This is a genomic window from Moraxella oculi (genome assembly GCF_023336735.1).
Taxonomy (GTDB): Bacteria; Pseudomonadota; Gammaproteobacteria; order Pseudomonadales; family Moraxellaceae; genus Moraxella; species Moraxella oculi.
On sequence record NZ_JAMBAQ010000001.1, the window covers coordinates 1 to 115,343 of the forward strand.

Below are 115,343 nucleotides of genomic sequence, written 5' to 3' on the forward strand. Positions count from 1 at the left end.
CCGGTATTCTGACCAACTGAACTACCGCTGCGAACATGGTGGGCGGTAACGGATTCGAACCGCTGACCCTCTGCTTGTAAGGCAGACGCTCTACCAACTGAGCTAACCGCCCATGTTCTTTTAACTTTCAAACCAGCTAAATTAAATTCTAATTTAGTTGCTGTGTTCGTTCGTTGTGGTGCGTATTATATAGAGTTTTTATCTCATGTCAAACATTTTTTTTAAAAAAATATGAAATATTTTATAACTCATTGATTTTCATAATTATTTCATGATCATTTTTTAATGATGTTTTTAAGCTGTGTGTATGATTTTATCACACTCACTTTGTTAAGATGGTGAAGTGTGTGTTCTTTGGTGTGGCCATGTGAGTGTCCTCAATTCATCGTGCTTGAAAATCAAGGGCGATTGAATTGATGCAGTATCTAAGACCTGTGTCCGTGATGTGATTGTCATCAAATACATGACCTAAATGCCCGCCGCAATTACTACAAGTTACCTCAATGCGTCGCATGCCATGTGATAAATCCAGCGACCTGCTTAGGGCGGTGGGAGTCTTGGCACGATCAAAGCTTGGCCAACCACAACCTGAGTGAAATTTGTGCATGCTATCAAACAATACGGCATGACAGCCTTGACAACGGTAGATGCCATCGGCATCGCTGTCGGTGTGAATCCCAGTGAAAGGGGGTTCGGTACCCTTTTGACGCAGCACATGGTACACCTCTGGGCTTAATCGAGCCTGCCAGTCCGCCTCGCTCATTTGGCAGATGGCTTCTTTGCTTAGTGTTGGTTTTGGTGTTGGCATGATGATCCTTGATGGATTTGATGAATAAGAGGAGTAAATAACTAAATGGTCATGATGAATGCTAAATACAAGGGGTTTTGAAAAATGGCGGTTTTTTTATGATGTCAATGCATATCTTTTGACTGTTGCCATGCTTTTGTGTTTTGATTTGATTGGAAATGGCTTGCAAATTTTATGTGATTTGCCTAAAATTTGCCCATTTTTTTAATGACTGCTGGCTGTTGTTATGCGGTGCTTTACCATTGTGGTTGATACATCGGTAGTTGCATCAGTGATTAAGCTTTTGTTCATCAACTCACTAAAAATCTTAACAGAGGGTTTGTGTGAACAAGTCGTAAAATACCAACTGTTAAGAATGCGACTGGGCAATGCTTGAATAAATTAAGTGCCAAAAGCCAGTAAATCAATTAAAATCAACAAAAAATTGATGCGTGATAGACCTATGGGTAAAGCAAATGAATCATTTAGACAAACAAACTGCTAAAATTTTAAAAAAATCTACCAAGCTTGATAAAGTGTGCTACGACATCCGTGGCAGTCTGCTGCAGACCGCCAATCGCATGGAGGCAGAAGGGCAACGCATCATCAAGCTGAATATCGGCAATCCTGAACCATTTGGCCTGCTGCCGCCTGATGAAATTGTTAAAGATGTGGCGATGAATCTGTGCAATGCTTCTGGCTATTCTGACTCTCGGGGTATTTTTGCCGCTCGTAAGTCAATTTTACAATACTATCAGTCTAAGGGCTTGTTATCAGCTACTGATGTGAGCGATGTGTTCATTGGCAATGGTGTCAGTGAGCTTATTGTCATGGTCATGCAAGCACTGCTGGATGAAGGAGATGAAGTGCTGATTCCCATGCCTGATTATCCACTTTGGACAGCTGCGGCGAATTTGGCAGGTGGCAGAGCTGTACATTATCGCTGTGTGGAAGAAATGGACTGGCAGCCTGATTTGGCAGACATTGAAAGTAAAATCACTGCACGAACCAAAGGTATTGTTGTCATCAATCCAAATAATCCAACAGGAGCATTGTATTCGGATGCTGTCTTAAAACGCATTGCTGATTTGGCGGATGCTTATGGGCTTGTCATCATGGCTGATGAGATTTATGATCGCATCTTGTATGATGGGGCAAGCCACACGCCAATGTGCACCATCACTGACAGATCGCTGATTTTGACTTTTAGTGGTCTTTCCAAATCGCATCGTATTACAGGCTATCGTTCTGGTTGGCTGATGATTTCTGGCAAAAAAGACCATGCCAGTGATTTTATAGAAGGATTAGGCATGTTGGCAAGCATGCGTCTTTGTGCGAATGTGCCAGCTCAATACGCCATTCAAACTGCAATGGGCGGCTATCAATCCATGCAAGCACTGACCGCACCGCAAGGCAGATTGTGTAAACAACGAGATTTGGCAGTGTCTCGCTTAAATGCCATCAAGGGCATTAGTTGTACTGTGCCACAAGGGGCGTTTTATTGCTTTGCTAAGATTGATCGTGATATTTACCCAATCGATGATGACATGCAGTTCATGATGGACCTGCTCATTCAAGAAAAAGTGCTGATGGTTCAAGGCACAGGCTTTAACTGGGATAAACCTGACCATTTTCGCCTTGTGTTTTTGCCAAACCTTGTTGATTTGGAAGATGCGATGGATCGGCTGGACAGATTTTTTGCCAATCAGCGTAAAAAATTTGGTACTGTATGATTGGGGCTTTTGGGCATTCGTGCTTACCAATCAGCATTGATCCTATGATGATTGTTTTGGGCGTTGTACACCACCGTAATTTTTCATGCTTTTTATGTGAGTGATGCGATCGAATGGTCATTCCGTCAGCATTTGCGTGCTTCATGATGCGATAAGATGAATTTTTAATGAAAATAAGATACAATGGCAATTTTCGTTGATGAGTGTGAGTATGGTAGATAGAGTGTTGCAGTCAGTGGGCGGTGAAATGGTGGTGAATACTGCCCAAGAGTTAAAGCAAGTTGCCCAATCAGGCAAGGAAGTTGCCAAAGATATAGCAAATGCTACTGTTGACGGATTGGAAGATGGTACCAATCAAGCTTTGCAGTTTTTGGGCGTGCCGATTGACATTACTGATTTGCTCCATAACAGTGTGGCAATTACCATTAACTTGATTTTGGCATTACTCATCTTTTTTGTGGGAAAGTGGGTTGGCAAGCGTATTTTGGAGCTGGTGAATCATGCGTTACAAAAAACACATCTTGACCAAACGGTACTTAATTTCCTAAACAATCTGCTGTATGGGTTAATGCTTGTAACAGTAACCTTAGCAGCACTCAATAAGCTGGGTGTGAATACGAACTCATTCGTAGCGGTGCTTGGTGCGGTGGCAGTTGCCATTGGTATGGCATTAAAAGACCAATTATCCAATTTGGCTGCTGGCGTGATGATTGTGATTTTCCGTCCTTTTGGACGAGGTGATTATGTTGAGGTGGGTGGGCATGTAGGTACGGTGCTTGACATCACATTGGTCAATACGCGCATTAAAACGCCAGCCAATCATGAAGTCATCATTCCTAATGGCGACATCATGACCAGTTCTAGTACGAACTTTTCATCTCTGCCTACTCGTCGTGTTGATGTCGTGGTGGGTATTGGTTACCATAGTGATATCAAAAAAGCACGCGAAGTGATGCTGATGATTGCTGATGCACATGATCTTATTTTAAAAGAACCCAAGCCTTTGGTGCGTGTGACAGCTTTGTCCGACAGCTCGGTGGACATGACTTTGTATGTCTGGGCGCAGAATGAGGATTGGTTTGGCGTGCAGTGCGATTTGTTGGAACGCATCAAATATGCGTTTGATGATCATGGGGTAGACATTCCTTTCCCCAATCGCACGCTGCATCTAGAGGGTCTTGATGAATTGAGTGAATTACTAAAAGAGCGCAGAAATATTGTTAAATAATTAAAAAGCCTCAATCATTGAGGCTTTTTTGTCATCTAAAAGATGCGGTTTAGACCGTTTAATGCCGCCACACGATACGCTTCTGCCATCGTAGGGTAATTGAAAGTGGTGGCGATGAAATACTCTAATGTATGACCACATTTCATCACTGCCTGACCAATATGAATGATTTCAGAGGAGTGATTGCCATAGCAGTGGATGCCAAGAATTTCCAAAGTCTCTCGGTGGAAAAGAATTTTAAGAAATCCAGAACGCTCACCGATGATTTGTGCACGCGCCAAGTGTTTGAAAAATGCTTGACCAACTTCATAAGGGATTTGCTCTCGTGTCAAATCCTCCTCAGTTGCACCAATGCTAGAAATTTCTGGGATGGTATAAATGCCTGTCGGTACGCTGTCGATGAATTCAGCCTGTTCATCACCAACCATAAAGCCAGCGGCATTACGACCCTGATCGTAAGCGGCGGAAGCCAAAGATGGCCAGCCGATCACATCACCAGCAGCATAGATGTTCGGCAGGCTGGTTCGATAGGTCTTGTCTACTTCAAGCTGACCACGGCTGTTGGCTTTTAAACCAATGGCTTCCAGGTTAAGGCTGTCGGTGTTTCCTGAACGACCATTACACCAAAGTATGGCATCTGATCTGATTTTTTTGCCACTTTTTAAATGCAATACCACGCAGTCATCATGTGTTTCTAGGCGATCAATTTCTTCATTGTTACGAATGCGTACGCCAAATTGACGAAAATCGTGTGACAGTGCATCGGAGATTTCATCATCCAAATAGCTTAGCAGCTGATCTTTATTATTAATCAAATCAACAACATAACCAAGGCCTGTAAAAATTGAGGCATATTCACAACCAATCACACCTGCACCATAGATGATGATTTTACGAGCAACATAATCCATCTGTAAGATTTTATCTGAATCAAATACTCTAGGATGGTCAAAATCCAACAGATCGGGACGATAGGGGCGAGAGCCGACAGCGATGACTGCTTGATTAAAAGTTAAAGTTTTTTTGGTGCCATCTTCTGACGATTCTACTTGAAGAGTATGTGCATCTAAAAAACTGCCCCAGCCTTGAATGATTTCAATGCGATTGCGTTCATAAAATAAGCGATGGGTATTGACTTGGTTTAAAATGACATTACGAGCTTTACTGAGTACTTTATTGAGTGGTACTTGTAGGTTGTCAGTAAAAGAGCTAAATAGCGGATCTCGACGCATGCCAATGATATTAAATACGGATTGGCGTAATGCCTTACTTGGGATGGTGCCAACATGAGCACAGTTACCACCGACTTGATCTCTAGGATCGATGACGGCGACTTTTTGACCTGATTTGGCAAGCTTCATCGCCGCCGCTTCGCCTGCTGGACCAGCACCTAATACAATGGCATCATATTCATAACTGTGCTTTTTTGTCGGTTGATTGTGTGCTTCTGTGTGTAGAGCGATGCGTTGCCCATCTAATGGGCTGATTAATGCTTGATGGATGAGATCGGTATCAGCTTGCTCATAAAGCTGTGTGGGAATTTCTGTTGATGGCGTGTTTGGCTGCCCATCTGAATTGATGGCATCTGCTGTATTCGTCGTGATTTTTTTGGTCATGGATTGGCCTTATTTCTTAATTATGAATAGATTGGCATGAAAAGAAGTGATGTGCCTTAATCATCAAGTAGTTAAGATGTCTAAGCTTGGTCAAATGATGCGTCTGGTCATGCCTGTCATCTGCAAAATACGAGTAGCAATCTCCTCAACACTCATCTCTGACACATTTAAATTGGGGATTTTTTGAGTGGTGTAAATCGCTTGAATGGCGCGTTGTTCTTCTTGACATTGAGCAAGTGAGGCGTAGCGACTGCCAGCTTTACGCTCCTGGCGAATGCGTACCAAACGCTCGGTGTCAATCGTCAGACCGAATAATTTGTGATGATAGGGCTGCAACACCTTGGGAAGGTTGCTGGTATTAAGGTCATCTTCGGTTAAGGGGTAGTTTGCAGCACGAATACCAAATTGCAGTGCCAGATATAGTGAGGTTGGTGTCTTTCCTGAGCGAGACAGTCCAACCAAGATGATGTCTGCACCGTCATAATGATTGGTGCGTGCTCCATCATCATTATCCAAGGCGTAATGCACCGCATCAATGCGTGCCTTGTAATCTTCTGAGTCCACATCACCATGTGCCATGCCTGTGTGCGGGTTGGGGATTTCATTGATTTCTGTGGCAATGCGGTTGATAAGACCTTCATAGATATCTAGGTTGGTTGCTGTTGCCGCATTGATGATGGTGCGAATCTCATCGCTGACGATGGTGTCAAAAACCAGTGGTTTTAATCCTGATAAGCGGTGTGCGTCATTGATACGCATGACTGCTTGGTGTGCAAGCTCAATGGTATCTACATAAGGAATGACCTTGATGTCAAATTTGACATTGCCAAATTGACTAAGTAATGAACGCCCTAGGGTTTCGGCGGTAATCGCTGTGCCATCAGAGATAAAAAACGCACTACGCAATGGTGCTGTGAGCGAATCTGATTTGTCTGATATTTTTTGGCTCGGTGTCGGAGTATGGACATACATGAGCTTTCTCCTTGTCCTTGCTGATGCATTAACGAAACGATGAGCATGCATCAGTATAGCATAAAAATGCCCATTTTTAAGCGATATTTGCAAATTAGCCATCTTGACACATCATTGGCAGTCGTTTGTGTCAGCAGTTCATTTAAAAATAACAGCATTTACTAGGCTTTGGTTGATGGTCGTCGCATTTAAATTCATTCATCAATAAAATATTAAGTATTTTTATAAAAAATAACATTGAGTATAAGTTCATTTATCGCTATAATTTGTCAATAATTTCATCAAATTGTAAGGGGTGGACCTATGTCCCAAGTCATTGCATTTAGTCAACTTGGTAAAAACGATGTGGAAATCGTCGGTGGTAAAAACTCATCACTGGGCGAGATGATCAGTAACTTAGCTGGTGTGGGCGTGTCTGTGCCAAATGGCTTTGCCACCACTGCTGACGCTTTTAATCGTTTTTTGAGCGAAACTGGCTTGCTTGAGCAAATTAATGCCGAACTTAAAGATTTGGATGTGAACGATGTTGAAAAACTTGCCGAAGTCGGTGCTAAGGTGCGTGGTTGGGTCATCGCTCAACAGTTGCCACAAGACTTAGAAGCAGAAATTCGCAATGCCTATCACGAGCTAACAGATGGACAGGATGTTGCGGTGGCGGTGCGTTCAAGTGCGACGGCAGAGGACTTGCCTGATGCTTCTTTTGCAGGGCAACAAGAAACTTTTTTGAACATTCGTGGTATTGATAATGTGCTGATTGCCATCAAGGAGGTTTTTGCCAGTCTTTATAATGATCGTGCGATTGCTTATCGTGTCCATAAAGGCTTTGAGCATGCTGGCGTGGCATTGTCTGCTGGTGTGCAACGCATGGTGCGTTCAGAGACTGGCACAAGTGGCGTGATGTTCACCTTAGATACCGAAAGCGGCTTTGATGAGGTGGTGTTCATCACGGCAAGCTATGGCTTAGGTGAGATGGTGGTGCAAGGAGCGGTGAATCCTGATGAGTTTTATTTATCAAAAAAACTCCTGGCAGCAGATCGCCCTGCGGTGATTCGTCGCAATCTTGGTGCTAAGCAGATTAAAATGATCTATGGTGATGAAGGTACAACCAAGCGTTCTACTAAGATTGTGGATGTGGACAAGGCTGACCGCCAACAATTTGCACTTACTACAGATGAGCTTACTCGCTTAGCTAAGCAAGCCGTCATCATTGAAAAGCACTATGGATGCCCAATGGATATTGAATGGGCGAAAGATGGCGATACAGGAGAGCTGTTCATCGTGCAAGCTCGTCCAGAGACTGTCAAATCTCGTCAGGATAAGACCAGTGTTGAGCGTTATGTCATTCCTTCAAAAGGCGAAAAAGTACTCTGCGAAGGTCGATCGATTGGTCGTCGTATCGGTACAGGCAAGGTGCGGATTGTCAACAGTCTCAATGAAATGAGTAAGGTGCAAGATGGCGATGTGCTTGTCTCTGACATGACAGATCCTGACTGGGAACCTGTGATGAAGCGTGCTTCTGCCATCATTACCAATCGTGGCGGTCGTACTTGCCATGCAGCAATCATCGCACGAGAGCTTGGTGTGCCAGCCATTGTCGGTTGTGGTAATGCCACAGAAGTGCTGACAGATGGTCAAGCGGTAACGGTGTCATGTGCTGAGGGTGATACGGGCTTTATTTATGAAGGCTTACTAAACTTTGAAGTACAAAAAAATTCAATCGCCAGCATGCCAGAGCTTGCCTTTAAAGTGATGATGAATGTTGGCAATCCTGATCGTGCTTTTGACTTTGCACAAATCCCAAATGAAGGAGTGGGTCTGGCTCGACTGGAGTTCATCATCAATCGCATGATTGGTGTGCACCCTAAGGCGTTGCTAAATATCGACAGTCTGCCACAAGAGACTCGCCTACAAATATTTGAGCGTATGGCAGGTTATAATTCTCCTGTGGAATTTTATGTCAATAAACTCATTGAAGGCATTTCAACCCTTGCTGTGGCATTTGACGATAAGCCTGTCATTGTGCGTATGAGTGATTTTAAATCTAATGAATACGCCAATCTCATCGGTGGTAAGCTTTATGAACCACATGAGGAAAACCCAATGCTTGGTTTCCGTGGAGCCAGCCGCTATATTTCAGAAAATTTCCGTGATTGCTTTGAGCTTGAATGCTGTGCATTGAAATATGTGCGTGAAGAGATGGGCTTGACAAATGTCAAAATCATGATTCCATTCGTACGCACCACCACAGAAGCTGCACAAGTCATTGAACTTCTTGAAAAAAATGGCTTGAAGCGTGGTCAAAATGGTCTTGAAATCATCATGATGTGTGAGTTGCCAACCAATGCCTTGCTTGCTGATGACTTTTTAGCCTATTTTGATGGTTTTTCCATTGGTTCAAATGATTTGACGCAGCTGACCTTGGGGCTTGATCGTGATAGTGGCATCATCTCACACTTGTTTGATGAGCGAGATGCGGCGGTCAAAAAATTGCTTAGCATGGCGATTGATGCTTGTCGTAAGCAGGGTAAGTATGTGGGCATCTGTGGTCAAGGGCCTTCAGATCACCCAGATCTTGCTCGCTGGTTGATGGAGCAGGGCATCAGCTCAGTATCACTAAATCCAGATACAGTGCTGGATACTTGGTTGTTTTTAGGGCAGAATAAATAGTTCAGGCTTTACTAACTTCCTGCAAATCCTATTTTCTACTAACTCAATAGGATTTGCAGGATTTTTTTATGCAATAACTAATCAATTTGACGATAAAAATTAAAAAACTGGAATTTGTCATTAATCATGATGTCAAAATTCTTATTGCTTTTTTATTTTATCAGGGACTTTGTTAAAAATTGGGCTTGGGTAAGCATAATTTTAATTTGATCTCATCTGATGAATGATGATCTCTCATTAGTATTGGTTGAACTTTCTAGTAACAGCATCTCATTTGTTTTAAACAAGAGTTTTTTATGATTAAAGAAATTTTTTTTGCTAACCCAAATGTAAAGCGGTATGCTTTTTTTATGCTCTTTTTTCAGATGGGTATGGCAATATCACTGGCTTCTATGCCAATTTATTTTAAAAATGAAAACGCCATCTCCGCCTACGGAATGGCATATTCGGTTATGGCGGTAACAGGGGTGTTTTCTTTTGTTTATGGAATGTTTGTAGATAAAATTGGTTTTGCCAAAGCCTTGTTATTTGCTTTATTATTATACGCCCTTGCTTTATCTATGCGGGTATTTACGCACCCAGTCATTGCGGTTATGACGGCAATAATCGCAGGTGTTGGTGCATCTACTGCCATTCTCGCCAATCGCTCTTGGGTTCTACAAATTTCTGAAGACAGTACCCAGAATACCACCAAATTAACCGCAATGCGTTCTATGATTGTCAATATTGCTATGTTGGTTGGGACGGGTCTTGTATCGTTGGCGGTGTATGTATTTGGTTCTATTTATTTTTGGTTATTGTTAATGGCAGGCGGTTTTGTTTTTATGTCAAGTGTGTTTGCCTATCAGAATATTAAGTTCGATAAATTGAAAAAGGTAGCAATTAAGCCCAAAGAAAAAATATCCATAAAAAATATTTTAACCTTATCTACTATTTTGTTTATTTTATCTAATTTTGTTGTTGGTTTTTATGTTGGTTTATTTAAGCCTTACTTGATTTTGATGTTTGTGGAGTATGGTGTTTCCGAATCTAAGTCGGTATTTATTTATCTGATGACGACCGTTATGTCTATTTTGGTAAATATGCTATTATTGAAATATAATAACAAATTTAAAAATATGCCTTTTATTGGATTTTTTGTTGCAATGATAGGCTATATTTTGTCTTTTTTGCTAATGTCTTTTGGCTTGTATTATGGTTTGGCTCTTTGGGTGCTGGTGTTAGCAACTTTGGCGAGAAGTGCATTTACTGGATTATCTTCATCTTTTGAAGAAGTATTAGAATATGAATTTCTTGATAAAGCAACTTTGGCGATGGCTTTGGGTTTTACCCAAACTGCTTTTTTGGCAGGAGATGCTGTTGGTTCATTGGTTACAAGTTTATGGATTGTACCAAAAAATATAGCAGATTATGCCCAGATTTGTTTATATTGTGCAGTATTGGCAGCTGTTCATATGGCGATTATTTTTTTGTTAAAGTTATTGATAAAAAGATAGTATTGGTGTAAGGTGTGATGCACCGTCATGACGGAAGGTCATTTCAACTGTTTTTTTTGGATTGTCATCACCAAATCAATGTTGTTTAAATATGTCATGATGGGTAGGGGTGCAATACATCATTCAAGTCATATCAGCAATCAATTTAACTTGTTATGTTTCATCAATCCTGCACTCATGGCATTAAATGAAAAACTAAGAAAACAAATCAGCATCAGACGAAATTTGTTCATTGAGAAAATTCACATTCAATGATTGTAACTTGCCACATTTTCGTTTAAAATAAAAAAATTTCATCATGACGACAGTAAAATGAAAATTTTTTTAGCTAGAAATAAAGTTCAAGCAGGTCCATACACACTCGAAGAGGTCAATATCATGCTTTCATCAGGAGCGGTGGTTCTTGATGATTTGATGTGGCATTCGGGAATGAATGGTTGGCAAAAAATTGGCGATGTTACTGGTGGTCAACTAAGTTACCAGCCAAACACCACCAATTTGCAGTCAGCCAATCAGTCAGCCCAGCCATCAATTCAGCGTGGTTTTGGCGATAATGTTGAGTTCAAAACACACGCAGATAAGCGTGTGAGTGTTGATGAGTTGTATGGTCGTCAGCCAATCAACCCAGCCAAACCAAACCCATCAAATTCATTGAATGGTAAGGTTCATCATCCCTCTGAAACTGTGTACGCATCTATCGGCAGTCGTTTTTTGGCATTGGCAATTAACATGACTTTATTTCTTGTTGCATTCATGCCGTTTATTTCAGGATTGATGAAGTTGAATCCTGATCGTCAGCTGATGACCACGGGAAGCTTTGAAGCTCGCATGGCTTATGCTAAAAAGTTGGCTGAGCAGCTTCCAAGCCAGGTAACGACGATGACGCTGTTACTGTTGGGTGGGTTTTTTATTGTGCAGTTGATGTTAATCGTCATGCGTGGGCAGTCATTTGGCAAGCTGGTTACTGGCATTCGTGTGCTTGATGCAAAAACTGGTCAGTTACCTTCTTTGGGTTCTTTACTGGGCATGCGTACGATGTTGCTGGTGGTGATTTATTGGCTGGCGTCTGTTTTGCCGTTTAATATTGCTTTTTTATTGCTGGGTGTTCATTATTTCATGGCAGCATCTGATCATAAAAAGCAAGGGTGGCACGATAGAATCGCTAAGACGGTGGTTGTCAAAGCATCTCCAGATCAACTTAATAAAAAACAGTGAAAGTGGGAATGATACAGATGGATTTGATGGCAGCATTCACGCCGCAGCAGCTTGCCGTATTGGATAAAGTGCAGTTGCCTGATGACTGGAAAATGGCACTATCTGATGTTCTGCTGTCCCCCATAATGGATAATTTGCGTGCGTTTTTGCGGAATGAATATGCACAGGGTAAGACCATTTATCCACCCAAGTCATTGATTTTTAATGCTTTGAACACCACCCCATTATCATCGGTAAAAGTCGTCATACTTGGGCAAGACCCTTATCATGGAGCAGGGCAGGCAATGGGTTTGTCGTTTAGTGTGCCAAGAATCATTCCCAAACCGCCAAGTCTTCAAAATATCTTAAAAGAACTGGCGAATGATTTAAACATTCCCATATCGCCACATGGTGATTTGACACACTGGGCAAATCAAGGCGTTTTGTTGCTCAATGCAACTTTGACGGTGGAAAATGGGCGTGCAGGCAGCCATCAAAATTGTGGCTGGGAAGAGTTTACAGATGCGGTGATTGATGTCATCAATAAAAAAACCGAACGGACGGTTTTTATCCTATGGGGCAGTTATGCTAAGAAAAAAGGGCGATTCATTGATGCTTCTCGCCATTTGATTTTAAATGCCAATCACCCATCTCCACTCTCGGCAAATCGTGGTGGTTTTTTTGGCAGTCGACCATTTTCTCAGACTAATGAATACTTGATAAAATTTGGTAAATCGCCGATTGATTGGGCATTGCCAAAATGATGTTGATTTAAGATGTTAATTTAATCATGTGTGAGTATTATGATCATTTCGACCAGCAAAAGATTCAGACCGATGAAGATTTCTTAAAACACCCATCGAACGATTTGTTTTGTGCTAAAAATAATTTTTTAAAACGCGTAAACCAAGTATTCATCAAGTCTGATGAAGAGTTCGATGAGCGTGATGGTCATTTTATGAGCATTGCTCTAGATATGGCAAGGCAAGGTGCCAAACTTGGTGAAGTTCCTGTTGGGGCGGTGATTGTACAAAATGACCAACTCATCTCACAGGCCTTTAACCGCCCCATTAGTACAAAAAATCCGATCGCTCATGCTGAGATGAATGCCATACAGCAAGCGTGTGTCTATTTTGATAACTATCGCTTACCAAAAGACTGTACGCTATATGTTAGCCTGGAGCCCTGCACCATGTGCTTAGGGGCAATCGTACACAGTCGTCTTGATAGGGTGGTGTTTGCTGCTATGGAACCAAAATCAGGTTCGGTGATTAGTCAGGAAAATTTTGCAAATAAAGCTTATTTTAATCATTATCTGACGATAGAAGGCGGGTTGATGGCGAAGCAGTCTGGGCAATTATTGCAGGATTTTTTTAAACAAAGACGCCGTGCTAAACAATCAAAAAATACTCATTAAATAATAGCGATTAAAAGAGATGGTGTATGACAGCTTTTATTATTACGATTGATGGTCCATCTGGTGCAGGCAAGGGGACGGTGGCATATCGATTGGCTGAGCATTTTGGTTTTGAGCTATTAGACAGTGGTGCGTTGTATCGCATCGTTGGGTTGGTTGCTTACCAAAATGGTTTATTGGATCATGAAAAAATTGATGAGAACGCAGTGGCGGAGTTGATCGACTCTTTGAGCTTGTCTTTTTGTCTAAATCATGACACAAAAACGGTGGAAATTCTCATCAATGATCGGTATTTGATTGATGACATTCGTAATGAAACTGTGGGTGGATATGCCTCTAAAGTGGCGGTCTTGCCAAAAGTGCGTACAGCCTTATTATCTTTACAAAAAGATATGGCAAAGGGCAAAACGGGACTTGTTGCAGATGGTCGAGACATGGGAACAGTGATTTTTCCTAAGGCAAATGCCAAAGTGTTTTTGACGGCAAGTGCTAAAGCTCGGGCCGATAGAAGGGTATTGCAACTGCACAATGCTGGCAAGCATGCTGATTACGATGTCATTTTGGCAGAGATTATCGCTCGTGATGAAAGAGATGAAAATCGCTTGGCTGCTCCAAGTCGTCCTGCTGATGATGCCTTAGTGATTGACAGTTCGGACAAATCGGCAGATGAAGTGTTTGCCACGGTGTTGGATTTTGTTAACTCTCAGCGATGATTGGGTGGTTAATCTTGGCATGCTGTATGTGTGGCAACACTCACCTCAGTCCCATTTAAAGGGGTGGTATAAAACACTATCCATCTTATCAATAGTGTGATATAATTGGTAAAATTTTATCTACTGTGTTGTTATTAAGCTTAAAAACCAGCATTTCTTAATGATGCACATCACTTGAACCGTACTGAGCTGGCAGACTACGGCTAATTTTAAGGTATTACTAATGAATTTATCATTTGCTGAACTGTTTGAACAAAGCAACGCCAATGAAATTAAGGTTGAGATTGGTGCTGTCATTTCTGGCACTGTTGTTGCCATCGACAATGAGCGCATCACTGTTGATACTGGCCTTAAATCAGAAGGTTTTATCGCTCGTTCTGAATTCTTGAACGAAGCTGGTGAGCTGGAAGTTGCTATTGGCGATACAGTTGATGTTGTTGTTGAGAAAGTTGACAACGGCATGGGCGAAACCGTTCTTTCTCGTGAAAAAGCGAAGCGTGAAGAAAGCTGGCGTGCGCTTGAACAGCTTCATGAAAATGACGAAATCGTTACTGGTCTTATCTCTTCTAAAGTTAAAGGTGGCTTTACTGTTGAGATTGGTTCTGTGCGTGCATTCCTACCAGGTTCATTAGTAGATGTGCGTCCAGTACGCGAGACGACTCACCTAGAAGGTAAAGAGCTTGAGTTTAAAGTCATTAAGATTGATAAACAACGCAATAACATCGTTGTGTCTCGTCGTGCTGTGATGGAAGCTGAAAACTCAGCTGAGCGTGATGAGTTGCTTGCTAAGCTAGAAGAAGGCATGGAAGTTAATGGTATCGTTAAGAACCTAACTGACTATGGTGCATTCGTTGATTTGGGCGGTATTGACGGCCTATTACATATCACTGACATGGCATGGAAGCGTATCAAGCATCCGTCAGAAGCGGTGGAAGTTGGTCAAGATCTGAAAGTTAAAGTATTGAAGTTTGACCGTGAACGCAACCGTGTTTCTCTGGGTTTAAAACAGCTTGGTTCTGACCCATGGGGCGAGGTTGAGAAGACTTATCCAGTGGGTACAATCACCAAAGCTCGTGTGACCAACCTAACAGATTATGGCTGCTTTGCTGAAATCGCAGAAGGTATCGAAGGTTTGGTGCATGTGTCTGAGATGGATCACACCAATAAGAACATTCACCCATCGAAAGTTGTTCAGGTAGGCGATGAAGTAGATGTGATGGTTCTTGAGATTGACTGTGAGCGTCGTCGCATCAGCTTGGGTATTAAGCAAACCATGCCAAACCCATGGGAAGAGTTTGATAAAAACCATGCCAAAGGTGATAAAATCTCTGGTACCATTAAGTCAATCACTGACTTTGGTCTATTCATCGGTTTAGAAGGTGGCATTGATGGCTTGGTACATCTTTCTGACATCTCTTGGACAGAGTCTGGGGAAGAGGCCATCCGTAACTACACCAAAGGCGATACTGTAGAAGCTGTGGTATTGCAAGTAGATGCAGAAGCCAATCGCATCAGCTTAGGTATCAAGCAGTTGAATTCTGATCCATTTAACGAATATTTATTGGCAAACGACCGTGGTGCCATCGTTAAAGGCACAGTAAAAGAAGTGGACGCTAAAGGTGCTGTCATTACTTTGGCTGATAAAGTAGAAGGTTATTTGGCTGCTGCTGACATTGCTCGTGAGCGTACTGAAGATGCTTCTAAAGTACTGAACATTGGCGATGAAGTGGAAGCTAAAATTGTTCGTGTTGACCGTAAATCTCGTAGCATCACTTTGTCAGTGAAGGCAAAAGATGAAGCTGATGAGCGTCAAGCAATCAAAGAACTGTCAAACGCTGCGGCTGAAAATCAACCTAAGACTTTAGGTGATATCTTTGCAGATCAGCTAAAAGGCTAATCTTTCATTGAGACATGAAAAAAGGGCGGTATATTTCCGCTCTTTTTCATGTTTATACAGAATGCTGTATCGCTACTGTATAAGTTTTTCACATCTGTTATAAAAAATTTTATAAACTATGGTAAAATATGCGATGAATTGATGAAAGTTGGTAAAAGCTCATTTATTCATACCGAATTTTTTTACCATCATCATTATTAATACAAAGCGAAAAATACATTGTATGCTTTTTATGAAAGATATGGTATCTTTATCAGCTTAAGGTGAGACATATGCATCAAGCGATTAATAAATCCGATTTGATTTCAAACTTGGCGTCAGCATGTGATGGCATTGAAGAGACTGTTGTCGATCGGGCGGTGCGTGAAATTATTGGGCTGATGGTCGATTGCTTGACATATGATGGGCGTGTGGAGGTGCGTGGATTTGGTAGTTTTTGCCTACATCATCGTAATGCCAGAAGTGCTCGCAATCCGCGTACGGGAGAGTCTGTTGTTGTCAAGGCGAAGGCGGTGCCACACTTTAAGCCAGGCAAAGCTTTAAGAGAGGCTGTCAATGCCATCAATGATTGAGCATTCATTCGCATAGAGTATTATTGTAAATTTAAGTCAATTAGAGAAAGTCATGCACATTGTTTTAATTGTTTTACTGGCCGCTGTCTGTGCCTATGCCATTGGCTTGGTGTTGATTAACAACCGAGAAGTGGCGGTGAATCTGATATTTTCTGATGTACCAGCAATGAACTTGGGTTTGTTGCTTATCATTACCATTGCTTTAGGATTGGTATTGGGTATGTTGCTGGCACTTTTGGTATTCAGAGTTTTTCAAAATAAATGGGAAATCAGTCGTTTGAGTAAAGAGTTGAAGCTGACTCAATCCCAATTGACGGAAGCTAATATTAAACTTGCTCAGCAAGCAGAATCCCTTGCAGCACAAACTGTGGTGGTAGAGACTGTTACTCCAAATCATCTACAAAACACATTAAGAGATTGATGATGAATTCTCCAATCATTGTTGCGGTAGACAGGCATGATTTATCATCAGCATTGGCATTGGCGGATTTGTTAGATCCTAGCTTATGCCGTTTGAAGGTTGGTAAAGAGTTATTTACTGCCTGTGGAAATCAGGTCATTAAAGCATTTCATGACCGTGGATTTGAGGTGTTTTTGGATTTAAAATTCCATGACATACCTAATACCACTGCCCAAGCGGTGTTATCGGCTGCTGATATGGGTGTGTGGATGACAAACATACATGCCAGCGTTGGCTCTGATACAATGCGTTTGTGTAAGCAAAGACTCTTGGACGCAGGGTATGACACGCTATTGATTGCTGTTACGGTACTGACCTCAATGAAAGATGCTAATTTGCGTGAGCTTGGTATCATGCGTACAGCAAAAGAGCAAGTCTTGCACTTGGCAAATTTGACCAAGCAGGCAGGACTTGATGGCGTGGTGTGTTCCGCTCAAGAAGCCAAAGAGCTAAAAGTAGCACTGGGTGCGGATTTTAAATTAATTACTCCAGGTATTCGCTTAGTGGACGATGGTGCGGATGATCAACAGAGGGTTTGCACACCAAAAGAAGCACTGTCGAATGGTTCAGATTATTTGGTGATTGGTCGCCCCATCACGACCGCTACTGATCCGAAAGAAAAGTTGCAGCTGATTTTGGCACAGAGATAGGCTTGTTTGATGATTTTAAGAAACCTTGCAAGATGACTTGCGGGGTTTTATTCATATAAGTTAAAAATAGTTTCTATTGCTTGATTGTTATGAGATGGTTGGGTTGGTGCCATTTTTAGATATGATGGATTGTGCGTTGTACAATATAAAAGAGCCAATATATGAGTCATAAATTATTTTATTAAAGATGAATTATTAGGGTAAAAATATGCAAACTTTAGCGTGGAAATTAGAAGATGATGTCAATGACTATGTCAAAAGCCAATTAGAAAAATTAGGACTAAAAAAACTCACCGATTATAATGTTGAAAGCAGTATGTCGGACTGTCTAAAAGAAGCCCTAAAAGGCTCAGCCAAAACTGCCAATAAAACCAATTTTGGCAAGCCTGATTTTCATCTTGAAAAATACAAACCAAAAGATAAAATTATCCCTGTTATTATTGAAAATAAATTATCCATAAAAGCTCGTTAGCGAAAACAAAGACGGCGTAAAATTTGATGACAAATCCATTGCCAATTTTGCGGTCAATGGGGCGTTGTATTATGCTCGTAACATCATTGCCAGCCATAAATACGATGAAGTGATTCCCATTGGTTGTGCTGGCGATAATTATAATAATGTCAAAATACAAGTGTATTATGTCTTTGGTAGTGGCGAAAATGCGTTTAAGTTAATAGAAACTTGCACTGCATTTGACTTTTTGGAAAATCAAAAAGCCTTTGGTGAGTTTTATAAAAATGCGGTTTTGACAGAAGATGACAAGCACCGCATTTTAATCAATAGCCAAGTGGTATTAAAATCTTATGCCAAAGCTTTAAATAAACTCATGCACAATCACAATATTACCGCCCCACAGCGTGTGCTGTATGTTTCTGGAATGCTCCTTGCCATGCAGGACACCAAAGACAGCAATCGCAATATCATTGACGGATTAACGCCTAATGATTTAAAAGGATTTCAAACCGCCAATAAAAGAGATGGCATATTGATTTTTAATCAAATCAATGAATTTTTGACTTATAAACAAATCAATGAAAACAAAAAATCATTGATGTTAGCAAGTTTTAATGAAATTGCCAAAGACAGTCAAAGGGACGAACCTATCAAAAACGACAAGGCAGTTAGCAATCTTTTGCAAGAAGAAGCAAGCCCCACCAAACAAATATTTAGCTTTATTTATGAATATATCTATAAATCCATTGACGGACTTGCAGGGCATATTGATATTATGGGCGAGATGTATTCAGAATTTTTAAAATATGCCTTGGGAGACGGTAAAGAAATTGGCATTGTGCTAACACCGCCTTATGTTACCAAAATGATGGCACAAATACTAAATATCGGTATTGATAATAAAGTAATGGATTTAGCCACAGGTTCGGCAGGATTTTTAATCTCGGCAATGGAGCTTATGATAGAACAAGCCGAAACCAAATACGGCAAAAATACCACCAACGCCAATGAACTGATTGCAAAAATCAAGACAGAGCAATTATTGGGCATAGAGTTAAACGCTGAGATGTACACGCTTGCTACCACCAATATGATATTGCGTGGCGACGGTTCTAGCAAGATAGAAAAAGGCAGTGCATTTAATCGTCCACCAGAGCTGTTTAGTGCGTTTAATGCCGACCGTGTTTTATTAAATCCGCCATTTAGTTATGATGAAAACGGTATGCCCTTTATCGCTTATGGGCTTGATAAAATGCAAAAAGGCGGACTGGGGGCGATTATTATTCAAGACAGTGCAGGTAGTGGTAAGGCGATTAAATCCAATACCGATATTTTATCCAAACACACCTTAATTGCCAGTATCAAAATGCCTACTGATTTATTTCAACCAATGGCAGGCGTGCAAACTTCTATTTATATCTTTAAAGCCCATACACCGCACGATAGTGATGTGCCTGTTAAGTTTATTGATTTTAGAAATGACGGCTACAAACGCACCGAAAGAAGCTTGCAAGAAATTGACAATCCGACACAGCGTTATCAAGATATTATTAAAATCTATAAAGCAGGCAAAAACGCCAAGGTTGATGATAAACTTTGGGATTTGGACGATATTTATATAGAAAGCTGTATTACTTGAAATGGCAATGACTGGAATTTTGACCAACACAAAAAGATAGACACCAAACCCACGCTTGCCGATTTTAAAAAGACGGTGGCAGATTATTTGAGTTGGGAAGTGTCGCAAATATTGCAAAATCAAAAAGACGATGATTTGGGAAAGGTCTAACCCCTGCTTTACAAAAATTGGAAAATGAATTTTTGAAAAGTGGGGGAGAGTGGAAAGAGTTCTTGATTGGAGATATTTTTAACATTAATACGCCAAAAAAGAAATTTGATGCCAACAAAATTACTTTTGGTGGCGATTATCCTTATGTTGCTCGTGGCGATAAAAATAACGGCATTCGTGGTTATACAAACGAAGATACTAAATATTTAAACAATGGCAGTACGATTAGTTTTGGTCAAGATACCGCAACAATGTTTTATCAAGAAAATGCGTATTTTACAGGCGATAAAATAAAAGTGTTTTCACTTAAAAACGGCAAATTGAATAAACTAAATAGCCAATTTTTAATATCCGCAATGAAAAAATCTTTTGGTTTATTTAGTTGGGGAAGTAGTAGTTTTAGTGAAGGGAGTTTAAAACAATCAAAAATTCAATTACCAATAATAAATAGTGAACTGGCTTTTGACTATATGGAAAACTATATGCGGGAGCTACAAAAAGAAAGGCTGCGGGAGCTACAAAAAGAAAGGCTGCGGGAGCTACAAAAAGAAAGGCTGCGGGAGCTACAAAAAGAAAGGCTGCGGGAGCTACAAAAAGAAAGGCTGCGGGAGCTACAAAAAGAAAGGCTGCGGGAGCTACAAAAAGAAAGGCTGCGGGAGCTACAATTGTACCTTGATATTACAGGTTTTTCAAGCTATGAATTGACAGATGACGAATTAAAAGCTCTGGGGGGGTGATATTGTTTGGGGCAGTTATCGGATTGGGGATTTGTTTAATGTTTCTCCGACAAAATGGTATAAATTAAGAAATGACGAGATTTTATCTCGTAATGGTAGCGTGCCTGTTGTTTCCAATTCGTCTATTGATAATGGTGTTATGGGTTGTTCTAATCTTTTGGCAAATAATCATGGCAACTCAATAACTTGTTCTGATACAACAATTGGAGCAGATACCATGTTTTACCAAGAAAAGAATTTTATCGGTTACTCACATATTCAACATTTAGTGCCAAAATTTAATAACTTTAATAGGTTTATTGCTCACTTTATTATTTCATCAGTAAGAGTTGTAACTGATAAAAAATATAGTTATGGTGCTAAGTTTAATAGAAACGAAATGAATAATACTTCTATTCAATTGCCAACCAAACACAACCAAATAGATTTTGATTATATGACGACCTTTATCAAAGCCATTCAAAAGTTGGTGATCAAAGATTTGGTGCTTTATACCAAGCGAGAGCTGCAAGCGTATGAAAAAGCAATTGGCGGGTTATGATTGCAAATATTGATGGTTTTGAATTGGGCTAAGGTGATTTAAGCCAATTGTTGTTTGGATGTGCTGATGGTTGATTCATGTTTGATAAGGATTGTTAATGCCTAATTTTGCCAAAATCTCAATTTCAAAACCTTCCATCTCGTCAGCATCAGTATCGCTAATTTCGTGGTCAAATCCAAGCAAGTGCAAAATGCCATGTATGATTAGATGCATCAGATGATGCTCAAACGATTTTCCTTGCTCGGCAGCTTCTTTTGCAACCACAGCATCGCACAAAATCAGCTCACCCAAGCTGATTTTTGGTAAAAAATCTAACATTTCGCCTGGCAGATCGGTGGGATATGACAGCACATTGGTGGCATAATCCTTGCCTCGTGCATCAAAATTTAACTCTCTAGCTTCGGCAGTGTCTGTGATGTAGATGTCTAGTGATTTTGGCTTATGCCAATGTTTGTCTGCATCATTAAAATAAGCAAACACCAAGCCTTGTGAATGTTTTTGGCTCATAAAATCCAGTGTCTGAGTAAAGACATGGTGTATCATTTGCTCATTGTATTCACTTTGTCTGTTGGCTGGCAGTGCATCAGAAAATGACAAACACAACTCATCAGCCATCACATCATGTTTAAGATCAGTCATCATTGGCTCTCACATTCGTTTTTGGGCTGTTGATGGGTTGATCAGCTTGTTGTTCGACATCTTGTTTTAGTTTTTCAGCTAGGCGGGCGGCTTTGCGTTCGTTGGTCAGCTTTTCTTGTTCATCATCAAAAGCATCGTAAGCTTGGACGATTTTTTGTACCAAATGATGCCTAACCACATCACGACTGTCAAATCGAGTGATGTGGATTTCTTCAATCTTGGAGAGGATTTGCAAAGCTTGCGATAATCCTGATTTATGACCACGAGGCAAGTCCACCTGTGTCATATCGCCAGTAATGACAGCACGAGAGCCAAAGCCTAAGCGAGTTAAGAACATCTTCATTTGTTCTGGCGTGGTGTTTTGGGCTTCATCTAAAATCACAAAGCTGTTATTTAAAGTACGCCCACGCATGTAAGCAAGTGGAGCAACTTCAATGATTTGTCTTTCAAGCAGCTTTCCTACTTTTTCAAAGCCAAGCATTTCATAAAGTGCATCGTATAATGGGCGTAGGTAAGGATCAATCTTTTGGGTAAGGTCACCTGGCAAAAAGCCTAATTTTTCACCAGCTTCTACAGCAGGACGCACGAGTAAAATCCGCTCTATTTCACCGCGTTCTAACATGTCTACCGCACACGCCACCGCCAAATAAGTCTTACCTGTGCCGGCAGGACCCACGCCAAATGACACATCGCTGATGAGTATTTTTTTGACATATTCCTGTTGATTACGCCCCCTTGGGGTAATCTTACCTTTTCGGGTGCGTAAGCTGATGTCGGCATAAAGAGAGTTTGTTTTCTGTGTTGATGTGTTTCCATGCTGATGAACATCAACCATATCATGATGGCGAGTAAGGCTTGATTGGACGATTAGGTGTAATTCTTGAGCATCAATATCCTTGTCAGCAATGTCAGCAAGTTTGGATAAAATGAGTTCGGTGCTTTCTATGGCATTCAGTTCGCCTGTGAGAATGAAAGCGTTTTGGCGTTGGATGATTTGAACACCAAGGCGTTCTTGAAGGTATTTTAGGTGTTTGTTATATTCGCCTGCCAAATTTCTTAGATTGGTGGCATGAATGTCCAAAGTAAGCGTGCGAGTGATGGTCAAGAAATTTTCCTTTTATGATGAAAAAAATAATTTAATGAGTGTTGGTCAAATGAATGAAGAAAAATGAGAATGAGATGATAATGGGGATTTGAGGGGCTTTTTTCAAGTAAGTTTGATGAATAAAAAAACAATAAGCATAAAAAAAGACCTTTTCAATAAAGGTCTTTTTTTATGCTTATAAAGCGAATTTGGCTCCCCAACCTGGGCTCGAACCAGGGACACACGGATTAACAGTCCGATGCTCTACCGACTGAGCTATTGGGGAATATATTAAGTAGCTCGCTTAATATGGGGCATATTATATCAAATATTTTTTATTTGTCAAACATTTTTTTAAAAAAAATGAAAAAATATTTGTATGAATAAAAAAACCAAAGTGCCGCTACAAAGGGGTAACCATGAACCGTCGGGTTCAAGGCGGAGTTGCACCACCATTTATTACGGCTTCCTGATACATCTAAAGATGCAGGCATGCACAACAAAATGATAGAAATGCACCCCTAGGATAAAATTATCGGCTCAGGCATACGCTTTGCTGGCGGACACTTCAGTGGCGGTTATTATAGCATTTTTGGGACAGGTTGCAAGGGTTGATGTGTGGTTTTGGTAATGAATGTTTAACTCAATCAAGCTGCGTTGCTTGTCATCCACACATCATATGTTTGTTAGAATTTGATGGAATTAAAATTAACCAAACGCAGGCGATCGTGTTGGAATGGCACCCAGGAACTCATTTCTGGCTTGAATGTCTGTGGTAAAGTCGCCAAGCATGCTCATCGTACGCGTGGTGGACTGCTGCTTACTCACGCCACGCATCATCATGCACATGTGACTGGCATCCATGACTACAGCCACACCACGACAACCTGTCAATCTTTCGATGGCATTTGCAACCTGCTTCGTGAGGTTTTCTTGGATTTGCAGACGGCGGGCGTACATATCAACGATGCGTGCAACCTTAGACAGTCCCAAAACCTTGCCATTAGGTAAGTAGCCGACATGTGCCACGCCATAAAAGGGCAGTAAATGATGCTCACACAGAGAGTAAAATTCAATGTTTTGCACTAGGACCAATTCAGGATTGTCAGATGGAAAGATGGCATCGTTTGCCACCACATCAAGAGATTGATGGTAGCCACGAGTCAGATATCCAAAAGCTTTGGCGGCACGCATTGGTGTGTCTAGCAACCCTTCACGATTCAAATCCTCGCCACTACTTTCAATGACACTGGCATAATGATTGGCAAGATTTTCATAATCTGGGGTAAAATTGATGTGATCTGAATTTGACATGATGAATGCTAACATAAAAGAAAATATAAACAATATAGCTTAACTTAATTTTAGATTTTATCAAGTCAAAAATATCAAAAATCCGCAAAATTTTTACAAGTTGCCGTGAAATTTGTTGAAGTTAATTAATGAACATAAAATCAGATGATGAAATGTTAAGTTTTTTTTGTCAAGTTGCTGGTCGGTTATTAGCTTGACCTTGTATTAATCATTTGGGTATTTTTGTAAATGGGCTTGTGATTGGTTTTGGGCTGTGCTAAATTAACCCATGTCAAGCACCTAGGTAATGTGCCTTTTTTAACAAAATGGTAATGATAGGAGAGAATCATGAGTATTGAAACTTTGACCCTCAAGGTCTATGGCATGACTTGCCAAGGCTGTGAATCTAGCGTACATAACGCATTAAAAGAGTTGAGCGGCGTACAGGATGTGGAAGTAAACCGTCTACTTGAACAGGCAGTAGTCACTTATGATGATGAGTTGCTGGATAAGGTGCAAATCATCAATGCTGTTGAAGATGCTGGATTTAGCACAACTTAAACGAGTTGGAATGCTTGTTTTGCTAAGCTTTATGAGACAAAAAGCCGATTGCTTTGGCTTTTTGTCTTTTTTATTGAATTGATGGTGCTTATGCCATATTTATATAACAAATAATCATCAATGAAAAGTGATGTTGCTATGAAAACGACTCAATCGAACACACAGCAGTTTGTCATCACAGACATGAACTGCCAAGCATGTGCCAATCGTTTGGAAAAAGTACTGAATAAAAATCCTGCGGTTGATTCTGCACAAGTTAATTTTGCTACTGAGACGCTCAGCATTTCCTATCATGATGCTGATACACAAGATGTTGTTTCATGGATTAAAAAAGCAGGTTTTACAGGAAAGCCCTTAGAGGAGATGAAAGATGTGTCTCAAAAGCCTGATTTTCCTTATGAGCTGCTATTATTATGGTTGCTAAGTGCACCCTTTTGGTTCGGCATGGTAGGCATGATGGTAGGGAGCCATGCACTCATGCCACCTGTGTGGCTGCAATTTGTATTGGCAAGCGTGGTACAGTTTGCTTTTGGCTGGCGATTTTATCGAGGAGCTTGGGCATCTTTGCGTGGCGGTCTGGCCAATATGGATGTTTTGGTGGCACTTGGTACGACAGCGATATGGGCGTATTCGACTTACATATGGGCGACTTATGGGGAGCGTGGCAGTCATGGGGTGGTGTACTTTGAAGCATCAGTCATGATCATTGCATTCGTCAGTTTGGGTAAATACTTAGAAATGCGTACGAAAAAAGACAGTTTAAATAGCTTGTCTTCGCTGATGAATTTGGTGCCAAAAACCGCAATGCGTCGATATGGCGACGATTGGCAGATCGTTGATGTGGATAAAATCAAGCATGATGATGTGCTGTTGGCAAGGGTGGGTGATCGTATCGCGGTAGATGGCATCATGACTGTGGGTACGGGTGTGTTAGATGAAGCGCATTTGACAGGTGAAAGCGAAAGTCCGCCAAAAAGTGTGGGTGATTCAGTCATGGCAGGCAGTATCGTTACTCATGGCAGCTTTGAGTATCGAGCGGTGGCAATGGGCGATCAGACAGCATTGGCAGACATGATTACTGCCCTTCATGAAGCACAGGGATCTAAGGCAAATATCGCACGCTTAGCAGACCGCATTACGGGCGTGTTCGTACCCGTGGTTGTGTCGATTGCTTTTGGGGTTCTTGCGATTAACTGGTTTTTGTTAGGTTCGTTTGAGGTGGCACTCATGCGTGCCGTAGCGGTTTTGGTGATCGCCTGTCCATGTGCACTTGGTTTGGCTACGCCAGCCGCCATCACAGCAGGCATGGGAGTGGCTGCCAGACATGGCGTGCGGTTTAAAGATGCACCTAGCCTTGAAATGGCAGGACATATTGATACCATGATTTTTGATAAGACTGGTACTTTGACGATGGGAAGACCTGAGATTCGTGTGGCGTTAGTGACAAATAAGCTGACCTATGATGAAGCACTTGCCATCACAGCAAGTATAGAGCAGTATGCCATGCATCCATTGGCTAACAGCATTGTAAAAAGTGCTCTGGATAAGGGGCTTGCTTTAAGTTCTTTAAAAGAGCCGCAGACTTTCGTCGGTCGAGGAATTTCGGGGGATATTGATGGTATTGGGCTCGTCAAGGTCGGCACACCTGACTTTATTGGCATGAGTGATTTTAATCAATTCATCAAGAACACTCCCTCTGAATTTACCAGCTTTTATACCGATGATGTCGATCAGAGTCTTGGGTGGAATCTGTGGCAGATATGTAGCGTTGTCGCTGTGTCAGTTAATGATCAATTGATCGCTGTATATGCACTTGCTGATGTTCCAAAACCAGATGCTAAAGCATTACTTGATCGGCTAAGATTGCAACATGTTGATGTGATGATTCTTAGTGGGGATCGCCAAAGTGTGACCGATTCTGTGGCGAAGGCATTGGATGTGTCGCTTGCTTATGGTGAAATGTCCCCAAAAGATAAGGCGACAAAAATTAACGAGTTGAAAGATAAGGGCAGAACGGTTGCTATGATTGGTGATGGGGTAAATGATGCCCCTGCAATGGCAGCGGCACAGGCGAGTTTTTCAGTGCATGATGCGTCAAGTGTCGCTAAGTATGCTGCCTCTGCTGAGCTGATGGGGGACTCTTTGATAGGTGCTTATCATGCTCAAAAAATCGCCAAAGCGACCTTGAGAACCATCAAGCAAAACTTATTCTTTGCGTTCATTTATAACATTTTTGGTATCGGTTTGGCGGCATTTGGATTGTTAAATCCAATCATTGCGGCAGCGGCCATGGCACTTAGCTCCATTTGCGTGTTGAGCAATGCTTTACGATTAAAGCGACTGGATCTAAAAGATGTGCATCAAGCATAAAGATTGAGAGTGGGTGGGCTTCAACGATGAGATGATGGTGGTAAAATAAAGCATTTATTTGATGATTTTTTTATAAAAACGGCATAAATATTGAGTTGATATTTGATATAATACACAAATTTCGTTAACTTTGTTTTTAAGTTTATGTCAAAAATCATCACACAATTTCACTCATCAAGCCCATCGTCACTCAATCGTCAAAAAGGCACGACAGCACAGATTTTAGTATTGTTCTTGGTGGCACTCATTTTTACGGCACTCGTGGCGGTATTTATTGGCTACCAATTCGGTCATCGCCAAGGCATGAATTCTGCTCAAAAATTAATGACAGATCACAATGTCAGTGCTGATTCAAGCATGCTTGTTGAGCAAAATACCCAACTGCAATCACAAATGGATGCCATTACCAAAGAGCGAGATATTACCTTGGGTAATTTGGAGCGTCTGAACGCTGAACAGCAATTGCTTAAAACTAAAAATTTACAGCTACAACAAGTCAATGACTTATTAAAATCATCGGTAGCAGAACAAGGAGGGGTGGCACTCAAAATCATCGGTGCTGAGATTGCTTCTTTGCCTGAGAATACTTTTGAATACCGCTTTGATGTGGCGATGATTGATGTCTCTGGTGTGGCGGTGCGTATGGTACCACGCTTGACACTGCTTAACGCCACCAGCATGGTTTCCATACCTCTTGAGCCTTCCAGTTATGAGATTGATGGCGTCGCCAACATCCGTGGGCGTTTTGTCATGCCAGAAGGATTTGTGCCAAAGCAAATGAAAGTTGAGTTAAGCGCTGGCGGTCAAAAAATTCAGCAGCTTTATAATTGGCAGGTCGGTAGAGTCATCACGGACGCACCCACATCACTTTTGGATGCTGGCAGTACCGATGACAGACCCATTGTCAATCGATGACTTAAGATGAAGTCGAGCGAATGCTCGACTTTTAGTAGGTGTGATGCTTGGTATGAGGTGGTCGTTGGTTGTGATGATGTCGCAGTTCCATTCATGCTTTTAAACCCTAATTCTTAGCCCATAATTTTTGGGTGTTTTGGCAAATACGCCCAATGACTTTAATGAGGTGTGCTTGATTAAGACTTGGTCATGATGATGAATTGAACAATATGAGAGTTGGTATGAATAAACAAGTAGTGATGCTTGATGGCTTTTCTTTGGCTTGTCAGCACGGTGAAAGTGATCAAAATGCAGATGAAGCTGCTGATTTGGCAGTGCTTGAGCAGGCAGAGCAAGCGTACGCACCCATGTATGCCGTGGTCATGCATAATGATGACTATACCACGATGGATTTTGTGGTTGCTGTATTGATGGAGGTTTTTGGACATGCATTGGAGCAGGCGGTTGAGCTGATGTATGCCATTCATGAATTTGGGCGTGCAGTCGTCGCAGTCATGCCTTATGATATTGGTGAAATGAAAGTAATTCAAGTGACGGATCTTGCCGAGAAGATGGAATACCCACTTCTGACCACGCTGGAAAAACAGTGAAGACAAATGCCTTGAATGATTTATAATTCAGAATTTTGATGGGAAGAGATATGTTTGGTGCAGACTTTGAAGCCGTACGCCTAAAAATTGAAGAGTATGCCAAAAGACATCATCACGAATACCTTACGGTAGAGCATTTGTTGCTTGGGCTTGTTGATGATGAGATGGTGAGGTTGATGTTGAATGAGTTTGAGGTGAATGTTGGTAATTTGAGTGATGAGCTTAAAATCTATTTGAGTGATTATGTGCCAAAAACTTCTAATAGTCAAATAAAAGTCAAACCCACAAAATCCTGCGAGCGAGTGCTACAACGAGCCATATGGCATCGACAATCTGCGGAAGTGGAGCGTCCGATTGACTGCATGGACATTTTTGTGGCCATTTTTGATGAAAAAGATGCCCAATCTTTAAACTTACTAAAAAAACACGATGTGGGAAAATTGCGTGTATTGCGTTATTTATCGCACCATAGAAAAGATGAGAAAAGTACCAAGGGTAATGAGTCGGATAAGGAGTCTGACAGCGTTAGTGACCCTTTGGCGGAGTTTGTCATCAATCTGAATGAACAAGCCAGGCAATCACGCATTGATCCACTGATTGGTAGGGAAAATGAGGTTGAGCGTACCGCCCAAATACTGTGCCGCCGCCGTAAAAATAATCCGTTATTGGTGGGTGAGGCAGGCGTGGGAAAAACTGCCATCGCTGAAGGTTTGGCTTGGCTTATTGTCAATGATAAGGCTCCTAGACCGCTAAAAGAGACGGTGATTTATGGTCTTGATATGGCTGCTTTGGTGGCTGGTACGAAATTTCGTGGTGATTTTGAAAATCGCATGAAAGAGCTGTTGACTGCCTTAAAAAATCAACCGAATGCGGTTTTGTTCATTGATGAGATTCATACGGTGATTGGTGCAGGTTCCACCATGAATAGCACGATGGATATGTCAAATTTATTAAAGCCAGCCTTATCTGGCGGAGAGATTCGTTGCATTGGCTCAACCACTTTTACTGAATATCGACAGATATTTGAAAAGGATCACGCACTTTCTCGTCGTTTTCAAAAAATCGATGTTCATGAGCCATCAGTGGCAGATACGGTGAGTATTTTACAGGGCTTAAAGAAACAGTACGAATCACATCATTGTGTCCGCTATACAGATGAGGCCTTGCAAGCGGCGGCAACGCTGTCTGCACGGTACATTCAAGACAGATTTTTACCAGATAAGGCCATTGATGTGGTTGATGAAGCTGGGGCGAGAGTGCGTCTGAGTGCTGACGATAAGGGCGACCATCATGACGGTCATTGTGATGAATTTCCAGTGATTGATGTGGCAATGATTGAGGAGGTGGTGGCAAAAATTGCTCGCATACCACCAAAATCAGTCTCTCAAAATGACAAAGATGCACTCAGGACTCTGGAGCATGACCTAAAACGCACCATCTTTGGGCAAGACGAGGCAATTGAGGCAGTGTCATCTGCCATCAAGTTGGCAAGAGCTGGTTTGAAACCTGCTGATAAACCAATCGGTGTGTTCATGTTTGCAGGGCCAACGGGTGTGGGGAAGACCGAACTGTGTAAACAGCTGGCTTTAACACTTGGATTGCAGTTTGTGCGTTTTGACATGAGTGAATACATGGAAGCTCATACCGCATCACGCTTGATTGGTTCGCCGCCAGGCTATGTGGGTTTTGACCAGGGTGGTCTTCTGACTGAAAAAATTCATCAACACCCTCATTGCGTACTGTTGCTTGATGAGATTGAAAAAGCCCATTTTGATGTATTTAATTTGCTGTTACAGGTGATGGACCATGGGACATTGACTGATAATAATGGGCGGTGCGTGTCATTTAAGCAGGCAATCATCATCATGACGACGAATGTGGGTGCTCAAAGCATCAGTCGTGCCTCAATGGGCTTTACACATCAAGACCATTCAGATGATAACACAGAAGCACTAAAACAAACCTTTACACCAGAGTTTCGTAATCGCTTGGATGCTGTCATTAATTTTGCGCCGCTAGAGCAGCAGGTCATGATTTTGGTGGTGGAAAAATTCATCGCAGAACTACAAACCCAGCTTGCGGACAAAAATGTCATGTTAACTGTTGATGATGACGCCAAAGCTCATCTTGCTAGGTTGGGCCATGACCGATTAATGGGTGCAAGACCAATGTCACGACTGATTCAAAGCGAGCTTAAAAAACCACTGGCTGAGATGATTTTGTTTGGAGAGCTGATGGATGGCGGTGAGGTGCAAATATCTTTGAATCAATGCGATAAAAATGCACAATGTGATGGGCAAAAGATGACAAAACTGTGCTTTAATGTGTTAAAATCCATCAAAGAAAAATCTGACGGTCTGGCTGGGCATTAATGCAAGCTGACTTGGTTTTATGTTAAGGAATGGTTATGGTACAAATTTTAGATGGTAAAGCACTAGCAGGCTCGGTTGAAGGTGAGTTGTCAGCAAGAGTGTCAGCAATCAAACAAAAAACAGAGCGTACGCCCATTTTGGCGACCATTTTGGTCGGTGATGATCCAGCATCAGCGACTTATGTGCGTATGAAAGCCAATGCATGTAAGCGCATTGGCATGGATAGTATTCGTGTGGAAATGCCGCAACAGACCACGACCGATGAGCTGATGGCTAAGATTGATGAATTGAATGCCAATCCTGATGTGCATGGCATTTTGTTGCAACATCCAGTACCAGCTCAGATTGATGAGCGTGCCTGCTTTGACCGCATCAGTTTGACTAAAGATGTTGATGGTGTGACTTGTTTGGGCTATGGGCGTATGGCAATGGGCGAGGCCGCTTATGGTTCATGCACGCCACAGGGCATCATGCACTTATTGAACCATTATGGCGTTGAGCTGTCTGGTAAGCATGCGGTTGTGGTGGGTCGCAGTGCCATCTTGGGTAAGCCGATGGCAGCCATGTTGCTCAATGCCAACTGCACTGTTACCGTCTGCCATTCTCGCACAAAAAACTTGGCTGAATACATTCGTCAAGCAGACATTGTAGTTGGTGCTGTGGGTGTGCCAGAACTGATTAAAAAAGACTGGATTAAACAAGGTGCGATTGTGGTGGACGCAGGTTTTCACCCAACGCCAGAAGGTGGTTGTGGCGACATTGAATTAAAAGGCATTGATCAAGTTGCATCAGCTTATACGCCAGTTCCTGGTGGCGTAGGTCCGATGACCATCAACACACTGATTCGTCAAACGGTAGAAGCGGCGGAACTGGACGCAAAAATTCGCTGATTTGTCATTCATCAAAAAAACACTCCAAGATTTGTGTCTTGTGGGTGTTTTTTGATGTCATCAGACATGTTTATGCCCAGAGTTTGGCGATGGTTAGAAGCACTTGATGGGTGAGTATGGCGGTCTGATTGAACGCTGGGTTGTTAATGTTGCCAGTCCATGTCATGACAGCAAAAAAACTAAACCAACAAATCAAGCACCGTTTTTGATCCGATAAAACCAATGGCAAGTAGGATAAAACCATAAATGGCAAAATTGGCCGCACGCTTCCCACGCCAACCAAATCGATAATGCCCTGTGATGAGCAAGCCAAATATCGTCCATGATAATGCACTAAAAACAAGCTTGTGAGCAATGTGCTGTGCCATGATGTCGTAAGTTGCGACAAAACCTAAGCCAAGAGCAATGCTTAAAATCACAAATCCCATTAAGATCATGTCAAATAGCAAGCTCTCCATGCTTTGTAGGCTGGGCAGTTTACTCACCCAAAACCTATGAATCGTCTGGTGCTTTAACTCTCTGATTTGCAGTCTTAATATGACTGCCTGCACCGCTGCCATCAATAACACGCAATAAGCGGCAAAAGACAATAAAATATGTGTCTGTAATAATGGACCTAAATCATTTAATGGCTCATAAGTCGCTCGCCCAAAGTAACCAATGCTAAGGCCAAGCAATACAACAGGTGTTGCCAAAAGACCTAAGCTTAGAATGGGTCGATACAAACCAAATAACACAAAAAAAACCAAAAAGAATAAGCTGATGAGACTTAAAGTGTTAAAAATATTAAGATTGAGACCATTAGATGTTACGATATTTGGGTACAGTAAGATGGTGTGTGATATGGCACCGATGGTCAAAGCACCGATGAACATGGCTTTGCTGGCAGGCTGCTCTGTGATGAGTTTTTGGTATAAATACAAGCCTGCCATGCCATAAACCAATGCAGTCATAAGATAGATCATCAGCACACGAACCCCTAAGGTAAGAAAAGCGGTATTTGCGTCAAAAAAAGATCATGAATGTCATATCATGATGTTGGCTTGGCAAGTTGTATTGTTTGCTTGATTGACTGCTTAAAAAGCATGTCTTTTGGTTAAAAAAGTATAGCAAAATTCACCAATGCTGTAAAGCATTCGTGGACATTGGGCTGGTTTGATGTACATATCAAGCGACAACAAAACAACACCCAAAACACATTTTTGGCATAAAGTTGAATTTGCATTGGCATAATTGGCGATTTTGGCTTACAATATGAGGCATTCATCTGTGGTAAATTCATCTTAGGAAAATTATGTTTGACACTCTTACTGAACGACTCTCTGGTAGCTTGCGTAATATCACTGGCACTTCACAGCTTACCGAAGACAACATCAAAGATACGCTAAGAGAAGTGCGCATGGCTTTGCTTGAGGCAGATGTTGCGTTGCCTGTGGCAAGAGAATTTGTTGCCAAGGTCAAAGAACAGGCCTTGGGTCAAGAGGTATTAAAAGAATTGCAACCTGGTCAGGCCTTTGTCAAGATTGTCTATGACGAGCTGACAGAGATGATGGGTGCTGCCAATCAGGCACTTGAAATGACAGGAAAGCCACCTGTGGTGTATTTGCTGGCAGGATTGCAAGGTGCTGGTAAGACGACTACGGCTGGCAAGTTGGCAAAGTTTTTACAAGAAAAACAAAAAAAGAAAGTCATGCTGGTGTCGGCAGATGTGTATCGACCAGCAGCGATCAATCAATTGGAGTTTGTGGCAAATCAAGTGGGTGCAATGTTTGTACCATCTAGCACCACCCAAAGACCGATTGATATTGCACATCAAGCGATTGAGCAAGCCAAACGACATTATGCCGACATTTTAATCATTGATACCGCAGGTCGTCTTGCGATTGATGATGAGATGATGAATGAAATCAAAGAGTTGACGGCAGCAGTCAATCCAACCGAGACTTTGTTCGTTGTGGATTCGATGACAGGTCAAGATGCTGCAAATACCGCCAAAGCATTTAATGATGCCTTGCCGTTAACTGGGGTGATTTTGACAAAAACCGATGGTGATGCTCGTGGTGGTGCGGCGTTATCTGTGCGTGCCATCACAGGCAAACCAATCAAATTTTTGGGTCGTGGCGAAAAGCTGGAAGCTTTAGAGCTGTTCCATCCAGAGCGTATTGCCCAGCGTATCTTAGGCATGGGTGATGTGCTAAGTTTGGTTGAGGAAGTGGAGAGTAAAATTGACCGTGAGCAAGCCGAACGCATGGCTAAAAAGCTACAAAAGGGTGGTGAGTTTGATTTGGAGGATTTGCTCAATCAATTTCAACAGATGAAAAACCTTGGGGGTATGGCAGGATTTTTAGATAAAATGCCAGGCATGGGTGGGGCTGATTTGCAAAAAGCGATGGAAGAGGCAAAACCTGAGGAGAAAGTCAAAGAGATGGAAGCACTCATTCACTCAATGACCCCTTTTGAGCGCCAAAATCCTGATAAAATCACACCAAGTCGCAAGCGTCGCATTGCCGCAGGCTCGGGCAAGCAAATCCAAGATGTGAACCGTCTGTTAAAACAGCATAAGCAGATGGCGAAAATGATGAAAATGATCAGTCGTCCAGATGGTATCGGCAAGATGATGAAGGCGGTACAAGGTTTGGCTAAAGGCATGTCTGGCGGCGGCCCATTATTTGGTGGTGCTAACAATGCTGGACAGTCAGGCATGAACGAAGCACAGATGCGACAGTCAATGGCGGATTTGGGGCTTAATCCGAATAGTATGCCAAGCATGGAAGAAATGCAAAAACAAATAAAAGCGATGGAAGGGCAACTCCCTAACTTTAAGAAGCGTTTTTAACCTTGCTTAATAAAGCCTAAACAACCCCCAATAAGCAACTCCCAGTTTGGGCGTTCTTATGCTTTGATGGAAAAATGTACGATGAAGATACTTGCCCTAGACACGGTTTTTGAGCAATGTTCGGTGGCGATTTTGCAAGATGATCAGCTGATTGCTGAGCAAACGACTGGTGGTAATCGAGGGCAGACGGAAGTCATCTTGCCAATGATTGATGCGTTGTTGAAAGATAATGCCCTTCATCTTGATGACATGGACTGCCTTGCTTTCAACCGTGGGCCAGGTGCTTTTAGTGGCATTCGCATCAATACGGCTGTGGTACAAGCATTGTCATTTGCTTGTGGATTACCTTGCGTGGGTGTATCTGGATTAAGAGCTTTGGCACAAAAAGCATTCGTTGATGAGGGGTTGAATCGAGTGTATTCGGTACTAGATGCACGAATGAATGAGCTGTACTTTGGTGAATTCATGTTGGGTGATGATGGCATCATGAATGTCGTGGGTGATGAGGGGCTATTGCCTTATCATTCAGTCATGGAAGATGGCTTGCCAATCATTGGAAAAGACGAACACATCGCATTGATACAAGCACAAGACAATGTCATTTGCCCAGTTAATTATCCAACGGCTTTTGATATTGGTAGAATTGCCCATGCTGATTTTTTAAAACAAGGTGGTGTGGCAGCTCAGCAGGCACTGCCTGTCTATCTAAGACATAATGCTTGGAAAACATTGGTTGAGCAAGGCAAAGCTTAGTTTGGTCAAATCTATAACATCATCAATCACATAAATAACCTATGAATCTTCTATTGATTAAAGCTGCCATCATGGGCATTGTTGAGGGCGTGACAGAATTTCTGCCGATTTCAAGCACAGGCTATCTGATTTTGTCTGGCGATTTGATGGATTTTTGGAGTAAAGATAAGCGAGATTTATTCATCGTATTCATTCAACTTGGGGCGATTTTGGCCGTCATTTATGACTATTGGGGCAGATTGTGGAAGGCATTTTTAGGGCTATTAACAGGTCAAGCTGATGGCATGACAAATCCACGAGGATTAGGACTGGCACTCATCATTGCGACTTTACCTGTGATGGTGATGGGATTTTTGTTTAAAGATTTCATCACGCAGAGGCTTTTTCACCCATTGGTGGTGGCAACCATGCTGATTCTTGGTGCGTTAATCATTATTTTTGTCGAAAAATATCCACGGCGAATTAAGGCGGTTGAAGCTGAACACATTGATTTGACTATGGCAATCAAGATTGGTTTGGCACAATGTTTGGCCCTCATTCCTGGCACTTCTCGTTCTGGTTCTACCATCATTGGGGGATTATGGTTCGGGGCATCTCGTAAGGCGGCGACAGAATTTTCGTTCTTTTTGGGCATTCCAGTCATCATTGGTGCTGCCTTGCTTGATTTGCTTGACAAAAAAGATGTTTTGCAATCTAACGATTGGAAGGTGCTTGGTGTTGGCACGCTGGTGTCTTTTGTGGTAGCACTGCTGTGCATCAGATTCATGGTGGCGTGGGTATCAAAAAAAGATTTTATGATATTTGCTTGGTTGCGTATCATCACAGGACTTGTGGTGCTTGTGGCTTATTTTATGTTTGGTTACCAAATCCAAGGTTGATGGCATGCAGATATGGGTCTTTGGGCGGGAGAGTGATGAGGCGATTTTTGATGAATTGATGTTCATCAATGAGCAAAAGCATTTGGGCTTGAGCCTGTCCTTTTTACCTCTACCAAAGTTAAGCGATAAAGTTATCTTGGCAGGCATGAAAGAGCGTGCCAATCACAACGCCATCGCCATTGTTAAAAATATGCCAACTTTACTAAAAGCAGATGGTAGTGGCATCGTAAAATCCCATTTAAACTGGTCTTCATTGACACGGCGCATCGTCAGTGCTGGCCGCAAATCTGAATTGATCTTGCAGGCGTGTAAACCGAATGCTGGCATGGCAGTGCTAGATGGCACGGCAGGTTTTGGGCATGATGCACTGATTTTGGCAAGTAGCGGGGCGACGGTAACTCTGATTGAAAAAAATCCCATCATGGCATTATTGCTATTTTACGAGCATGGTATGATGAGTAAGAACGCCAACTGGCAGAAATTACTCGCCAGAACCAGCATTCGTCATGGAGATTTTTTAAATCCTTCATTTTTAGCACTGTTGCCATCGGTGGATTTGATATATCTTGATCCGATGTTCCCATCTGAAAGCTACTCGTCCAAAGTCAATAAAAACATGCAGCTGCTCCATGAATTGGCACAAAAGCCAAGCCTGGATGATGAAAGAAATTTTTTGACGATGGCAAAAAATAAGCTAAATCAAGGTGCTAAATTGGTGGTAAAACGACCAAGCATGGCACCTTATTTGGCCAATCATTCACCCAATCAGAGTGTGTCTAATGATGCCATTCGCTTTGACAAATATGAGTTGAATGATTGGCTTGACTAGGTGCTTTTAAAAAGTGATTCAAGGAAAATCTTATGCGATATGAATATCTGGTATTGTTCGTGGTCGTCATCATGGCATGGCAGAATTTTTCACTCAGACGCAAAATTAAACAATTATGGCAAGCCATGGATAAGCGTGAGTATGTTTCTTGTTATCAAGCGCTACTACATCAAAGTAAGGACCAGGCAAAAGCAATCAAGGCGTTACGCCAAAAATTTCCTGAGCTTGATCTGCTCCAAGCGGTAGAGGTTAGTAATATTGCCCATCGTGAAATGGCAGTGAAAATCAACCATCAAACGGACAAGTAACGCATTAACTTTAAATGAAATACTCTCATGTTTTCAAATAAACTCATTGCATGGTTGCAATTAACTCGTTTTGACAAACCCATCGGTACGGAGCTGTTATTGTATCCGACTTTATGGGCGTTATTTTTAGCGTCGGCAGCCCATGGTCGATTGCCTAGTGCGAAACTGATGGTGATATTTACGCTTGGGGCAATATTCATGCGTGCGGCAGGCTGTGCAATCAATGATTTTGCTGATCGTAAGGTAGATGGACTGGTCAAACGCACCAAAAATCGACCTTTGGCAAATGGACGGCTGCACGCATCCACGGCAGTTTGGACTTTTTTGGGGCTATCGTTGCTATCAGCCTGTCTGCTGTTTTTTTTACCGATTGCGGTGTTTTACTGGTCGTTGGGTGCGGTTTGTTTGGCGTTTATCTATCCTTTTATGAAACGCCATACACATTTGCCACAGGTGGTGTTGGCAGCAGCTTTTGGTTTTAGTGTTCCTATGGCGTTTGTTGCGGTTAATAGCAGTTTTGGCGATGTTTCGGCTGTTGGTCTGACAGGTTGGCTTGTCTTTATTGCTTATATGTGTTGGACGGTGGCATATGACACGCAATATGCGATGTGTGATAAAGATGATGATGTGAATGTTGGTGTGAAATCTACAGCAATTTTATTTGCTCAACTCTTTGGTCGGCGTGATGTCTTGGTTGCACCATTATTGCAGTTTATATTTGTTGGCATCATGGCGTATTTATTGTATGAATTGATTGGGGTGTATTTCTTACCATTATTTCTTGTGCCATTGATATGGATGATTTGCCATCAATATCGACTGTGCGCCACTCATGAGCGTTTAAATTGTTTTAAAGCGTTTCGGCATAATGCTTGGGTGGGGCGTTTTGTTCTTGGTGTGGTGATGTTGGCAAGTCTGCTGCGATATGATGGCTTGAATTCATCACTCTTTATGTGATGGCATGTTCAAACATCACAAAACCGCCACAAAAATTTCGCCAAATCATGCGATCAAGTGTGCTATGATGGCATGCTTATCATCATGAAAAACCAAACCCAAAATGATCTAACACCATCAAATCCCATACGGATACTTATGAATACCAGCTTAAATCTACAAACTGACTTTATTAAAGAAGGCATAAAAGCCATACGCACCGAACGACAGGCACTTGACTTACTCATCGAGCAGCTGGATGAGAGGTTTAGTGAAGCGTGTCGTATCATTTTGGCGTGTCATCGTCGTGTGGTTGTAACTGGCATGGGCAAATCTGGGCATGTGGGTCGCAAAATTGCAGCGACCTTAGCATCAACAGGAACGCCTGCGTTTTTTGTGCATCCAGGTGAAGCGGGCCATGGAGATTTGGGCATGTTGGTAAAAGGTGATGTGTTGATTGCCATTTCCAACTCTGGTGAATCTGATGAGATTCGTATGCTCATGCCTGTGGTTAAGCAGTTGGAGATTCCACTCATTAGCATCAGTCGTGATAAGCGTGGTTTTTTGCCAAAGTCTGCAGATGTGGCACTCACCCTAGGTCATTTTGATGAGGCTTGTCCGCTTGGGTTGGCGCCAACTTCCAGCACAACAGCAACGCTGGCTTTGGGAGATGCATTGGCAGTGGCATTGTTACACGCTCGTGGGTTTACCAGTGATGATTTTGCCCTATCTCACCCAGCAGGAGCCTTAGGCAAAAAGCTGCTGACTCGTGTGCAGGACTTGATGCACTCAAATAATCTGCCAACGATCAATCATTCGGCAAGTTTGCATGATGCCTTACTGGTGATGACTGGTGGTCGCTTGGGGCTTGCGGTGATTGTTGATGATGATGACACGGTTGTGGGGGTTTTTACAGATGGCGATTTGCGTCGCAAGCTGACGGCTAATGCTGATTTGTCTGTAAGAATTGGTGATTTCATGACACGAATGCCAAAGCATACCACAGCAGATGTGCGTGCTTCCGATGCTTTGACCATGATGAACGAGCATGGTATTGGTCAACTTTTGGTGCTTGATGAAGGTAAATTACAAGGTGTGCTAAGCATTCATGATGTGTTGCAAGCAGGTGTGAGCTAGGGAGGAAATTCATGTTGACTGTCATTGAAAAAGCAAAGAAAATCAAACTGCTGGCAATGGATGTTGATGGCGTATTGTCTGATGGCCAGATCATTTATGATGCTCAAGGGGTGGAAGCCAAAGCATTTCATGTGCAAGATGGTGTGGGCCTGGTGGCACTGGAACAGGTTGGCATCATTCTTGCCATCATCACAGGGCGTAACTCACCGATGGTCGCTCGTCGTGCCCAAGAACTGGGCATTCATCATGTTGTACAAGGCAGAGATGATAAGTTCACTGCTTTAATGACTTTGGCGGATGAGTTGGGATTGTCTTTAACAGAATGTGCCTACATGGGCGATGACTTGCCAGACCTTAGAGCAATCCGTGAGGCTGGCTTGGGCATCAGTGTGCCAAATGGTGTGGATATTGTCAAGCAAGCTGCCGATTTCATCACGACCAAAGCTGGCGGTGAGGGGGCGGTCAGAGAGGTGTGCGAACTGATTTTGAAATCGCAGAATAAATACAATGACTTTATCCAAAAATACCTATAACCCTCATGAGTCATAACGATGATTAAGTAACTGACTGATGGCGATAAAGCATGAACATAAGAATTTTAAGCATTCTTGGTGTGATGGCAATGATGGTGTTGGCTTGGTTTTTTTATCAAGAAGACACCAAGATTGAGCCTACCATTCCTACAAATACCGATGTGGCTTATGAAGTAACACAAATTAAAGCGGTGCAGACCAATGAGACAACTGGCGAGGTGGAATACACCTTGACCGCTGATTCATTGACGCAAAACTCTGCTGGCGAAGATGAGATGGAAAAAGCCGTGCTGAATTGGCAACCACCAATGGGTGAAACTTATGTCATCACTGCCAATCGTGCCAAGCTGAATCAAGAGACTGGCGATTTGGAGGTGTTTGATGGCTTTGTCCTGACGAGAGAGGCGACCGCTGATAAACCTAAGATGGTATTTGAAGGCAGTAGGCTTTTTGGTAACACTAAGACAAGGCAGCTATCAAGCGATGAGCCTTTGTCGGTAAAAAGTGGTCAAGATGACTTTCAGGCCAAGGCAATGCGTGCCAATCTTAATACTGGCGAGTATGAATTTGATCAAATACAGATGCTGTACCATGCAGCTTGGCGTCAGGATCAGCCATTGTTTTAGGAGTCATGCCATTTTGATGAGTATTGAAATTTGTTGTAATCATTGTAATGTTAAGAGATTGAGAAAGTTATGTCAGTTTTTACACCCATAAAATCTACGATAATCATGGTCATGGCGTTGACGGTTGTCAAAAATGCCAATGCGTTACCATCAGATGCCAACCAACCAATTCGCCTGCTTGCTGATCGTGCTACTTATGTTGAGCGTACAGGCGTAACGACTTATTCAGGCAATGTTACCATTGAGCAAGGCACATTAAAAATCGCCTCTGATAACATCACGCTCAATCTTAGTAACGATCGTAAAATTAAAAATGCGGTTGCTACGGGTCGTCCTGCCACTTTCCAGCAAGTCATTAGTCAGGAAAAAGGCTTGGCTAAGGGTCAGGCGAATCGCATTGATTATAATGCCATAACAGGGATTGTTACTTTGACAGGCAATGCCAAATTGACTCAATCAGGTTCAAAATTTTCTGGCAACACCATTCGTTATAGTTTAAAAGCTGGTGATGTGGAGGCGAATGCAGGTGGTGGTCAGCGTGTGGAGTTGGTTTTTCCACCGAATGGCGGCAGTTCACAAAAAAGCGTGCGTTGATTGACTAAGCGTGATGAGTATGAGAATTGATATGAAAGGAAAGCTATGTCAGAAGTGACCTTGAAAATGCGCCACTTGGGCAAGCGATATGGCGAGCGCTGGGTGGTTAAAGATGTGTCATTTGAGGTGTTGCAGGGTCAAGTGGTGGGCATCTTAGGTCCTAATGGTGCAGGCAAAACCACAAGTTTTTATATGGTGATTGGGCTTGTTCCGATGGATCGTGGTCAGGTGATGCTTGGCGATGTTGATGTGTCTAAAAAATCAATGCATGAAAGAGCAAGGCAGGGCATTGGCTATCTCCCTCAAGAAGCATCTATTTTTAGAAAGCTGACTGTTGAACAAAATATTTTATCCGTCTTACAAATGCGTCAGGATTTGAGTCGTTTGGCACAGCATCAAGAGCTTGAAAAACTCATGGCGGAATTTCACTTAGAGCATGTGCGTCATTCGTTAGGCATGAGTGTTTCTGGAGGTGAGCGTCGTCGTTGTGAGATTGCCCGTGCTTTGGCAAGCAATCCGAAATTCATCTTGCTTGATGAGCCTTTTGCTGGTGTTGATCCGATTTCAGTGGGAGACATTAAAGATGTCATCAGTGCCTTAAGGCAGCGTGGCATCGGCGTGTTAATTACAGATCATCATGTGCGTGAGACTTTATCCATTTGTCAAAAAGCCTACATCGTCTCTGAGGGTGCCATCATCGCAGAGGGATCACCAAATGACATTTTGGCTAATGAGTTGGTGCAAAAAGTATATCTGGGCAAGGACTTTTCTGTATGACCATGGTGTGTTAGCGATTATTTTGAGTGAAAAATGGCAAAAAAATCATCATCTTATGTTTGTCAGTCGTGCGGTGCTAATTTTGGCAAATGGTCTGGGCAATGTGCTGATTGTGGTGAGTGGAATTCCTTGGTGGAAGCTCCTAGTGTTGCCATGCCACACCATAAGACAACCAAAAAAACTACCATAGCAAAGACCGCCAACTATGCAGGTGCCATCTCAGGAGTGATGAATCTTGATGAGGTGGGAGTAACGGTCGAGACTCGCATGCCGACTGGCATTGGTGAGTTTGATCGTGTGCTAGGCGGCGGACTTGTTGCAGGCTCTGTGGTGTTGATTGGTGGTGATCCAGGCATTGGTAAATCCACCATCTTATTGCAGACTGCCACCAACATGGCAAGTGGCGACTCATTGGCAGGCTCGGCACTTTATATTACGGGCGAAGAAAGCTTGTCTCAGGTTGCCATGCGAGCCAAAAGACTGGGGCTAAGAACGGACCGCTTAAGAGTATTGGCTGAGACAAATGTTGATGCAATTTGTTTGGCGTTATCCACTGAACAGCCAGCAGTCGCCATCATTGATTCGATTCAAACGCTGTTTACAGATGCGATACAGTCAGCACCTGGAGGTGTGGCTCAGATTCGTGAGTCAGCAGCCATCTTGACAAGATATGCCAAGCAGACAGGTACGGCATTGTTTTTGGTTGGTCATGTTACCAAAGAAGGTGCTTTGGCAGGTCCTAGAGTGCTTGAGCACATGGTGGATACGGTGCTGTATTTTGAAGGAGAGTCTGACAGTCGTTTTCGCATGATTCGTGCGGTAAAAAATCGTTTTGGTGCGGTGAATGAATTGGGTATTTTTGGCATGACGGATGCGGGTCTTAAAGAGGTTGCTAATCCATCAGCGATATTTTTAAGTCGTTATGAAAAGCCAATCGCTGGCTCTGTGGTCATGGTCAGTCGTGAAGGTACTCGCCCATTGCTTGTGGAGGTACAGGCGTTGGTTGATGATGCACATGCCCAGCCAAGACGCATGGCGTTGGGATTGGATTATCAGCGGCTGTCTATGTTGTTGGCCGTCATGCACCGTCATGGTGGCATTCATACCAGCGGTCAAGATGTCTATGTGAATGTGGTGGGTGGTGTTAAAGTCGTAGAGACTGGCTCGGATCTGGCCGTATTGCTTGCTTGTGCTTCCAGTTTGCGACAAAAGGCATTACCGCCAAGACTTGCGGTATTTGGTGAGGTGGGGTTATCAGGTGAGATACGCCCTGTGCCAAACGGTCAGGAGCGTTTGCGTGAGGCAATGAAACATGGCTTTACACATGCCATTATTCCTAGAGCGAATGCACCTAAGGCAGACGGAGATCAATTTAATGCCATTCAGATCATCGCAGTAGATAGATTGGATGATGCTCTAAATCACGCTTTTGAGCTGATGTGCTTTTGAGCCGATAGATTTGATTTGTATTAAGTAAGGAGCTTGCTGGTTACTTTGATGAGAGTCATGGTGTATCGATGCGTTCAATCATGACATTGCCAGTACTATGCTGATCAAGACCAATCACTTTGGCAGCAGCGTAGGATAGATCAAGCACACGATCATTATCAAATGGACCACGATCATTGACACGCACAACGACAGATTTGCCATTGTCTTTATTAGTAACTCGGATATAGCAGTTCATTGGCAAGGAACGGTGTGCGGCAGTCAAGGCGTTCATGTCAAATGTTTCGCCACTGGCTGTTTTTTTGCCATGAAATTGGCGACCATACCAAGATGCCAAACCAGTTTGTTTAAATTTATTGACTGTGTTAGAGGCGAGTGCTGCAAGCCTTTGCAAGACAGGATCGTCTTTTTTGATGGTGGTGTCAGAAGACCCTAGGAGCGGGCTGTTTAGCGTTAATGATGTTGGCTGGCGTGTCGATTTGATCAGGCTTGATGCACCATTGTGCTGGCGTGCCAGTTCATTCAAGACCTTGTCGATATTGGGCGTGTTGTTCACTGCCACAGCAGGTGTGAACTGTGCAGTAGCAATGCTAATACTGGCACCTAATAAGCACCTTGCAATGTATTTCATAACAACCTCTTGTGAGTGTTTGGCATATAACCCAATATTTTTTGGTAACGAGTGGATACTGATGAGCCAAACTCCAAATCATGGTATCAATTGGTCTAACAATACTCTTCATGAATGATGCGTGAAGCAGAATCATTGATCAAAAACGGCACGCACCAAATATTCATATAATAACATGATTAAATAAAATTACAAGTAAATTCAATGATGGCAAATCATGGGTTTGGATTAGTGACCATTTTGCGTATGTGTGTGAACACAAGTTAATAGACCAAAGCCTGCCATCAGTGTGATGATTGCAGTACCACCATAACTGATGAAAGGTAGGGGGACTCCAACCACAGGTAAAATGCCCCCAACCATGCCAACATTGACAAATATGTACACAAAAAAAGACATGGAAAGTGAGCCAGCCAGTAAGCGACAATAGGCATCTGGATTGATGAGAGCAATGTACAATGACCGAGCCAGTAAACAAAGATAAAACAACATGAGTAAACCAACCCCGGCCAGGCCAAATTCTTCACTAAATGCGGCGATGATGAAATCGGTATGACCTTCTGGTAAGAAATGTAAGTGAGATTGCGTGCCCTCAAGATAGCCCTTGCCTGTCATGCCACCTGAACCGATGGCAATCTTAGATTGGGTGATGTTCCAGCCAGAACCTAGCATGTCTGCTTCGGGGTTGAGTAATGTCATCACACGAGTTTTTTGGTAGTCGTGCATGACAAACTGCCACATAAATCCAACCAAAGGCATGCTTAATAACATTGCCGAACCAATCATCCACCACGGTAGACCTGCCAAAAACAGCACAAAAATTCCACTGGATGCCACAAGTAAAGAAGTGCCAAGGTCGGGCTCCTTGGCGATGAGTCCCACGGGTAAAAGAATGATGGCAAGTGTCATGGCAACCGTTTTCATATTCGGTGGTAATTCTTTGTTGGACAGATACCACGCGCACATCATTGGCATGCCAAGTTTCATAAATTCAGAAGGCTGTACACTACCAAAACCAGGAATTCGAATCCATCGTTGTGCTCCCATGCGAACCTCACCGATCAGTTCTACCAAAATTAAAAGGAACACTCCGATTGCATAAAAAACGGGCGTCAAGGTGCGATAAAAGTTCGGTGGAATCTGTGCCATGGCAATCATGACGGCAAAACCAATGCTAAAACTCACCATCTGACGAATCACCATGCTCATGTCTTGAGTTGAGGCACTATATAGAACAGTCAGCCCAATAAAACAAATCGCCATCAACAGCATCGTAAGCCAAGGGTCAATGTGTAAACGCTCCCAAATCGTTGGTTCAAGTTCGCGTCTTAGGTGATGGCTTTGGCGTGAAAATCGATATTGTTGCTTGGTCATGGTGTTGTTTGACTGATCAAGTGGGGGTGTTTATCATCATGTAATGAACTTAATAGTTTAACTGATATTGATGAAATTTGATAGTGTTTTGAGAATGGCGATTGCAAAATATGCTGGCTGTGTTGATGAGTGGAGGTGTGATGACCACCGCTGTGTTTGGTAGGGGTGCTGAGTTGATTGATGGAGATGTTTTATTCATCTGCCAATCAAATTGCCAAAATCATAAAAATGACCTACAATAATCATCGTCAAAATCCTTTAAATTCGGTAGAATTGCCATGAATCATCAACAAGCCAGAGGTAAGAGTCATAGGAATAATATGAATGGCATGCCCACACGCTCATCAAATCAAGGCTTTTCAACCACCTTTGGTGCGATGATTGCCTTATCATTGGTTGCCATGATGTCTGCATGTACAGCCACTCAGAATATGCAACAGGCACATGTCGTTGAGACTGCCGATACCAGCCAGCACCAACAAAACTCAATAATTCAACAAATTCAACCAATGCCTGATTTTCATGATCATCATGATGGTCATAGTCATGTTATCCCAAAAGAAGTAGGGACAAAGGCGGATTTTGAAGCATGGTTGAGTGTTCGTCCATACTATATGCCACAAATTGCAAGTTATGAGCGATATTTGATAAGTCAAATCGGTGAGGGTAAGGTGCCTCCAATGCACGAGCTTTTGACAACCGCAAGATCATGGCAAGAATGTGGCCATGAACCCTATGAAGTACCACCCCCAATGCTTTGGTCGGCAATGATTCCCACCATTTTACTGTTTAATGATTTGCAAGAAAAAGGCGTGTTGCCTGCTGACACGAAAATTCGTTCGGTATATCGCAATCCTAAGCTTAATCGTTGTGCAGGCGGTGCGGTCAGTAGCAAGCACATGACAAACGGTGCGATGGATATTTGGGTGCCAAGCATTGACATGGGTAGTCACGAGATGTCTGAATTGCAAAATCGGCTGTGTGAATACTGGCTGCATGATGGTAAAGCATGGAATTTTGGTCTTGGTCTTTATGCCACAGGAGCGATTCATCTAGATACGCAAGGTCATCGAAAATGGGGTGCACAGTTTTCTCAAAAAGACTCCATTTGTCGCATCACACCGCCAAAGACTAATGGGTGATGTGCGATGATTCAAGAAAGAGTTTTTATCCAAAAAGCCAATATATTACAACAACTTGGCATAAGTCTTTGGGTAGAAAAAGACACCCCTAGCATTTTGACATCTTGGCATCACACAGACCGCTATCATCGCACACTGATGGTCATGCCTGCATGCCAAGATGATGATGTGGCCGTCATACATAGCCATCATGAAGCGTTAAAAGATGAAACGCAGGCATCATCACCAATGACCATCAGTCTGGACAAGGCCAGACCTGTGAACGATGACATCAATTCTTGCGTCATTGACAAAGCCCTACCAAACCCTCAACAGCATGTTCATCATGCCACCGTTCATGACGAAGCTGATGACGGTCTGATATCTGATGATATTAAGTATGAGCTTGAAGGCGTTCGTGTGAGTAACTGGATTCTGATGGCTGATGTTACACAGATGAGTCAAGAGGAGCGTTCAATTTGGACATCTTTAAAGTCAGCCCTATCGGAATGGGCAAATAAAAATCGACAGCTTTTTGCAGCACATCGCATCAATTATCCAATGAACGAGGAGTTGCAAAATCTGCCCATACTGGCACAAAAATGCCTAGATGGCTTCATCATGCGTTTACAAATGCTTGGAGAGTTTACTCATCAAGTGGCATTTTTGAATGATTTGCCTGATGGTGTTGATTATTTTGGTGAAATGCAAATCTTACCAACATTGATGCAGATGAATCATGATGTCATGCTAAAAAAGTCGCTATGGCAAAAAGTGGTCGCTTATTGACAGTGGTTGTGCGTCATTTCGAACTCACTCCCATGCCAGACAGTCTGCTGGTGCCTTGAGTGGCTTTGTGGACAATGATTTGTGTGCCAATGCGTTCTTTTAAACTGGCAACATGAGAAATGATGCCAATCATCTTACCTTCTTCTTGTAAGGCGGCGAGTGTGGCAAGAGCAATATCTAATACTTCCTCATCTAAAGTGCCAAAACCTTCATCTAAAAACAACGAATCGATGCGGATATTTTCACTGCTCATCATGGACAAGCCCAGTGCCAATGCCAAGCTGATGATGAAACTTTCTCCACCAGATAAATTTTTCGTACTGCGTTCTTCATTGCCCTGCTGTGTATCTATGATATTGATTTCTAAGGCTTTATTACTGTCATCACCTCGACATAGAACATATCTTTGGCTCATGCGTGCCAAGACTTGATTGGCGTAAAATAACATTGCATCTAGTGTCAAACCTTGTGCAAAATTACGATATTTTTTACCATCTTTTGAACCGATCAGTTCATTTAATTTTGCCCAAATTTCAATGTCCTTTTTCTTTTGATTGATGGATTGGTGTAATTGAGCTTGCTTGCTGCGTTGTTGGGTGGCGTGGTCAAAAATTTGTTGATTTTTACCAAGATTTTGTAAAATCTCTCGCTCTTCTTGTTGTAGGGCATTTTTTTTGGTGATTAGCTCATCAATGGGGGGTAGATTGGCAACTGACCGCATCAATGCTGATGATGCTTCATTTTCTTGATTGAGATTCTCGGTGGTGCTTTTGATGGCGTATTGTAGCGTGTCTGATTGCTGTTGTAATGATAGCCTTTCATCATCATTGAGTCGTGCTGATAAAAAATGCTGCTCATCTGTGAAATTTTTTGCTAATAAGGCTTGGTCAAATTCCATTTTGGCGTCATCTAGGGTTTTTTGGGATTTTATCAACTGTTTGTCTGTGCTTGACAACCTGTCTTGTAGTGAATTAAGCATGTTTTGCTGTTCATTGTGAGATTGTGTATGTTGGCTAAGTGCATCAATGGTATCTTTGATGCGTTGTTGCAGAACAGTCTCTTCCTTGTCAACAATCTTTTGACCAAATAACGCTTGCCTTTTCTTATGTAACTCATTGATTTTGTGTGATGTTTCGGTAATTTGCTGGGCGGTGAGATTCTTGTGATTGGACAGGGTTTGTTGCTGTACTTGCTGAGCATTTAAAGTAATGATGAGCTGGTCTAGCTGGCGATTAAGTGATTGTTTGGTGGTGTTTGCATGCTGAAAGTTTTGATAAAAACTGGCGATTTTATCAATTTTCTCTAAAAATTCTTGCTGAATGTGTTCATGTGATTTTGTTGGATTGTTGGCATGCTGTGATGATGGATGGTTGCTTTGTTGATAATGAGTTGTGATGGCAAGCATGTTTGTTGCGATGGTCGCTAAGTTTTGGTTAAGCTGTTGTGATTCTGCTTGCATTTTTTCTAAGTTTTGTTCTGCAAGGGTGATCTGCTCATTTAAGGCATTACCTTCACGCTCAATATTTAAGCAAAGCTCTTCATGTTGCTTTATTGTATTTAAGAAATCTTGAATTTTTGGGTCAAGCATTCGATGGTTTTCAAATGCTTGATTGAGCTGTGTTAATCTGCTCTGGCAGTGCTGCTTGAGTTGTTTGAGCTGTTCATGAGTGAGTGCATCATTCAAACAAAAATTTTTGGTTAAAGTGGGGCGCTGCTTGATCAACTCAAAGAGTTTTTGGTTGAGAGTGGTTTGTTGAGTTTGTAAATATTCCAGCTGACCCTTTGTATTTTCTAAATTATTTTTTGTGATGATTTGGTGTTGATTGGCATCGCTTAGTGCTTGATTTAGTGTGATGATTGCTTGGTTTGTGTCATCAATGGCACGGTCGATGCTGTCATCATGATGAGTTGGCACCAGTTTATTAGGGTGGTCGCATGAGCCGCACAATGGGCAGGGCCTGCCATCTTGAAGGTGGCTGAGTTGTTTTTGCAAAAGTTGCAATTCTAGTTGGAGTGCTTTGTTGTTTTGTAAATTGGTGAGTATGTTTGTTTTTTCATTCAGCTCTTGGGTGGTGTGAGTGATGTCTTGATTGAGTGTGGTCAGTTGACAAGTGAGGGTGGTGAGTTTGTTTTGAGTGTTGCTTAGTTCTTGATGGGTGTTTTGTAAGTCATGAAGAATGCTGCTTAGTAGGTCGTGGGCATGAATGTCTTGTGTGAGGGCGATGCCATGATGTGAAAAATCATGACTTTTAAGCGTGCTTGGCGGTTGTACTGCCATGAGGTATTGTTGTTCAAGGGCTAGGCATTGTGCTTGTTGATGCTTGAGTTTGGTCTTTTCGTCTCTGTAATTTTGACGCTTTTGTTTTAGCTGGTTTTGAAGATCGGTTTGGCTGCGTTTGGCATCATGAATAAAAACATCTAGGCGGTTTTTTTGTTCAAGCTGTCGTGAATATTCAGCGTGATGGGCTTTTAATAAGCCCAAATCTCGACCGATATCCTCGCTTTGATATTGTGTCAGATGCTGTATTTCTACTATTTTCTGCTCAACTTGATCTTTTTGTGCCAGATTAACCTTAATCTCCGATGCGATCTCTTGTAATGCTTTGTCCTGCTGGTGTTGCGTGTCTGTCAGTTGATTGTGATGACTGTGGAGTGAGGTCAGTTGCTCATCAAGTTTTCGCACTTGTCGAAAGAGTTGTGTGTATTTTAATTCATCTTGCTGGGCAAATGTGAGTGCATTGGCGGCTTGATTTTTTTGGGTAAGGGTTTGCTGGACTTCAAATTGCCTGTGATGTACGCTGTCATTCAGATGCTTTTTTTCGCAAGTCAGTTGTTCTTGATGTTCTTTTAGATGTTGCAAACGGGTGTGCAGACTTTCTAAGTCATGTGCGTTATTTGCTTGTTCAAGTAGGGCGATTTTTGGGTGAAACGCATCAAAATCATCTTGATGACGACTTAATAACATGGTCAGGTTTTTGATTTTTTGTTGGTGCTGGGCGTATCTTTCAAGCTTTTTAATGTCTGTTTCTAAACAAGACAGGGCGGACTGACGGTGTTTTAATGCGTTCTTGTTGTTGTCGATGGTGGCTGATAGTGTGGCAAATTCGTCATCACTCATGACGACATGGTCGTTGAGTTTGTCTTGTAGTGCGGTGAGTTCTAGTCGTTTGGTTTTCTCGGTTTCAAAAGCTTGTGTGCTAATTTTGGCATAAATCTCCGTGCCTGTGATTTGTTCTAAAATCTCACCTTTTTCACCAGCATCTGCTTTTAAGAATGCTGCAAAATTACCCTGTGCAAGCATCACGGAGCGTGTGAACTGCTCAAAGTTCATGCACATGATCTCAATGGCTTTTTTGTCACATATGCTGGGCTTGGTCTCTATGATTTGACCATGTTCGTCGCTTGCATGTTCAATCAGACTGATTTCTCGACGAATGGCTTGCAATTTGCCACTTGCCTTGCCACCTGCCCGTCTTTGTTGCCAAACAAATCGATAGCACTGCTCGCCCATCTTAATTTCTACTTGAGCCATACATTCACTTGTACCTAGACTCATCAGTTCATTTTGTGTTGTGCTGATTTGTTTGATGCGTGGGGTTTGACCATAAATGGCAAGGCAAATGGCATCTAAAATTGTCGTTTTTCCTGCGCCTGTTTGCCCAATGATGGCAAAGATGCCATCACGAACATAGGCGTCGTCGGTAAAATCAATGTGCCAGCTTCCTTTAAGAGAATTGAGATTGGTGAGTGTGAGGTTGAGTAGTTTCATGGGTGTGCATTTGAGAGTGAGGGGGTGGTTATTTTTCAAGATGGTCGTGGGTGTGAATGTTGGCAAGGAGTGTCTGATAGGCATTCTTTAGTAGGGGTCGTTCCTGCTCGCTGATGCTTTTTTGGTTCAGCAGTTGTTCAAACACATCGGTCTCACTAAGTTGTTTGAGGTTGAGCAACTTGGGTTGTGAATCCATCGATTTTTGGTAGAGTGTGCGATTTTGGATGTTAAGTGCCAATACACAAGAGCCCGCCAACTGCTGGCGAATATCATCGGTGAGATGTGGGCGTAATTCTTGTCCTGTATAGATGATTTCCACCCAGGCGTTTGCGTTGTTTTTAAGGAGTTCGTTAAGTGCGTCATTGATGTGCTGCCAATCGCCGCTGATTTGGATCAGTTGCTGAAAGACTGGCACGCACAATGACTGCACCGCAGGGCTTGTGTCTTCAAAATCAATGATGAGAACTTGCTTATCCTTACCCACCTCCCCAAAGCCCATTGCCATTGGTGAACCACAATAGCGAATGTGTTCGCACTTGGCAACTTTTTGTGAAGCATGAATATGCCCAAGAGCGACATAGTCAATCGCTGGGTCAAAAATGCCAGAAGGAATCTGACCGAGTGTGCCAACATACAAGTCACGCATGCCATCATCTTTGGAGGAGATTTGTGATCCTGCGACAAAAAGATGCCCTGTGGCGATGATGGGGATTTTCTTGTGAAATTTTTCAAAAATATCTTGTTGTAACTTCTTGGCGTGTTCACTTAGTGTGTCATAATGTTTGGCAATGCCCATGAATGTGTCATGCTCTTTACTTTTAAGGTCATCAAAATTGGAGCTTTCTCTGATGTCTTTATCACGCAAATAAGGTACAGCAATGACGATGGCTTCAGGTTTGTTTTGGTGATGTAGTAATAACAATTCATCATCAATATCATGGCTGACCATGCCAATGACTTTAATGTTTAAAGCGTTTAAAATGGATTTTGGGGCATCGAGAAAGGTGGGGCTGTCATGATTGCCTGCGGTGATGATGACATGACGACAACAACTTTTGGCAACTTGTCCCAAAAAGCGGTAATACAACTCCTGTGCTCGATTGCTGGGAGTCATGGTGTCAAAGACATCTCCTGCCACGATCAACACATCAACATCATTGTGATTGATGGCATCAACCAGCCAGTCTAAAAACTCAGAAAATTCATCATATCGCTGCTGACCATACAGTCGCTTGCCAAGATGCCAGTCGGAAGTGTGTAACACTCTTAGGGCGTGAGTGGGTTTTTTTAGGGTGGCTGTCATTATTACTGAAAAATTGTATCAAGCGGATTTGACTGGGGTTGATTTGGGTGATGGTTTTGCTCGAAAGTCATACCACGGTTTTGACGGTTTTGGCTTGATCAAGTGCTGTGTATAGGCGGTTGACTTCATCGGCGGAAGTTAGGTATAAGCGTGTGCGTAAGGCGTGAAATTTGCCTGTTTTTGAGGACTTGACTTGAATGGTGGCGGCATCAAACTGCGGAAAAATTTCTGCCAAAATCAGCGTAACCTCATGAAGCAGGCTGTCATGCTCACCTTCATTACCAATGATGCTGATGGGGTAATCCATGGGAAAATTCCACAAGTGTGGATTTTGAATTTCGGTGCGTTTTGCACTCTGTGCGATGGGCGGGTTTAGATCGGTGATTTTCATCATGATTTCCTTGGTGAATGTTTATTAAGTGGTGAATGAAATAAGGTAAAAAATCAAAACCTCAAGAGTGTGATTCATGTGGGTGGTTAAAGTCTGACAATCTTAAAAACCTAGTTTTTGGTATGCCATTGCTTTTTTATTCAAATGGTTGATGCGATGAAAGTTTGGATTGTCATTTGATGATAAAAGGGCTTACCATCAGTAAGCCCACTGGCAATCAATCATTTTCGAGGAATGAACGCAGATGCTCTGAACGAGAAGGGTGGCGGAGCTTGCGTAGGGCTTTGGCTTCAATCTGACGAATGCGTTCACGAGTCACATCGAATTGTTTACCAACTTCTTCTAAAGTGTGATCAGACGCCATGTCAATGCCGAATCGCATTTTTAATACCTTTGCCTCTCGTTCGGTTAGATTGTCCAGTACTTCACGAGTTGCTTCACGCAATCCTTCAGCAGTGGCACTTTCCACAGGACTGGATATGGTGTTGTCTTCAATAAAATCACCCAAATGGCTGTCTTCATCATCGCCGATGGGAGTTTCCATGGAGATGGGTTCTTTGGCGATTTTTAGGACCTTACGCACTTTGGCTTCATCCATATCCAGGCGTTCGCCCAATTCTTCTGGAGTTGGCTCTCTACCCATTTCTTGGAGTAATTGGCGACTGACTCGGTTGATTTTGTTGATGGTCTCAATCATGTGTACAGGAATTCGAATCGTGCGTGCCTGATCGGCGATTGAGCGTGTGATTGCCTGACGAATCCACCATGTTGCATAAGTTGAAAATTTGTAACCACGGCGATATTCAAATTTATCCACGGCTTTCATCAAGCCAATGTTTCCTTCCTGAATCAAATCAAGGAATTGTAAGCCACGATTGGTGTATTTTTTGGCAATGGAAATGACCAAACGCAAATTGGCTTCTACCATGTCTTTTTTGGCACGCCGTGCTTTGGCTTCGCCGATGGCCATTTGGCGAGCCACTGCTTTCATGTTTTTGACATCCATTTGTAGCTCGTCTTCATGAGCTAGAATTTTTTGTTGCAATGCAACGACTTCTGGCAAGACTTTTTCTAGTGTTTCAGCAAAATCAGGTTTGCCATCAATGCGCAAGCGTAACCATTCTAGATTGGTTTCATTGCTTGGAAAGGTTTTTTTAAATTCATCAACGGGCATTTTACCGCGACGCACAACAATCTTCATGATTTTGCGTTCGTTGTTTCGCACATCTTGATACACTTCACGCATCAATGCCATCACCTGATCGGACAGGCGGTTATTGAATTTGATGAGCATGAATCGTGATGCCAGTTCATCATAGGCGTCTTTGACTTCATCGCTACCACGGCCGTGTTTTTCTAGGGCTTTTTGAGCATTGGCAAATAATGTTTGAATTTCCTCAAAACGAGTACGAACCTCTTCTGGGTCAAGATGATTATCATCATCACCACTTGTTTCATCCATCTCTTGACTGTCATCATCAGGATCTTCGATGTTCTCCATGTCTTTGAGGCTTTCTAATTCAATCTCTGCGTCTTCTTTGAGTTCAAACTCTTCATCATCAAGATTTAAAAAGCCAGAAACAATGTCGGATATTTTTTTCTCACCTGCTTTGACTTGAGCATATTCATCAAGTACGAATTTTACCGTACCTGGCCAATACGCCATGATGTACTGCACTTCACGAGTGCCTTCCTCAATGCGTTTGGCAATTGCAATTTCGCCATCATGGGACAATAAGTCTACCGTACCCATCTCACGCATATACATACGCACAGGGTCGGTGGTGCGACCTGGTTCGGTTTCAACACTTGCTAAAACGGCTGCTGCTTCATCTGCTGCCATGTCATCATCGCCACCAGAATTGCCCAAAATGATGTCATCCTCATCAGGAGCGGCCTCATAAATAGGAATGCCGACATCAGTTAGCATCTGAACAATGTCTTCAATCTGATCGCTTTCGGTAACAGAGTCTGGCAACTGGTCATTCACCTCGGCATAGGTTAAATAACCTTGCTCTTTGCCCAGTTGAATGAGTGCTGCTAACTGAGAATTGGAATGTTGTTCGCTCATGAATTCTTGCCTATGATCAATTCTGGGGTAAAAATGGTGCTTATTATATCACATGCGTTGGATATATGGGAATGATTGTGATGTTTTTCAAGGATTTGAGTGTGTTTGATGCGGTGATGAAGCGTGCTGTTGGCATTTTTGGACGCTGTTAGCCACTAGCAAAATGAACAAAATGTTTGTAAAATGCTCACATCTTTAATCATTTTTAAACAGTATTTAATCATTTGATGAGTGGTTTTGGCGTTCATATGTTTATTTTTTTACCATCTTGGTGCAAACTCTTAATCAAGCATCAAGCCAAAAAACAAGCCTTTTGGTTGCGTGTGATGAATGACTTGGCTTTTGCCATGAAAATGGTTGCGTTGTGTGCTTTTTTGATGGCATGTCAAGATGATGCTGGAAAAGTTGAAAGTAAAAATCTTGATGCAACTGTTGGTGATTTGGCAGGTTGCTATGGGATCATTCAAGGTGAGCCTGCACAGATTAAGATTAATCAGACTGCCAATGGTTTTAGCATGCAAATGAGAGAGCCGAAGGGTAGTCAAAGCTTATGGGATCATGCCGAGCCTTTAACGCTTTTGGACATTAATCAAGGGTGGGGGTATTTTAAAGTCAATACGCTGGATTTGGGTAAAAGCGACGCACAGCACATCATCGCTCGCCCAGATGGTATGATGGCACTCATGCAAGTTAAGGTCTCTACCCAAAACACCAACCCTCGCTTAGACAGTGCGTATGTGATGCATATCGTACAAGGTTCAAATACGGTCTATCAAATGCCTTGCGATGATTGAGAGTTTGGCTAAGACGACCTTGCCATGATTCAGCTGACTTGCAGTGATTGATGATCAACAATGATGATGAGGATTCATGGGTTTATTTGGTTATTTGATTTTAGGTGCTTTCATGTATTTGGCTGGATTTTTGACACATCAAAAGATGCTAAATTCATGCCGAGTTAACGGTGAGCAATTGCCAATATCGCATGCTGTACTGCGTCGATGTTTGTTAAGTTGTTTTGTTGTGATGCTGGTGGTGAGTGTGTTGATTGGGCGTATCATATTACATCATGAGACTGTAGATTGGTTGTTTGTTTTGGTTAACAGTGCGGTGGCGACAACTGTGTATTATTTTGGGGCGAATCCTGATACAGCCAAAATGAATTTGCCTGATTGATTTTGGTCAAGTTTTATGCCAATGCTTTGGTTTGGGTTTTTTGAGGTCTTAATAAAAAATGGAGAGTGGCATGTCTAATAAATTGTTTGACTTGATGGCGTCATCGAATGCCAAATGGGTGGATTTTCGTTTTACTGACACGCATGGTAAGGAATTGCATTTGACTTTCCCAGCATCGTCAATTGATGAAGAGACGCTAGAAGATGGCAAGATGTTTGATGGGTCGTCGGTGGCTGGCTGGAAAGGTGTTGAGTCGTCTGACATGATTTTGTTGCCAGATGTGCAGACTGCATATCTTGATCCATTTTGTGAATCGCCAACAGTGGCGGTAACTTGTGATGTGATTGAGCCTGATACTCTGCAAGGCTATGATAAAGACCCTCGCTCCATCGCTCGCCGTGCTGAGATGTATCTTAAATCAACAGGCATTGGTGATACGGCACTGGTTGGACCTGAGCCAGAGTTTTTTGTGTTTGATGAGGTCAAATGGGACATTGACATGTCTGGTGCAAGAAATACCGTGATTGCTGAAGCGGCAGCATGGAGTACCGATAAAGACTATGCTTGGGGCAATCTGGGTCAACGCCCTGCGGTCAAAGGTAACTATGCTGCGATTACCCCTGTGGATCATCACCAAAGTATGCGTTCGGTGATGTGTGATCGCATTGAGGAGGTGATGGGTGCAGGTCGCATTGAAGTGCATCATAATGAAGTGGCGAGTTGTCAGCTTGAGATAGGCATTTCTTTTAATACTTTGGTCAAAAAAGCCGATGAGGTGCAACAGTTTAAATACATTGTGCAAAATGTCGCTCATCAATTTGGTAAAACCGCCACTTTCATGCCAAAGCCTTTGGTTGGCGACAACGGTTCTGGCATGCATGTGAACATGTCCATCTCAAAAAATGGTGTCAATGTTTTTTCTGGCGATGAATATGCAGGCTTATCTAAGCTGGCCTTATATTTTGTTGGTGGCATCATCAAGCATGCACGCGCACTAAATGCCATCACCAACCCAAGCACCAATAGTTATAAACGCTTGGTGCCACACTTTGAAGCACCAATCAAGCTGGCGTATTCAGCCTCCAATCGCTCGGCATCCATTCGCATTCCACATGTGAACAGTCCTAAGGCCGTACGCATTGAAGCTCGCTTTCCTGACCCAAGTGCCAATCCTTATTTGTGTTTTTCGGCGATTTTGATGGCTGGTATTGACGGCATTGAAAATAAAATCGATCCTGGTGAAGCGGCGGATAAAAACTTGTATGATTTGCCCCCAGAAGAAGAGGCGATGATTCCGACGGTTGCTGAGAATCTGGAAGTGGCATTAAACGCACTGCGTGATGACCATGAATTTTTATTAAAGGGTGGGGTATTTAGTGAAGCGATGATTGATGATTACATTGCCCTAAAAATGCAAGAAGTAAGACGCATTAATGAGGCGGTGCACCCGATTGAATTTGACATGTATTATCGAGTATAGGGCAATGGCATGAAAAAAAGCGTGGGCTTTTAGTATGTTTTTTTCATAAAGGTTGGTAGAATGCGGTGGGGTAAAATGCCCCAACATGACAAGAGCGACGAGATTTTCCATGAAATTTGATGAGATGATGCACCTACAAACAGAGGTGTTGATTGTTGGTGGTGGCGTGGTGGGTAAGGTACTTGCGATTGGGCTAGCTGGTCTAAAAAAATCCGTAACGCTCATTGATATGAAGCCTAAATTGACATCATTGGCAAGAAAACAAAGGCTGAGCAAGCGTGATGCTCGAGTTTATGCTCTGAATTTGGCAAGTCTGAATTTATTAACTCATGTGGGCGTGCATCAGTTCATACGCCATGCCGACTATGTGGACATGCAAGTTTGGCAAGGTGATGGTCGTGGTGAGTTGAGATTTAAAAAGTCGCATGATGCAAAAATTTTGGGGAGCATGGTTGAGCCTAGTGTGATTGATGAAGCACTTGATGAGCGTGCTGGGTCAGCGGACATCATGCCATTTTTGACAATACTCAACGACACAATGCTTGATGAAAGTTTTGATATTGATGTGCGTACGACCAATAATGACGGTCTGGTCACTGTGATTGTCAGGCAACAAGATAAAAAAATACTGATTGAGACCAAATTGTTGGTGGGGGCGGACGGTCGAGAGTCAGCGGTGCGTAGAATGTCCGGCATTCAAACAGACAGGCTGGACTATCATCAAACCGCCATTTGTTGTGCCATTCATACCACAAAACCGCACGGCAACACCGCACGGCAAGCCATGCTAAATACAGGAACGCTGGCATTGTTGCCTTTGGCGGACATGTCGGCAGATGATGCTGGTTGTTGGCAATCGGTGGTCTGGACGCTGCCAACCAAGCTTGCTAAAACCTATTTGTCTTTATCGACAGATGAGCTGGCTCAAAAGTTGGCACTGGCGAGCAGCTTTGAACTTGGGGAGATTGTTGCTGTTGAGTCTGTCGCCAGTTTTGCCTTATCTGCACAAGTTGCAAAAAGCCATACCGCACCACGCACCTTACTCATGGGTGATGCGGCACATGGGGTGCATCCGCTGGCAGGGCAGGGGTTGAATTTGGGGCTGGCTGATGTGCAAGCCTTGCTTGATTTGATGGAGTGTTGCGATTTGTCAGACAATCATCAAAATGCTCGGTTATTACGCCGCTATGAACGAGCAAGGCGTGCGAAAAACGCCCTAATGATGCACAGTTTTTCATTGATTAATCATGTGTTTGTGGGCGATGTTTTTCAAAGAGAACCGATGAGATTCATTCGGTCGGAAATGGTGAGTATGACGGGGAAAATTCGCCCTTTGATGGAGTTTTTTAATAAAAAAGCAAGTGGGTTTTAGTGTGATGAATGCCTTAAAAATGATGGTTGTAATTTAGATTTAAATATTTTTGTATAAATTCTACAAATGTATAACAAAAAATAACTCGATTCGTATGTGATTGTCAGCAGGGTCTGTTATCATCTTTATCAAGAATTGATTTTGCTATAAAGTAATTCATTAAAGTAATTCATTCGATTTTTTGAATGTTAAGAAAATAAGCGGGGTTTTTATGATTAAAAGAAAATATACAAAGCTTGCTTTGGCGACAGGGTGTTTATTGCTGTTGTCAGCATGTGCGGCCAGCAATGCAAGCACCAAGCAGGGCGGTCAGCAGTCAAGCTCTCCTAAGTCCATGCTTAATGAGGTGGATTCCGAACCGATGCCAGATGGGGTGCAATCAGAGCCTGTTGGACTTGGCATCATGCAAGGCTTTCCGCCACCTATGGATAAGACTGTCAATATACTCAACGCCAGAGACTTTCCTCAGCTTCGTTGGACTTTTAGCAATATTCCAAATCTTGCACCAACGAAAGTCGTTGCATCCGCTCGAGAAAATCTTTATAAATTTCCTGTTGAATTGGATCGCAACATTGGCAAGATCAAGTTCATGCCTCAATTTCTACCAGCTGATCAGACTCAGCCAATCACAGTAGAAGATGCTTTTGTGCGTAAAGTTTATGGCGACTCAATGATCGTGCTACACGATGGAAAGATTGTTTATGAAATCACGCCAAACAAAGCTTATGACCCAATTGACGGTACGCATATTTTGATGTCGGTAACCAAAAGCTTTACAGGTACGCTGGCAGCCCAACTTGTTCATGAGGGTGTGATTGATGCTTCAAAGCCTGTTACCTACTATGTGCCAGAGCTTGCTAAATCTGCATGGGGAGATGCCACGGTTCGTCAAGTGATGGATATGACGGCTTCTTTGGATTATAGCGAAGATTACGCCGATCCTAATTCGGACATCAATGCGTTTTCTAAATCCATGTTGCCTGTACACCCATCAAATTATAAAGGCCCTAAGAGCATGTATGAGTTTTTGACCACAGTCAAAAAAGACACTCATCCGCATGGTACTGGATTTGAATACAAAACTGTCAATACTGATGTTCTGGCATGGATCATCGCTCGTGCAACTGGCAAAAGCGTTAATGTGCTGTTCTCTGAGCGTTTCTTCAAGCCTATGGGTATGAATGTTGATGGTTACATGCTTGTAGATGGTTCAGGAAGCCCTTTTGCGGGCGGTGGCATGAGCATGAATTTGCGTGATATGGCGATGTTTGGTGAGATGATGCGTAATAATGGTCGTTTCAACGGCAAACAAATCGTTTCTCCATCGGTGGTTGTAGACATCATGCGTGGTGGTGATCGTGCCAAGTTTGCTACTGGTGGCTATCCAAATCTAAAAGGGTGGAGTTATCGCAATATGTGGTGGGTTACCCATAACGATCATGGTGCCTATATGGCTCGTGGCGTACATGGTCAGGCCATTTATATTGACCCAGCGGCTAAGATGGTGATTGTGCGTTTCTCCTCAAACCCTGTTGCCAGCAATGCCCATAATGACCCATGGTCGTTACCTGCCTATCAAGCGGTCGCAGAGTATTTCATGAAGCGATGAGTATGAAAGAATGATGGTTTGGCGATTGGTTGAGTTCATCAGCCAATCGCTTTTTTTTATTGATATCGTTACTCCTTGGTGTGGGTTTACCCATGCTTTTTTCGATTAAAGTAAAGGATTGATTGAATTATCCCAGTGTGCTAAAAAACACCATCATGATGGGTGAGATGATGTTGGTAATGAATCCAAAACTGATGATGGTTGGAATGATTTTTGTGCCACCTGATGCAGTGAGTGTTGGCAGAGTAAAGTCGAGACTGGTAACCCCCCCTAATCCAATCGCTGCTGATGATGAATACCGCATGAAGTAAGGAATGAATATCAACGCAAAAATTTCTCGAATCAAGTCATTAAGTAATGCCACACTTCCCCAGACCGCCCCATAGGCGTCCGTCATCACAGGGCCAGAAAGTGAATACCAACCAAAACCTGAAGACAGTGCCAAGCCTTTGGTGATGGAAACATCTTGAAAAATCAGGGCGAACACCACGCCAGCCAGCAGTGTTGAGAGTGTGAAAACAATACTGATTTGCACGCCTTTTTTATTGAGCATGGCTTCTTTAAGACTGATGCCAGAACCTTTAATGCTGATGCCTACCAAAAAAAGCAGTCCCATCAACAAGACGGTCGTACTGCTTTTTGGAGGTATGAATTGGGCTGGTAAAAAAGTCGCCGCCAAAAATCCAAGTGCCAAGCAACTAAGCTGTATGATGCTGCCACTTAGGCTGATTTTGGTTTTGTTGGGCATGACAGGGGCTTTGACCTGACTGCGATGGTCCAATATCCACAAAGCCACAGAGCCAAAACCAATGGTTAAAAATGCAAGCGTGCCAAGATATAGGGCAATCTCTCCAACTTTCTCAGCCAAATCATCAACAAGCCCAAGTTCAATCCCTATGACAATTAAAATCAAATAAATCAAATAGTTCAGTGTGCGTTCGGCCATCTTGACCAAATCTGTATGCGTCGGTAGGGCAAAACCGATGAACATGGGAGTTAAGATTAAAAACAGCGTAATAAGTCCGTTCATTATATTGTCCTAATACAATCTCTTACATCAATAAAATCACTCAAATTGCGACAATATTTTTTTTAAATAAGTCAAAATAAAAGCGTCTTTTTGGTAATAAGTTTGTTAAAATAGTGCATATTTTCATCAAAAAATCCATCCCTGTCAACAGCCTAAGTTCCATATGGGTGAGAAATTGTGTTTTTTAAGATGAAAATAAGACAGTTTTTATCAATATTGTAACACCATTATCCAGCAAACGCCACTGCCAGCCCATGAACAGTCAAAGTATCATTCAGTTTTTCCAAAAAGTTTTAAACGATTTGTACCAAAGTGTGTATTTATTTTTAGGGGGGTCGCTTGATGATCAGACCTTAAATTGGACGGAGCGTGGATTGTCGTTGGCGGCAATCGTGATTAAAATCTTAATCGTACTGTCTTTGATTGGGTTTGGCTACTGGCTACTGGTTTATTGTGTTAAGCATGCCCAAAAATTTGTGTATGTATCGCACCGTACCATACGCATTGCTCGTGCGATATTGCGTTATGTGTGGTTTGTTACCAGTTTGATTGCGGTAATGATGCAAATCGGCTTTCATGCAGATACGGTCAAGGCGACAGCTAAGGCGGCAGCGTGGATTGGATTTTATTATATTCTATGGGCGACTTCTGGCAAAATGTTAAGTGGCGTTTTAAAGCATTATGAGCTGAATGCTTCAATTGAGCAGTTATTAAAAAACATGATTTTGGTGATGATGTTGGTGTTGGCACTGGCCAGCGTGCTTGCGCAGTTTGGTTTTGACATCGTCTCTTTGGTTGCAGGTTTGGGTATTGTTGGTTTGGCGGTAGGCTTTGCAGCCCAAAGTACACTTGCCAATTTCATTGCAGGCATCACGATTTTGATTGAGCAGTCTTTTCAAGTGGGCGATTGGATTCGTCTGGGTGATAGAGAGGGTCGTGTGGTCAAAATTTCTTTACGAGCCACGCAGATTTTAGACAGAGATAACATCATCACCATCATTCCAAATTTTACCGTGGCATCATCTGAGGTAGTTAATTTGACATCGAAAAAGATGATTCGCTTTCATGTGAAAACTCGTATTGCCCTAGAAGCTGACATTAGTCAAGCAAGAAGCATCATTGTTAAAATGCTTTCTAAAGATGAAGTGGTGCTAAAACACCCTGCTCCGATGGCAACGGTGAGTGAGGTGGGTGAGTATGGGGTATTTTTTATCGTGCGTTTTTGGGTAGCACCTTTATCGGTGGCTCGCATTCCCATCATCAAAGAAAATATCAATGAAAAAATCAAGCGAGCCTTAGATGAAGCAGGCATTCAAATTCCATATCCGCACATGCGTCTGGTCATGCCTGATGATAAAATAAACCAAAACAGCCATCAGGTGCAATGCAGTCAAGCTGTTGTTGGCTCTGCCATCGATGAAAAAGCGAACCACTAAAGCAAAAAGATGAGTAAGGGTGGCTGTATGACCACCCAAGAATCATTTGGCTTTAGCGAAGTTGTGTTATAATAGTATGTTTAGGTTCTGTATATAGACAGACTCAACCAAAGTTTAAAATTTTTTTATGATGAATATCCCCTCTGTATTAATTGATCCTTTTCATCAGTTTGATGTTAATGCCTTTGATCTTGTCATCACTTGTGCTGATGGACTTGAGCATGCCTTATTGATTGAGCTTGATACTTTTGGCTTGCAAGGTGAGATTGTGCGTACTGGCCGTGTTTTGGTTACGGTCAATCTTGCAAATTTCTATCACATCTGTTTGTACAGCCGTGTGGCTAGCCGTGTGCTTTTGCCGATTGGCACTTATCATTTTAAACAAAGACAGGCGGTTACCAATCAGATCTTTAAAAATGATCAAGGACAAGCCGTTACTCGCACAATAGACACTCAGATGATTGATGAAGATGTGCCAGAGGCCCTGTATCGTTTCGCTGCTGGCTATGACTGGACTAAGATTTTTGGGCTTGATGATAGCTTTGCCATTCGCTTATCTACCGACAAACGCCTGACGGTCAATCAGCAGTTTGCGACCTTGCGTATCAAAGATGCGATTGCTGATGTTTTTAATAAAAAATTAAGTGCACGCCCCAATGTCTCAAAAAATCCAGACTTGCACATATTCGCAGCGGCCACACAGCAATTTGCCGAACTTTTTTTAGATTTGTCAGGCAGTAGCTTGCATCGCCGAGGTTATCGTGTGGTGAATACAGCCGCACCATTAAAAGAAAATTTGGCGGCGGCATTGTTGTATGAGTGTGGTTGGCATACTGGTTGCCACGATGCTTTGATTGATCCAATGTGTGGTTCAGGAACTTTCATTACTGAAGCATTGCTCATGCGTGCTGATTATCCAGCTGGTTTGGACAGAACGACCAGTGAGTTTGGTTTTTATCGCTGGAAACATCATGACGATCAGCTATGGCAAGACAAGGTTGCTGCTGCCAGTGAGCGTTTTCATGAGAATGTGGCTGGCTTGGCTGACATCATGCCGACAGTTATTGCCTGTGATGCTGATGCGACAGCGATCCAAGCTTGCCATCAAAACTTGCTGGCGTCTGGACTGGCACCCATCATTCCAAAAATCACTCTACAACAAAAGCCATTATCCCATCTAAAAGACACGCTTGCCACCATCACTGCTAAGCGTCCTTTGTTGATTACCAACCCTCCTTATGGCGAACGCTTAGGCGACGGTGATTTTATTCAACCTTTGTATCATGGCTTGGGGCTTTCTGCTGCAGATGGTTTTAGGCTTGCAGGCGTGCAGCGAGCGGACTTGGCGGTGTTGGGCAGTCATGTTGAACATGTGGATACCTTGCCAATCATCAATCCCCAGACTTTGCGTTGTCATAACGGTGCATTGACAGTGTATTTTCGTCATGGTGAGATGGCTCTGTCAAGTCAAACTGGTATTTTGGAGTGCTTTGAAAGGCATGAGGTTATCAATGAACAAAGCCAAGATTTCATCAATCGCTTACAAAAAAACCTATCCCATCTAAAAAAACTTGCCAAAGCCGAGGGGGTTACCAATCTGCGGGTCTATGATGCTGATTTGCCAAATTATAATGTGGCGATTGACATCTATGGCGATAAAGTGCATGTGCAAGAATATGCACCACCAAAAAAGATTTCAGCAGATATTGCTAAGGCGCGTTTTAATTTAGTGCTTAATGGCGTGCGTGAAGTTTTGGGGGTGTTTCGTGAGAGTGTGTTCATCAAAACTCGTGCCAGACAGTCGGGAAACGAACAATACACCAAAAACCCAAATGCTGATGCCAGACGCAAAAAAATGTATGCCATGCGTGAACATGGGGCGTATCTTTATGTCAATTTCACTGATTACTTGGATACAGGTTTGTTCATTGATCATCGAAACATGCGTCAAATCGTCGCAAAAGCAAGCCGTGGCAAGCGAGTACTGAATCTGTTTTCTTATACTTGTACGGCCAGTGTGCATGCAGCGATGGCAGGAGCAAAGACGGTAACAAGCGTGGATTTATCTGCCAATTATTTAGACTGGGGTCGTCAGAATTTTGCTTTAAATGGTCTGGATTTAACGGCCATTTTCCAAGATGAGCTAAAATATCAGTTCATTGCTTCTGATGTTTTTGAATGGATCAAGGAGAATACAAAGAAGTATGAAGTGATTTTCATTGATCCACCGACCTTCTCAAATTCAAAAAAATTCAAAGGGACTTTTGATGTGCAACGAGATCATGTGGCACTCATTAATCGTGCCATGAACCGACTGATGCCAGATGGTGTCTTGTATTTTAGCAATAACTACACCCGCTTTGAGCTTGATGAGGTACTGATGCAGCGGTATCAAGTGGTAGAAATTACCCATAAAACCATTGGATTTGACTTTGATGTGAAAAAGCCAATTCATCGCAGCTATGAGATTCGCCATAAGAATGCTTTGAGTGGTGGAGCTGTGGTAGACTTTGCTGATGATGCCGTGCATGAAACAAGTGATGGGCGTGGTGTGAAAAAGCACCGCAAGAATCTTAAAAACCCTCCTTTTGCCCAGCAGTCGATGACTAAAAACAATCAGAATCGCACTCAAAAATCACATGGGGCAAGTAGCGGTGATTCAAAAAAAATCCGCGACACCAAAGCTGGTAACCACCTCAATGATTTTGACAAAAAAGACTTTGAGAGTCGTGCTGCCAAGCGACCAACACAAAAAGTACGCTATGATAAAGTCAATGGCGAGCTTATTGCTGTGATCGTTGAAGATGAGACAGTCAATCAACCCAAAAAATACAGCATTAAATCAAAATCTTAGTCAGATTTCATGATGTGCCAAAGCATTATGATGGGTTGTGAGATGAATTTTAAAGAGAAATGACCATGATAATTAATGAAAATCAGTTGTTAAATCAAGATGAGTCAGAAATCATGCAGGCTTTTTTTGATGATGAGTACATGCAAATCGATGATGAGGGGCATGATTTTGATGATGGCATCAAATCCACTCGCTTTAAAAAGCTCCAAAAAAAGCTTCGTAAAGAAGTATCGTGGGCGATTCGTGATTTTAAGATGATTGAAGATGGCGATGTGGTGATGGTATGTATCTCTGGCGGTAAAGACAGCTTTACTTTGCTGGATATTTTACTGTTCTTAAAACGCATTGCACCGATCAACTTTGAGGTCGTGGCAGTCAATCTTGACCAAAAACAGCCAGGATTTCCTGAAGAAGTCTTGCCAAAATATCTGTCTGAACAAGGCATTCCATACTATATTTTAGAAAAAGACACTTATAGTATCGTCAAACAAGTCGTCCCAGAGGGCAAAACCTACTGTTCAGCCTGCTCTCGTCTGCGTCGTGGCTCACTGTACGGATTTGCCAAACAAATCGGTGCTACCAAAATAGCACTTGGTCATCATCGTGATGACATTTTAGCAACCTTCTTTTTAAATTTGTTTCATGGGGGCAGTTTAAAAGCCATGCCGCCAAAGCTGTTGTCTGATGATAAGCAAAATGTGCTGATTCGCCCATTGGCTTATGTTGCCGAAAAAGACATCATTAAATATGCCAATTACAAAAAATTCCCAATCATTCCTTGCAATTTGTGTGGCAGTCAAGAAAATTTGCAACGAGCCATGATTAATGACATGCTAAGAGAGTGGGATCAGGCACACCCAAAGCGTTTGGCCAGTATGTTTAAGGCATTACAAAATGTCGCCCCAAGCCAGCTTGCCGATCGTGAGTTGTTTGATTTTGACAACCTTAGCATTGAGCGTAATGATGATGAGCGTCTGTTTGAAGGTGATCATATCCAAGTCGGCGTGGCGGATAAGCTGGCAGATATTGGATTGCCAACCAATCCCCAAGTACAAACCTTTAATCCAAAATTCACCAAAAAAGAAGACAAAAAAATCCCCGTCATTAATCCCATACTGTGATTACTGTGATAAAGTGTCTTAGACTTTAATATGATTGGTGATGCCTCAAATATAAGGCGACTGTGTACTTTGTCCAAACTGGCAACAATCAGCCAATGAAGCAACCACCAGTCAAGCTGATGATAAAAACTGGGCAAAACACCCAGTTTTATTGATTTCGTTTCATTCTACTTGGCTGATGTCTCGTACTGCTCCTGTATCGGCACTTGTTGTCAGTGCTGCATAGGCTCGTAGGGCTTGGCTGATTTGGCGTTCACGATTGACAGGCTTCCACGCCTTCTTACCTTTTGCATTCATTGCTTCACGGCGTTTGGCAAGCTCATCATTGGAGACATCAAGGTGAATGGATCGGTTTGGAATGTCGATGATGATGGTGTCAAATTCTTCTATTAAGGCAATGTTGCCACCTTCTGCTGCTTCTGGGCTTGCGTGTCCAATAGACAACCCAGAAGTGCCACCGCTAAATCGTCCGTCTGTGAGCAACGCACAGACCTTGCCTAAGCCTTTTGACTTTAAATAGCTGGTTGGGTAAAGCATTTCTTGCATGCCAGGACCGCCTTTTGGTCCTTCATAGCGAATCACAACCACATCACCTGCGACAATCTCATCATTTAAGATGGCCTCAACCGCCGCATCTTGGCTTTCAAGCACTCTGGCACGCCCTGTGAATGTTAAAATGCTTTCATCAACGCCTGCGGTTTTGACCACGCAACCACGCTCAGCAATGTTACCGAACAATACCGCCAAGCCACCATCTTGAGAATAGGCAAACTCTTTGCTGCGAATACAGCCAGATTCACGGTTGGTATCTAAGTTTGACCATTGACGATCTTGACTAAAAGCTTTGGTGGTGCGTACGCCTCCAGGAGCAGCGATGTACAGATTGCGAGCATCTAAATTATCAGGATTCATGATGTCCCATTTGGCAAGTGCGTCTTTTAAGGTGGGGGCGTGTACGGTTGAGACTTGGGTGTTTAGCAGTCCTGCTCGGTCAAGCTCTGCCAAAATGCCAATCACACCACCAGCACGATGCACATCTTCCATGTGATACTTTTGAGTGGCTGGGGCTACCTTGGATAGGCAGGGGATTTGACGACTTAAACGGTCAATATCTGCCATTTTAAAATCCACATCTGCTTCATGTGCCGCCGCCAATAAGTGTAAAATGGTGTTGGTTGAACCACCCATGGCAATATCAAGACTCATGGCATTTTCAAAAGCAGCTTTGGTTGCGATGTTGCGTGGTAGAATGGCATGATCATCTTGTTCATAATAGCGACGAGCAAGCTCAACAATCTTACGACCTGCTTGTAAAAACAACTCTCTACGCTTGGCATGCGTGGCAAGCAAAGAGCCATTTCCTGGCAATGACAAGCCTAATGCTTCAGTCAGGCAATTCATCGAGTTGGCGGTAAACATGCCTGAGCATGAACCACAAGTTGGACATGCTGAGCGTTCAACCTGTGCGACATCTTCATCACTAATCAAGCTGTCTGCTGCATCAATCATGGCATCTACCAAATCCAGCTTGCGTATGACTCTGCCTTCATGCACCGTGTTTTCGTGGGTGTGATGACCATCTACCAAAGTGCTTGCCAATACTTTGCCTGCTTCCATTGGGCCACCAGAGACAAATATGGTAGGAATGTTAAGACGCATGGCTGCCATCAGCATGCCAGGGGTGATCTTATCACAGTTGGAGATGCACACCAAGGCATCTGCACAATGAGCATTAACCATATATTCCACACTGTCAGCAATCAGATCACGACTTGGCAAACTGTACAGCATGCCCCCATGACCCATGGCGATGCCATCATCGACAGCAATGGTATTAAATTCTTTGGCTACACCACCAGACTTTTCGATTTCACGAGCGACCAGCTGACCCAAATCTTTTAAATGAACATGACCAGGCACAAACTGCGTGAATGAATTGGCAATGGCAATGATTGGCTTATTAAAATCATCATCTGTCATGCCTGTGGCACGCCATAAAGCACGAGCTCCTGCCATGTTTCGACCTGCAGTGGATGTTTTTGAGCGATAAGTGGGCATAATAAATCCTGTTGTTATCAATGCGACGCCAAAAAAGATGGCTTGCTGATGTTTTTTTTGGTGTGTGAGTAAATTGTTAAAGTGGCTATTGTACCATCATTGATTGTAAAATTTCACAAAAAATTGCCCGTTGACAATGGAAGGTCTCATATTTTATCAATGACCAAAAAAGGACAGCTGAATGAGTTTTTGATGATTGCCCCATATTTTGTTACAAAATTATGAACAAATCAAAAAAACCATGAAATACAATCAGTTAATTTTAAAATAATGGCAAATTGATCGGTATTATTCCCTGCAAATTTGCAAAAATTGTGTGAGTTTGATAAAGTGAAATTGCTAATATTGTTAGTATTTATTAAATTTGATTTAAGTATTATTATAAAAATAGCATTTGAATGTTTGAATTTACGAGTGATTTTAAGAGTGTTTTTGAATAATTTTAAATGGATATTTTTATAATAAATGGAGTGATTATGAAAAACGACAAGACTGCTGCCAACGAAAGGCGGCTCAAAAAAGAGCAAGCAGTGATGGAAGATGGTCTTCCCATCAGGCCATTTTTAATATTTCCTAAAGTCAGCCGCCCTGTATTCATCGTCTCAATGATGCTCATCGTCATTTTTATGATATTTGGTTCGCTTTTTGCAGAGCTGGCAGGGCAGTTGTTCGGTGATTTGCAAGCCATGATTACCAAACATTTTGGCTTTTTATTCATCATTTTGATGAATGTGGCACTTGTGTTGTGCGTGTATGTGGCACTTAGTCGCTATGGCGACATTCGTTTGGGTGCTCAGACTGAAACACCTGAGTATGGCTTTGGCTCATGGATTGGCATGCTGTTTTCGGCGGGTATTGGTATCGGTCTTTTGTACTGGGGTACGGCTGAACCATTGTACCATTTTGTACGGCCACCAATGGGTGAACCAAGTACGGTAGAGAGTGCCAAGCAGGCAATGCAGATATCATTCTTGCATTGGGGCTTGCATGCTTGGGCGGTATATGCGTTAGTAGCCTTAGCATTGGCGTATTTTCATTATCGTCGTGGCTTGCCATTATCCATTCGTTCGGTATTATTTCCCATCATCGGTAAAAATATCTATGGTCGCTGGGGTCATGCAGTAGACATCTTAGCGGTGTTTGGCACGATGTTTGGTGTGGTAACCAGTCTGGGCTTAGGCGTCATGCAGCTTGAAACTGGTCTTGGTCAATTGTTTGGCATTGAACCAAGCTTGGTTTTTAAAGTGGCTTTGATTGCAGGTATTACGGCATGTGCAGCGTTTTCTGTCATGGCAGGGCTGGATAAAGGGGTTAAGAGACTAAGCGACATTACCATCGTTGGTACGCTGGTGTTGTTGGCGTTCATGATCATTGCAGGCCCTACCCAGTTCATTTTAGACAGCTTTGTGGAAAATGTGGGTAATTATGCAGGTGATCTCATCACACTGGGTCTTTGGAATGAAGCCTATATGAATAGCGACTGGCAGGCTTCTTGGACAATATTTTACTGGGCATGGTGGGTGAGTTGGTCGCCATTTGTTGGTATTTTTATTGCCCGCATTTCTCGTGGTCGTACGATTCGTGAGTTCATTTTTGGGGTGCTTTTTGTACCGATGTTGTTATTGTTTTTATGGTTTACGACCTTTGGGGGTGTTGCCATACATATGGAGCTGATGGGTGATTATGGTCTGTCAATGGCGGTGTTGAATGATACAGGCAGTGCCATTTTTAAATTCATTGAATACTACCCATTCACGCAAGGTTTGGTGGTGGTGATCTTGTTGATGATTGTGCTGTGGTTTGTTACATCGGCGGATTCGGCAAGTTTGGTTGTGGACATGCTCACTGCTGGTGGTAATACCAATCCGCCAAAGGTACAAAGATTTTTTTGGGTAACTTCCGAAGGTGTGATTGCCGCCATCTTGATGGCAGCTGGAGGATTGTCTGCTCTACAAGCAGCAGCGATTGTCGCTGGACTGCCTTTTGCTTTCGTGATTTTTGTGATGATGTATTGCTTGATTCGTGCTTTGGGACGAGATCGTTTGACATTGTATCGTAATACCCAATGGTACATCACAGAAGAGTCGGCCGAGCATAATAGTGCCAATGAGATGGTGGATGAACATCTGCTACCAGGACCGCCGCCAACAGATGCGGATAAGCCATAGGCACAAACTTGTTTGATGAGCTAAAGGTCGGATTGTCATCTGACCTTTTTATAGCCTTTCAAAAAAACGATTCGAGGAAACATCTGGGTAAGGGATTTGTCATGCCAAATCCGCCCAATCATATTTGTCTTTAAACATACATTCATCAAAAACCACACACGACCCACACTTAGGATTCCTTGCCATGCAGGTATAGCGACCGTGTAAAATGAGATAATGATGGGCATCAACCAAAAATTCTTTTGGAATGCGTCTCATCAATGCTTTCTCAACAGCCAAAACAGTCTTGCCTGTGGCAAGCCCAGTGCGATTGCTCACGCGAAAAATGTGTGTGTCCACCGCCATGACAGGTTCGCCAAATGCGGTGTTGAGTACAACATTGGCAGTCTTTCTGCCCACGCCAGCGAGTTTTTCCAACGCATCTCTGGTTCTGGGTACTTTTCCATCATGGTCTTTGAGTAGGCTTTCGCAGGTTTTTATTATATTGATGGCTTTGGAATTGTACAGTCCGATGCTACTGATGTATTGTTTAAGTTTGTCAATACCTAAATCCAACATGTCCTGCGGCGTATTGGCAACGGAAAATAGTTTTTGCGTGGCGATATTGACACTTTTATCAGTAGCTTGGGCTGATAGCATGACTGCGATGAGCAGTTCAAAGTCGCTAGAATAATTAAGTTCGGTAACAGGATTGGTGATGTGCTTAGACAATTTTTCAAAAAACGCCAAACGCTTATCCTCATTCATCGCACGAGAGGCTGGCGTGTCAGCAGTTTTACTGACTTTTGGTTTTGTTTTGTTGGAAGCTGTTTTTTTGGTCATGGCAAAATGGCTGGACATGGCTAGATAGAATGACGCTTATTATAGCATGGCTTAGTACAAAAAAAATGAAACCAAAAGAGAGTTGATAAGAAGAGAGTTGGTGAAAATGTCAAAAAAGCATCAATACCAAGAACCGCATTGGCATGGGCTGGAATTCTTAAAATCTTTGGGTATAATGAGAGGTTTTTTAAATTAGCTTGGTGCTTTAAATTGTTCTAAAAATTGACGCATGATTCATATTTTTTTTAAGAGGCTGTCGAATGCTGGGCGTCTGAATAGGCTGCTTGCAAGACCCATGATTCACGAACATCGCCATGAGATATTAAGTGCATTTTGCCAACAAAAGGGCATGTCAATCCCCATGTATGGCAAGCAGAAAAATGGTAAGCCAATCATTACTAACAGTCGGCTTGCTTTTAATCAATCACATACCGATGATGGATATGCTCTGGCATTTTCAACATCGGTGCGTAATCTTGGTGTGGATATTGAAAACTTGAATCGACGGGCAAACTTTGAGAGTTTGGCAAAGCGGTTTTTTCATGCAGATGAACAGGCTTTATGGCAACAGACTCATAAAAATCAACAATGGTGGCTTAAAATTTGGACGATTAAAGAGGCGGTGCTAAAAGCAAATGGGTTGGGCATTCGACTTCCCTTAAATGAACTGAACGCTGTGTTCATTAACGATCACCAAGGAGAGCTTTATCATCAACTCATTGGGTGCTATCGTTTTGAATGCGTGATGATTGATGGGCATGTGATGACGATTGCCTACGAGGGTGATTGGCAGCCATGGGAATTTTATCATCATGTTAATGGGTAATTTTTGCCATAAAAATAGGCATCTTTTGTTGATGACTTTAAAAGACGCCTGCATGATGCCATCAGACCATCACAAACCAATCTCTCCGATGAATGGTAGATGGCGGTATTTTTGGTCATAGTCCAAGCCATAGCCAACGATGAAACGATCTTCAACCTCAAACCCTAAAAATCTCACTTCCATGTCAATTTCACGACGAGATGGCTTGCTGACTAATGTGCAAATTTCTATGGAATTAGGATTGCGAGTTTGTAGAATTTCGACTACTTTTGATAGAGTGCGACCAGAATCAATGATGTCTTCAACAATCAAAACATCTTTACCTGCGATTTCACTGTCCAAATCCTTTAAAATCTTGACATCGCCGCTAGATATGGTTGTTTTGTTGATGTAGCTTGATACGGTCATGAAATCCAATTCGTGCGGCTTGTCGATGGTGCGGCACAAATCTGCCATAAAAAGCACCGATCCACGAAGCAGTCCAACCAAAATCAAGTCTTTATCGCTGGCGGCGTAATGATTGTTGATGGCATCTCCCAGCTCTTTCACTTTATCAGTAATTTCATCGGCTGAGATCATAACATTTAAGGTGGACTGTGTGCTCATGATGCGTCTTATTTAAAAAAATGGCTATTGTAATGTATTGCGATGAGATTGGCAAGTTTTATTCAAAAGCACCTGACAGCACCATCTCGGACAAAGCAAACTGACGAACATCATTAAGCATGGTGGTGTCAAAGTTGTGAATGAATGCAAATGACAGATGACGGTCTGGATCGCAAAACGCCACTGAGCCATTATAGCCCATATGACCATAAGCGTTTGGGGTGTTTTGCAGGCTAAATAGGCGATGAAACCCTGTTCGCCAACGCATGTTGGCAGGCATGACGGCATCAAAACCATCAACTTGAATGCGACGCAAGTCATTCATCACATTGGGATTGATCAGCACTTGCTCTTGCCATACGCCACCATTGGCATGCATGGCATACATACAAGCCAATGCTTGTGCGGTCGACACGCCATTGGCCGCAGGAATCTTAGCAGTCATGACTGCTTGGCTATAATACTCCACGCCATCACGACCATTGGGCATCAAAGCGTTTTTGTAGTTTGTCAGGTTCATCTTAGAGGTATCAAAATATAGGCGATTGATATTTGCGGTGGTGATATCGGTATCTTTGAGTGCATTTTTCCATAGGGCGGTGGTGGGTAAATTGGCTAATGTCTTGAGTATTTCGGGCGTGTCAGGCTTTAAAGTGGGCTTGCGTTTGTTGTTGGGCATGCCATTAAAATATCGAACAGGTCTTGCGACTTGATGGCATTTTTCGCTAGGCAATTCATAAAACATCTGACCCATCAGACCTAAGGGTTTGGCAAGATGACAATCAAGCACCATCTGCAAGCTTTCATCTGTTACTCTCTCTATCACATGACCGATGATCCAACCAGAGACGAGCGCACTGTATGCACTGGCATAGCCATGAATTTCTTGACCTTTTGGGGTATCTGTGGTCATGTTCGCCACCAAATCCCCCATGATTTGCCAATCGGTCAAATCATCAATCGATTGCGTTAAAGTTGTGATGTTAAACAATCCTGATGTGTGAGTTAGGACATGCCTTAGGGTGATGTTGTGTTTGCCGTTATTGGCGAAAGCTTTCCAATAATGACCAATCGGTTTATCATAATCTAAGATGCCTTTTGACACCAGTATTGCCACCAAAGTGGCCATCACCCCCTTGCCAATAGAAAAATTGACTGACAGTGTCCTACCAGACCAAGCTAAGTCGGAGGTGGCATTGCCAATGGCGGTATTAACTGTCTGTTTTCCATCTTTATAGATGACCAAGGCACCGCCTGCAACAGAGTCGTCAAATTGTAGCTGTTCTAGCACTGTGTGAAAATCTTGCCAAGCCATTGCGTTGCCTTTTTTGTTATTAAACAGTGTGTCATAAATGCTGAAAATCAATTCGGTTTTTTTATGGTTCATGCGATCAGATCACATGAAGGTAATGCGACCTTGTAGATGTGGCTTGTTTGTGCCAGCAGCATACAGTGCAAAACTGCGACCACCTTCTTCTTGGCGTGCCACAAAATCAATCTTTGATGGCAAAAAAATCGGTGTCTTAAATGAGACATCTACTCGATAAGATTTGGGCAAATCGTGAAATTGAGCAATGCTTGCTGCTTTTGACCACATGCCATGTGCAATCGCCCTAGGAAAGCCAAAAGCACGAGCGGATAAGGGGTGTAGGTGAATCAGATTAAAATCCCCAGAGATGAACGCATATCGGCGACCGATATCCTCTGGAATGTTAATCAATTCGGCCCAGCCATTATCATCTGGTTCAAGGCGTGGGACGGGATCTTCAGCCTTCCTTACTTTAGGTTCGCTGACTTTCTTTTTTTGACGAGACAGATAGGTGGAGACGCCTTCCCAAACCAATTCTCCATCAATGCTGGCGGTGGTGATGAAATCAAACTGTTGACCTTTATCATGAGATCGCAGATTTGATAGGCGTACTGAAAGCGTTACCGACTCACTGTCATAGATGATGCGATGCTGTGTTACGCTGTTTTCAAGATGTACAAGACCTAGCATTGCAAAAGGAAAGTCGGGTTTTGCCATCATGTTCATCTGTAAGGTTTGAGACAGTACGGCATAATAAGTAGGGGGTATGCGACCATCATTAATGAAGCCACATATTTTGCGATACTCTCTTAGATTGTGCTCATCAATCGCAAGATGATCCACTTGATACACAGAATTTGGCAACTCATTCGCCTTATTGTCTCCAATAGGAATGAGGCTTTTGATGACATTGGCATAAGTGGTGTGCATTTTTGGCAATTCTTTAAAATGTTGTTCTGCCATACGATACCTATATGATTTGTTAATGAAATGTGATGCTGATTGCTATGCGCCGAGTAAGCTTTGACCGCAGACTCGCACAACATTCCCATTAAGACCACCAGCTTTAATGGATAATAACCAAGAGATGGTCTCTGCCACATCAATGGGTCTACCACCTTGGCTCATTGAGTTCATGCGTCTTCCAGCTTCTCTGACGGCAAATGGAATTTGATCTGTCATTTTGGTTTCGATAAAACCTGGTGCGACTGCATTAATGGTTCGATGAGTGTCCAAAAAAGATTTGGCAGTGGCTTCTACCAACCCAATCACGCCCGCTTTACTCATGGCATAATTGGTCTGACCTAAATTGCCTGCAATGCCAGAGATTGATGAAACGCATACAATGCGTGCTGTGTCGCTTAATCCGTCGTGCTTGATTAAATGGTCGTTAATGGTGTGAATGGCTTTTAAGTTAATGCTCATCACCGCATTCCACTTGTCCTCAGTCATGTTTGCCAGCGTCTTATCACGAGTAATCCCAGCATTATGCACGATGCCATCAAGTGTGCCACAGGCGTTGATGATTTGCTCGGCGGCATCATTTTGAGTGATGTCTAAGGGTAGGGCATGTCCACCCAAATCACCAGCGACTTTTTGTAGTTCTGCCAAATTTTGTGGCACATCTAAGCAATATAAAATGGCACCATCACGAGCCAAGACTTTTGCGACTGCAGCACCGATGCCACGAGCAGCACCAGTAACCAAAATTTTTCGTCCTTGTAGCGGTTTGGCGTAGTCAAAGTCCGTTGATTCAAGTTCTTTGGCTTTTTTAATGGTGATGGGTTGACCTGAAATATAAGCAGATTTGGCAGATAAGAAGAATCTTAACGCATGCTCAAGATGGGACTCGGCACCAACTTGTGTGTATAGTATGTTGGCAGTGATGCCTCTTTTAAATTCCTTGGCCACAGATTTGATGAAGCCTAATAAAGCACGCTGTGCCAATGCAAAGCCAATGTCATCACCTGTGCAGCATTCAGGGCGTGCGATGATGAGAATGCGACCAGATGACTTCATGCGACGAGCAAGTTTGTGGAAAAATTCATACACCGCTTTAAGACCGTCGACATCTTTGATGTTGGTGGCGTCAAAAATCGCAACTTTAAATTTGGCGTGATCATCTGCCAATCTTGTTTTCAAATGCTCAACGGTGGTGATTTTTGCATCCAGATCATTCAGTAATCCTTGCACCGCATTGAGCACCGTGCCATCATCGTCAGCTGCCCAGCCTAAAGCCACTTCGCCACGAATCACTGGCTGACCCAATTCATAACGATCAAGATTGATGGGCATTGGCAAGCCTAGGTTTTTAGCGACTTTTTTACCGATTGTAGATTGTACCAATTCACCGTAACGGTCACTCATGATTGTATCCTTTTTTGGTGTTTTTAATTGAAAAATTTGAATGATTGGATAATAATGACATTCTAACATAAAAAATCCGTGTTACCATGCGTTTGTCGTAGTTTTTATGGGCAGATGGTGGATTAAATTGTGTATTTCCTCCACATTTTTGTTACAAAAGACATCATTTTTGGTGTTTTTCGTCAAATAATGCTAAGCTAACGACCAATCAATCAAAAAACTACCGGTAGCTAATACCCAAGGAGAATTCATGAGTATTAAAAAAGTTGCCATTTTGGGCGGTAATCGCATTCCTTTTGCTCGCTCTAATGGTGTGTATGCAGATGCCAGTAATGGCGACATGCTTAGTGCTGCACTTGATGGCTTGGTAATGCGTTACCAGCTTGCTGATAAAGAAATTGGCGAGGTGGTGGCAGGCACGGTACTCAAGCACAGCCGTGATCTTAATTTGACTCGTGAAGCTGTGCTAAACACACAGCTTAGTGCGACGACGCCAGCCTATGACATCTCGCAGGCGTGCGGCACAGGACTACAAGCAGCTTTGGCGGTAGCGAACAAAATTGCTTTGGGAGTTATCGATAGCGGCATTGCAGGTGGTACAGACACCACTTCGGATGCTCCGATTGCTTTGGGGGAGGGTATTAGAAAGCCATTGTTGCGACTTAATAACGCCAGGGATATCAAAGCAAAACTGACTGCTTTGAGTACCATCAATCCAAAAAAATTGTTGTCGTTGCCTAAAAACAGTGAGCCTCGCACACGCCTATCCATGGGTGAGCATCAAGCCATCACTGCCTTAGAGTGGGGCATCACTCGTGCCGACCAAGACGCGCTTGCTTATGCCAGCCATCAAAACTTGGCTCGTGCTTATGAGGAGGGTTTTTTTGATGATTTGATTACTCCTTACAAAGGACTTGATCGTGATAATACTTTACGTACTGATGCCACGCTTGAAAAACTTGCTACTTTAAAGCCAGTATTTGGCAAAAAAAACGCCAACCCTACGATGACCGCTGCCAACTCAACACCATTGACTGATGGTGCGTCATGCGTGCTACTATCGAGTGAGGAGTGGGCAGAGCAACATGGCTATGAACCGTTGGCGTATTTGACCCATCAGCAAACTGCTGCAGTGGATTTTATTGGTAAGCAGGGGATTACTGAGGGCTTACTCATGGCACCTGCCTATGCAGTACCAAAGATGCTAAAAAGAGCAGGGCTGACATTGCAAGATTTTGATTTTTATGAAATTCATGAGGCTTTTGCATCGCAAGTTTTATCCACTTTGGCTGCTTGGGAAGATGAAAAATTCTGCCAAACTCGCCTAGGGCTGGACGCACCGTTGGGGTCAATAGATTTGTCAAAACTTAATGTCAATGGTTCAAGTCTTGCTGCAGGTCATCCATTTGCCGCTACTGGTGGCCGCATTCTTGCTACTGCTGCCAAACTTTTGGCACAAAAAGGTTCAGGGCGTGCTCTCATTTCGATTTGTGCGGCAGGTGGTCAGGGTGTTACTTGTATTTTGGAGCGTTAATCGTTAATGGCTGCTAATATGGTAATGATGAGAAAAGTATTTGCCTGTCCTTTACATAAAAAATATTGGCTGATCATTGCCATATCTGGCCACACACCGATGACTGACAAGCACATCAAAAAGGAGCATTTTGGTCGGATTTTAATGAATGTGTCAGTGCATTCAAGATAATATACTAAGAATGATACTTCCTAGTAATATTGTATGTATTTTGTTAATTTTTTGCTTTACATTTGTACATTTTTTCGGTATGTTATCAAATCATCGCATCATCAATGTGTGTTTATGAGTGATGTGTAGGTGATGTTCTTATTATAGGTTGTAGGAAGACTGCTCATGTTATGGTTCTTTTTCTGTGTTGTCGTTTTGCTTGTCGGCTACTTTGTGTATGGCAAGGTTGTTGAAAAAATTTTCGTCATCAATCCAAATCGAGACACGCCTGCATACACGATGAGTGATGGTGTGGACTATGTGCCGATGTCAAAAGGCAAGATTTGGCTCATTCAACTGCTTAATATCGCAGGCACAGGACCGATTTTTGGTCCAATTTTAGGTGCGTTATACGGTCCTGTTGCCATGTTGTGGATTGTCGTTGGTTGTATTTTTGCTGGTGCGGTGCATGACTATATGTGCGGCATGCTGTCTGTGCGTAATAGCGGTGCCAGCATGCCTTATCTGACGGGTAAGTATTTGGGTGTGTTGCCAAAGCATTTTATTAACATCTTGGCGGTGGTTCTGCTTGTGCTGGTGGGGGTGGTATTCGTCGCCAGTCCAGCTCAACTACTTAGCTCAATTACCATGGATGCCTTTGGTACAAAGACAACAAATGTTGCCAGTGGTACTGTCTTTGGTATGACTAAAGAGGGCGTCATTATCATATGGACGACCATCATTTTTGCGTACTATATCATCGCCACCTTGTTGCCGATTGACAAGATTATTGGGCGTATTTATCCAATTTTTGGTGGGTTGTTGTTATTCATGTCATTGGGCATGACTTATGGTTTGGTCATGAATGAGCTGGGCAGTGCTCAAAGTTATTTTTATGGCAGTATGGGCGGTTTATCTGTTGAGTCATTCTTTCAAAATTTACAACCAAAAGGCGATTTGCCGATTTGGCCATTGCTCTTATTAACCATCACTTGCGGTGCGTTATCAGGCTTTCACGCCACTCAAACACCATTGATGGCAAGATGTGCCATGAATGAATCAGAAGGTCGCTTCATTTTTTATGGTGCGATGATTGCTGAAGGCATCATTGCCTTGATTTGGTGTACTGTTGGTCTGTCATTTTATCCAGATTTGGTATCGCTACAAGAAGCCATTGTGGCAGGTTCGCCATCAAAAGTTGTGTATGACAGCTCGATTGCCTATTTGGGGGCAATTGGGGGAGTTTTTGCTGTGCTTGGTGTTGTGGTGTTGCCAATCACATCAGGTGATACGGCTTTTCGTGCAGCACGCTTGATTGTGGCAGAGTTTTTGAATGTTGAGCAGCGTACTTTAATAAAGCGTCTATGGATTGCCATACCGCTATTTGTGATTGGTTTTATTGTTTCAAAGGTTGATTTCCAAATCTTATGGCGTTATTTTAGTTGGGCAAACCAAACCGTTGCTGTGGTCATGCTATGGACGGCGGCAGGCTATCTGTATCGCTATCATAAATTTCATTGGATTTGTACCATTCCTGCCGTAGTGATGACAGCAGCTTGTGCGACTTTCTTAGCTTATAACAAAATTGGTTTTGAGCTTGATTATACGCTATCGCTGTATGTCGGTGCGGCATTAACCGCCATCATTACCATTGCTTTTTTCTTGTTCGTTAAGCGTGAAAGCATCGCAGGTGATCCAGAAGCATTAACAAATGCCAAGGGTTAACCTTAGCTTAGATTAAAATGCGAGCCTGTCTGGGTTCGCATTTTTTATGAGTGCTAATTTTGTGGGTGATGCTAAAATGGGGCATTATAAGCAATTGGCAGGCTTGGGAAGACCTGCAATGCGATTGACATGGCGTGCGACCAAGCCTGTCTGGAACAGCTGTTGGAGTTTGGTATTGTCAATGTCATCATCTGGTAGAGTTTGTTTTAGGTGTTTGATGAGTGGGCGTGTCGTGGGACTGTGGTGATATTTATCAAAAAAATCACGCACCGCATCTAAAATGCGATAATGTATCTCATCAAGCGTTATGCCCAAATCATTCGCCAAAATCTGTGCTGCTTGTGGTGTCCAAAGTGTGTGGTCTTCAAGATGACCATCTTTATCAAGCGTCAAATCATTTGGGTCTATCATCATCAAAACTCCAACACTCCATCAAAATCTGCTGTTTGTACCGCCTTTACCATCGTCAAGGCATTAACAATGGCATCATCTAATGACACGCCCTCTTTAAAGTTTGCCCATGCTTTTGGCAGGTCGTACAGTTCAAGTGATTGAATCATGCCATGGGCACGGCTTTGGCAATCATTTAATACAAGATGGCTTTGACTGGTAAAATGAAATTGTACCAAATGATCAAAGCTTGCTAAGGTCAGCCCCAGTGCGATGGCTTCATAAGCAATCAATTCGCTGTCTGAGTGGATTGTGATTAAAAATTTCATGGTAAAAACTAGAATGTGAAAACGCTTGAAAATGATGCTTTTTGTCAAAACTGCATGACTTTGGTGTCATCTTTGATTTGCAAGGCAAGTTCTGAAAGCCCTACCAAACGAAATGGCTTACGCAGATTTTCGCCGTCCAAGCCATGTCTTTTGGCGTTGTCAGCGTCTGTTATTCCTCGAGCCAAAGCAGTGCTGACACAGACAGGTAAGTCAAGTGAATATTCATCAGCAAGCATGACCCAGGCATCACTCACACTCATCACATCTGCAGTCTGCCACATCAGACGGTTGGCGGTATGAGCACCATCACCATAAAAAAATACACGCACTTGCTCTTTATTATCAAGCAGCTGCCTTGCGACATTCACAGCGTCTTTGGCTGTGCGACTGTGTGGATTTTTGGTAATGAGTAATAGGGTAGGCATGGCGATTTTGCTCACAATGATGGGTAAAAATCACATAAAAAATTATCTGATGATGCGTATTATAGCCTAAATTTTGGTGTAAAATGAGAAAATATTTTATGATGCCAAATGGGTTTAATGACTTACCATGACCATGTTTATTCCAACTCAAATACAAATTGACACATTAAAGCTTGCCAGTCCCTTTGCGCATTCAATTTATCTGAAAAAAACAGCAGAGATTCAAGCATTCATCACAAATCATCCATTGGGCTGTGGTCTTACTACTCAAGGATTTGATCGCTTGATTGATGACTTTGTTGATCAAGTGAATGATGAAAGAATCATGGCAACACTTCGGCAGCTGCGTCAGCGACTCATGGTGCGTTGGATATGGCAAGATGCACTGGGCATGATAACGCTTGAAACGCTCATGCAAGAGTTGTCTGATTTTGCCAATGCGTGCATTCGTTTTGTCAAAAATCATGTTTATCATGGATTAACACAGCGTTACGGTGTGCCCATGACGATGGTCAATGGAAGAAAGCGGGTAGATGAATTTGCGGTAATTGCCATGGGTAAGCTTGGGGCAATGGAGCTGAATTTGTCAAGTGATATTGACTTGATTTTTGTGCATAAAGGAGCGGGTGAGACAGATGTTGGTCAATTTGGCAAAAAAAGCATTGAAAATCAAAAATTCATGACGCATTTGGCTCGTGGTATCATTCGCCTGCTTGATGAAGTGCTGGCAGATGGCTTCGTTTTTCGGGCGGACATGCGTTTGCGTCCTTGGGGTGATGGTTCGCCATTGGTGATGACAGCGACCGCCCTGGAAAAATATTTTAACCAACATGGACGGACTTGGGAGCGGTTTGCCTGGCTTAAAGCGCGTGTGGTGAACGATCTTAGTGAGGAATTTTTAGATACGCTGTCAGATTTGCGTAAGAGTTTCGTGTATCGATATTACATTGATTATAGTGCATTTGGTGCTTTACGAGAGATGAAATCACTCATCGTAGCACAGCAGACGCAGCGTCAAGATTTGGATAATATTAAATTGGGCGTGGGAGGGATTCGAGATATTGAATTCATCGTGCAGTCGTTCATGCTGATTTATGGTGGGCATCAAGCAGCATTGGGTGAAAACTTATCTTGTTTGGATGGCATTACTGCCTTGATGAGATTTGGGTATTTGGATGCTGATGAGGCGATGGACTTGGCAAATGCCTATCGGTTCTTGCGAAGGCTTGAACATGCCATTCAAGCACGCCATGATGAGCAAACTCAAAAACTGCCACAGGACGAACAGGAGCTTTTGGCAATCGCAAGTGTGCTGAATTTTGAGAGTTTGGAAGAGTTTCGTCAAGTACTAGATGGGCATCGCCAAAGAGTATCGGTGCCTTTTGATAGAATGATTACCGACCGCCAAAGCCCTGCTCAAAACATGAAAGAGATGACAAGTGCTTGGCAAGAACTGCAAGAATGCCTAAATGATGACAGTGTGCGGCTGCTAAAAGAATTTTATGGATCTAAGCTGGTAAAAAGTCTGGAAGCTGAGCCAAAATCTCGCTTGGATGCAGCTTACCCCATCATCATGCATGCCTTACTAGAACATGCCAAACAAGATGGTGTGGCACAAGCAGATCTGGCTGTACCAAGATTGATTGCACTGCTTGAATCAATCTGTCGCAGATCCATTTATTTGGTGATGCTTGCCGAAAATCCCAACGCCACCATCGCCTTGGTGCCGATGCTCTCAGCCAGTCGCTGGATTGCCCAAGAGTTGGCACTGTATCCAATGTTGCTTGATAATTTTCTACAAAAGCGCTATCTGCATTTGCCAAATAAAGATGAGCTTGCTGACATTTTACGCCAAAGTTTGCTTCGAGTGGAGAGGTTTGATGATGAAGGATATTTGGCCGCCATTCGGTTATTTAAAAAAACGCAAGTTCTGGCAGTGGCATCGGCAGATGTACTTGGGCTTCGCCATATCATGAAAGTGTCTGACAGCTTGACTTTCATTGCCGAAATGGTGCTTGAATCGGCATTGTATCGTGCTTTTGATGAGTTGGCTGCTAAGCATGGTTACCCATTACGACAAAACGGTGAGCGAGCCAGTCATGTACACATGGGTTTTGCCATCATTGGCTATGGTAAGCTTGGGGGCATTGAGATGAGTTATGCGTCCGATTTGGATGTGGTGTTTTTACACAGCATCAATGAGCAAGCTGATACAGATGGTGCTAAGCCAGTCAGTGGCATGAAGTTTGCTTCTCGTTTGGTGCAAAAGATTCTAAGCTATCTGACCACGCAAACCAGAGATGGCAGGGTGTATGAGCTTGATATGCGTCTGCGACCATCGGGCAATGCTGGCGTGATGATTGGCTCGGTTCAAGCGTTTGAACGATATCAGACTCAAAAAGCATGGGCATGGGAGCATCAAGCATTGGTGCGTGCAAGAGGGGTTGCGGGCGATGCGTCAGTGCTGTCTGCTTTTGATGACATTCGCCAAGATGTTCTGATTAAGTGGCGAGACATTGAGCAGGTGCGTACCGATGTTCAGCAAATGCGTCAAAAGATGCAAAGCCATCTAGGCACACAAGGTGATCAGTCACATCAGTTTCATCTTAAACAAGACTTTGGCGGCTTGGTGGATATTGAATTTTTGGCACAGTTTTTGGTATTGGCTTATGCACACCAATACCCCAATCTTGCCATTTGGTCGGATAATGTGCGTATTTTTGAAGAGGTGGCAAAAACAGATTTGTTAAGCGATGTGTGGTGTGAGAAGCTCACAGACACCTATCTACTGCTTCGCAAGGCAACGCATGAACTGGCTTTGTCCGACAAAAAAGCGATTGTTGATGATGAGGCTTGGCAGGACAGTAGGGCGTTCGTATGTCAAGTGTGGCAGTCGGTCTTTGGGTAGGGTGCTGGCTTGATTACTTGGCAGTCTCATTAACAATCATCTTTTTGGTGAGTTGTGGTAGATTGGCTTTGTATATTAAGAACCACTCACTTGAATTCAATGTTACTAGAAAAAACCAAATGATGAGCTTGCATCATCAGTCGTTTGCCCTCCCTTTTGACTTTTTGAGCGAATGACAATTTTGCCTTATCGCCTTTAAGGACTAGGCGGTTTTGTTGGCGTTCCTTTTCTAGATCGCTATTAATCGCTTGATGATTGGGCAGTCGGTCGCTTTGGATACATAAAGCGGGAGTCAGTTGGTACACTTTTAAGCTTGGCTCTCGGCTTAAAAAACACTCAAACATGAGGTGATCTATCGGCTTGGCTTGATGTTTGAATGATTCTTGCACATAGTTTATCAAAGCTTTCGCCATGTCTTGATGAATGATGTATCCAGCAGTCCCTAAGTTGGCTTGTTTAAGCTGTCTGATTGAGCGGTGTTGATGATGATGAATGGCTTTTGCCAGCATCAACTTGTCAAAAAAATGCTCCAGCTTAATCAGCCTGCACTCATCAATAATCCAGTCGCTATTGCTTAAAAATTGATCAGCATGTTCGCCCAAATGCACATCATCTTCAAAGATGCCAATATGACTGTCGTTATTATCGATCATTTTTTGCCATAAGCACAGATGGCTAAATAAACAAGCATACTCGCCTTTGGTTAGGGTGTCATGCGAAATGTTGATTTGAAATTTTTCTGCCAAGCTGGATAATTGATTGGGTGTAACTGCATCAAAAAACTCAAAATCAATGCAATGTTTGCCAAACTCATGACTGATGTGTTCTCGTCTTTGGCTGGCGGTCGTCAGACTGATGACATGGTTATTTAGTTTCATGGTCTAAATTCCAATTTGGTTTGTTGCAACTGGTCTTTTAGCTGTATGAAAGGTCGTTTGAGTTCTCGTACCAGTTTTTGCATGAGGGTCAGATTTTTGGTTGTTACATGCTCTCGCCACTGTAAATGTGTGGAGAATTTTTGATGATCGGGGTATAAAATGCAGTCTTGAATACATAATACAGGGTTGAGCTGATGAATGGGAATGAGATGCTTGTTAAGCACGGTATTAAATAAGTACTGATCGATGTGGTCGAGATGGTCTAGGGTTAAGATATGATCGTACAATTTTTTGGCGGCATCTTTTGATAAAATATAGCCACCAGCACCAATGTGTATAGACTGCAATGTGGACAGTTGATGACCATGCTTTAAAGTGATGGGGTTTTTTAATAATGCTTTTTTTGCGGTTTTTTCAATCTTAATCAAGCCTGAATCTTTGGGTATCCAAGTGGTATCGGTTAAGAATGAATGAGCATCTCGGCTTAAATAGACATCATCTTCAAAAATGGCGATGTGTGGCATGTCGTCATCAATCGCTTTTTTCCATAAGCAGACATGACTGCACAGGCAGCTCAGTTCGTATTCACTCAACTGATGCTTGCTGTTCAAATCAATGTCCAACCGTTGGGCGGTATCTTTCAGACTGCTGGGCGTAACCGCATCAAAAAACTCAAAATCAATGCAATGTTTGCCAAACTCATGATTGATGTGTTCTCGTCTTTGGCTGGCGGTCGTCAGGCTGATGACATGATTATTCATGTTTTAAATTCCGTGTCAATATATGAGTATGCTGATTTGGTGGTTAAAGAGCTGGATTAACTTTCACGCCTAGCTTTTTTGCTTAAAAATTTATCATGATTGACATTGATTTGTCTTTTGACGCCCATGCGTACGGCCTTGATGGTTCTGATGCCCAGTTTGAGTTGTTCAATGATGCGGTTTTTTTTAAATAAACATCGATGCCAAAAGTTAGGAGAGATGGCAACGGTGTTTTGAATCGCTCCAATGAGTGATTTTGGTGGCATTTCCACTGGAATGCCATAATCAGGGCAAATCACCTCTTGGAGTAAGGCGGCAGGTTCGATTTGGGCAACTTTTAAACCTGTGTGTCCATAGATGAACGCATCGGCAAGACCAAGTGTTTTTTCAGCTTTGTGGAGCAGTTTTTTCGCTCCGTTTGGGTAGATGAGATAGCCACCTGTGCCGCTTTTTTCTAGGTAAAGATGATACAGATGATACTCGTCATTTAATAATGCCTGAAAAGGGGTTTTGCTGACAATTTTATTTCTAGGTTGTACTTCAAGATTGATAAGATCGATATTAGCTGCCAATTGGCAGCCTTCAATCTGCGATAACAGTTTAGCAAAATCATGTACCAGTACCGCATCATCTTCTAAAATGACGGCTGCTTGATTCGTCATGACGACCTTTTCCCACGCTTTTTTATGACTTAAAAAGCATGCCATTTCAGTTTGTTTCATCAGCCGTTGCCCGTGTCGAATATGACGCTGATAAAAATCGGCTGAAACATCTTCCACTGATACGGCAGCCAATCGCTCAAACTTCAAGCCAAGCTTGGCGAATTGACGCTTCTGTAACGCCAGTCTGTCGGTGGATTGTTCTAAATTGATGATATAAATGTTCATGATGAAGTCATCTTAAATGATTTTTTTGCCAAAGCAACAGATATTTATTGAAAGTATATTGGCAAAATATTAGGGAATAAGCAAGCCCATATTTGCCCTGTAAAAATCGCCCATCAAAAACATATTGACGCAAAAACTGCCACAAAGGATTGATGAGTATGGCCAAGAAAGTCGTTCTTTTGCCTTTTTGGTGCTGTTCATCTGCCCAAATTTGAGCATACTGTAAGCGTTTTTCTAATAAAAATGAGAGGGTTGGGGCGGTGTGATGATTTAAAAATCCTGCCAAACTTGCTGTTTTTGCTCCTGTGATGTCCAAGGATTCATGCACACGCAAATCGTTAAAGCCAAAAGAGCTTGGAAACAATCGCCAGTAAGATTTTACGCCCCAGTATGGATTGTCAATTTGATGACCAGCAATGAAATCCAATCGTCTAAGACCATAAACCGTATTGTCAGGTTTGGTGTGAATGATTTGTAAAATGCTTTGTTTTAATTGGGAAGTGATTTCTTCATCAGCATCCAATGCCAAAATCCAATCGCCGGTTGCATGACTTTGGGCGATTTGGCGTTGTCTGCCAAAGCCTTGCCAGTCATTATTGACAAACCATTTAGCATGGTACTGTTCAGCAATCTGCCGACTGCCATCACTGCTGCCACTATCTAGAATGATGATTTCATCTGCCAAGCCACCTAGAGCGGGCAAAGAGATGGCGAGATTGTGTGCTTCGTCCTTGACAATCATGACGACAGATAAAGAGGGGTTTTTCATGGTGGATCATCAATAAAATTTGCTTCATTATACTCATTATTAGCCAAAAATTTAAGTATCAGATGATAATTTTTGAAGTTGAAGATTGGATGGTGTCCAAAATCTCATACGCCCTGCGATGAAATGCTTGTCAAAGTTCATGACCTGTGTGTCATTGTGAATGCCATAATTTTTTTTAAAAGTCATGTATTTTTTTTGGTGGATTTGATGACAAGGTGCTTATTTTATGGTGATTTTATATGAATATTGGGAAAAAAATTCATGAAATTGGTAAAAAAATGTCGTGAATTTTGTTAAGATATTTTTATTAAGATGTCGACCATCATCTTGATTGATGGCTTATTGAAAAATGTAAGAATGGTGATCATGTCAGTATCAAAAATTATCCCAAAAAATCCAGCATTTAATCATAACAAATACCGCCCTTTTGATTTTGCACCGCATCTGCCTGATCGTACTTGGTGCGATAAACGCATTGATAAAGCACCCATTTGGGCAAGCGTTGATTTAAGAGATGGTAATCAGGCTTTGATTGATCCGATGACCATTGAGCAAAAATTAAAATTCTTCAAGCTTTTGGTGGCGGTTGGGTTTAAGCAGATAGAAATCGGCTTTCCATCGGCTTCTCAGATTGAGTTTGATTTTACTCGTCTACTCATTGAGGGCGGTCATGTGCCTGATGATGTTACGATACAAGTTTTGGTTCAATCTCGCAAGCATTTGATTGAGCGTACTTTTGAAAGTCTGCAAGGCGCAAAAAAAGCCATCATTCATGTTTATAATTCTACCTCCAAAGTTCAAAGAGATAAAGTATATCAGCTTGATAAGCAAGGTATTAAGTCAATCGCAGTGGCTGGTGCGACTTGGGTTAAAGAGATTGCCCAGCACTATCCTGACACTCTATGGATCTTTGAATACAGTCCAGAGAGCTTTAGCCAAACAGAGACTGACTTTGCCATAGAAGTCTGCCAAGCGGTGTGCGATGTCTGGCAACCTGCCATTGGGCAACAAGTGATTTTAAATCTGCCTGCCACCGTGGAAGCCAGCACGCCAAACCTATATGCCGATCAGATTGAGTATTTTTGTCGGCATTTGCCCAGTAGGCAAGATGTGATCATCAGTTTGCACACCCATAATGATCGTGGCTGTGGCGTGGCGGCGAGTGAGCTTGGTGTCATGGCGGGGGCCGACCGTGTGGAAGGAACGCTATTGGGCAATGGAGAGCGTACTGGAAACATGGACATCTTGACGATGGCGATGAATCTATATACTCAAGGCATAGACCCAGAGCTTGATTTGTCGCAGATGAGTGCGATTGTGCAAGTGGCGACCGAATGCACCAATCTGCCTGTACATCCACGCCATGCTTATGTGGGTGATTTGGTGTTTACGGCATTTAGTGGCTCACATCAAGATGCCATTAAAAAGTCGCTCAATCATGATGATCAGCACCCAAAATCTAAGATTTATTGGGAAGTACCATACTTACCCATTGATCCTGCTGATATTGGACGAGGTTATCAAGAGTTGGTGCGCATCAATAGCCAGTCTGGAAAAGGTGGGGTGGCGTATGTTTTGCAACAACATTATGGTTTTGATTTGCCCAGATGGACGCAAATTGACTTTGCTAAAGTGGTACAAAGACAAGCTGAATCGTTGGCAAGGGAGCTAAAAAATGAAGAGTTGCTAAATATGTTTACTCAGACTTTTTTAAGCCAAGAAATCTTTAAATTGAGCGATTATCAAATCAACAATAAAGGCAGTGAAGTGTTTTTTGATGGTCAAGTCAGCGTTCTTAATACCGTACTACACATCAATGGTCGAGGTAATGGTGCGTTGTCCGCTTTCATTGATGGCTTGGTTACCGCCACCAATAAAAATATTCATGTAACCAACTATTCAGAACACGCCATCAATACCCAAATGACACCCAGCATGCTTCAGGATTTTGGAGAGAATCAGACCAACTCAACCGCCGCCGCCTATGTGCAGCTTAATGTCGAAGGGGAGATATATTCAGGAGTTGGTGTGTGTAACAGTACCTTATCCGCCATGCTAAAATCCGCCTTGTCAGCCTTATCCCAAGCATGGTGAGTGTTGGTGATGTTGATGATGAAATGTGAGCTGGCTAAGCGGACTGTTGTGTCAAAACATGCCACAACAGCCAACTGATCTTAATTTACCATCGAGCATTGCTGGCAGATAAGAGGTCGTCAGATCTTGTAATAAGATCAATCATGTCGCCATGTTTGATGGGTTTGAGTGGGGCATGAACCATCCAGTCGCCACCGTCTTTTTTTAGATGCCAGGCAATGAGTGCGTTGGTGTCTTCATTTAAAGAAGCCATCTCAAAATCATGCACTAATGCACCTTCATTGTCTTTAAGTAAGCCCACGCCTTTATTGGCGAGAGCTAGGGGTTGCTTGTGTCGGTTGGCAATGATGATGAAAAGATGATGCACATCACGCCCAAGTTTGCCCAGGTGTAGGTGGATTTGTTCTTGGTTGATGAATCTGCTTTCAAGGTCAATCGCTCCAGACAGACCATCACCACCATGACGGACGCTGTCATCATTGGTTCGAATATTGCCATAATGGACAGCATCTAGGATTTTACCCGTCTGATTCATCAAGACGCAACCAACATCAATGTCCATGACGATGGGCTTTTTGCTCATTTTTGGTAGTTTGGACAGCCATTTTGCCAGTCCTTGTTTTGGCAAGGCGGTGTGGTCATATCGTATCGCAGGTGTGAGAATGTGACCTGAGATACCAAGCTCTCTTAGGGTTTTTGGTTCAAAAAAAGTTTTTAGTGGCTGGTCTGTTACGGATTGGTCCATGATGATTTTCCTAAAAAATTTTTGTCATTGTAGCAAATTTTCATCAAAAAATCCTGATAATACACCCATTTCATCAACACTTCATACAACCTGTACAATCCGTTACGACAAAAAACAAAACCGCATGATTAAGCCCATCGCTCATCATATGGGTTGCTTTTTGTGATTGTGCATTTGATGACAGACTGCTTGGATTAATGTAGTTTTAATAAGTCTTCTTCTGACAGCCGCCATCGACCTTTTTTCTTAGAGCTGCTGCGACTGGATAGATGGGTATTGCCAAGCAATTTATACATTGAATGGCTAGAATGTGCATGGCAAATTGCACATGCCAAGCCATCTGCCGCATCCGCTTGTGGGACGACATCAAGCGATAAAATCCGACAGACCATCGCAGATACCTGTTCTTTGTCGGCAGCACCATAACCACAGACGGCTTGCTTGATCTGGCGTGCGGTGTATTCAGAGACGCTAAGATTGAGTGCTGTCAAGGCGGCAATTGCAGCACCACGAGCTTGACCTAATTTGAGTGCAGAGTCTGGATTGTTTGCCATGAACACCTGCTCAATTGCTGCGTGCATGGGAGCTTCGGTGTATTTTTGGTAGTGCTGAACAATGCGTGAGACACCAGAAAAAATCTGTGCGATGCGTGTTGGCATGTCCGTGCTGTCGGTGCGTATGGTTCCTGCATCTAGAAAGCTAAGTTTATCCGCATGCGTGATGATGATGCCGTAGCCTGTCATGCGTGAACCAGGGTCAATGCCTATGATGAGTGTCATGTCTTAAAATACTGCCCAAAAAAAGTGAGTTTTATGCTTGAAAAACTTGTCAAATGCCCAAATTATTTGATAGTATAGCCTAATTTTGGGTGTTTTAACAATCTGCTGATTTTATTGATTGATAAGGAAAATTTATGGGTGTGGTCGTTGGCATTGCTTTGGTTTGGTTCGTCATTGAAATGCTTCTTTGGTATTTGGTGGCGCAGTTTGTGAGTGGTTGGTGGGTGTTTTTCTGGTTCATCATCGCCGCTTTTATTGGTCTGATGCTCATCAAAAAAGCTGCAAACACACTAAACCCAATGGCACAGCAACTCAAACAGATGCAAAATGGTGTCATTCCAAATCCTGCCAATCATCCCGCAGAAGCAACGGTTGCGCGGTCGGTAGCGATGGGCGTTGCAGGCATTTTATTTTTATTACCGGGTTTGCTGTCCGATGTTGGTGGGTTGATCTTGTTATTGCCATTTGTACAAAGAAAGCTTACTACTACTGCTAAAAATTATGCCCTAAAAAATCAAGATAAAGTCCTGCAAATGATGTCGCAACAGATGGGTGGAAAAAGTCCGTTCGGCATGGGTGGTGGCATCAATCCTAACAGTCCATTCGGTCAAGGCGGTCCTTTTGGGTATGGTGGTTTTGGTGGTGCGACTGTTGATGGTGAGGCGAGAACTGTCCAAAAAGAAGCTAAGCGTTTAAAATCCGCCAATGAAGAATGATAAAACCAGCCTTTGGTGTATTTAATATCTAAAAATAATATCTAAAAAATCCGCTTTTTTTGGCGGATTTTTTGATGGTTTTAGTTGGCAAATTGCTCTTGACACAGTTTGATGAATTCATGCCCAAATTTACGAACTTCACTATCATCACGCACTGCAATCCAGCTTGTAAATCGTCCAAAATAGGTGATGGGAATGGCGACCAAATCTGTATAGTGCTTAGGTTCGTATGCCATTTCGGCGATGATGCCAACACCCAATCCTGATGAGACATAAGTACTGATCACATCAGCATCAAGTGCGGCCAGCACGATTTCTGGGGTGAGACCTTCTTTGGCGAATACTTGATCTATCATGCCCCGTCCTGTGAAACCTCCATGATATGTGATGAGAGGATAGCTTGCCAAGGTTGGCAAATCAACACCGTCCAGCACGCCAGCAAAAATCGCCAATTCATGATTTTTTGGAACGATGACGACATGCGACCAGTCGTAGTAGCGATGACAGCGTAACACATCATTGTTAAGTAGGGATTCGGTGGCAATGCCGATATTTGCTTGACCACGAATCACCATTTGTGCGATGGTTTCTGGGTCGGCTTGTTGTAGTACCAGATTCACCTTGCAGAATTTTTCTCGAAATGCTTTGACGATGCTGGGCAAGACATATCGTGCTTGGGTGTGCGTGGTGGCGACTGTCAGCGTACCTTCTGAGGCGTTATTAAAATCTAAGCTCAAATTTTCAATGCTACGGATTTCTGCAAAAATCGCTTCAATGTGTGGCAACAATGCTTTACCAATGGGAGTAAGTCCTGTCAGGCGTTTACCTTGACGAGTAAACACATCAGCTTTAAGTTGACTTTCAAGGGCGTGAATTTGTTTGGATAGACTTGATTGGCTGGTGTGTAATAAAGTCGCTGCTTGGCTAAGGTTGTAGCCATTAACAATGGTGTGCCATACGGTTTCAAGTTGTTTGAGCTGAATTTGTAGGTGTCTTTGATTGATGACGATGTCTATTGCCATAAAAAGTCCAAATGGTTCTTGGGTAATATCCCTAGTGATTGATAATGTGTCAACTAATAAGATGACCATGCCATTTGCGTGGTTACTGGGTCATTATACAGAGTGAGTGTGGAAAAAATAACCAGCAAAAACAGCAAAAGTATATGCCATATTTGCATATTGTAGCAGAACTTTCATGACGCTTATGACCAAATGGGATAAAAATTTCACCATGATGTGCGAATATTTTTGCAAAAAAAGCGATTTTGTTCTAATATTGTGTGTTTATTTGGATTTTTGTCATTTTGGATTGTTATGGCGAATATAACTCACCCATCGTCTTGGTCAAAAGACACTTATTTTAGTAAAAACACTCTTGTCATGCTCATGCTTGGCTTTTCGGCAGGCTTGCCGTATTTTTTGGTATTCTCAACGCTGAGTATTTGGCTTAGAGAAGCTCAGATTGACAAAAGCACGATAACGATGTTCACATGGGCAGGTCTTGCATACTCGTTTAAATTTCTTTGGGCGCCTTTAGTAGACAGCTTATCCATTCCTTTCTTCAAAGAATATCTTGGTAAAAGACGCAGTTGGCTTTTGTTCATGCAGTGTTGCATCATTTTGGCGATTGTGCTAATGGCTTTTACCAGTCCTAATGCAAGTCAAATCAGCTCGCTAGAAATGATGGCGTTATTCACGGTGTTGTTGGCGTTTTCATCGGCATCTCAGGATATTGTGATAGATGCCTATCGCATTGAGATTGTGCCGAAGTCAATGCAGACGACTTTCTCGGCACTGTATGTGTTTGGCTATCGATTGGGACTGATTATCTCTGGAGCTGGTGCGTTATATTTGGCGACTTATTTTGGTTCGTCAGAGACGCTTTATCAGTACGGTGCATGGAAAAATACCTATTTGGTCATGGCGTTGGTGATGGGTGTGGGGGTATTGACAACCTTGGTTGCGACTGAGCCAAATAGTGAGATACTCACACCAAAAAAACAATCTTTTAATGATAAAATCATGGGTATTTATGCGGCATTGGCACTCATTCCGATGGCGGCATACGGCATTTGGTATTTGCTTCATCAAATATCAGAACGCATTTTGCAGATGCAAGACAGCCCATTTGTCATCACTCAAACAGTGGCAAATATCGCCATGACTTATGGCATGGTGATGCTCGTACCTGCACCTTTATTCTTGATTTTTTTATTGGTTAATCAGCCAAAAATTAAGCAGAATGTCGTCATGAAACATGAAGATTTGCAAGCAATACGCCAAGAGGGCAGAGACAATCTGCGTCTGATGCTGGTATTTTTGTTATCTGTGCTTGCTTTTATTTTTGCGTTTCGTTTCATTGGTGGTGTATTGATTGGTGATGCTAAGCATACCAATCTGGTAGGATTCTTGCTTGAAAGCGGGCGTTTTATTGGCAGTGCATTGGTGGCGACATTGGTGGCTGCTCTGTTGGTTCGGCTGGGTCTGATAAAAAAGCAAGTGGCCATGCGAAATTGGGTTGAGCCCATCTTAGATTTTTTTAAGACTTATGGTAAAAAAGCAGTGCTCATCTTGATGTTGATCGGTGTCTATCGCATCTCTGACATTGTGGCAGGTAATATTGCCAATATCTTTTATCAAGATTTGGGCTTTACCAAGGTGCAAATCGCTGACGCTAGTAAGCTGGTCGGTTTGACGATGAGTATTTTGGGTGGGTTTTTGGGCGGTTTTATTGCTCAAAAAATGCGCATCATCGTTGCGATGATGGTTGGTGCGGTCCTGGCAGCTGCGACGAACTTACTGTTTGTCTTATTATTTAATCATCCAACGACAGGCATGCTATACATGGCGGTCATCGCTGACAATTTGGCAAGCGGCATGGCAAGTGCGGTATTTGTGGCATTTTTATCAGTGCTGACTTCCATTCGTTTTACGGCGGTGCAGTACGCATTGTTCTCATCACTGATGACGCTATCTCCTAAAATTTTAGGAGGGTATTCAGGCAGTATTGTTGAAGCGACAAATTATCCGACATTCTTTATCATTACTTTTTTGTTAGGGCTACCTGTGCTGTTCTTGGTGTATTTGGTAGGTAAGCATATTGACTTGGGTGATGGCAGATTTGTTGTCAAAAACTAACAGCTTGGGTGGCAGTATGACCATTGTTGATATCAAAAAAGCACATCGACAAAGTGATTTACCACGCCACTGGTGGCAAGGCTGGCTGTGTTTTGTGCTGGATCAATCTGTCAGCTTTTTGATGACGCATGAGGATTATGTGCTAACGCCAGTGGAGCTGATGCGTTTTAATGCAGGTATTGACAAGATGAAAGATGGCGTGCCACTTGCTTATCTGACAAGCGAGCAGGAGTTTTTTGGTCGAGTATTTACAGTCAATGAACACACGCTCATTCCAAGGCCAGATACAGAAAGATTGGTTGAGGTGGTACTTGACTGGGTGAGAGAGGGGTCAATGGTATCAGGCAAGATACTGGACTTAGGCACAGGCTCAGGGTGTGTCGCCATCACGCTTGCTAAAGAGCTGCCCAAATGGTCGGTGCTGGCGGTGGATTTTTCTGCAGATGCACTGAGCGTTGCCATGAATAATGCCAAAAAATTAACTGCAGATAATTGTGCATTTGTGCAATCTGACTGGTACCAAAACATCCATCATACTTTTGACATCATCGTTTCAAACCCGCCTTATATCGCTGATGATGATGAACATTTGGCAGGATTAACGGCAGAGCCAATCATGGCATTGGTTGCAGATGATGGTGGACTGGCAGACATTCGTCGCATCATTCATGGGGCGAAAAAATACCTTAATAAACAAGGTCTGCTAATCATTGAACACGGGCATGATCAGCGTCAAAGTGTGCAGGCAATATTTGAACAATGTGGCTACCAAGCCATCATGACCATGCAAGATTATGGCGGTAATGACCGCTTGACGATGGGGGTGTGTGATGACTGACTTGCTAAGCGATGCTGAAGTTTTGCGGTACTCTCGGCAGATTTTGCTTGATGATTGGGACATTGATGCTCAGTTGAATCTAAAAAAAAGCAGCGTGCTCATCGTTGGCATGGGAGGGCTTGGTTGTCCTGTTTCGCAGGTTTTGGTGCGTGCAGGCATAGGCATTCTTCATTTGGTGGATTTTGATGTGGTTGATGAAAGTAATTTGCAACGCCAAACGCTTTTTACGGCTGATGATGTTGGACAATCAAAGGCAAAAGTTGCTTGTCAAAGATTGCGTCAACATAATCCATTCACTCAAATCCAGCACACAGAGGTGAAATTGACGCAGGATAATGTGGCAGCCATCATCACACAACTCTCACCAGATCTTGTGATTGACTGTACAGACAATTTTGCAATTCGTGATCTGCTGAATCAAACATGTCGTGCCGCAAGCAAGCCGCTGCTGTCCAATTCTGCGATTGGCGAAGTGGGGCAGATTGCTTTATTCACGACCGAAACAGGGTGTTATCATTGCTTGTTTGGTGCAGAAGCAGGCGATGAGATGACCTGTGCCAGCTCTGGGGTGCTTGCCAGTACGGTATCAATCATCGGCTCAATGACTGCACAAGTGGCATTGGATTTTCTGGGTCGCCATCATCATTCGATTGCCAATGAATTATTGTTATGGCAAGGTCGGACGATGAGTTTAAGGAAAGTCAAATTCAGTCAAAACCCAGATTGTCCAGTCTGCCAAAGACCAATCATTTCTCACTCTAAAATATGATTAAAAGTGATCAGTATGTTTAAAAAATCTCCATTATCTGTTGCAAAAAAATCCATCAGTACAGGGTTGAATGTATTAGGACGCCTTCAAAGGACTGCCAGTGTTGCAGGACTGTCTGCATTGAGAGTTGCCACAGGCGAGCAGATGAATGCTCATTTATTAAAAGAGTCGTTTGAACAAATGGGGGTTACTTATATCAAGTTGGGGCAGTTCATTGCCAGCACGCCGTCCATTTTTCCCAAAGACTATGTTTTGGCTTTTCAAGATTGTCTTGATGCCACCACGCCCATACCTTTTAATGAAATCTTGACGGTTTTGCGTGAAGAATTCGCCACAAAGCTTGGTGATGATCGAGGTCTTGGGGATATTTTTGAACACATTGACCCAAAGCCTTTGGCATCGGCAAGCATCGCTCAGGTGCATCGAGCAACGCTTGTCGGCGGTTGTCAAGTGGCATTAAAAGTACAAAAGCCCAATGTGGGTACTGTCATTCATACTGATTTGAGTGTTTTGCATGGTGGATTTTGGTTGATTGAAAAACTCATGCCTTCTATGAAAGCTGCCAATCTTGCACCGATTTTAGATGAGATTCGTTCTAGAATGCTGATGGAGACGGATTTTGTGGCGGAAAGTCGCCATATTGAACGATTCTCCAACTTCCTAAAACAGACAGGCAATACCCAAATTCTCGCCCCTGTGGTTCATCACGACTTGACAACCAAACGAGTATTAACGATGGATCTTTTGATTGGCAAATCTTTGGTTGATGAGACTTTGGATCTTGCCAGTGATGATGATAAAGCACGCCAAGCAATGACCGATGTGTTGGACACTTGGTTTTTATCACTCATGATGATGGGGGAATTTCACGCTGATTTACATGCAGGCAATCTGATGATGCTTGATGATGGACGAATTGCATTTTTAGATTTTGGATTGGTTGGGCGTATTGACACCGACAGCCTGCAGGCGTGCTTTTCTTTGGTACAAAGCTTGCAGATGAATGATCATCAAGGCATGGCAAGGGCAATGGTGTTGATTGGTATGACGCATGACCAAGTGAATGTTGAGCGACTTGGCGAGGATTTGGGTCGCATGTTTGGTGAGATGGACAAGGGCAATCAGCCTGAAAATCTCAATGCAATGATGCTTGAATTGGCCGATGTGGGCAAACGGCATGGCATTCATTTCCCAAGAGATTTTGCACTGTTGTTAAAACAACTGTTGTATTTTGATCGATTCATGGTAACCCTTGCACCTCAGATGGAGCTGTTTGAGGGCGAGCGATTAAAAATGATGAATGGCAATGACTAATGTTGGATGGTGCGTTTTAGTCTTGATGTGTTTGATAAAAATCATCAATGTTTGTTTGCCCCATGTGTGTTGGCGAGTGTAAAAGCCGCCATATTTTTAGGTGATTTGCCATATTTTGATAAAAATCATGCTATCATTAGCAACCTTCTTGATGATTGATAAGGCACATGAGAGTACTGTATGAATGAGTATGACCCCCAGCAGTTGGATACTTTAAAAATCACCGACTTGCGTAGCAAGATTGACCACATTGATGAGCAGATTCAACACTTGATCAATCAGCGAGCAAGCATCGCCCAAAAAGTTGCCATTACCAAAAAACACCATGAGACACACCCCATTTTTTATCGCCCAGAACGAGAAGCTCAAGTATTGCAGGCTGTGATGGAGCGAAATAGTGGTCCATTAAGTGGGGAGAAGATGGCTCGTCTGTTTCGTGAAATCATGTCAGTCTGTTTGGAATTGGAAGCCCCCCAAAGGGTTGCTTATCTTGGACCTGCTGGCACTTTTACCCACGCTGCCGCTCTGAAACATTTTGGTAAGGCGGCGACCGTGGCACCTTTGGTAACGATTGCCGATGTGTTTCGTGAAGTGGAGAGTGGTGCGGTGATGTATGGCGTTGTGCCTGTGGAAAATTCAAGCGAAGGCGTGGTCAATCACACCTTAGACGGATTTTTGTCTTCTGATTTAAAAATCATTGGCGAAGTGGAATTGCCCATTCATCATCAATTCTTGGTGGATAAACACACCAAAGTCGGAGCAATCTCCAAAATTTACGCCCATCAACAAGCCCTAGCTCAATGCCGTCAATGGCTAGATACCCATTATGCCAATATAGAGCGAGTGGCGGTATCTAGTAACGGCGAAGCGGCACGGCGTATCAAGAGCGAATGGCATAGTGCCGCCATTGCAGGCGATGTGGCAGCCGCTGAATATGATTTGCATAAGCTACACGAAAACATTGAAGACGACCCAAGTAATACCACACGATTTTTAATTATTGGTCGTGAAAGCGTCGCCCCAAGCGGTCAAGACAAAACATCAATCTTAGTATCTGCCAAAGACAAAGCAGGGGCATTGATTGATATTTTACAGCCCCTTGCCAAACACAATGTATCTATGACCAGCATTGAGACACGCCCCGAGCGTCAAACTAAATGGGCGTATGTATTTTTTATTGATATGGTGGGGCATATCACTGATGAGAATGTCAAAAAAGCCATTGACGACATTAGCAATATCGCCAAACATGTGCGAGTATTGGGGTCATATCCAAAAGCGGTGATTTGATATTTGAATTTAAAGTTTTGGTGTTAAAAAAATGAAAACCGAAACTTTAACCATTAATGAACACGGATAAGCAACTTTTCCTGCGTGGTTTTTTTAAAAACTTGGGGTAAATTTGCAAAGATGTTTAACCTTAAATAAGCATAAAATAAAATGTTTAACAAAACCCTAATCATCGGACTTGGTTTAATTGGTGGCAGCATTTTGCAATCAATCATTGATCATCGCCTTGTCAATCATCTATATGCCGTGGATTTTGATAAATTCGTCATTCAAAATGCCATATCTGAAAAATTAATCACAAGTGGTGATGATGATTTATTGGCATTGGCAAAGACAGGCGTTTTAAAAGATTGCAACTGCATCATCATTGCTGTGCCTGCTTTTGCCCTAAAAGCAATTTTCGCCAAAATCAAAACCGCCATGGATGATAAACTATTGCCAAACGACATTATCATCAGCGATACCGCCAGCACCAAAGGTAATATTTTAAAAGACGCTTTTGATATTTTTGGCAGATTACCGCCCAATTTGGTGCTGGCTCACCCCATTGCAGGGGCTGAAAAGTCAGGCTTTATGGCAAGAGATGGCAATTTGTTTAAAGCCTCAAGACTCATTATTTGTCCACACGATTTTAATGACAAGCAAGCGGTGGATAAAATCACTACCCTTTGGCAGGCATTTGGGGCGAGTGTGGATTTTATGCCAGCAGATAAACACGATGAAGTTTTGGCACTGACAAGCCACCTGCCGCATTTATTGTCCTATGCGTTGACTTTTCAGCTTGCCAAAGATGAGGAAAGTTTAAATATTTTTCGTTATGCAGGCGGTGGATTTCGGGATTTTAGTCGCATTTCGGCAAGCTCTCCGATTATGTGGCACGATATTTTTTTGGCAAATAAACAGGCAGTATTACAGGGGCTAGAAAATTATCAGGTGATATTAAATCAATTAAAAACTGATATTGAAAATGATAACTCTGAAAAATTATTACAAACTTTTGAAATTGCCAAAAACGCACGAGAATATTTTGGGCGGTTATTGGTGGAGAAAGAGAAGTTAAAGAATGGTTCTTAGAATATGTAAAAAGGGTTTAAATAATGCAAGAAATTAAAAACTTACTAAAAACCGTCAGTACTGAAATACAACTTATCAACACTTCAAAAAGACTGTACGCCAAACAGCTTGCCCCAAATTTTAGTATTTTTAAATATATTGCCACTAATGAAACTAATTTAAGCCATATTTTGGCGGATTTATTAAATCCAAAAGGCTCTCATCAGCAAGATGATTTATTTTTAAAAAACTTTATTAAAATCTGTTTGCCAAATCTGCAATGCCAAGAGTGGAATGGGTTTTTGGATAATTTAGCCAATATCCGTGTTAAAACAGAAGAAATTACATACGCGAGCCAATCTAATCGGAAAATGGATATTTACTTAACCGATGGTGTTAAATACGGTATTTGTATTGAAAATAAACCTTATGCCAAAGACCAACAAGACCAGTTAAGTGATTATTATAAAGAATTAAAAAATAGAAAACATTCTTATCAACATTTGGTTTATTTGTCCCAAACTTTACCAAGTGATGATAGTGTAAAATCAGAAGATTTAGAACAATGGCAAATTAACAATGAATTTAGCCATATTAGCTATAATGATTTGGTGGATTGGTTAAATGCTTGTAAGTCGGATTGTCAAAATGTTAGTGTTTTAGAATTTATTAACCAATTTATCAAGTTTATTCAAAAACAATTTATGGGAATAAGTGATATGAGTGAACAAAATGCCATTATCAATGCAATGCTAGAAAGTAATGAAAGTATTATTTCAGCGATTAAAATTGCCAATCAAATTCCAACATTACAAAAAAATTTAATTGAAAAATTAAACAAACAATTAACTGAAAAAATCAAGCAAAAAACTGAGTATCAATTATCTAAAAATAGACTCAATGAACTGAATGAAAAGTCATATGATAAAAACGGTTTTTATTTGGAAGTAAAAGAGCGTAATTTGTATATTTGTTTTAGGTTTGAAAATACAAATTATAATGGTTTTATAATGGGCTATTCAGCAATTGACAAAAATATCATAAAGGGGCATTGCATTCACAACAAAATATCAGAACAATTGGTGCAGTCATTATCTCATAAAAATATCGTCAAAGGCATAGAATGGTTGGCTTATTATAGCCTAGAAAACCGTGAGCGTTGGCAAAAAAATGCTGATATTTGGGAAAAAATCAACGATGGTAGTTTGGCTAATGATATTATGGAAGAAATTGATGAATTATATGATAATGTTGTAAATAACAATATTAAAATTGACCCTTGATTTAATATTGGTGCGTACTTTTTATTTAAAAGCAAGCACCTTACTCTCTAACAAATTAACAAGCCTTTTTTAGGAAAACCCTATGAAATACCACATCACCCCAAGCACCACCTTTACAGGCATGCACAAAGTCGCCCCTGACAAATCCATTTCGCACCGCTCGATTATGTTTGGTTCTTTGGCGAATGGCGTAACTCGTGTTACCAATTTCTTAGAAGGCGAAGACGCTCTTTCTACCTTGCAAGCCTTTCGTGATATGGGTGTGCAGATTGACCGAGACGGCGACAAGGTAACGATTTATGGCGTGGGAATGGGTGGGTTAAAAGCCCCAAAAAAGCCCCTAGATATGGGCAACTCTGGCACGAGTATGCGACTTTTGTCAGGGATTTTATCCGCCCAAGACTTTGATAGCACAATGATTGGCGATGAAAGCCTATCAAAACGCCCAATGGAGCGAGTCGCTAAACCCTTACGCCAAATGGGGGCAGTCATTGCTACAACAGGCGAAAAAGGCACGCCACCAATCACGATTACAGGCGGTCAAACGCTGTCCGCTATCCATTATAATATGCCAATGGCGTCCGCCCAAGTCAAATCCTGCCTACTTTTGGCGGGGCTGTGGGTAAAAGGCGAAACGGTGGTGATTGAGCCTGAAATTACCCGAGACCACACCGAGCGAATGCTGAATGCCTTTGGTTATGATGTCAAAGTTACGCCTTTGCAGAACGGCAACGAAATCCGCCTAACAGGCGGTGGACAGCTGACAGCGTGCGACATTGAAGTGCCTGCGGACATTTCGGCGGCTGCATTTTTTATGGTGGCAGGTCTGATTGCCAAAACTGGCGATGTGGTGCTACCAAAGGTGGGTATCAACCCCACTCGCACAGGCGTGATTGATATTTTACGCCTAATGGGGGCGGATATTACTTTGCAAAACCAAACGCTTGTCGGTGGCGAACCTGTGGCTGACATTTGTGTTAAATCAAGCCCATTGCACGGCATTGAGATTCCCTTACATCTTGTTCCGCTTGCCATTGATGAATTTCCTGTGATTTTTATCGCAAGCAGCTGTGCCACAGGCAAGACCGTTTTGCGTGGAGCAGAAGAGCTAAGAGTAAAAGAATCCGACCGCATACAGGTAATGGCGGACGGTTTGACAACGCTTGGTATTGATTGCACGGTGCTTGATGACGGCATTGAGATCATAGGGCGTGGTCAGAGTGAGTTTGTGTTTGGTGGTGGTGAGATTGAATGTCATCACGACCATCGCATTGCAATGAGCTTTGCGGTGGCAAGCCTTAGGGCATCTGATGAAATCGTGATCAATGGCACACAGACGGTAGCGACGAGCTTTCCCAATTTTGCGACATTGGCAAAAGAAGCAGGGCTTCATTTGGAAATCGTGGATACGGACTTATCCTAAAATTGGCTTTGGCATGAAAAATTGAGTAGCATCACTCGCCATTTAATCACTGAATGGTCATTGTCATATTCTATGAAAAAAACACGAAATTTTGAATTTGATGAGTGAATGCAATACCATTGGTGATCGCCTTAGTGATTGTATTAAAGTGGAATGATTCAATGAAACCAAACCAGCAAACAGGCTTGCTGATAGGATTGGCAGCGTATTTTATTTGGAGTTTATTTCCTTTTTATTTTAAGAGCTTAAGTCATTATGATGCCATCGAGGTTATTGGTCATCGAGTGATTTGGACCTGCATCGTTTTGTTGTTTTTCCTAATCATTAAAAAGCACTGGCACGCTGTCGCACTCATCAAAAAAAATCCAAAAATTCTCATATGGACTTTGATTTCAGGGGTGCTAATCGCAAGCAACTGGTTGTTTTATGTATGGGCGGTAACCCATGATAAAATCATTGATGCAAGCTTGGGCTATTTTATCAGTCCTTTGATGGGAGTGGCTTTGTCATTCTTTATTTTAAAAGAAGAATTGAGTCGTCTGCAGGTTGTCGCCATCGCATTGGCAGGCACGGCCATCATCATTCAGGTGTTCATGCTGGGCTTTTTCCCAGTGCTTTCTTTATCATTGGCGTTGCCATTTGCGATATATGGATTGATACAAAAACGCACACCTCTAGATGGTGTGTCAGGATTGTTTTTGGAAACTGCCATGCTGGTGCCGTTTTGTATCATGTGGTTTGCAACACATGAGTTGCCAAGTAATGAACTTTCATTTTGGGTATCTGCAGACATTTGGTTACTGATGATGTCAGGTCCTGTTACCTTAGTACCGTTACTTTTGTATAAACAGGCTACAAAACTGGTTGATTTGAATATTTTGAGTTTTATGCAATACATCATTCCCACTTCCATACTAATCATTGCAGTATGTTATTATCGTGAGCCGATTGATGTGGGAAAACTGACAGTTTTTGGCATAATATGGTTGGGGCTGGCGGTATTTAGTGTGGATATGCTAAAAAAGCAGCGGTTGATCTTGGTCAACAAAAAAGATTGATTGATGAAATATGGAGTGGTCATGAGTGATTATGTTTTCATTCAAGGTTTAAAAGTTGAAACCGTGATTGGTGTATATGATTGGGAGCGTGCCATTAAGCAGGTTTTGATCATTGATGCAAAAATTGGCTGCGATATTCGTGAAGCAGCAAAGACTGATGATGTCGTTCATGCGGTCAATTATAAGACGGTGTGTGAAGATATTGAGCGAATTTGCCAGCAAATGCAAGCCAAACTGCTAGAATCTTTGGCTCAAAGCATTTGCCAGCATGTGCTGGATCACTATGCTTGTACCAGCATTGCTTTGACCATTCATAAGCCCAATGCCATCAAGCAAGCACAGAGTGTGGGTGTTAGTATTGAACGCAGTCGATGAGTGATGATAAAAACTGAAAACTGGCATATGAAAAAATCTGTCGGTAATCTGTCAATACAAAGTGATTTTATTGTCATTTCTTTTGTGGTGGCGATGGGCAGTAATCATGATGTGCAACATGCATTCATGAGTGCATTAAAAGAGTTGCGATTATTAGGAAAATTGACAATGTCCGTGAAGATGGTTGGTCTTGATGTGACAGGAAAAACCGATTTGATTTACCATAATGCATGTGCAAAGATTGAGCTGCATGAACCCATGAGTTTGATGAGTTTGAATGAACGGTTAAAGCACATTGAGATGCTATGCGGAAGAAATTCAGAAGAGGCATTGGTGGCAATGGATTTGGATATTTTGGCGGTGTTTGATGGAGATGTTTGGCAAATCAGCCATAAACGCCTACCTTTTAAACCATATGAGCGGGTAGGGTTGCTTGAAGTGGCTGATTTTTTATTGTAAGTAACCGCCTGTCAATCTGCTATTGATAGAAGTTTTTTTCGTCCGCTTGTGTTTTAAATCGGCGATGAAACCACATCCACTGAGTAGGGTCTTTGTTGATGATGCTTTCAAACAGATCATTCACTCGCTGTGCGTCCCTAACCTCATCATTACTTGGATAATCATTCAAAACAGGTGATAAGTTCAGATGGTAGTGTGGTCGCTTGCCTGCAGGAATGTGGTCGGGGGTTTGGCGAATCATATCAAAAACGATGAATACTGGCGGATTATTTTTGTCGCCCATGCGTAAAAAACGGCGTTGGGCGGTGATGGTGGCAGCTGGCACGCCAAAAAATTTTGCCATAACACCATGTTCAAGTCCAAAATCTTGGTCGGGACTGTACCAAATCACTTTACCTGCCTTGATGCGAGTGATGAGTTTTTTCATCTCTCGACTGTTTATTTGTTCGTCAAAAATATGACGACGACCGTTATAAATGAACCATTCTAATAGTGGATTGTTTTGCTTGCGGTACAAGCAATCGGCAGCAAAAAACTGTGTGCATAACCTACCACCTAAGTCTAAGGTGGTAAAATGACCACCAAGCAAAATCACTGTTTGATTATTTTGTTGAGCTTGGATTAAATGGTGCAACCCGCTGATACTAAAAGTGCGTTTAAAGACATTGGGGCGAAACCATGCGTTTAATGTCTCAAAAATGCCAATGCCTTGATTGATAAAAACTTGTTTGGCGATGGCTGTTTTTTCGTCCGTTGATCTATTAGGAAAGGCCAGAGTCAGATTGGTCAATGTGTCTTTTACTCGTCTTTTGATGAGTAAAAATGCCAGTTCGCCAATTTTTTTACCAATCATGAATTGAATGCGTAAAGGTAGGTAAATCAAGGGTAAAAAAAGTGCCAAAGCCAGCCAAATGCCCCAGTATTTGGGATGTAAAAATTCCCATCGAAAAGGAGCCTTGTCCATCAGCTGTGTCTGTTTGTGCGTGTCCGTCAAGTTTGGCATCTTGCTAAGATTGGGTAATAAGTTTTTTGTGCGGGTATGCTCACCGTTTTGACAGCCGCCGCAACAATGTTTGTCAGTCATTCATTTCCCCAAGTTTTCCAATTCTTCCCATCGTTCCAGCTTTTCAAGCAGCAAGTCATCAATCTCTCCCAATCTTTCACTGTATTGCGTGGCCAGCTGCAAGTCAGAGACGAATAAGGATCCGTCTGATAGGCAAGCACTCAATTCACCATGCTCTTGTTCAAGGGCGGTAATCTCATTGGGTAGGGCTTCTAATTCTCGCTGTTCTTTATAGGAGAGTTTGCGTTTTTGAAGGCTGATCGGATTGTCGGGAAGATGGGTTGTTGGATTTTGGGCGGTATTCTGGTTTTTGGTTTTTTCCGCCTTTTTGGCTTTGATGGTGGCTTTTTCGGCTCGTTCTTTTTGAATCACATAGTCAGTATAGCCACCGACATATTCTGTGATGATGCCATCGCCATGTTTGTTTGTGTCAAATACCCAAGTTTGGGTGACCACATTGTCCATAAAAGCACGGTCATGACTGATGAGCAATATCGTACCATCAAATCCTGCCACATACTCTTCTAGCAGTTCTAGAGTTGCCATATCTAAGTCATTGGTGGGTTCGTCCAGTACCAACACATTTGCTGGCTTTAATAAATTTTTGGCAAGCAACACCCTTGCTTTTTCGCCTCCTGATAAGGCTTTGATGGGAGTTCTGGCTCGATTCGGCGTGAATAAAAAATCTTGCAAATAACCCAAAACATGCATCTTTCTCCCACCAATCTCGACATGATCACTGCCCCCAGAAACATTTTGGGCAACAGACTGCTCAGGATCTAACTGATCTTTTAGTTGGTCAAAAAAAGACACGGCAAGATTGCTGCCAAGCTTGATGGTGCCATTGGTTTTGGCAGAGTCATCAAGCCCTAAAATTGTACGAATGAGAGTGGTTTTGCCCACGCCATTTTGACCGATGATACCAACCTTATCGCCACGCATCAGCAGGGTGGAAAATTCTTTGACCAGTACCTTATCGCCATGTTCGAGTGTCAATCCCTTCACTTCACAAACGATTTTGCCTGATTTTTCAGCGGCATTTTGGCTTAATGAGACATTACCCACGACATCACGGCGTTGCTTTCTTTCTTCTCGTAATGCCTTTAATGCCCTTACTCTCCCTTCATTTCTGGTGCGTCTTGCTTTAATACCCTGACGAATCCAGACCTCTTCTGCTGCAAGTTTTTTGTCAAACTCTTCAAAAGATTTGGCTTCACTTGCCAGTTCAAGCTCTTTTAACTCTTGGTAACGAGCGTAACCTTTAACCCCTTGCGTAACATCGTAACTGGATAATCTGCCTCGATCAAGCTCAACGATGCGAGTTGATAAGTGATCAACAAACTGACGATCATGAGTGATGAAAAGCACGGTTAAATTCTGCCCTAGCAAATGGTTTTCTAGCCAGTCAATGCTTTCAACATCAAGATGGTTGGTGGGTTCATCTAGCAGTAGCACATCAGGATGAATGACTAAGGCACGAGCCAGTAGGACACGGCGTTTTCGCCCACCTGATAAATCGGTCAATCGAGCATTCGGATCCAGACCCATGTTATCAAGTAGGGTGCGAGCATGTCGCTCTAAATCCCAGCCGTGCAATGCGTCAATGTCATGCTGTATTTTGGTCATTTGTTCACAAGCCGTCATGTCGCCCATACCACATCGTTCAGACAGTTCATGATAACTTGTTAACAACTTGGCTACTTTGTCATTACCGCCCATCACAATATCAAGCAGATTGCCATCATCGTTAGGAACATCTTGAGCAAGCATGGCGATTTTCAGACCGTCTTGAATGATGACTTCACCATCATCAGGTGCTTGTGTGCCATTGATGAGCTTAAACAAAGTAGATTTGCCCTCACCATTACGCCCAATCAGACATACTCTTTCGCCCACTTCTAGGCTAAAATTAACACGATCTAAAATGGGAGCCAGGCCAAAAGCAAGGGAAAGATTTTTAAGGTGAATGAGTGCCATGATGATTATTTCAATGATAAAATAACATGATTATAGCAAATTTTTCATTCATTTTTAAATTTTGGAACAACAAATGGTTGATACGCATACCCAACTCATTGATTTGCAGATTAAAATCGCCTATCTAGAAAGCACGGTTGAGACTTTAAGCGAAATGATTGCCACTCAAGATCGTGAGTTGAATGACATGAAAGATCAGTTAAGACTCATGTATCGTTATCTACAAAACAGTCATCAGCAAGAAAACATTGCACCTTTTGATTTATTGGCAGACAGACCGCCACATTATTGATTGTTATTGAGTGTTCATTGATGATGTTTGTCGTTGTGATGTGTGAATGGATGGGGAATTTCGTGAAAAAAATTACTTAATTTTTTCATAATTTATCACTTGAGTTACTGATGAAATTGTTTTAATATAGGCAGACGCAAGTGAAAGTACATTTGTACATTGACTTAATCATTTGGTCAAATAAATAGTTGCTGTATGATGAGTCTTGCGAAAGATTGCCTTTGGCATTTTAGTACAGGGGCTTTTAAGCATGAATTGGAGAATGAAATATGCGTCGTTTTAATCACAAGGCTTTGGTTGTTGCCATTGCTTCTTTTGGTACTGTTGGTGTGGCAAATGCCGCAGGTCTTGATCGCTCTGGACAAGATGTGACTGCTTTTTTGCAAGATGGGACTTATGCTGAAGCAGTGTATACCTATGTCGATGCTGATATCGCAGGTGTGGACACATCAGGACAAGCAATCAAAGACATCGCTGAGCCTTATGATTTTTTCCGCTATGGCGTCAAAGCTGACATTAATGATCGTTTTAGCGTGGGCGTGATGTATGATGAACCTTTTGGGGCGGCGGTTAAGTACGAAGGTGGGAATGATTTTGTTTCTTCAGGTGCAAATGCTACCGTTGCTGCACTGACTGGGGGTCAGTTACTTGATTTTGCGACCACTCAGGATACAGCCAACAACCTAAGAGGCACTGCAGGAATATTGGCTGATAACTTAAAAGAAAATGCAATCTCAATGCAAGAACTGGGAGCTGAATTGGCAGCTGCTCAGGCGGCAGGCGATACAGCCAAGGTTGCTCAATTAACAAAAGACTTGCAAGATTCTCAAGTGGACATCGCCACCAAAAGGCAGCGACTTGATGTGGTACTTAAAAAAGCAAAAACTCTGACAGCTGCAACCAATGTGGCTGCCACCGCCGAAAACCAAATCGGTGAAGGTACGAATGTTGAGATCCGCACCAACAACGCCACTGCATTGATAGGGGCTAAGCTCGGTGCTAACAGAAACTTCCAGATTTACGGCGGCCCTGCTGCACAGCGTCTGACAGGTGAGGTTCATTTGCGTGGGGTGGCGTATCAAGGTGCACAAGGCTACGATGCTAAAATCAGCACAGATACTGCGGTTGGTTGGGTGGCAGGCGTGTCATATTCTAAGCCTGAAATTGCCCTAAAAGCGGCCTTAACTTATCGCTCTAAGATCAAGCACGACTCAGTAATCTCTGAGGTTTTCCCAGCACTGGGTGCGACTGGCACAACTTCTCGTGATTTTAGTGTTACTTTGCCAGAGTCATATAATTTGGACTTCCAAACTGGCGTGAACCCAACCACATTATTAACCGCCAAAGTTCGCTATGTACCTTGGAGTGGTTTTGATATTCGCCCACCAACTTATGGCGATGCAACCTTAATCAGTGCAGTTAAAAAGCTACCAATCGTCAGCTATGATAAAGACCAATGGTCAGCAGAGATTGGATTTGGCAAAAAATTGTCTGATAAATTGTCTGTTGCGGGTAATATCGGCTATGATAGCGGTGCTGGCAATCCTGCCACTTCTTTAGGACCTATCAAGGGTTATTACAGTGTGGGTCTGGGTGCTAAATATAGCGTTACGCCAGAATGGTCGGTGTCTTTGGGTGGTAAATATCTGAAATTTGGCGATGCTCAAGCTCAATTACCAACCAATGCAATTGTGGGTCGCTTTAAGGACAATGATGGCTTCATTGCAGGCCTGAAAGTCGCTTATCATGCCAAATAATCACCGTAAACAATCACCGCAATGGCATGCGACACGAACAAGCTTCCAGTTGGGAGCTTGTTTTTTATGCTTAAAAGATGTGTGTGTCAGATTGGGTTGTGAAAAACATCAAAAAGCATTATAATGAGATTTTGTCATTAATTGTAATTTCATGAAACCATATCTTATCGCTCCATCAATCTTGTCTGCTGATTTTGCTCGCTTGGGAGAAGATGTGCAGGCTGTTCTTGATGCTGGTGCTGATGTCGTGCATTTTGATGTGATGGACAATCATTATGTGCCAAACCTAACTTTTGGGGCAAGCGTGTGCAAGGCCTTAAAAAACTATGGAATCACTGCACCAATTGATGTGCATTTGATGGTATCGCCAGTAGACAGTGTCATTGAGCAATTCATTGATGCAGGGGCGGACATCATCACTTTTCACCCAGAAGCCACGCATCACATTGATCGCAGCCTACAACTTATTAAGAGTGCGGGCATCAAGTGTGGACTGGTGTTGAATCCTGCCACGCCTTTATCTTACTTGGATCATACCATTGATACCATTGATCAGTTGCTTTTGATGAGTGTCAATCCTGGTTTTGGTGGTCAAAAATTCATCGATAAGACTTTGGATAAGCTCAAACAGGCTCGTGCGATGATTGATGCCAGTGGGCGAGACATTCGATTGGAGGTTGATGGTGGGGTTACGCCTGATAACATCCGTGCGATTGCTCAAGCTGGTGCAGACATGTTTGTCGCTGGAAGTGCGATTTTTGGTAAGCCTGATTATCGCCTTGTCATTGAACAAATGCGCTCAGAGCTTTCCTTGGCGGATTCAAAAGTGATTCATACATGATTAGGCAGTCCATCACACAAGACAAACCCTCTAAAAGTGTTGTGCCACTTGGGTTGACCATTGGTTTGTTCATGGCATCATTGGTGCTAAGTTTGGCTGGATATGGTTTTCGTTTATTGGGTGGTGATGACATGGGCGAGGTGGTGCGTCATGCTGCTAAGGTTGTGCCGTTTTTTGTGTTTGTCCTACCTGCTTTAATTTGGCTAGGAAGCTTGATATTAAACAAACTTGGTAAGGCTGATATTCATGCTCGCAATGCTTGGGCGTTGGGGTGGCTATTGTCTACTGTTGCCATCTTATCCATCATGGGAGTGTATAGTTAATGCTGACACGATTACTTCCTGATGCCATTGTCCCAAAAGACATTCCAAAGACTCTGATTTTACTACTCATTGTTTTGGTTTTACTCATTGGATTGTCTGGTTTTCGTTTGGGTGGTGGTGATAGATGGCAGGGGTTTTTGCATGTTCTTGAAAATTGGTTGGTAAGCTTGGTGTTTATTCCTGCTTGCACAGCATTGGTTGCCCTACCAATTAAATATCGAGATGCTCAGTTTGACATAAAAATGGCGTATTATTTGGGCATGTTTGTGTCGTTTTTATTCATGGTGGCAAAGCTTCGCTATTGGCGTTAAACCAATCACTGCCTTGAAATTAAAATAAAAAACCTCATAAAAACAATCAACTTAATAAAAATCTAAGACAGACGAAAATCGTGGAGTGTTGAATGTTTGATAAAGCAGATGATGATTTGATTCAACAGTTGATAGAGGAGACTGAAACGATTATTGAAGAGCTTCAGGATCAACTCAAAACTCAACAAAATGATGTCGAAGAGTGTGAAAATTCAATTGACCACATGTTTGCACAAACAGAATCGGACCTTGGGAAGGGTTGTCAGTCAAGATCACAAGATGTCAACAGTCAAAAACAGACCAGCTCTGATCGAAAAGAGCCGACCAGTCAAAAAAAAGTAAATCAGCAAAAATCCAGCAACATGATGGTTAAAGAGGCCGTCTTGGAGTTTGTTGAGCGTGAAGACGGTGTGCTTAGCCTACAAGAAGTAGGAAGTGAAGATGATCCTATGGTAACGATTGTATTTTCTGAACAGGTCAAGGAAATGGTTGGTAAAAATAACATTCAAATGATAGGGCAAAGCATGATTCATGCTGCCATCGCTGCTGTCATGCAACGCCAACTGAATGCTTGGCATGCTCATGTTTATGATGAAGTGCCAAAGCATTACAGTTAGTTGATGAAAAAGAGCATGCTTGGCATGCTCTTTTAATTGGTTTCTACAAGTCCGTGCCTAATGGCAAGATGTGTGAGCTTGACATCGCTGTTTACGCCCAGCTTTTCAAAAATACGATAGCGATAAGTATTGACAGTTTTGACGCTGACGAACAGTCGCTCAGCGATTTCTTGGGCACTTTGACAATTCGCCACCATCATGGCGACCTGTTTTTCACGCTCAGAAAGTACATCAAAAGGTGAGTCATTTTGTTCACCAAGTACTGACTCTGCCAGTACATCTGCAACATCATGGCTAAAATATTTGCCACCACCATGAATTTTTTTGATGGCACGCACCATCTCATCTAATGGCGTACCTTTGGTGATGTAGCCATCAACACCTGCTTTTAAGAGCATGGAAGGGTAGGGCTGTGCTGATAATCCAGACACAGCTAAAATCTTAATGGAATCATTGATTTGTTTAATTCGCCGAGTTGCTTCAATGCCACCAACATTTGGCATATTCACATCAAGTAGGACGACATGGGGGTGGTGCTGTCTGGCAAGCTTGATGGCAATATCCCCATCATCTGCTTCTGCAACAACCTCAATGTCAGCGATACCATCAAGCATATGTGTGATGCCCATCCTTACCAAATTGTGGTCGTCAACCACTAAAATCTTAATTGTCATGTACACCCTTGGCATCAATTGTTCAAAAAATCACTTAAAAAAGTTTAGCACAATTTTAGGTAAATACAACGAGCATGCTCAAAAATATTTTAAAATTTTATCATTTGAGTGCATGGCGAGAGAGTCTGCCATTGTTTCCCTATTCTCACTTGTCATAATTGTTTACAAAAATATGGGTTTCTTTGTAACTAAAATGGCAAGTTTTCGTAAAAATATTTTGGTTGGCTGTGTATCATCTTCTTGAATGTGCTAAAATATTTTTTATTGAAAGTGAATTTTATTTCATTAAATCAATCTAATGAATCTGTCAATGAAGATTAATGGTGTTGTGCTGGTATTTTGAATGGCTGTTCAAAGAGGGGCACAAATGATGAGTCAGCAATCATCATGATTGCGTATTTTAAGGATGTTATGTTACATGAATCATGCCAAATTAACTCAATGTGTCGCCACTTCTTTGGTTTCCTTGACCATGTTTATGCTGAGTAAGTCGGCATTGGCGTTCACCGTTGACCAAACCAATCAGCGTACGATTACCATCACTCATAGCACTCCTGCAATAACCACAACCATCACTCAATCGCCTTCCGTACCTAGCACTACCACCATCACACCAGTTACCGCCAACACTCTCACTCAAAGCACGATGAACACAAACCAACATCATGGCTTTACTGATCATCATCAAGCTCCGATTTTCGACCAATTGGCAATATCTACCAATTCATCGGCGGTGGCAGTCATGGATTTGCAGACGGGCAATTTAATCTATTCAAAAAACATCGATGCCACTCGTTCGATTGCTTCTATTAGTAAGGTGATGACAGCGATGGTGGTTTTGGATGCAGATCTTGACATGCGTGAAGAGATTACCATCATTCCATCTGATTTGGTGGGTGCTAAGCAAGCCAGTACCAATCTGCGTGCAGGAGATCGTTTGAGTCGTTCCGAATTCACACTGATGATGCTCATGAAATCGGAAAATCCTGCAGCCAAAGCTTTGGCGCGTACTTACCCAGGTGGATATGACGCTTTCATCGCTGCGATGAATGCTAAGGCGTTAAGCTTGGGTATGCGTCAAACACATTTTTCTGACTCATCAGGACTTGATCCAAGAAATGTCGCTTCTGCCAATGACTTGGTTAAGATGATGAAAGCTGTCAGTATTGAGCCGCGTTATCAGCTGATTCGTACTTTCTCAACAGCACCGAGTTATGATTTTTATATCACCAATTTTAATACGGGCAATCGTACTTATAAAGCCAAAAATACCAGCACCTTGGTGCGTTCTGGTGAGCATCAGATTGGTGTTTCTAAGACTGGTTTTATTCGTGAGGCGGGTTATTGCGTTGTCATGGAGACGCATGTTAATAATAAGCCTGCGGTCATCGTGCTACTTGGGGCTGGTGCTTCACAAAGCCGCTGGAATGATGCCAGAAATATTCTCACAGAACTTGCTTATCGTCGCTAATGTTTGATTGGGTGGTGTGTCCTCACTAAAAAGCCAAGTGTGATGACTTTATGGTGATTCGGACAAATGTACCATCGGTCATTTAATTCTACCCAAAGCCAGGTTTTGTGTATGCAGGACTTGGCTTTGATTGAGTGAATATTGGTTCGTTGGGTGCTGTTGTGCGTTGTTTTAGGTGGTGTGATCAGTTATAATGAATCATTTTTATTTGCTTTCTACATGCTTGCCTTTCCATGACACATTCTAGCCCAAGACTTTATTTACTTACCAATGACGATGAGATCTCCACATTGATGGATAAGCTTGAGCGTGCCTTAGACACAGGTGCGATTTCATTGTTGCAAATTCGCCGCAAAGCTACTTTAAAACAATACGACCTTGCTACGGTTTACCGAGAGGCGGAGTTTTTGGTGAGTTTGACGGATAAATATGGCATTGAAGTTGTGATGAATGATGATTTGCAGCTTGCGTCGCATTTTGGTACTGGTGTGCATTTGGGGCAGCGAGACGGTAGCGTGGCGATGGCAAGGCAACTACTGGGTGATGATGTGGTGATTGGCAGAACCTGCCATGCTGACATCGCTTTATTTAAGCAGGCAAAAAAAGAAGGTGCAAGCTATGGAGCAATGGGTACGGCATTCAATTCCCTAACCAAGCCTAAAGCTGGTATTGTGCCAATGCCAACCTTACATAAGACGAGCAATGTTGATTTGCCTTTGTGCTTGATTGGGGGCATCACGCTTGATAATGTTTATCAATTACGAGACGGCTTGGAGGATACGCCATTGGATTATGTGGCTGTAACTGCTGATATCATGTCGCATAGCAGTCAGACCATTGCGGCAAAATGTCGAGCTTGGCAATTAAAACTGCAAAACTGGTGATGTTAAAACGCTTTATTCTATTGATTTTACCATATTAATTTTTTATGACTTGCATGAATATCAAC

Annotated in this window: 103 protein-coding genes, 2 tRNA genes, 1 other RNA gene and 4 pseudogenes (1 of these 110 running past the window's edge); 73 read left to right on the forward strand and 37 right to left on the reverse strand. The window is 42.5% G+C overall.

Annotated elements, in window-relative coordinates:
- Nucleotides 1-36: 36 nt before the first annotated feature.
- A tRNA-Val gene (locus M2R47_RS00005) sits at nt 37-112 on the reverse strand.
- A 270-nt stretch (nt 113-382) separates the two neighbouring features.
- The gene (gene msrB, locus M2R47_RS00010) at nt 383-808 is read right to left on the reverse strand and encodes a peptide-methionine (R)-S-oxide reductase MsrB (protein ID WP_249097295.1); all 426 of its coding nucleotides are present in this window, start codon (nt 806-808) and stop codon (nt 383-385) included.
- Nucleotides 809-1,034: 226 nt separating this feature from the next.
- On the opposite strand from msrB, the gene M2R47_RS00015 reads away from it, so the two are divergent.
- The 3 genes from M2R47_RS00015 to M2R47_RS00025 all read left to right on the forward strand — a co-directional run bounded on the left by M2R47_RS00015 (nt 1,035) and on the right by M2R47_RS00025 (nt 3,748).
- Nucleotides 1,035-1,184 carry a hypothetical protein gene (locus tag M2R47_RS00015; RefSeq protein WP_249097297.1) on the forward strand — a complete coding sequence of 50 codons (150 nt, stop codon included), beginning with the start codon at nt 1,035-1,037 and terminating at the stop codon, nt 1,182-1,184.
- A 79-nt stretch (nt 1,185-1,263) separates the two neighbouring features.
- On the forward strand, nt 1,264-2,520 hold the full coding sequence (locus M2R47_RS00020; RefSeq protein ID WP_249097300.1) for an aminotransferase class I/II-fold pyridoxal phosphate-dependent enzyme: 1,257 nt from the start codon (nt 1,264-1,266) through the stop codon (nt 2,518-2,520).
- A gap of 199 nt (nt 2,521-2,719) precedes the next feature.
- Entirely contained in the window at nt 2,720-3,748 is a 1,029-nt protein-coding gene (locus M2R47_RS00025) for a mechanosensitive ion channel family protein (protein ID WP_335341966.1), read from the forward strand.
- Between the two features lie 35 nt (nt 3,749-3,783).
- Here the strand turns inward: M2R47_RS00025 and sthA are convergent, their stop codons facing one another.
- The gene (gene sthA / locus M2R47_RS00030) at nt 3,784-5,364 is read right to left on the reverse strand and encodes a Si-specific NAD(P)(+) transhydrogenase (RefSeq protein ID WP_249097302.1); all 1,581 of its coding nucleotides are present in this window, start codon (nt 5,362-5,364) and stop codon (nt 3,784-3,786) included.
- A 90-nt stretch (nt 5,365-5,454) separates the two neighbouring features.
- Entirely contained in the window at nt 5,455-6,336 is an 882-nt protein-coding gene (gene ppsR, locus M2R47_RS00035) for a posphoenolpyruvate synthetase regulatory kinase/phosphorylase PpsR (RefSeq protein ID WP_249097303.1), read from the reverse strand.
- 303 nt (nt 6,337-6,639) lie between these two features.
- On the opposite strand from ppsR, the gene ppsA reads away from it, so the two are divergent.
- The 14 genes from ppsA (at nt 6,640) to M2R47_RS00105 (ending at nt 20,923) form a co-directional block, all read left to right on the forward strand.
- The gene (gene ppsA / locus M2R47_RS00040; RefSeq protein WP_249097306.1) at nt 6,640-9,003 is read left to right on the forward strand and encodes a phosphoenolpyruvate synthase; all 2,364 of its coding nucleotides are present in this window, start codon (nt 6,640-6,642) and stop codon (nt 9,001-9,003) included.
- 296 nt (nt 9,004-9,299) lie between these two features.
- Nucleotides 9,300-10,499 (forward strand): MFS transporter, encoded by a 1,200-nt coding sequence (locus M2R47_RS00045; protein WP_249097309.1) that lies wholly within the window; start codon nt 9,300-9,302, stop codon nt 10,497-10,499.
- Nucleotides 10,500-10,811: 312 nt separating this feature from the next.
- Nucleotides 10,812-11,714, forward strand: a complete 903-nt coding sequence (locus M2R47_RS00050) for an RDD family protein (protein ID WP_249097310.1) — start codon at nt 10,812-10,814, stop codon at nt 11,712-11,714.
- 8 nt (nt 11,715-11,722) lie between these two features.
- Nucleotides 11,723-12,457 (forward strand): uracil-DNA glycosylase, encoded by a 735-nt coding sequence (gene ung, locus M2R47_RS00055; protein ID WP_249097750.1) that lies wholly within the window; start codon nt 11,723-11,725, stop codon nt 12,455-12,457.
- A 26-nt stretch (nt 12,458-12,483) separates the two neighbouring features.
- On the forward strand, nt 12,484-13,110 hold the full coding sequence (tadA, locus tag M2R47_RS00060; protein WP_249097312.1) for a tRNA adenosine(34) deaminase TadA: 627 nt from the start codon (nt 12,484-12,486) through the stop codon (nt 13,108-13,110).
- A gap of 26 nt (nt 13,111-13,136) precedes the next feature.
- Entirely contained in the window at nt 13,137-13,823 is a 687-nt protein-coding gene (gene cmk / locus M2R47_RS00065; protein ID WP_249097314.1) for a (d)CMP kinase, read from the forward strand.
- Nucleotides 13,824-14,046: 223 nt separating this feature from the next.
- Entirely contained in the window at nt 14,047-15,720 is a 1,674-nt protein-coding gene (gene rpsA, locus M2R47_RS00070) for a 30S ribosomal protein S1 (RefSeq protein WP_249097315.1), read from the forward strand.
- Between the two features lie 272 nt (nt 15,721-15,992).
- On the forward strand, nt 15,993-16,292 hold the full coding sequence (locus M2R47_RS00075) for an HU family DNA-binding protein (RefSeq protein WP_249097317.1): 300 nt from the start codon (nt 15,993-15,995) through the stop codon (nt 16,290-16,292).
- Nucleotides 16,293-16,344: 52 nt separating this feature from the next.
- Nucleotides 16,345-16,713 (forward strand): lipopolysaccharide assembly protein LapA domain-containing protein, encoded by a 369-nt coding sequence (locus M2R47_RS00080; RefSeq protein WP_249097320.1) that lies wholly within the window; start codon nt 16,345-16,347, stop codon nt 16,711-16,713.
- Nucleotides 16,713-17,402: an orotidine-5'-phosphate decarboxylase gene (gene pyrF / locus M2R47_RS00085; protein WP_249097321.1), complete on the forward strand. Its 690-nt coding sequence runs from the start codon at nt 16,713-16,715 to the stop codon at nt 17,400-17,402. Before M2R47_RS00080 ends, pyrF begins: the two co-directional genes overlap by 1 nt.
- 208 nt (nt 17,403-17,610) lie before the next feature.
- Entirely contained in the window at nt 17,611-17,874 is a 264-nt protein-coding gene (locus M2R47_RS00090; RefSeq protein WP_249097323.1) for a hypothetical protein, read from the forward strand.
- Nucleotides 17,875-17,938: 64 nt separating this feature from the next.
- Entirely contained in the window at nt 17,939-19,495 is a 1,557-nt protein-coding gene (locus M2R47_RS00095; RefSeq protein ID WP_249097326.1) for an HsdM family class I SAM-dependent methyltransferase, read from the forward strand.
- Between the two features lie 182 nt (nt 19,496-19,677).
- A complete protein-coding gene (locus M2R47_RS00100; protein ID WP_283162880.1) occupies nt 19,678-20,382 on the forward strand; it encodes a restriction endonuclease subunit S in 705 nt (234 codons plus the stop codon).
- Nucleotide 20,383: 1 nt separating this feature from the next.
- The gene (locus tag M2R47_RS00105; RefSeq protein WP_335341969.1) at nt 20,384-20,923 is read left to right on the forward strand and encodes a restriction endonuclease subunit S; all 540 of its coding nucleotides are present in this window, start codon (nt 20,384-20,386) and stop codon (nt 20,921-20,923) included.
- 75 nt (nt 20,924-20,998) lie between these two features.
- Here the strand turns inward: M2R47_RS00105 and ybeY are convergent, their stop codons facing one another.
- The 5 genes from ybeY to folE all read right to left on the reverse strand — a co-directional run bounded on the left by ybeY (nt 20,999) and on the right by folE (nt 23,960).
- On the reverse strand, nt 20,999-21,565 hold the full coding sequence (gene ybeY, locus M2R47_RS00110) for an rRNA maturation RNase YbeY (RefSeq protein WP_249097333.1): 567 nt from the start codon (nt 21,563-21,565) through the stop codon (nt 20,999-21,001).
- Nucleotides 21,555-22,661: a PhoH family protein gene (locus M2R47_RS00115; RefSeq protein ID WP_418001166.1), complete on the reverse strand. Its 1,107-nt coding sequence runs from the start codon at nt 22,659-22,661 to the stop codon at nt 21,555-21,557. The genes ybeY and M2R47_RS00115 overlap by 11 nt, the downstream gene beginning before the upstream one ends.
- A 195-nt stretch (nt 22,662-22,856) precedes the next feature.
- Nucleotides 22,857-22,932: transfer RNA gene (locus M2R47_RS00120), tRNA-Asn, on the reverse strand.
- 99 nt (nt 22,933-23,031) lie between these two features.
- Nucleotides 23,032-23,224, reverse strand: a non-coding RNA gene (gene ssrS / locus M2R47_RS00125) — 6S RNA.
- Between the two features lie 130 nt (nt 23,225-23,354).
- Nucleotides 23,355-23,960: a GTP cyclohydrolase I FolE gene (gene folE, locus M2R47_RS00130; RefSeq protein WP_249097339.1), complete on the reverse strand. Its 606-nt coding sequence runs from the start codon at nt 23,958-23,960 to the stop codon at nt 23,355-23,357.
- 327 nt (nt 23,961-24,287) lie between these two features.
- Here folE and M2R47_RS00135 point away from each other — a divergent pair, with 327 nt between their 5' ends.
- From M2R47_RS00135 to folD, 6 genes are all read left to right on the forward strand, one after another.
- Complete coding sequence (locus M2R47_RS00135; RefSeq protein ID WP_249097341.1) at nt 24,288-24,500, forward strand: heavy-metal-associated domain-containing protein; 213 nt, start codon at nt 24,288-24,290, stop codon at nt 24,498-24,500.
- A 138-nt stretch (nt 24,501-24,638) separates the two neighbouring features.
- Nucleotides 24,639-26,870 carry a heavy metal translocating P-type ATPase gene (locus M2R47_RS00140; RefSeq protein ID WP_249097343.1) on the forward strand — a complete coding sequence of 744 codons (2,232 nt, stop codon included), beginning with the start codon at nt 24,639-24,641 and terminating at the stop codon, nt 26,868-26,870.
- A gap of 144 nt (nt 26,871-27,014) precedes the next feature.
- On the forward strand, nt 27,015-27,785 hold the full coding sequence (locus M2R47_RS00145) for a hypothetical protein (protein ID WP_249097345.1): 771 nt from the start codon (nt 27,015-27,017) through the stop codon (nt 27,783-27,785).
- Nucleotides 27,786-28,006: 221 nt separating this feature from the next.
- Complete coding sequence (locus M2R47_RS00150; protein WP_249097347.1) at nt 28,007-28,375, forward strand: ATP-dependent Clp protease adaptor ClpS; 369 nt, start codon at nt 28,007-28,009, stop codon at nt 28,373-28,375.
- A 50-nt stretch (nt 28,376-28,425) separates the two neighbouring features.
- On the forward strand, nt 28,426-30,747 hold the full coding sequence (gene clpA / locus M2R47_RS00155; RefSeq protein WP_249097349.1) for an ATP-dependent Clp protease ATP-binding subunit ClpA: 2,322 nt from the start codon (nt 28,426-28,428) through the stop codon (nt 30,745-30,747).
- A gap of 35 nt (nt 30,748-30,782) precedes the next feature.
- Nucleotides 30,783-31,637, forward strand: a complete 855-nt coding sequence (gene folD, locus M2R47_RS00160) for a bifunctional methylenetetrahydrofolate dehydrogenase/methenyltetrahydrofolate cyclohydrolase FolD (RefSeq protein WP_249097351.1) — start codon at nt 30,783-30,785, stop codon at nt 31,635-31,637.
- Nucleotides 31,638-31,816: 179 nt separating this feature from the next.
- On the opposite strand, the gene M2R47_RS00165 is transcribed toward folD, so the two are convergent.
- Nucleotides 31,817-32,602, reverse strand: a complete 786-nt coding sequence (locus tag M2R47_RS00165; RefSeq protein ID WP_283162881.1) for a cytochrome C assembly family protein — start codon at nt 32,600-32,602, stop codon at nt 31,817-31,819.
- 329 nt (nt 32,603-32,931) lie between these two features.
- Here M2R47_RS00165 and ffh point away from each other — a divergent pair, with 329 nt between their 5' ends.
- The 12 genes from ffh (at nt 32,932) to radA (ending at nt 43,293) form a co-directional block, all read left to right on the forward strand.
- Entirely contained in the window at nt 32,932-34,473 is a 1,542-nt protein-coding gene (gene ffh / locus M2R47_RS00170; protein ID WP_249097357.1) for a signal recognition particle protein, read from the forward strand.
- 81 nt (nt 34,474-34,554) lie between these two features.
- Nucleotides 34,555-35,226 (forward strand): tRNA (adenosine(37)-N6)-threonylcarbamoyltransferase complex dimerization subunit type 1 TsaB, encoded by a 672-nt coding sequence (tsaB, locus tag M2R47_RS00175; RefSeq protein WP_249097359.1) that lies wholly within the window; start codon nt 34,555-34,557, stop codon nt 35,224-35,226.
- A 41-nt stretch (nt 35,227-35,267) separates the two neighbouring features.
- Nucleotides 35,268-36,104: an undecaprenyl-diphosphate phosphatase gene (locus tag M2R47_RS00180; protein ID WP_249097361.1), complete on the forward strand. Its 837-nt coding sequence runs from the start codon at nt 35,268-35,270 to the stop codon at nt 36,102-36,104.
- Nucleotides 36,105-36,108: 4 nt separating this feature from the next.
- Nucleotides 36,109-36,933 carry a class I SAM-dependent methyltransferase gene (locus tag M2R47_RS00185; RefSeq protein ID WP_249097363.1) on the forward strand — a complete coding sequence of 275 codons (825 nt, stop codon included), beginning with the start codon at nt 36,109-36,111 and terminating at the stop codon, nt 36,931-36,933.
- 32 nt (nt 36,934-36,965) lie between these two features.
- Nucleotides 36,966-37,241, forward strand: a complete 276-nt coding sequence (locus tag M2R47_RS00190; RefSeq protein ID WP_249097365.1) for a hypothetical protein — start codon at nt 36,966-36,968, stop codon at nt 37,239-37,241.
- 27 nt (nt 37,242-37,268) lie between these two features.
- The gene (locus M2R47_RS00195; RefSeq protein WP_249097367.1) at nt 37,269-38,198 is read left to right on the forward strand and encodes a 4-hydroxybenzoate octaprenyltransferase; all 930 of its coding nucleotides are present in this window, start codon (nt 37,269-37,271) and stop codon (nt 38,196-38,198) included.
- A gap of 138 nt (nt 38,199-38,336) precedes the next feature.
- Nucleotides 38,337-39,314 carry a KpsF/GutQ family sugar-phosphate isomerase gene (locus M2R47_RS00200; protein WP_249097369.1) on the forward strand — a complete coding sequence of 326 codons (978 nt, stop codon included), beginning with the start codon at nt 38,337-38,339 and terminating at the stop codon, nt 39,312-39,314.
- Between the two features lie 11 nt (nt 39,315-39,325).
- On the forward strand, nt 39,326-39,847 hold the full coding sequence (locus tag M2R47_RS00205; RefSeq protein WP_249097370.1) for a KdsC family phosphatase: 522 nt from the start codon (nt 39,326-39,328) through the stop codon (nt 39,845-39,847).
- Between the two features lie 50 nt (nt 39,848-39,897).
- The gene (gene lptC / locus M2R47_RS00210) at nt 39,898-40,473 is read left to right on the forward strand and encodes an LPS export ABC transporter periplasmic protein LptC (RefSeq protein ID WP_249097372.1); all 576 of its coding nucleotides are present in this window, start codon (nt 39,898-39,900) and stop codon (nt 40,471-40,473) included.
- Between the two features lie 105 nt (nt 40,474-40,578).
- The gene (gene lptA / locus M2R47_RS00215; protein WP_249097752.1) at nt 40,579-41,067 is read left to right on the forward strand and encodes a lipopolysaccharide transport periplasmic protein LptA; all 489 of its coding nucleotides are present in this window, start codon (nt 40,579-40,581) and stop codon (nt 41,065-41,067) included.
- A 45-nt stretch (nt 41,068-41,112) separates the two neighbouring features.
- Nucleotides 41,113-41,844: an LPS export ABC transporter ATP-binding protein gene (gene lptB / locus M2R47_RS00220; protein ID WP_249097374.1), complete on the forward strand. Its 732-nt coding sequence runs from the start codon at nt 41,113-41,115 to the stop codon at nt 41,842-41,844.
- A 33-nt stretch (nt 41,845-41,877) separates the two neighbouring features.
- Nucleotides 41,878-43,293, forward strand: coding sequence for a DNA repair protein RadA (radA, locus tag M2R47_RS00225; RefSeq protein ID WP_249097378.1), 1,416 nt, complete (start codon nt 41,878-41,880; stop codon nt 43,291-43,293).
- A 55-nt stretch (nt 43,294-43,348) separates the two neighbouring features.
- On the opposite strand, the pseudogene M2R47_RS09610 reads toward radA, so the two are convergent.
- The 3 genes and pseudogenes from M2R47_RS09610 to M2R47_RS00240 form a co-directional block, all read right to left on the reverse strand.
- A pseudogene (locus tag M2R47_RS09610) lies at nt 43,349-43,672 on the reverse strand (septal ring lytic transglycosylase RlpA family protein); the annotation flags it as partial.
- Between the two features lie 480 nt (nt 43,673-44,152).
- Entirely contained in the window at nt 44,153-45,298 is a 1,146-nt protein-coding gene (rodA, locus tag M2R47_RS00235; protein ID WP_249097384.1) for a rod shape-determining protein RodA, read from the reverse strand.
- Between the two features lie 49 nt (nt 45,299-45,347).
- Nucleotides 45,348-45,497, reverse strand: coding sequence for a hypothetical protein (locus M2R47_RS00240; RefSeq protein ID WP_249097386.1), 150 nt, complete (start codon nt 45,495-45,497; stop codon nt 45,348-45,350).
- Nucleotides 45,498-45,576: 79 nt separating this feature from the next.
- On the opposite strand from M2R47_RS00240, the gene M2R47_RS00245 reads away from it, so the two are divergent.
- Nucleotides 45,577-46,440 carry a D-Ala-D-Ala carboxypeptidase family metallohydrolase gene (locus M2R47_RS00245; protein WP_249097388.1) on the forward strand — a complete coding sequence of 288 codons (864 nt, stop codon included), beginning with the start codon at nt 45,577-45,579 and terminating at the stop codon, nt 46,438-46,440.
- A gap of 6 nt (nt 46,441-46,446) precedes the next feature.
- Nucleotides 46,447-47,208, forward strand: a complete 762-nt coding sequence (locus tag M2R47_RS00250; protein ID WP_249097390.1) for a hypothetical protein — start codon at nt 46,447-46,449, stop codon at nt 47,206-47,208.
- A gap of 13 nt (nt 47,209-47,221) precedes the next feature.
- Here the strand turns inward: M2R47_RS00250 and M2R47_RS00255 are convergent, their stop codons facing one another.
- The 4 genes from M2R47_RS00255 to rpoD all read right to left on the reverse strand — a co-directional run bounded on the left by M2R47_RS00255 (nt 47,222) and on the right by rpoD (nt 54,742).
- Nucleotides 47,222-50,977 carry an AAA family ATPase gene (locus tag M2R47_RS00255; protein WP_249097392.1) on the reverse strand — a complete coding sequence of 1,252 codons (3,756 nt, stop codon included), beginning with the start codon at nt 50,975-50,977 and terminating at the stop codon, nt 47,222-47,224.
- Nucleotides 50,978-51,005: 28 nt separating this feature from the next.
- Nucleotides 51,006-52,280 (reverse strand): exonuclease SbcCD subunit D C-terminal domain-containing protein, encoded by a 1,275-nt coding sequence (locus M2R47_RS00260; RefSeq protein WP_249097393.1) that lies wholly within the window; start codon nt 52,278-52,280, stop codon nt 51,006-51,008.
- Between the two features lie 67 nt (nt 52,281-52,347).
- Nucleotides 52,348-52,674, reverse strand: coding sequence for a YbeD family protein (locus M2R47_RS00265; protein ID WP_249097395.1), 327 nt, complete (start codon nt 52,672-52,674; stop codon nt 52,348-52,350).
- 214 nt (nt 52,675-52,888) lie between these two features.
- Nucleotides 52,889-54,742: an RNA polymerase sigma factor RpoD gene (gene rpoD / locus M2R47_RS00270; RefSeq protein WP_249097396.1), complete on the reverse strand. Its 1,854-nt coding sequence runs from the start codon at nt 54,740-54,742 to the stop codon at nt 52,889-52,891.
- A 248-nt stretch (nt 54,743-54,990) separates the two neighbouring features.
- Here rpoD and M2R47_RS00275 point away from each other — a divergent pair, with 248 nt between their 5' ends.
- The 5 genes from M2R47_RS00275 (at nt 54,991) to M2R47_RS00295 (ending at nt 60,379) form a co-directional block, all read left to right on the forward strand.
- Complete coding sequence (locus M2R47_RS00275; protein ID WP_249097399.1) at nt 54,991-55,536, forward strand: hypothetical protein; 546 nt, start codon at nt 54,991-54,993, stop codon at nt 55,534-55,536.
- A gap of 76 nt (nt 55,537-55,612) precedes the next feature.
- A complete protein-coding gene (locus M2R47_RS00280; protein WP_249097401.1) occupies nt 55,613-55,918 on the forward strand; it encodes a hypothetical protein in 306 nt (101 codons plus the stop codon).
- A gap of 58 nt (nt 55,919-55,976) precedes the next feature.
- Nucleotides 55,977-57,398, forward strand: a complete 1,422-nt coding sequence (gene glnA, locus M2R47_RS00285; RefSeq protein ID WP_418001161.1) for a type I glutamate--ammonia ligase — start codon at nt 55,977-55,979, stop codon at nt 57,396-57,398.
- A gap of 85 nt (nt 57,399-57,483) precedes the next feature.
- On the forward strand, nt 57,484-58,770 hold the full coding sequence (locus tag M2R47_RS00290) for an FAD-dependent monooxygenase (RefSeq protein WP_249097405.1): 1,287 nt from the start codon (nt 57,484-57,486) through the stop codon (nt 58,768-58,770).
- A gap of 211 nt (nt 58,771-58,981) precedes the next feature.
- Nucleotides 58,982-60,379, forward strand: a complete 1,398-nt coding sequence (locus M2R47_RS00295) for a serine hydrolase domain-containing protein (protein WP_249097406.1) — start codon at nt 58,982-58,984, stop codon at nt 60,377-60,379.
- Nucleotides 60,380-60,506: 127 nt separating this feature from the next.
- On the opposite strand, the gene M2R47_RS00300 is transcribed toward M2R47_RS00295, so the two are convergent.
- Nucleotides 60,507-61,409, reverse strand: a complete 903-nt coding sequence (locus M2R47_RS00300; protein WP_249097408.1) for a LysO family transporter — start codon at nt 61,407-61,409, stop codon at nt 60,507-60,509.
- Between the two features lie 254 nt (nt 61,410-61,663).
- Between M2R47_RS00300 and M2R47_RS00305 the strand changes: the two genes are divergently transcribed.
- The 3 genes from M2R47_RS00305 to ttcA all read left to right on the forward strand — a co-directional run bounded on the left by M2R47_RS00305 (nt 61,664) and on the right by ttcA (nt 66,820).
- On the forward strand, nt 61,664-62,845 hold the full coding sequence (locus M2R47_RS00305; RefSeq protein WP_249097411.1) for a mechanosensitive ion channel family protein: 1,182 nt from the start codon (nt 61,664-61,666) through the stop codon (nt 62,843-62,845).
- A 127-nt stretch (nt 62,846-62,972) separates the two neighbouring features.
- Complete coding sequence (gene rlmKL / locus M2R47_RS00310) at nt 62,973-65,699, forward strand: bifunctional 23S rRNA (guanine(2069)-N(7))-methyltransferase RlmK/23S rRNA (guanine(2445)-N(2))-methyltransferase RlmL (protein WP_418001162.1); 2,727 nt, start codon at nt 62,973-62,975, stop codon at nt 65,697-65,699.
- 113 nt (nt 65,700-65,812) lie between these two features.
- A complete protein-coding gene (gene ttcA / locus M2R47_RS00315) occupies nt 65,813-66,820 on the forward strand; it encodes a tRNA 2-thiocytidine(32) synthetase TtcA (protein WP_418001167.1) in 1,008 nt (335 codons plus the stop codon).
- A gap of 162 nt (nt 66,821-66,982) precedes the next feature.
- Here the strand turns inward: ttcA and ilvD are convergent, their stop codons facing one another.
- Nucleotides 66,983-68,878 (reverse strand): dihydroxy-acid dehydratase, encoded by a 1,896-nt coding sequence (ilvD, locus tag M2R47_RS00320; protein WP_249097414.1) that lies wholly within the window; start codon nt 68,876-68,878, stop codon nt 66,983-66,985.
- Between the two features lie 533 nt (nt 68,879-69,411).
- On the opposite strand from ilvD, the gene M2R47_RS00325 reads away from it, so the two are divergent.
- Complete coding sequence (locus M2R47_RS00325) at nt 69,412-71,046, forward strand: BCCT family transporter (RefSeq protein ID WP_249097760.1); 1,635 nt, start codon at nt 69,412-69,414, stop codon at nt 71,044-71,046.
- 99 nt (nt 71,047-71,145) lie between these two features.
- On the opposite strand, the gene nth is transcribed toward M2R47_RS00325, so the two are convergent.
- On the reverse strand, nt 71,146-71,793 hold the full coding sequence (nth, locus tag M2R47_RS00330) for an endonuclease III (RefSeq protein WP_249097761.1): 648 nt from the start codon (nt 71,791-71,793) through the stop codon (nt 71,146-71,148).
- 370 nt (nt 71,794-72,163) lie between these two features.
- Between nth and M2R47_RS00335 the strand changes: the two genes are divergently transcribed.
- On the forward strand, nt 72,164-72,694 hold the full coding sequence (locus M2R47_RS00335; protein WP_249097417.1) for a 4'-phosphopantetheinyl transferase family protein: 531 nt from the start codon (nt 72,164-72,166) through the stop codon (nt 72,692-72,694).
- A 69-nt stretch (nt 72,695-72,763) separates the two neighbouring features.
- Here M2R47_RS00335 and hpt read toward each other — a convergent pair whose 3' ends face one another.
- The 4 genes from hpt to M2R47_RS00355 are packed head-to-tail and all read right to left on the reverse strand — an operon-like array spanning nt 72,764 to nt 76,976.
- Nucleotides 72,764-73,300, reverse strand: coding sequence for a hypoxanthine phosphoribosyltransferase (hpt, locus tag M2R47_RS00340; protein ID WP_249097419.1), 537 nt, complete (start codon nt 73,298-73,300; stop codon nt 72,764-72,766).
- A 58-nt stretch (nt 73,301-73,358) separates the two neighbouring features.
- Entirely contained in the window at nt 73,359-74,687 is a 1,329-nt protein-coding gene (locus tag M2R47_RS00345) for a serine hydrolase domain-containing protein (protein WP_249097421.1), read from the reverse strand.
- 9 nt (nt 74,688-74,696) lie between these two features.
- Nucleotides 74,697-75,572, reverse strand: a complete 876-nt coding sequence (locus M2R47_RS00350; protein WP_249097423.1) for a MaoC family dehydratase — start codon at nt 75,570-75,572, stop codon at nt 74,697-74,699.
- A 42-nt stretch (nt 75,573-75,614) separates the two neighbouring features.
- On the reverse strand, nt 75,615-76,976 hold the full coding sequence (locus M2R47_RS00355) for a 3-oxoacyl-ACP reductase (RefSeq protein ID WP_249097425.1): 1,362 nt from the start codon (nt 76,974-76,976) through the stop codon (nt 75,615-75,617).
- 250 nt (nt 76,977-77,226) lie between these two features.
- Between M2R47_RS00355 and M2R47_RS00360 the strand changes: the two genes are divergently transcribed.
- From M2R47_RS00360 to M2R47_RS00370, 3 genes are all read left to right on the forward strand, one after another.
- Nucleotides 77,227-78,510, forward strand: a complete 1,284-nt coding sequence (locus tag M2R47_RS00360) for an acetyl-CoA C-acetyltransferase (RefSeq protein WP_249097427.1) — start codon at nt 77,227-77,229, stop codon at nt 78,508-78,510.
- An 18-nt stretch (nt 78,511-78,528) separates the two neighbouring features.
- A complete protein-coding gene (locus tag M2R47_RS00365; RefSeq protein WP_249097429.1) occupies nt 78,529-78,681 on the forward strand; it encodes a hypothetical protein in 153 nt (50 codons plus the stop codon).
- Nucleotides 78,682-78,846: 165 nt separating this feature from the next.
- Complete coding sequence (locus M2R47_RS00370; protein ID WP_249097431.1) at nt 78,847-80,385, forward strand: carbon starvation CstA family protein; 1,539 nt, start codon at nt 78,847-78,849, stop codon at nt 80,383-80,385.
- An 84-nt stretch (nt 80,386-80,469) separates the two neighbouring features.
- Here M2R47_RS00370 and M2R47_RS00375 read toward each other — a convergent pair whose 3' ends face one another.
- Genes M2R47_RS00375 through tusD form a run of 3 tightly spaced genes read right to left on the reverse strand, consistent with a single transcriptional unit; the run spans nt 80,470 to nt 81,529 of the window.
- Complete coding sequence (locus M2R47_RS00375; RefSeq protein ID WP_418001163.1) at nt 80,470-80,799, reverse strand: TusE/DsrC/DsvC family sulfur relay protein; 330 nt, start codon at nt 80,797-80,799, stop codon at nt 80,470-80,472.
- The gene (locus tag M2R47_RS00380) at nt 80,799-81,104 is read right to left on the reverse strand and encodes a hypothetical protein (protein WP_249097433.1); all 306 of its coding nucleotides are present in this window, start codon (nt 81,102-81,104) and stop codon (nt 80,799-80,801) included. The genes M2R47_RS00375 and M2R47_RS00380 overlap by 1 nt, the downstream gene beginning before the upstream one ends.
- Before the next feature lie 44 nt (nt 81,105-81,148).
- Nucleotides 81,149-81,529: a sulfurtransferase complex subunit TusD gene (gene tusD / locus M2R47_RS00385; protein ID WP_249097434.1), complete on the reverse strand. Its 381-nt coding sequence runs from the start codon at nt 81,527-81,529 to the stop codon at nt 81,149-81,151.
- A gap of 127 nt (nt 81,530-81,656) precedes the next feature.
- On the opposite strand from tusD, the gene glnE reads away from it, so the two are divergent.
- Nucleotides 81,657-84,437, forward strand: a complete 2,781-nt coding sequence (gene glnE, locus M2R47_RS00390; protein WP_249097436.1) for a bifunctional [glutamate--ammonia ligase]-adenylyl-L-tyrosine phosphorylase/[glutamate--ammonia-ligase] adenylyltransferase — start codon at nt 81,657-81,659, stop codon at nt 84,435-84,437.
- Between the two features lie 86 nt (nt 84,438-84,523).
- On the opposite strand, the gene M2R47_RS00395 is transcribed toward glnE, so the two are convergent.
- From M2R47_RS00395 to M2R47_RS00410, 4 genes and pseudogenes are all read right to left on the reverse strand, one after another.
- Nucleotides 84,524-85,315 (reverse strand): glycosyltransferase family 25 protein, encoded by a 792-nt coding sequence (locus tag M2R47_RS00395; RefSeq protein ID WP_249097438.1) that lies wholly within the window; start codon nt 85,313-85,315, stop codon nt 84,524-84,526.
- The gene (locus M2R47_RS00400) at nt 85,312-86,076 is read right to left on the reverse strand and encodes a glycosyltransferase family 25 protein (RefSeq protein ID WP_249097440.1); all 765 of its coding nucleotides are present in this window, start codon (nt 86,074-86,076) and stop codon (nt 85,312-85,314) included. The genes M2R47_RS00395 and M2R47_RS00400 overlap by 4 nt, the downstream gene beginning before the upstream one ends.
- A gap of 56 nt (nt 86,077-86,132) precedes the next feature.
- Nucleotides 86,133-86,963 carry a glycosyltransferase family 25 protein gene (locus tag M2R47_RS00405; RefSeq protein ID WP_249097442.1) on the reverse strand — a complete coding sequence of 277 codons (831 nt, stop codon included), beginning with the start codon at nt 86,961-86,963 and terminating at the stop codon, nt 86,133-86,135.
- A gap of 16 nt (nt 86,964-86,979) precedes the next feature.
- A pseudogene (locus M2R47_RS00410) lies at nt 86,980-87,705 on the reverse strand (glycosyltransferase family 2 protein); the annotation flags it as partial.
- A gap of 393 nt (nt 87,706-88,098) precedes the next feature.
- On the opposite strand from M2R47_RS00410, the gene leuA reads away from it, so the two are divergent.
- A complete protein-coding gene (gene leuA / locus M2R47_RS00415) occupies nt 88,099-89,826 on the forward strand; it encodes a 2-isopropylmalate synthase (protein WP_249097445.1) in 1,728 nt (575 codons plus the stop codon).
- An 85-nt stretch (nt 89,827-89,911) separates the two neighbouring features.
- Here leuA and M2R47_RS00420 read toward each other — a convergent pair whose 3' ends face one another.
- Together M2R47_RS00420 and ruvC are read right to left on the reverse strand one after the other, a co-directional pair.
- Nucleotides 89,912-90,571, reverse strand: a complete 660-nt coding sequence (locus M2R47_RS00420) for a TerD family protein (RefSeq protein WP_249097447.1) — start codon at nt 90,569-90,571, stop codon at nt 89,912-89,914.
- A gap of 194 nt (nt 90,572-90,765) precedes the next feature.
- Nucleotides 90,766-91,350 (reverse strand): crossover junction endodeoxyribonuclease RuvC, encoded by a 585-nt coding sequence (gene ruvC, locus M2R47_RS00425; protein WP_249097450.1) that lies wholly within the window; start codon nt 91,348-91,350, stop codon nt 90,766-90,768.
- Between the two features lie 134 nt (nt 91,351-91,484).
- Between ruvC and M2R47_RS00430 the strand changes: the two genes are divergently transcribed.
- Complete coding sequence (locus M2R47_RS00430) at nt 91,485-92,066, forward strand: FxsA family protein (protein WP_249097453.1); 582 nt, start codon at nt 91,485-91,487, stop codon at nt 92,064-92,066.
- 80 nt (nt 92,067-92,146) lie between these two features.
- Here the strand turns inward: M2R47_RS00430 and M2R47_RS00435 are convergent, their stop codons facing one another.
- Nucleotides 92,147-93,088: a LysR substrate-binding domain-containing protein gene (locus M2R47_RS00435; protein WP_249097765.1), complete on the reverse strand. Its 942-nt coding sequence runs from the start codon at nt 93,086-93,088 to the stop codon at nt 92,147-92,149.
- 294 nt (nt 93,089-93,382) lie between these two features.
- Between M2R47_RS00435 and M2R47_RS00440 the strand changes: the two genes are divergently transcribed.
- From M2R47_RS00440 to M2R47_RS00490, 11 genes and pseudogenes are all read left to right on the forward strand, one after another.
- The gene (locus M2R47_RS00440) at nt 93,383-95,206 is read left to right on the forward strand and encodes an AmpG family muropeptide MFS transporter (RefSeq protein ID WP_249097455.1); all 1,824 of its coding nucleotides are present in this window, start codon (nt 93,383-93,385) and stop codon (nt 95,204-95,206) included.
- A gap of 16 nt (nt 95,207-95,222) precedes the next feature.
- Nucleotides 95,223-96,044: a peptide chain release factor N(5)-glutamine methyltransferase gene (prmC, locus tag M2R47_RS00445; RefSeq protein ID WP_249097459.1), complete on the forward strand. Its 822-nt coding sequence runs from the start codon at nt 95,223-95,225 to the stop codon at nt 96,042-96,044.
- The gene (locus M2R47_RS00450; protein WP_249097461.1) at nt 96,037-96,813 is read left to right on the forward strand and encodes a HesA/MoeB/ThiF family protein; all 777 of its coding nucleotides are present in this window, start codon (nt 96,037-96,039) and stop codon (nt 96,811-96,813) included. The genes prmC and M2R47_RS00450 overlap by 8 nt, the downstream gene beginning before the upstream one ends.
- 15 nt (nt 96,814-96,828) lie before the next feature.
- Nucleotides 96,829-98,127, forward strand: coding sequence for an ABC1 kinase family protein (locus M2R47_RS00455; RefSeq protein ID WP_249097462.1), 1,299 nt, complete (start codon nt 96,829-96,831; stop codon nt 98,125-98,127).
- A gap of 180 nt (nt 98,128-98,307) precedes the next feature.
- Nucleotides 98,308-99,417 (forward strand): prephenate dehydratase, encoded by a 1,110-nt coding sequence (gene pheA, locus M2R47_RS00460; protein WP_249097465.1) that lies wholly within the window; start codon nt 98,308-98,310, stop codon nt 99,415-99,417.
- A 150-nt stretch (nt 99,418-99,567) separates the two neighbouring features.
- Nucleotides 99,568-100,491 (forward strand): prephenate dehydrogenase/arogenate dehydrogenase family protein, encoded by a 924-nt coding sequence (locus tag M2R47_RS00465; RefSeq protein WP_249097467.1) that lies wholly within the window; start codon nt 99,568-99,570, stop codon nt 100,489-100,491.
- 23 nt (nt 100,492-100,514) lie between these two features.
- On the forward strand, nt 100,515-101,753 hold the full coding sequence (locus M2R47_RS00470) for a PDDEXK-like family protein (RefSeq protein ID WP_249097469.1): 1,239 nt from the start codon (nt 100,515-100,517) through the stop codon (nt 101,751-101,753).
- A gap of 109 nt (nt 101,754-101,862) precedes the next feature.
- A pseudogene (gene aroA / locus M2R47_RS00475) lies at nt 101,863-103,176 on the forward strand (3-phosphoshikimate 1-carboxyvinyltransferase); the annotation flags it as partial.
- Nucleotides 103,177-103,337: 161 nt separating this feature from the next.
- A complete protein-coding gene (gene rarD, locus M2R47_RS00480) occupies nt 103,338-104,234 on the forward strand; it encodes an EamA family transporter RarD (protein ID WP_249097471.1) in 897 nt (298 codons plus the stop codon).
- Between the two features lie 21 nt (nt 104,235-104,255).
- Entirely contained in the window at nt 104,256-104,609 is a 354-nt protein-coding gene (gene folB, locus M2R47_RS00485) for a dihydroneopterin aldolase (RefSeq protein ID WP_249097474.1), read from the forward strand.
- Between the two features lie 27 nt (nt 104,610-104,636).
- Nucleotides 104,637-105,068 carry a 2-amino-4-hydroxy-6-hydroxymethyldihydropteridine diphosphokinase gene (locus M2R47_RS00490; RefSeq protein ID WP_249097475.1) on the forward strand — a complete coding sequence of 144 codons (432 nt, stop codon included), beginning with the start codon at nt 104,637-104,639 and terminating at the stop codon, nt 105,066-105,068.
- Nucleotides 105,069-105,087: 19 nt separating this feature from the next.
- Here the strand turns inward: M2R47_RS00490 and M2R47_RS00495 are convergent, their stop codons facing one another.
- The gene (locus tag M2R47_RS00495; protein WP_249097767.1) at nt 105,088-106,071 is read right to left on the reverse strand and encodes an LpxL/LpxP family acyltransferase; all 984 of its coding nucleotides are present in this window, start codon (nt 106,069-106,071) and stop codon (nt 105,088-105,090) included.
- Between the two features lie 81 nt (nt 106,072-106,152).
- The gene (locus M2R47_RS00500; protein ID WP_249097477.1) at nt 106,153-108,108 is read right to left on the reverse strand and encodes an ATP-binding cassette domain-containing protein; all 1,956 of its coding nucleotides are present in this window, start codon (nt 108,106-108,108) and stop codon (nt 106,153-106,155) included.
- Between the two features lie 73 nt (nt 108,109-108,181).
- On the opposite strand from M2R47_RS00500, the gene M2R47_RS00505 reads away from it, so the two are divergent.
- The 6 genes from M2R47_RS00505 (at nt 108,182) to M2R47_RS00530 (ending at nt 112,249) form a co-directional block, all read left to right on the forward strand.
- Nucleotides 108,182-108,400: a SlyX family protein gene (locus M2R47_RS00505; RefSeq protein ID WP_249097480.1), complete on the forward strand. Its 219-nt coding sequence runs from the start codon at nt 108,182-108,184 to the stop codon at nt 108,398-108,400.
- 269 nt (nt 108,401-108,669) lie between these two features.
- Entirely contained in the window at nt 108,670-110,157 is a 1,488-nt protein-coding gene (locus tag M2R47_RS00510; RefSeq protein ID WP_249097482.1) for a hypothetical protein, read from the forward strand.
- Between the two features lie 151 nt (nt 110,158-110,308).
- The gene (rpe, locus tag M2R47_RS00515) at nt 110,309-110,998 is read left to right on the forward strand and encodes a ribulose-phosphate 3-epimerase (RefSeq protein WP_249097484.1); all 690 of its coding nucleotides are present in this window, start codon (nt 110,309-110,311) and stop codon (nt 110,996-110,998) included.
- A complete protein-coding gene (locus M2R47_RS00520) occupies nt 110,995-111,321 on the forward strand; it encodes a hypothetical protein (protein ID WP_249097485.1) in 327 nt (108 codons plus the stop codon). Before rpe ends, M2R47_RS00520 begins: the two co-directional genes overlap by 4 nt.
- Nucleotides 111,321-111,632: a hypothetical protein gene (locus M2R47_RS00525; RefSeq protein WP_249097488.1), complete on the forward strand. Its 312-nt coding sequence runs from the start codon at nt 111,321-111,323 to the stop codon at nt 111,630-111,632. The genes M2R47_RS00520 and M2R47_RS00525 overlap by 1 nt, the downstream gene beginning before the upstream one ends.
- 92 nt (nt 111,633-111,724) lie before the next feature.
- On the forward strand, nt 111,725-112,249 hold the full coding sequence (locus M2R47_RS00530; RefSeq protein ID WP_249097490.1) for a hypothetical protein: 525 nt from the start codon (nt 111,725-111,727) through the stop codon (nt 112,247-112,249).
- A gap of 32 nt (nt 112,250-112,281) precedes the next feature.
- On the opposite strand, the gene M2R47_RS00535 is transcribed toward M2R47_RS00530, so the two are convergent.
- A complete protein-coding gene (locus M2R47_RS00535; RefSeq protein ID WP_249097492.1) occupies nt 112,282-112,923 on the reverse strand; it encodes a response regulator in 642 nt (213 codons plus the stop codon).
- Between the two features lie 418 nt (nt 112,924-113,341).
- On the opposite strand from M2R47_RS00535, the gene M2R47_RS00540 reads away from it, so the two are divergent.
- The 3 genes and pseudogenes from M2R47_RS00540 to mfd form a co-directional block, all read left to right on the forward strand.
- Nucleotides 113,342-114,394: a D-alanyl-D-alanine carboxypeptidase family protein gene (locus M2R47_RS00540; protein WP_249097494.1), complete on the forward strand. Its 1,053-nt coding sequence runs from the start codon at nt 113,342-113,344 to the stop codon at nt 114,392-114,394.
- A gap of 233 nt (nt 114,395-114,627) precedes the next feature.
- Nucleotides 114,628-115,278: a thiamine phosphate synthase gene (locus tag M2R47_RS00545; protein ID WP_249097495.1), complete on the forward strand. Its 651-nt coding sequence runs from the start codon at nt 114,628-114,630 to the stop codon at nt 115,276-115,278.
- 53 nt (nt 115,279-115,331) lie between these two features.
- A pseudogene (gene mfd / locus M2R47_RS00550) lies at nt 115,332-115,343 on the forward strand (transcription-repair coupling factor) (it continues 3,545 nt past the right edge of the window).

What these genes read in the sequence shown, in the direction of transcription:
- msrB (WP_249097295.1), bottom strand. Translation starts at nt 808, where the DNA reads ATGCCAACACCAAAACCAACACTAAGCAAAGAAGCCATCTGCCAAATG.
- M2R47_RS00015 (WP_249097297.1), top strand. Translation starts at nt 1,035, where the DNA reads ATGCGGTGCTTTACCATTGTGGTTGATACATCGGTAGTTGCATCAGTG.
- M2R47_RS00020 (WP_249097300.1), top strand. Translation starts at nt 1,264, where the DNA reads ATGAATCATTTAGACAAACAAACTGCTAAAATTTTAAAAAAATCTACC.
- M2R47_RS00025 (WP_335341966.1), top strand. Translation starts at nt 2,720, where the DNA reads ATGAGTGTGAGTATGGTAGATAGAGTGTTGCAGTCAGTGGGCGGTGAA.
- sthA (WP_249097302.1), bottom strand. Translation starts at nt 5,364, where the DNA reads ATGACCAAAAAAATCACGACGAATACAGCAGATGCCATCAATTCAGAT.
- ppsR (WP_249097303.1), bottom strand. Translation starts at nt 6,336, where the DNA reads ATGTATGTCCATACTCCGACACCGAGCCAAAAAATATCAGACAAATCA.
- ppsA (WP_249097306.1), top strand. Translation starts at nt 6,640, where the DNA reads ATGTCCCAAGTCATTGCATTTAGTCAACTTGGTAAAAACGATGTGGAA.
- M2R47_RS00045 (WP_249097309.1), top strand. Translation starts at nt 9,300, where the DNA reads ATGATTAAAGAAATTTTTTTTGCTAACCCAAATGTAAAGCGGTATGCT.
- M2R47_RS00050 (WP_249097310.1), top strand. Translation starts at nt 10,812, where the DNA reads ATGAAAATTTTTTTAGCTAGAAATAAAGTTCAAGCAGGTCCATACACA.
- ung (WP_249097750.1), top strand. Translation starts at nt 11,723, where the DNA reads ATGATACAGATGGATTTGATGGCAGCATTCACGCCGCAGCAGCTTGCC.
- tadA (WP_249097312.1), top strand. Translation starts at nt 12,484, where the DNA reads ATGTGTGAGTATTATGATCATTTCGACCAGCAAAAGATTCAGACCGAT.
- cmk (WP_249097314.1), top strand. Translation starts at nt 13,137, where the DNA reads ATGACAGCTTTTATTATTACGATTGATGGTCCATCTGGTGCAGGCAAG.
- rpsA (WP_249097315.1), top strand. Translation starts at nt 14,047, where the DNA reads ATGAATTTATCATTTGCTGAACTGTTTGAACAAAGCAACGCCAATGAA.
- M2R47_RS00075 (WP_249097317.1), top strand. Translation starts at nt 15,993, where the DNA reads ATGCATCAAGCGATTAATAAATCCGATTTGATTTCAAACTTGGCGTCA.
- M2R47_RS00080 (WP_249097320.1), top strand. Translation starts at nt 16,345, where the DNA reads ATGCACATTGTTTTAATTGTTTTACTGGCCGCTGTCTGTGCCTATGCC.
- pyrF (WP_249097321.1), top strand. Translation starts at nt 16,713, where the DNA reads ATGATGAATTCTCCAATCATTGTTGCGGTAGACAGGCATGATTTATCA.
- M2R47_RS00090 (WP_249097323.1), top strand. Translation starts at nt 17,611, where the DNA reads ATGCAAACTTTAGCGTGGAAATTAGAAGATGATGTCAATGACTATGTC.
- ybeY (WP_249097333.1), bottom strand. Translation starts at nt 21,565, where the DNA reads ATGATGACTGATCTTAAACATGATGTGATGGCTGATGAGTTGTGTTTG.
- folE (WP_249097339.1), bottom strand. Translation starts at nt 23,960, where the DNA reads ATGTCAAATTCAGATCACATCAATTTTACCCCAGATTATGAAAATCTT.
- M2R47_RS00135 (WP_249097341.1), top strand. Translation starts at nt 24,288, where the DNA reads ATGAGTATTGAAACTTTGACCCTCAAGGTCTATGGCATGACTTGCCAA.
- M2R47_RS00140 (WP_249097343.1), top strand. Translation starts at nt 24,639, where the DNA reads ATGAAAACGACTCAATCGAACACACAGCAGTTTGTCATCACAGACATG.
- M2R47_RS00145 (WP_249097345.1), top strand. Translation starts at nt 27,015, where the DNA reads ATGTCAAAAATCATCACACAATTTCACTCATCAAGCCCATCGTCACTC.
- M2R47_RS00150 (WP_249097347.1), top strand. Translation starts at nt 28,007, where the DNA reads ATGAATAAACAAGTAGTGATGCTTGATGGCTTTTCTTTGGCTTGTCAG.
- clpA (WP_249097349.1), top strand. Translation starts at nt 28,426, where the DNA reads ATGTTTGGTGCAGACTTTGAAGCCGTACGCCTAAAAATTGAAGAGTAT.
- folD (WP_249097351.1), top strand. Translation starts at nt 30,783, where the DNA reads ATGGTACAAATTTTAGATGGTAAAGCACTAGCAGGCTCGGTTGAAGGT.
- M2R47_RS00165 (WP_283162881.1), bottom strand. Translation starts at nt 32,602, where the DNA reads ATGATCTATCTTATGACTGCATTGGTTTATGGCATGGCAGGCTTGTAT.
- ffh (WP_249097357.1), top strand. Translation starts at nt 32,932, where the DNA reads ATGTTTGACACTCTTACTGAACGACTCTCTGGTAGCTTGCGTAATATC.
- tsaB (WP_249097359.1), top strand. Translation starts at nt 34,555, where the DNA reads ATGAAGATACTTGCCCTAGACACGGTTTTTGAGCAATGTTCGGTGGCG.
- M2R47_RS00180 (WP_249097361.1), top strand. Translation starts at nt 35,268, where the DNA reads ATGAATCTTCTATTGATTAAAGCTGCCATCATGGGCATTGTTGAGGGC.
- M2R47_RS00185 (WP_249097363.1), top strand. Translation starts at nt 36,109, where the DNA reads ATGCAGATATGGGTCTTTGGGCGGGAGAGTGATGAGGCGATTTTTGAT.
- M2R47_RS00190 (WP_249097365.1), top strand. Translation starts at nt 36,966, where the DNA reads ATGCGATATGAATATCTGGTATTGTTCGTGGTCGTCATCATGGCATGG.
- M2R47_RS00195 (WP_249097367.1), top strand. Translation starts at nt 37,269, where the DNA reads ATGTTTTCAAATAAACTCATTGCATGGTTGCAATTAACTCGTTTTGAC.
- M2R47_RS00200 (WP_249097369.1), top strand. Translation starts at nt 38,337, where the DNA reads ATGAATACCAGCTTAAATCTACAAACTGACTTTATTAAAGAAGGCATA.
- M2R47_RS00205 (WP_249097370.1), top strand. Translation starts at nt 39,326, where the DNA reads ATGTTGACTGTCATTGAAAAAGCAAAGAAAATCAAACTGCTGGCAATG.
- lptC (WP_249097372.1), top strand. Translation starts at nt 39,898, where the DNA reads ATGAACATAAGAATTTTAAGCATTCTTGGTGTGATGGCAATGATGGTG.
- lptA (WP_249097752.1), top strand. Translation starts at nt 40,579, where the DNA reads ATGGTCATGGCGTTGACGGTTGTCAAAAATGCCAATGCGTTACCATCA.
- lptB (WP_249097374.1), top strand. Translation starts at nt 41,113, where the DNA reads ATGTCAGAAGTGACCTTGAAAATGCGCCACTTGGGCAAGCGATATGGC.
- radA (WP_249097378.1), top strand. Translation starts at nt 41,878, where the DNA reads ATGGCAAAAAAATCATCATCTTATGTTTGTCAGTCGTGCGGTGCTAAT.
- rodA (WP_249097384.1), bottom strand. Translation starts at nt 45,298, where the DNA reads ATGACCAAGCAACAATATCGATTTTCACGCCAAAGCCATCACCTAAGA.
- M2R47_RS00240 (WP_249097386.1), bottom strand. Translation starts at nt 45,497, where the DNA reads ATGAATAAAACATCTCCATCAATCAACTCAGCACCCCTACCAAACACA.
- M2R47_RS00245 (WP_249097388.1), top strand. Translation starts at nt 45,577, where the DNA reads ATGAATCATCAACAAGCCAGAGGTAAGAGTCATAGGAATAATATGAAT.
- M2R47_RS00250 (WP_249097390.1), top strand. Translation starts at nt 46,447, where the DNA reads ATGATTCAAGAAAGAGTTTTTATCCAAAAAGCCAATATATTACAACAA.
- M2R47_RS00255 (WP_249097392.1), bottom strand. Translation starts at nt 50,977, where the DNA reads ATGAAACTACTCAACCTCACACTCACCAATCTCAATTCTCTTAAAGGA.
- M2R47_RS00260 (WP_249097393.1), bottom strand. Translation starts at nt 52,280, where the DNA reads ATGACAGCCACCCTAAAAAAACCCACTCACGCCCTAAGAGTGTTACAC.
- M2R47_RS00265 (WP_249097395.1), bottom strand. Translation starts at nt 52,674, where the DNA reads ATGATGAAAATCACCGATCTAAACCCGCCCATCGCACAGAGTGCAAAA.
- rpoD (WP_249097396.1), bottom strand. Translation starts at nt 54,742, where the DNA reads ATGAGCGAACAACATTCCAATTCTCAGTTAGCAGCACTCATTCAACTG.
- M2R47_RS00275 (WP_249097399.1), top strand. Translation starts at nt 54,991, where the DNA reads ATGTTTATTTTTTTACCATCTTGGTGCAAACTCTTAATCAAGCATCAA.
- M2R47_RS00280 (WP_249097401.1), top strand. Translation starts at nt 55,613, where the DNA reads ATGGGTTTATTTGGTTATTTGATTTTAGGTGCTTTCATGTATTTGGCT.
- glnA (WP_418001161.1), top strand. Translation starts at nt 55,977, where the DNA reads ATGGAGAGTGGCATGTCTAATAAATTGTTTGACTTGATGGCGTCATCG.
- M2R47_RS00290 (WP_249097405.1), top strand. Translation starts at nt 57,484, where the DNA reads ATGACAAGAGCGACGAGATTTTCCATGAAATTTGATGAGATGATGCAC.
- M2R47_RS00295 (WP_249097406.1), top strand. Translation starts at nt 58,982, where the DNA reads ATGATTAAAAGAAAATATACAAAGCTTGCTTTGGCGACAGGGTGTTTA.
- M2R47_RS00300 (WP_249097408.1), bottom strand. Translation starts at nt 61,409, where the DNA reads ATGAACGGACTTATTACGCTGTTTTTAATCTTAACTCCCATGTTCATC.
- M2R47_RS00305 (WP_249097411.1), top strand. Translation starts at nt 61,664, where the DNA reads ATGAACAGTCAAAGTATCATTCAGTTTTTCCAAAAAGTTTTAAACGAT.
- rlmKL (WP_418001162.1), top strand. Translation starts at nt 62,973, where the DNA reads ATGATGAATATCCCCTCTGTATTAATTGATCCTTTTCATCAGTTTGAT.
- ttcA (WP_418001167.1), top strand. Translation starts at nt 65,813, where the DNA reads ATGCAGGCTTTTTTTGATGATGAGTACATGCAAATCGATGATGAGGGG.
- ilvD (WP_249097414.1), bottom strand. Translation starts at nt 68,878, where the DNA reads ATGCCCACTTATCGCTCAAAAACATCCACTGCAGGTCGAAACATGGCA.
- M2R47_RS00325 (WP_249097760.1), top strand. Translation starts at nt 69,412, where the DNA reads ATGGAAGATGGTCTTCCCATCAGGCCATTTTTAATATTTCCTAAAGTC.
- nth (WP_249097761.1), bottom strand. Translation starts at nt 71,793, where the DNA reads ATGAATGAGGATAAGCGTTTGGCGTTTTTTGAAAAATTGTCTAAGCAC.
- M2R47_RS00335 (WP_249097417.1), top strand. Translation starts at nt 72,164, where the DNA reads ATGATTCACGAACATCGCCATGAGATATTAAGTGCATTTTGCCAACAA.
- hpt (WP_249097419.1), bottom strand. Translation starts at nt 73,300, where the DNA reads ATGAGCACACAGTCCACCTTAAATGTTATGATCTCAGCCGATGAAATT.
- M2R47_RS00345 (WP_249097421.1), bottom strand. Translation starts at nt 74,687, where the DNA reads ATGAACCATAAAAAAACCGAATTGATTTTCAGCATTTATGACACACTG.
- M2R47_RS00350 (WP_249097423.1), bottom strand. Translation starts at nt 75,572, where the DNA reads ATGGCAGAACAACATTTTAAAGAATTGCCAAAAATGCACACCACTTAT.
- M2R47_RS00355 (WP_249097425.1), bottom strand. Translation starts at nt 76,976, where the DNA reads ATGAGTGACCGTTACGGTGAATTGGTACAATCTACAATCGGTAAAAAA.
- M2R47_RS00360 (WP_249097427.1), top strand. Translation starts at nt 77,227, where the DNA reads ATGAGTATTAAAAAAGTTGCCATTTTGGGCGGTAATCGCATTCCTTTT.
- M2R47_RS00365 (WP_249097429.1), top strand. Translation starts at nt 78,529, where the DNA reads ATGGTAATGATGAGAAAAGTATTTGCCTGTCCTTTACATAAAAAATAT.
- M2R47_RS00370 (WP_249097431.1), top strand. Translation starts at nt 78,847, where the DNA reads ATGTTATGGTTCTTTTTCTGTGTTGTCGTTTTGCTTGTCGGCTACTTT.
- M2R47_RS00375 (WP_418001163.1), bottom strand. Translation starts at nt 80,799, where the DNA reads ATGATGATAGACCCAAATGATTTGACGCTTGATAAAGATGGTCATCTT.
- M2R47_RS00380 (WP_249097433.1), bottom strand. Translation starts at nt 81,104, where the DNA reads ATGAAATTTTTAATCACAATCCACTCAGACAGCGAATTGATTGCTTAT.
- tusD (WP_249097434.1), bottom strand. Translation starts at nt 81,529, where the DNA reads ATGCCTACCCTATTACTCATTACCAAAAATCCACACAGTCGCACAGCC.
- glnE (WP_249097436.1), top strand. Translation starts at nt 81,657, where the DNA reads ATGACCATGTTTATTCCAACTCAAATACAAATTGACACATTAAAGCTT.
- M2R47_RS00395 (WP_249097438.1), bottom strand. Translation starts at nt 85,315, where the DNA reads ATGAAACTAAATAACCATGTCATCAGTCTGACGACCGCCAGCCAAAGA.
- M2R47_RS00400 (WP_249097440.1), bottom strand. Translation starts at nt 86,076, where the DNA reads ATGAATAATCATGTCATCAGCCTGACGACCGCCAGCCAAAGACGAGAA.
- M2R47_RS00405 (WP_249097442.1), bottom strand. Translation starts at nt 86,963, where the DNA reads ATGAACATTTATATCATCAATTTAGAACAATCCACCGACAGACTGGCG.
- leuA (WP_249097445.1), top strand. Translation starts at nt 88,099, where the DNA reads ATGTCAGTATCAAAAATTATCCCAAAAAATCCAGCATTTAATCATAAC.
- M2R47_RS00420 (WP_249097447.1), bottom strand. Translation starts at nt 90,571, where the DNA reads ATGGACCAATCCGTAACAGACCAGCCACTAAAAACTTTTTTTGAACCA.
- ruvC (WP_249097450.1), bottom strand. Translation starts at nt 91,350, where the DNA reads ATGACACTCATCATAGGCATTGACCCTGGTTCACGCATGACAGGCTAC.
- M2R47_RS00430 (WP_249097453.1), top strand. Translation starts at nt 91,485, where the DNA reads ATGGGTGTGGTCGTTGGCATTGCTTTGGTTTGGTTCGTCATTGAAATG.
- M2R47_RS00435 (WP_249097765.1), bottom strand. Translation starts at nt 93,088, where the DNA reads ATGGCAATAGACATCGTCATCAATCAAAGACACCTACAAATTCAGCTC.
- M2R47_RS00440 (WP_249097455.1), top strand. Translation starts at nt 93,383, where the DNA reads ATGGCGAATATAACTCACCCATCGTCTTGGTCAAAAGACACTTATTTT.
- prmC (WP_249097459.1), top strand. Translation starts at nt 95,223, where the DNA reads ATGACCATTGTTGATATCAAAAAAGCACATCGACAAAGTGATTTACCA.
- M2R47_RS00450 (WP_249097461.1), top strand. Translation starts at nt 96,037, where the DNA reads ATGACTGACTTGCTAAGCGATGCTGAAGTTTTGCGGTACTCTCGGCAG.
- M2R47_RS00455 (WP_249097462.1), top strand. Translation starts at nt 96,829, where the DNA reads ATGTTTAAAAAATCTCCATTATCTGTTGCAAAAAAATCCATCAGTACA.
- pheA (WP_249097465.1), top strand. Translation starts at nt 98,308, where the DNA reads ATGAATGAGTATGACCCCCAGCAGTTGGATACTTTAAAAATCACCGAC.
- M2R47_RS00465 (WP_249097467.1), top strand. Translation starts at nt 99,568, where the DNA reads ATGTTTAACAAAACCCTAATCATCGGACTTGGTTTAATTGGTGGCAGC.
- M2R47_RS00470 (WP_249097469.1), top strand. Translation starts at nt 100,515, where the DNA reads ATGCAAGAAATTAAAAACTTACTAAAAACCGTCAGTACTGAAATACAA.
- rarD (WP_249097471.1), top strand. Translation starts at nt 103,338, where the DNA reads ATGAAACCAAACCAGCAAACAGGCTTGCTGATAGGATTGGCAGCGTAT.
- folB (WP_249097474.1), top strand. Translation starts at nt 104,256, where the DNA reads ATGAGTGATTATGTTTTCATTCAAGGTTTAAAAGTTGAAACCGTGATT.
- M2R47_RS00490 (WP_249097475.1), top strand. Translation starts at nt 104,637, where the DNA reads ATGAAAAAATCTGTCGGTAATCTGTCAATACAAAGTGATTTTATTGTC.
- M2R47_RS00495 (WP_249097767.1), bottom strand. Translation starts at nt 106,071, where the DNA reads ATGCCAAACTTGACGGACACGCACAAACAGACACAGCTGATGGACAAG.
- M2R47_RS00500 (WP_249097477.1), bottom strand. Translation starts at nt 108,108, where the DNA reads ATGGCACTCATTCACCTTAAAAATCTTTCCCTTGCTTTTGGCCTGGCT.
- M2R47_RS00505 (WP_249097480.1), top strand. Translation starts at nt 108,182, where the DNA reads ATGGTTGATACGCATACCCAACTCATTGATTTGCAGATTAAAATCGCC.
- M2R47_RS00510 (WP_249097482.1), top strand. Translation starts at nt 108,670, where the DNA reads ATGCGTCGTTTTAATCACAAGGCTTTGGTTGTTGCCATTGCTTCTTTT.
- rpe (WP_249097484.1), top strand. Translation starts at nt 110,309, where the DNA reads ATGAAACCATATCTTATCGCTCCATCAATCTTGTCTGCTGATTTTGCT.
- M2R47_RS00520 (WP_249097485.1), top strand. Translation starts at nt 110,995, where the DNA reads ATGATTAGGCAGTCCATCACACAAGACAAACCCTCTAAAAGTGTTGTG.
- M2R47_RS00525 (WP_249097488.1), top strand. Translation starts at nt 111,321, where the DNA reads ATGCTGACACGATTACTTCCTGATGCCATTGTCCCAAAAGACATTCCA.
- M2R47_RS00530 (WP_249097490.1), top strand. Translation starts at nt 111,725, where the DNA reads ATGTTTGATAAAGCAGATGATGATTTGATTCAACAGTTGATAGAGGAG.
- M2R47_RS00535 (WP_249097492.1), bottom strand. Translation starts at nt 112,923, where the DNA reads ATGACAATTAAGATTTTAGTGGTTGACGACCACAATTTGGTAAGGATG.
- M2R47_RS00540 (WP_249097494.1), top strand. Translation starts at nt 113,342, where the DNA reads ATGAATCATGCCAAATTAACTCAATGTGTCGCCACTTCTTTGGTTTCC.
- M2R47_RS00545 (WP_249097495.1), top strand. Translation starts at nt 114,628, where the DNA reads ATGACACATTCTAGCCCAAGACTTTATTTACTTACCAATGACGATGAG.